Source organism: Streptomyces sp. NPDC093544, assembly GCF_040683495.1.
Classification (GTDB): Bacteria; Actinomycetota; Actinomycetes; order Streptomycetales; family Streptomycetaceae; genus Streptomyces.
The window spans coordinates 340,973-447,932 of sequence record NZ_JBFBEA010000002.1 but is presented as its reverse complement, the minus strand read 5'-3'; the positions used below and the strand labels follow the sequence as shown (position 1 = coordinate 447,932).

General features: G+C 70.2%; 98 protein-coding genes, 1 pseudogene and 1 riboswitch (1 of these 100 only partly in view). Of the genes and pseudogenes, 48 read left to right on the top strand and 51 right to left on the bottom strand.

Annotated features, from left to right (window positions below; genetic code table 11):
- A partial coding sequence (locus AB0N66_RS04350; protein ID WP_365428496.1) for a hypothetical protein occupies nt 1-206 on the bottom strand: 206 nt, incomplete at its 3' end.
- A gap of 108 nt (nt 207-314) precedes the next feature.
- On the opposite strand from AB0N66_RS04350, the gene AB0N66_RS04345 reads away from it, so the two are divergent.
- Nucleotides 315-1,181, top strand: coding sequence for an alpha/beta hydrolase (locus AB0N66_RS04345; RefSeq protein WP_365428429.1), 867 nt, complete (start codon nt 315-317; stop codon nt 1,179-1,181).
- Nucleotides 1,182-1,842: 661 nt separating this feature from the next.
- Here the strand turns inward: AB0N66_RS04345 and AB0N66_RS04340 are convergent.
- The 11 genes from AB0N66_RS04340 to AB0N66_RS04290 all read right to left on the bottom strand — a co-directional run bounded on the left by AB0N66_RS04340 (nt 1,843) and on the right by AB0N66_RS04290 (nt 14,766).
- The gene (locus AB0N66_RS04340; RefSeq protein WP_365428427.1) at nt 1,843-2,766 is read right to left on the bottom strand and encodes a hypothetical protein; all 924 of its coding nucleotides are present in this window, start codon (nt 2,764-2,766) and stop codon (nt 1,843-1,845) included.
- Between the two features lie 28 nt (nt 2,767-2,794).
- Complete coding sequence (locus AB0N66_RS04335; RefSeq protein WP_365428424.1) at nt 2,795-4,411, bottom strand: amino acid adenylation domain-containing protein; 1,617 nt, start codon at nt 4,409-4,411, stop codon at nt 2,795-2,797.
- A gap of 74 nt (nt 4,412-4,485) precedes the next feature.
- Nucleotides 4,486-5,643: an FAD-dependent oxidoreductase gene (locus tag AB0N66_RS04330; RefSeq protein ID WP_365428421.1), complete on the bottom strand. Its 1,158-nt coding sequence runs from the start codon at nt 5,641-5,643 to the stop codon at nt 4,486-4,488.
- Between the two features lie 94 nt (nt 5,644-5,737).
- The gene (locus AB0N66_RS04325; RefSeq protein WP_365428419.1) at nt 5,738-5,995 is read right to left on the bottom strand and encodes an acyl carrier protein; all 258 of its coding nucleotides are present in this window, start codon (nt 5,993-5,995) and stop codon (nt 5,738-5,740) included.
- Nucleotides 5,996-6,034: 39 nt separating this feature from the next.
- Complete coding sequence (locus AB0N66_RS04320) at nt 6,035-7,819, bottom strand: ABC transporter ATP-binding protein (protein WP_365428416.1); 1,785 nt, start codon at nt 7,817-7,819, stop codon at nt 6,035-6,037.
- The gene (locus AB0N66_RS04315; protein WP_365428413.1) at nt 7,816-9,705 is read right to left on the bottom strand and encodes an ABC transporter ATP-binding protein; all 1,890 of its coding nucleotides are present in this window, start codon (nt 9,703-9,705) and stop codon (nt 7,816-7,818) included. The genes AB0N66_RS04320 and AB0N66_RS04315 overlap by 4 nt, the downstream gene beginning before the upstream one ends.
- Before the next feature lie 104 nt (nt 9,706-9,809).
- Nucleotides 9,810-10,070 carry an acyl carrier protein gene (locus tag AB0N66_RS04310; RefSeq protein ID WP_365428410.1) on the bottom strand — a complete coding sequence of 87 codons (261 nt, stop codon included), beginning with the start codon at nt 10,068-10,070 and terminating at the stop codon, nt 9,810-9,812.
- Nucleotides 10,071-10,103: 33 nt separating this feature from the next.
- On the bottom strand, nt 10,104-11,144 hold the full coding sequence (locus AB0N66_RS04305; RefSeq protein WP_365428408.1) for a nitronate monooxygenase: 1,041 nt from the start codon (nt 11,142-11,144) through the stop codon (nt 10,104-10,106).
- Nucleotides 11,141-12,004: a hypothetical protein gene (locus AB0N66_RS04300; protein WP_365428405.1), complete on the bottom strand. Its 864-nt coding sequence runs from the start codon at nt 12,002-12,004 to the stop codon at nt 11,141-11,143. Before AB0N66_RS04300 ends, AB0N66_RS04305 begins: the two co-directional genes overlap by 4 nt.
- A 37-nt stretch (nt 12,005-12,041) precedes the next feature.
- A complete protein-coding gene (locus tag AB0N66_RS04295; RefSeq protein WP_365428402.1) occupies nt 12,042-12,914 on the bottom strand; it encodes a diiron oxygenase in 873 nt (290 codons plus the stop codon).
- A 73-nt stretch (nt 12,915-12,987) separates the two neighbouring features.
- The gene (locus AB0N66_RS04290) at nt 12,988-14,766 is read right to left on the bottom strand and encodes a condensation domain-containing protein (RefSeq protein ID WP_365428399.1); all 1,779 of its coding nucleotides are present in this window, start codon (nt 14,764-14,766) and stop codon (nt 12,988-12,990) included.
- Nucleotides 14,767-15,314: 548 nt separating this feature from the next.
- Between AB0N66_RS04290 and AB0N66_RS04285 the strand changes: the two genes are divergently transcribed.
- Entirely contained in the window at nt 15,315-15,923 is a 609-nt protein-coding gene (locus tag AB0N66_RS04285) for a pyridoxamine 5'-phosphate oxidase family protein (RefSeq protein WP_365428396.1), read from the top strand.
- 70 nt (nt 15,924-15,993) lie between these two features.
- On the opposite strand, the gene AB0N66_RS04280 is transcribed toward AB0N66_RS04285, so the two are convergent.
- Both AB0N66_RS04280 and AB0N66_RS04275 read right to left on the bottom strand, forming a co-directional pair.
- Entirely contained in the window at nt 15,994-17,265 is a 1,272-nt protein-coding gene (locus tag AB0N66_RS04280; protein ID WP_365428393.1) for a hypothetical protein, read from the bottom strand.
- 143 nt (nt 17,266-17,408) lie between these two features.
- Nucleotides 17,409-17,561, bottom strand: a complete 153-nt coding sequence (locus AB0N66_RS04275) for a hypothetical protein (RefSeq protein ID WP_365428390.1) — start codon at nt 17,559-17,561, stop codon at nt 17,409-17,411.
- A gap of 133 nt (nt 17,562-17,694) precedes the next feature.
- On the opposite strand from AB0N66_RS04275, the pseudogene AB0N66_RS04270 reads away from it, so the two are divergent.
- From AB0N66_RS04270 to AB0N66_RS04250, 5 genes and pseudogenes are all read left to right on the top strand, one after another.
- Nucleotides 17,695-17,823: pseudogene (locus AB0N66_RS04270) on the top strand (IS5/IS1182 family transposase); the annotation flags it as partial.
- A 341-nt stretch (nt 17,824-18,164) separates the two neighbouring features.
- Nucleotides 18,165-18,332, top strand: coding sequence for a hypothetical protein (locus AB0N66_RS04265; protein WP_365428388.1), 168 nt, complete (start codon nt 18,165-18,167; stop codon nt 18,330-18,332).
- Between the two features lie 84 nt (nt 18,333-18,416).
- Nucleotides 18,417-19,208, top strand: coding sequence for an SURF1 family protein (locus AB0N66_RS04260; RefSeq protein WP_365428385.1), 792 nt, complete (start codon nt 18,417-18,419; stop codon nt 19,206-19,208).
- A gap of 92 nt (nt 19,209-19,300) precedes the next feature.
- The gene (locus tag AB0N66_RS04255; protein WP_365428382.1) at nt 19,301-21,085 is read left to right on the top strand and encodes a glycoside hydrolase family 15 protein; all 1,785 of its coding nucleotides are present in this window, start codon (nt 19,301-19,303) and stop codon (nt 21,083-21,085) included.
- 4 nt (nt 21,086-21,089) lie between these two features.
- A complete protein-coding gene (locus AB0N66_RS04250) occupies nt 21,090-21,845 on the top strand; it encodes an SDR family oxidoreductase (protein WP_365428379.1) in 756 nt (251 codons plus the stop codon).
- Nucleotides 21,846-21,861: 16 nt separating this feature from the next.
- Here the strand turns inward: AB0N66_RS04250 and amaP are convergent, their stop codons facing one another.
- Genes amaP through AB0N66_RS04225 form a run of 5 tightly spaced genes read right to left on the bottom strand, consistent with a single transcriptional unit; the run spans nt 21,862 to nt 24,230 of the window.
- Complete coding sequence (gene amaP / locus AB0N66_RS04245; RefSeq protein WP_365428377.1) at nt 21,862-22,440, bottom strand: alkaline shock response membrane anchor protein AmaP; 579 nt, start codon at nt 22,438-22,440, stop codon at nt 21,862-21,864.
- Between the two features lie 5 nt (nt 22,441-22,445).
- On the bottom strand, nt 22,446-23,123 hold the full coding sequence (locus AB0N66_RS04240) for a DUF6286 domain-containing protein (RefSeq protein ID WP_365428375.1): 678 nt from the start codon (nt 23,121-23,123) through the stop codon (nt 22,446-22,448).
- On the bottom strand, nt 23,120-23,503 hold the full coding sequence (locus tag AB0N66_RS04235) for a hypothetical protein (protein WP_365428372.1): 384 nt from the start codon (nt 23,501-23,503) through the stop codon (nt 23,120-23,122). The genes AB0N66_RS04240 and AB0N66_RS04235 overlap by 4 nt, the downstream gene beginning before the upstream one ends.
- Before the next feature lie 3 nt (nt 23,504-23,506).
- Nucleotides 23,507-23,692, bottom strand: a complete 186-nt coding sequence (locus tag AB0N66_RS04230) for a hypothetical protein (RefSeq protein WP_365428369.1) — start codon at nt 23,690-23,692, stop codon at nt 23,507-23,509.
- Nucleotides 23,693-23,747: 55 nt separating this feature from the next.
- Entirely contained in the window at nt 23,748-24,230 is a 483-nt protein-coding gene (locus AB0N66_RS04225; protein ID WP_365428366.1) for an Asp23/Gls24 family envelope stress response protein, read from the bottom strand.
- An 87-nt stretch (nt 24,231-24,317) separates the two neighbouring features.
- Between AB0N66_RS04225 and AB0N66_RS04220 the strand changes: the two genes are divergently transcribed.
- Complete coding sequence (locus AB0N66_RS04220) at nt 24,318-25,052, top strand: nucleopolyhedrovirus P10 family protein (protein ID WP_365428363.1); 735 nt, start codon at nt 24,318-24,320, stop codon at nt 25,050-25,052.
- Nucleotides 25,053-25,109: 57 nt separating this feature from the next.
- On the opposite strand, the gene AB0N66_RS04215 is transcribed toward AB0N66_RS04220, so the two are convergent.
- From AB0N66_RS04215 to AB0N66_RS04200, 4 genes are all read right to left on the bottom strand, one after another.
- Entirely contained in the window at nt 25,110-25,901 is a 792-nt protein-coding gene (locus AB0N66_RS04215; RefSeq protein WP_365428361.1) for an enoyl-CoA hydratase/isomerase family protein, read from the bottom strand.
- A gap of 131 nt (nt 25,902-26,032) precedes the next feature.
- Nucleotides 26,033-26,254, bottom strand: a complete 222-nt coding sequence (locus AB0N66_RS04210; RefSeq protein ID WP_006123601.1) for a helix-turn-helix domain-containing protein — start codon at nt 26,252-26,254, stop codon at nt 26,033-26,035.
- 438 nt (nt 26,255-26,692) lie between these two features.
- Nucleotides 26,693-28,291 (bottom strand): ABC-F family ATP-binding cassette domain-containing protein, encoded by a 1,599-nt coding sequence (locus tag AB0N66_RS04205; protein WP_365428358.1) that lies wholly within the window; start codon nt 28,289-28,291, stop codon nt 26,693-26,695.
- A 91-nt stretch (nt 28,292-28,382) separates the two neighbouring features.
- Nucleotides 28,383-29,270 (bottom strand): hypothetical protein, encoded by an 888-nt coding sequence (locus tag AB0N66_RS04200; RefSeq protein WP_365428355.1) that lies wholly within the window; start codon nt 29,268-29,270, stop codon nt 28,383-28,385.
- 194 nt (nt 29,271-29,464) lie between these two features.
- On the opposite strand from AB0N66_RS04200, the gene AB0N66_RS04195 reads away from it, so the two are divergent.
- Together AB0N66_RS04195 and AB0N66_RS04190 are read left to right on the top strand one after the other, a co-directional pair.
- Nucleotides 29,465-30,355, top strand: coding sequence for a neutral zinc metallopeptidase (locus AB0N66_RS04195; RefSeq protein ID WP_365428353.1), 891 nt, complete (start codon nt 29,465-29,467; stop codon nt 30,353-30,355).
- A gap of 95 nt (nt 30,356-30,450) precedes the next feature.
- Complete coding sequence (locus AB0N66_RS04190) at nt 30,451-30,864, top strand: VOC family protein (RefSeq protein WP_365428350.1); 414 nt, start codon at nt 30,451-30,453, stop codon at nt 30,862-30,864.
- 48 nt (nt 30,865-30,912) lie between these two features.
- On the opposite strand, the gene AB0N66_RS04185 is transcribed toward AB0N66_RS04190, so the two are convergent.
- The 3 genes from AB0N66_RS04185 to AB0N66_RS04175 all read right to left on the bottom strand — a co-directional run bounded on the left by AB0N66_RS04185 (nt 30,913) and on the right by AB0N66_RS04175 (nt 34,977).
- Nucleotides 30,913-32,325, bottom strand: coding sequence for a hypothetical protein (locus AB0N66_RS04185; protein WP_365428347.1), 1,413 nt, complete (start codon nt 32,323-32,325; stop codon nt 30,913-30,915).
- Between the two features lie 145 nt (nt 32,326-32,470).
- Nucleotides 32,471-33,598 (bottom strand): alpha/beta fold hydrolase, encoded by a 1,128-nt coding sequence (locus AB0N66_RS04180; protein ID WP_365428344.1) that lies wholly within the window; start codon nt 33,596-33,598, stop codon nt 32,471-32,473.
- A gap of 647 nt (nt 33,599-34,245) precedes the next feature.
- Nucleotides 34,246-34,977, bottom strand: coding sequence for a class II aldolase/adducin family protein (locus AB0N66_RS04175; RefSeq protein ID WP_365428341.1), 732 nt, complete (start codon nt 34,975-34,977; stop codon nt 34,246-34,248).
- A 197-nt stretch (nt 34,978-35,174) separates the two neighbouring features.
- Here AB0N66_RS04175 and AB0N66_RS04170 point away from each other — a divergent pair, with 197 nt between their 5' ends.
- From AB0N66_RS04170 to cobI, 10 genes are all read left to right on the top strand, one after another.
- Nucleotides 35,175-35,918: a lysozyme gene (locus tag AB0N66_RS04170; protein WP_365428338.1), complete on the top strand. Its 744-nt coding sequence runs from the start codon at nt 35,175-35,177 to the stop codon at nt 35,916-35,918.
- 188 nt (nt 35,919-36,106) lie between these two features.
- Nucleotides 36,107-37,351, top strand: a complete 1,245-nt coding sequence (locus tag AB0N66_RS04165) for an inorganic phosphate transporter (protein WP_365428335.1) — start codon at nt 36,107-36,109, stop codon at nt 37,349-37,351.
- A gap of 12 nt (nt 37,352-37,363) precedes the next feature.
- Complete coding sequence (locus AB0N66_RS04160) at nt 37,364-37,585, top strand: hypothetical protein (RefSeq protein WP_365428332.1); 222 nt, start codon at nt 37,364-37,366, stop codon at nt 37,583-37,585.
- A gap of 139 nt (nt 37,586-37,724) precedes the next feature.
- Nucleotides 37,725-37,868: riboswitch (cobalamin riboswitch) on the top strand.
- A gap of 99 nt (nt 37,869-37,967) precedes the next feature.
- The gene (locus AB0N66_RS04155) at nt 37,968-38,912 is read left to right on the top strand and encodes a cobalamin biosynthesis protein (RefSeq protein WP_365428329.1); all 945 of its coding nucleotides are present in this window, start codon (nt 37,968-37,970) and stop codon (nt 38,910-38,912) included.
- Entirely contained in the window at nt 38,909-40,420 is a 1,512-nt protein-coding gene (locus tag AB0N66_RS04150; RefSeq protein WP_365428326.1) for a cobyric acid synthase, read from the top strand. The genes AB0N66_RS04155 and AB0N66_RS04150 overlap by 4 nt, the downstream gene beginning before the upstream one ends.
- Nucleotides 40,417-44,070, top strand: a complete 3,654-nt coding sequence (cobN, locus tag AB0N66_RS04145) for a cobaltochelatase subunit CobN (protein WP_365428323.1) — start codon at nt 40,417-40,419, stop codon at nt 44,068-44,070. The genes AB0N66_RS04150 and cobN overlap by 4 nt, the downstream gene beginning before the upstream one ends.
- Nucleotides 44,067-46,067 (top strand): putative cobaltochelatase, encoded by a 2,001-nt coding sequence (locus AB0N66_RS04140; protein ID WP_365428320.1) that lies wholly within the window; start codon nt 44,067-44,069, stop codon nt 46,065-46,067. Before cobN ends, AB0N66_RS04140 begins: the two co-directional genes overlap by 4 nt.
- Entirely contained in the window at nt 46,067-46,666 is a 600-nt protein-coding gene (gene cobO, locus AB0N66_RS04135) for a cob(I)yrinic acid a,c-diamide adenosyltransferase (protein WP_365428317.1), read from the top strand. Before AB0N66_RS04140 ends, cobO begins: the two co-directional genes overlap by 1 nt.
- Entirely contained in the window at nt 46,660-48,108 is a 1,449-nt protein-coding gene (locus tag AB0N66_RS04130) for a cobyrinate a,c-diamide synthase (protein WP_365428315.1), read from the top strand. The genes cobO and AB0N66_RS04130 overlap by 7 nt, the downstream gene beginning before the upstream one ends.
- Complete coding sequence (gene cobI, locus AB0N66_RS04125; protein WP_365428312.1) at nt 48,105-48,854, top strand: precorrin-2 C(20)-methyltransferase; 750 nt, start codon at nt 48,105-48,107, stop codon at nt 48,852-48,854. Before AB0N66_RS04130 ends, cobI begins: the two co-directional genes overlap by 4 nt.
- Nucleotides 48,855-48,865: 11 nt before the next feature.
- On the opposite strand, the gene AB0N66_RS04120 is transcribed toward cobI, so the two are convergent.
- Nucleotides 48,866-49,594, bottom strand: a complete 729-nt coding sequence (locus tag AB0N66_RS04120) for a ZIP family metal transporter (protein ID WP_365428310.1) — start codon at nt 49,592-49,594, stop codon at nt 48,866-48,868.
- 194 nt (nt 49,595-49,788) lie between these two features.
- Between AB0N66_RS04120 and cobM the strand changes: the two genes are divergently transcribed.
- From cobM to cobC, 6 genes are all read left to right on the top strand, one after another.
- On the top strand, nt 49,789-50,637 hold the full coding sequence (cobM, locus tag AB0N66_RS04115) for a precorrin-4 C(11)-methyltransferase (RefSeq protein ID WP_365428307.1): 849 nt from the start codon (nt 49,789-49,791) through the stop codon (nt 50,635-50,637).
- Nucleotides 50,638-50,726: 89 nt separating this feature from the next.
- Nucleotides 50,727-51,974, top strand: a complete 1,248-nt coding sequence (gene cbiE, locus AB0N66_RS04110) for a precorrin-6y C5,15-methyltransferase (decarboxylating) subunit CbiE (protein WP_365428493.1) — start codon at nt 50,727-50,729, stop codon at nt 51,972-51,974.
- The gene (gene cobJ / locus AB0N66_RS04105) at nt 51,971-53,662 is read left to right on the top strand and encodes a precorrin-3B C(17)-methyltransferase (protein WP_365428304.1); all 1,692 of its coding nucleotides are present in this window, start codon (nt 51,971-51,973) and stop codon (nt 53,660-53,662) included. Before cbiE ends, cobJ begins: the two co-directional genes overlap by 4 nt.
- Nucleotides 53,663-53,676: 14 nt before the next feature.
- Nucleotides 53,677-54,303, top strand: coding sequence for a precorrin-8X methylmutase (locus AB0N66_RS04100; protein WP_365428490.1), 627 nt, complete (start codon nt 53,677-53,679; stop codon nt 54,301-54,303).
- Entirely contained in the window at nt 54,300-55,238 is a 939-nt protein-coding gene (locus tag AB0N66_RS04095; RefSeq protein WP_365428301.1) for a sirohydrochlorin chelatase, read from the top strand. Before AB0N66_RS04100 ends, AB0N66_RS04095 begins: the two co-directional genes overlap by 4 nt.
- Complete coding sequence (cobC, locus tag AB0N66_RS04090) at nt 55,216-56,307, top strand: Rv2231c family pyridoxal phosphate-dependent protein CobC (RefSeq protein WP_365428299.1); 1,092 nt, start codon at nt 55,216-55,218, stop codon at nt 56,305-56,307. Before AB0N66_RS04095 ends, cobC begins: the two co-directional genes overlap by 23 nt.
- A 167-nt stretch (nt 56,308-56,474) precedes the next feature.
- On the opposite strand, the gene AB0N66_RS04085 is transcribed toward cobC, so the two are convergent.
- The gene (locus AB0N66_RS04085) at nt 56,475-57,380 is read right to left on the bottom strand and encodes an SCO1860 family LAETG-anchored protein (RefSeq protein WP_365428296.1); all 906 of its coding nucleotides are present in this window, start codon (nt 57,378-57,380) and stop codon (nt 56,475-56,477) included.
- A 352-nt stretch (nt 57,381-57,732) separates the two neighbouring features.
- Here AB0N66_RS04085 and AB0N66_RS04080 point away from each other — a divergent pair, with 352 nt between their 5' ends.
- Nucleotides 57,733-58,779: a hypothetical protein gene (locus AB0N66_RS04080; protein WP_365428293.1), complete on the top strand. Its 1,047-nt coding sequence runs from the start codon at nt 57,733-57,735 to the stop codon at nt 58,777-58,779.
- Nucleotides 58,780-59,018: 239 nt separating this feature from the next.
- Here the strand turns inward: AB0N66_RS04080 and AB0N66_RS04075 are convergent, their stop codons facing one another.
- From AB0N66_RS04075 to AB0N66_RS04060, 4 genes are read right to left on the bottom strand one after another with little or no spacing between them, the layout of a single operon-like run.
- Nucleotides 59,019-60,110, bottom strand: coding sequence for an amidohydrolase family protein (locus AB0N66_RS04075; RefSeq protein ID WP_365428290.1), 1,092 nt, complete (start codon nt 60,108-60,110; stop codon nt 59,019-59,021).
- 10 nt (nt 60,111-60,120) lie between these two features.
- A complete protein-coding gene (locus AB0N66_RS04070; RefSeq protein WP_365428287.1) occupies nt 60,121-60,951 on the bottom strand; it encodes an amino acid ABC transporter ATP-binding protein in 831 nt (276 codons plus the stop codon).
- Complete coding sequence (locus AB0N66_RS04065; RefSeq protein ID WP_365428284.1) at nt 60,948-61,781, bottom strand: amino acid ABC transporter permease; 834 nt, start codon at nt 61,779-61,781, stop codon at nt 60,948-60,950. The genes AB0N66_RS04070 and AB0N66_RS04065 overlap by 4 nt, the downstream gene beginning before the upstream one ends.
- On the bottom strand, nt 61,778-62,713 hold the full coding sequence (locus AB0N66_RS04060; RefSeq protein WP_365428281.1) for a basic amino acid ABC transporter substrate-binding protein: 936 nt from the start codon (nt 62,711-62,713) through the stop codon (nt 61,778-61,780). Before AB0N66_RS04060 ends, AB0N66_RS04065 begins: the two co-directional genes overlap by 4 nt.
- 202 nt (nt 62,714-62,915) lie before the next feature.
- On the opposite strand from AB0N66_RS04060, the gene AB0N66_RS04055 reads away from it, so the two are divergent.
- From AB0N66_RS04055 to thpD, 5 genes are all read left to right on the top strand, one after another.
- The gene (locus AB0N66_RS04055; protein WP_365428487.1) at nt 62,916-64,016 is read left to right on the top strand and encodes an aminotransferase class V-fold PLP-dependent enzyme; all 1,101 of its coding nucleotides are present in this window, start codon (nt 62,916-62,918) and stop codon (nt 64,014-64,016) included.
- Between the two features lie 422 nt (nt 64,017-64,438).
- A complete protein-coding gene (gene ectA, locus AB0N66_RS04050; protein ID WP_365428278.1) occupies nt 64,439-64,978 on the top strand; it encodes a diaminobutyrate acetyltransferase in 540 nt (179 codons plus the stop codon).
- A 73-nt stretch (nt 64,979-65,051) separates the two neighbouring features.
- Entirely contained in the window at nt 65,052-66,323 is a 1,272-nt protein-coding gene (gene ectB, locus AB0N66_RS04045; protein ID WP_365428275.1) for a diaminobutyrate--2-oxoglutarate transaminase, read from the top strand.
- Between the two features lie 58 nt (nt 66,324-66,381).
- The gene (locus AB0N66_RS04040) at nt 66,382-66,786 is read left to right on the top strand and encodes an ectoine synthase (RefSeq protein WP_365428272.1); all 405 of its coding nucleotides are present in this window, start codon (nt 66,382-66,384) and stop codon (nt 66,784-66,786) included.
- Between the two features lie 14 nt (nt 66,787-66,800).
- Complete coding sequence (thpD, locus tag AB0N66_RS04035) at nt 66,801-67,697, top strand: ectoine hydroxylase (RefSeq protein ID WP_365428484.1); 897 nt, start codon at nt 66,801-66,803, stop codon at nt 67,695-67,697.
- 317 nt (nt 67,698-68,014) lie between these two features.
- On the opposite strand, the gene AB0N66_RS04030 is transcribed toward thpD, so the two are convergent.
- From AB0N66_RS04030 to AB0N66_RS04015, 4 genes are all read right to left on the bottom strand, one after another.
- Nucleotides 68,015-69,064 carry an aminotransferase class V-fold PLP-dependent enzyme gene (locus AB0N66_RS04030; RefSeq protein ID WP_365428270.1) on the bottom strand — a complete coding sequence of 350 codons (1,050 nt, stop codon included), beginning with the start codon at nt 69,062-69,064 and terminating at the stop codon, nt 68,015-68,017.
- A 97-nt stretch (nt 69,065-69,161) separates the two neighbouring features.
- On the bottom strand, nt 69,162-69,881 hold the full coding sequence (locus tag AB0N66_RS04025; protein WP_365428267.1) for a DsbA family oxidoreductase: 720 nt from the start codon (nt 69,879-69,881) through the stop codon (nt 69,162-69,164).
- A gap of 75 nt (nt 69,882-69,956) precedes the next feature.
- Nucleotides 69,957-70,457 (bottom strand): GNAT family N-acetyltransferase, encoded by a 501-nt coding sequence (locus AB0N66_RS04020; RefSeq protein WP_365428264.1) that lies wholly within the window; start codon nt 70,455-70,457, stop codon nt 69,957-69,959.
- Nucleotides 70,454-71,458 carry a helix-turn-helix domain-containing protein gene (locus AB0N66_RS04015; protein WP_365428261.1) on the bottom strand — a complete coding sequence of 335 codons (1,005 nt, stop codon included), beginning with the start codon at nt 71,456-71,458 and terminating at the stop codon, nt 70,454-70,456. Before AB0N66_RS04015 ends, AB0N66_RS04020 begins: the two co-directional genes overlap by 4 nt.
- Nucleotides 71,459-71,528: 70 nt before the next feature.
- Between AB0N66_RS04015 and AB0N66_RS04010 the strand changes: the two genes are divergently transcribed.
- Entirely contained in the window at nt 71,529-72,923 is a 1,395-nt protein-coding gene (locus tag AB0N66_RS04010) for an MFS transporter (RefSeq protein WP_365428258.1), read from the top strand.
- Between the two features lie 161 nt (nt 72,924-73,084).
- Here the strand turns inward: AB0N66_RS04010 and AB0N66_RS04005 are convergent, their stop codons facing one another.
- Both AB0N66_RS04005 and AB0N66_RS04000 read right to left on the bottom strand, forming a co-directional pair.
- Complete coding sequence (locus tag AB0N66_RS04005; RefSeq protein ID WP_365428255.1) at nt 73,085-73,693, bottom strand: DUF1349 domain-containing protein; 609 nt, start codon at nt 73,691-73,693, stop codon at nt 73,085-73,087.
- 48 nt (nt 73,694-73,741) lie between these two features.
- Nucleotides 73,742-75,271: an aldehyde dehydrogenase (NADP(+)) gene (locus AB0N66_RS04000; RefSeq protein ID WP_365428252.1), complete on the bottom strand. Its 1,530-nt coding sequence runs from the start codon at nt 75,269-75,271 to the stop codon at nt 73,742-73,744.
- A gap of 132 nt (nt 75,272-75,403) precedes the next feature.
- Here AB0N66_RS04000 and AB0N66_RS03995 point away from each other — a divergent pair, with 132 nt between their 5' ends.
- Complete coding sequence (locus AB0N66_RS03995; protein WP_365428249.1) at nt 75,404-76,177, top strand: IclR family transcriptional regulator; 774 nt, start codon at nt 75,404-75,406, stop codon at nt 76,175-76,177.
- Between the two features lie 121 nt (nt 76,178-76,298).
- Nucleotides 76,299-77,750, top strand: coding sequence for a penicillin-binding transpeptidase domain-containing protein (locus tag AB0N66_RS03990; protein ID WP_365428246.1), 1,452 nt, complete (start codon nt 76,299-76,301; stop codon nt 77,748-77,750).
- Nucleotides 77,751-77,854: 104 nt separating this feature from the next.
- On the opposite strand, the gene AB0N66_RS03985 is transcribed toward AB0N66_RS03990, so the two are convergent.
- The 4 genes from AB0N66_RS03985 to AB0N66_RS03970 form a co-directional block, all read right to left on the bottom strand.
- On the bottom strand, nt 77,855-79,306 hold the full coding sequence (locus tag AB0N66_RS03985; protein WP_365428243.1) for an NCS2 family permease: 1,452 nt from the start codon (nt 79,304-79,306) through the stop codon (nt 77,855-77,857).
- Between the two features lie 397 nt (nt 79,307-79,703).
- Nucleotides 79,704-80,498: an HAD family acid phosphatase gene (locus AB0N66_RS03980; RefSeq protein WP_365428240.1), complete on the bottom strand. Its 795-nt coding sequence runs from the start codon at nt 80,496-80,498 to the stop codon at nt 79,704-79,706.
- A 103-nt stretch (nt 80,499-80,601) separates the two neighbouring features.
- Nucleotides 80,602-81,354 (bottom strand): MBL fold metallo-hydrolase, encoded by a 753-nt coding sequence (locus AB0N66_RS03975; protein ID WP_365428237.1) that lies wholly within the window; start codon nt 81,352-81,354, stop codon nt 80,602-80,604.
- A gap of 87 nt (nt 81,355-81,441) precedes the next feature.
- Nucleotides 81,442-82,026: a TIGR03086 family metal-binding protein gene (locus AB0N66_RS03970; protein ID WP_365428234.1), complete on the bottom strand. Its 585-nt coding sequence runs from the start codon at nt 82,024-82,026 to the stop codon at nt 81,442-81,444.
- A 162-nt stretch (nt 82,027-82,188) separates the two neighbouring features.
- Here AB0N66_RS03970 and AB0N66_RS03965 point away from each other — a divergent pair, with 162 nt between their 5' ends.
- Both AB0N66_RS03965 and AB0N66_RS03960 read left to right on the top strand, forming a co-directional pair.
- Nucleotides 82,189-83,157, top strand: a complete 969-nt coding sequence (locus tag AB0N66_RS03965) for an NAD(P)-dependent alcohol dehydrogenase (protein ID WP_365428231.1) — start codon at nt 82,189-82,191, stop codon at nt 83,155-83,157.
- A 63-nt stretch (nt 83,158-83,220) separates the two neighbouring features.
- A complete protein-coding gene (locus tag AB0N66_RS03960) occupies nt 83,221-84,459 on the top strand; it encodes an MFS transporter (protein WP_365428228.1) in 1,239 nt (412 codons plus the stop codon).
- Here the strand turns inward: AB0N66_RS03960 and AB0N66_RS03955 are convergent.
- The gene (locus tag AB0N66_RS03955; protein ID WP_365428225.1) at nt 84,393-85,559 is read right to left on the bottom strand and encodes a hypothetical protein; all 1,167 of its coding nucleotides are present in this window, start codon (nt 85,557-85,559) and stop codon (nt 84,393-84,395) included. The two genes, AB0N66_RS03960 and AB0N66_RS03955, sit on opposite strands and share 67 nt — an antisense overlap.
- 31 nt (nt 85,560-85,590) lie before the next feature.
- Entirely contained in the window at nt 85,591-86,535 is a 945-nt protein-coding gene (locus tag AB0N66_RS03950) for a 5-dehydro-4-deoxyglucarate dehydratase (protein WP_365428222.1), read from the bottom strand.
- Between the two features lie 261 nt (nt 86,536-86,796).
- Between AB0N66_RS03950 and AB0N66_RS03945 the strand changes: the two genes are divergently transcribed.
- The 7 genes from AB0N66_RS03945 to AB0N66_RS03915 all read left to right on the top strand — a co-directional run bounded on the left by AB0N66_RS03945 (nt 86,797) and on the right by AB0N66_RS03915 (nt 94,261).
- Nucleotides 86,797-87,606 (top strand): NAD(P)-dependent oxidoreductase, encoded by an 810-nt coding sequence (locus AB0N66_RS03945; protein WP_365428219.1) that lies wholly within the window; start codon nt 86,797-86,799, stop codon nt 87,604-87,606.
- Nucleotides 87,607-87,907: 301 nt separating this feature from the next.
- Entirely contained in the window at nt 87,908-88,678 is a 771-nt protein-coding gene (locus AB0N66_RS03940; RefSeq protein WP_365428216.1) for a DeoR/GlpR family DNA-binding transcription regulator, read from the top strand.
- Between the two features lie 128 nt (nt 88,679-88,806).
- Nucleotides 88,807-90,177: a sugar ABC transporter substrate-binding protein gene (locus AB0N66_RS03935; RefSeq protein ID WP_365428213.1), complete on the top strand. Its 1,371-nt coding sequence runs from the start codon at nt 88,807-88,809 to the stop codon at nt 90,175-90,177.
- Nucleotides 90,174-91,112, top strand: coding sequence for a sugar ABC transporter permease (locus AB0N66_RS03930; protein ID WP_365428210.1), 939 nt, complete (start codon nt 90,174-90,176; stop codon nt 91,110-91,112). Before AB0N66_RS03935 ends, AB0N66_RS03930 begins: the two co-directional genes overlap by 4 nt.
- Complete coding sequence (locus tag AB0N66_RS03925) at nt 91,112-91,981, top strand: carbohydrate ABC transporter permease (protein WP_365428207.1); 870 nt, start codon at nt 91,112-91,114, stop codon at nt 91,979-91,981. The genes AB0N66_RS03930 and AB0N66_RS03925 overlap by 1 nt, the downstream gene beginning before the upstream one ends.
- Nucleotides 91,978-92,967: a zinc-dependent alcohol dehydrogenase family protein gene (locus AB0N66_RS03920; protein WP_365428204.1), complete on the top strand. Its 990-nt coding sequence runs from the start codon at nt 91,978-91,980 to the stop codon at nt 92,965-92,967. Before AB0N66_RS03925 ends, AB0N66_RS03920 begins: the two co-directional genes overlap by 4 nt.
- Nucleotides 92,968-93,076: 109 nt before the next feature.
- Nucleotides 93,077-94,261 (top strand): TerD family protein, encoded by a 1,185-nt coding sequence (locus AB0N66_RS03915; protein WP_365428481.1) that lies wholly within the window; start codon nt 93,077-93,079, stop codon nt 94,259-94,261.
- Between the two features lie 243 nt (nt 94,262-94,504).
- Here AB0N66_RS03915 and AB0N66_RS03910 read toward each other — a convergent pair whose 3' ends face one another.
- On the bottom strand, nt 94,505-95,071 hold the full coding sequence (locus AB0N66_RS03910; RefSeq protein ID WP_365428201.1) for a TetR/AcrR family transcriptional regulator: 567 nt from the start codon (nt 95,069-95,071) through the stop codon (nt 94,505-94,507).
- Between the two features lie 90 nt (nt 95,072-95,161).
- Between AB0N66_RS03910 and AB0N66_RS03905 the strand changes: the two genes are divergently transcribed.
- Nucleotides 95,162-95,395 (top strand): hypothetical protein, encoded by a 234-nt coding sequence (locus AB0N66_RS03905; protein ID WP_365428198.1) that lies wholly within the window; start codon nt 95,162-95,164, stop codon nt 95,393-95,395.
- A 50-nt stretch (nt 95,396-95,445) separates the two neighbouring features.
- Here AB0N66_RS03905 and AB0N66_RS03900 read toward each other — a convergent pair whose 3' ends face one another.
- From AB0N66_RS03900 to AB0N66_RS03885, 4 genes are all read right to left on the bottom strand, one after another.
- Nucleotides 95,446-96,462, bottom strand: a complete 1,017-nt coding sequence (locus tag AB0N66_RS03900; protein ID WP_365428195.1) for a 1-aminocyclopropane-1-carboxylate deaminase — start codon at nt 96,460-96,462, stop codon at nt 95,446-95,448.
- A gap of 26 nt (nt 96,463-96,488) precedes the next feature.
- On the bottom strand, nt 96,489-97,184 hold the full coding sequence (locus AB0N66_RS03895) for a GntR family transcriptional regulator (RefSeq protein ID WP_365428192.1): 696 nt from the start codon (nt 97,182-97,184) through the stop codon (nt 96,489-96,491).
- Nucleotides 97,185-97,264: 80 nt separating this feature from the next.
- On the bottom strand, nt 97,265-98,848 hold the full coding sequence (locus AB0N66_RS03890) for a TROVE domain-containing protein (protein ID WP_365428190.1): 1,584 nt from the start codon (nt 98,846-98,848) through the stop codon (nt 97,265-97,267).
- A 480-nt stretch (nt 98,849-99,328) separates the two neighbouring features.
- Entirely contained in the window at nt 99,329-100,792 is a 1,464-nt protein-coding gene (locus tag AB0N66_RS03885; RefSeq protein WP_365428187.1) for an alkaline phosphatase PhoX, read from the bottom strand.
- Between the two features lie 616 nt (nt 100,793-101,408).
- Between AB0N66_RS03885 and AB0N66_RS03880 the strand changes: the two genes are divergently transcribed.
- Together AB0N66_RS03880 and AB0N66_RS03875 are read left to right on the top strand one after the other, a co-directional pair.
- Complete coding sequence (locus tag AB0N66_RS03880; protein ID WP_365428184.1) at nt 101,409-102,566, top strand: hypothetical protein; 1,158 nt, start codon at nt 101,409-101,411, stop codon at nt 102,564-102,566.
- Nucleotides 102,567-102,603: 37 nt separating this feature from the next.
- A complete protein-coding gene (locus AB0N66_RS03875; protein ID WP_365428181.1) occupies nt 102,604-103,050 on the top strand; it encodes a hypothetical protein in 447 nt (148 codons plus the stop codon).
- Nucleotides 103,051-103,276: 226 nt separating this feature from the next.
- On the opposite strand, the gene AB0N66_RS03870 is transcribed toward AB0N66_RS03875, so the two are convergent.
- The gene (locus AB0N66_RS03870; RefSeq protein ID WP_365428178.1) at nt 103,277-104,713 is read right to left on the bottom strand and encodes a hypothetical protein; all 1,437 of its coding nucleotides are present in this window, start codon (nt 104,711-104,713) and stop codon (nt 103,277-103,279) included.
- Between the two features lie 349 nt (nt 104,714-105,062).
- Between AB0N66_RS03870 and AB0N66_RS03865 the strand changes: the two genes are divergently transcribed.
- Complete coding sequence (locus AB0N66_RS03865) at nt 105,063-106,889, top strand: endonuclease/exonuclease/phosphatase family protein (protein WP_365428175.1); 1,827 nt, start codon at nt 105,063-105,065, stop codon at nt 106,887-106,889.
- Between the two features lie 69 nt (nt 106,890-106,958).
- On the opposite strand, the gene AB0N66_RS03860 is transcribed toward AB0N66_RS03865, so the two are convergent.
- Nucleotides 106,959-106,960, bottom strand: partial view of an SRPBCC domain-containing protein gene (locus AB0N66_RS03860; RefSeq protein ID WP_365428172.1) — a 2-nt sliver only. 736 nt of this gene lie beyond the right edge of the window; just 2 of its 738 coding nucleotides fall inside the window; its start codon lies off the right edge, out of view; only part of the stop codon is in view: it crosses the right edge, with 2 bases visible at nt 106,959-106,960.

Below are 106,960 nucleotides of genomic sequence, written 5' to 3'. Positions count from 1 at the left end.
GCGAGCGCTCGCGCGGTCCGCCCGCAGGGACCCGTACCGAAACAACGCCGCCAACCCGCACCCACAGCGAGGACGTCATCCGTGCCTCGACGGACCGGATCCAGGCCATCGGGCAGGGTGCTCGTGGCGCGATCGGCGAAGCCGCGGACGCCGCGCAGTGAGCCGTGGCAGTGGTCGAAGCCTCGATTCTCCTGCATCGCGATCACGACCCGCTTGGTGTCGCGGATACCGCCGTGCGGCTCCGCCTTGGGGCGACCGGAGTCAATGGACTGGACCACTGGTGACAGGCGCGCACGCTGTGTGAGAGTGTCGTCATGCCTGAGCTGATCTCTTATGACAACGGTGCGATCTGGTACGAACTCCGGGGCGATGGGGAACCGTTGGTGGTTCTTCCGGGCGGTCCCGGTATGGACGCACGTTATCTGGCGGATCTCGGCGGTTTGGTGAACCATCGGCGGCTGGTCCTGGTGGACCAGCGCGCGGCGGGACGGTCGGCAGTTCCCGAGGATCGGAACACGGTGTCGTTCACCGCGCAGGCGCGGGACGTCGAGGCGGTCCGCGAGCAGCTCGGGCTCGAACGGATCGATGTGCTCGCCCACTCGGCGGGTTGTCTGATCGCCCAGGAGTACGCGGCCGCTCATCCGGAGCGGGTACGGCGTTCAGTGCTGGTCGCGCCGGTCGGACGGGTCGGGCGTGAACCTGACGCCGTGGAACTCGCCTCACTGCGCTCCGGGCGGGCGGACCAAGAGTGGTACAGGGACGCTGCCGAGGCGGACCGGCTCATCGCCTCGGGCGGGTACACGGGAAACGAACTCAGAGCACTGCAACGGCGGATCACGCCGTTCTTCTGGCACCACTGGGACGAATCGCGGTGGGCTGAGCACCGCCCCGAGCACGCGACGCCGCACCCCTGGCTGCGTGACGCGTTCTACGCGAGTTCCGCCACCCCGGATACCCTGGCCGACCGCCTTGCGCGGCTCTCGGCGGTACGGAGCCCGGTCCTCGTGGTGGCCGGAGCCTCGGACGGCATGATCGGGACGGCGCCGGCCCATGCGGTGGCCGCCTGTTATGAGGGCGCCCGACTGCACGTGCTGGAACGGTCGGGGCACCGGCCATGGGTCGAAGAGCCCGCGCGGTTCGTCGAGGTGGTCGCCGGGTTCCTCGCGGCGGACACGGGCTGAGGCCCCGGCGCACTCCACTGGTCCGGCGGACGGAACCAGCCGACGTCGAGATCGAACGGACCGTCGCCGACCGCCGCCACGGCGGCGGCGTGCCCCGGCGGCCCCGGCGGCTGCCGCACGAACCACCGGACGCCGGCCAGAACGCCGTCGTTCGCACGCACCGGCCCGGGACCGGCCGACAGCAGTGACAGGCCGTCGGTCAGTCGTCCGCCGGACGCTTTGACGCACGCTTCCATACGGGTCCACGCAGCGAAGAAACCGCCCGGTCCGATCGTCAGGCACCGCGTCCCGAGCGGGAGCGGTGGCGGGCTCGGGCGAATCTCCTCCAGGTCCACACCCACCTCCCTGCCGCGGGTGATCGCGATGGCCGCGCGGTCCCCCGCGTGGCTCAGGCTGACCTGCACCGAAGGGTCCGGGGCCGTGAGCCGCAACTTGCCGTGGGAAGAGCGAGTCCAGCGCAGTTCACCCACGGGCACACCGCAGTATCGTGCGGTGGTCAGCCGCAGCGCCGCCTGCGCCGCAACGAACCGCGCCGCCGCACGCGGCACGGCGATACGGCCGTGCCGGTCCCGTTCCGCCGGGCCGAGCAGCGCCCTCTGGGCCGGGCCGTCCCCGCAGAGGTCGAGGTCGACGTAACGGAGCAGCACTGCCGTCGTACGGCTCACCCGTCGACGTACTCGACGGCGAGCATCGACCACGAGCGTGGGCTCGTCGCGAGCACGAGCACGCGGTCGCCCGGTTCGACGAGCTTCTGCTCCATGAGGTCGGCGAGGCCGCGCAGCAGGTCCGCCGAGAAGGAGTGGCCGACTTCCGCCACATCAGGGGTGTATGGGTCGGCCGGGGCCGTCCCGCACAACCGGGAGAGGAAGGTGCGTGTGGCGCGGCTGTAGTTACCGGTCACCAGGTGGCGGAACGGGCGCTCGGGGTCCGCGAGCCGCCGGTCGAGCTCCGCTCGGGCCCTGGTGACGCCGGACTTGACCAGGGCTGCCGCCTTGATCGAGTTGCTGACCTCAGCCGCGTCCGCTTCCACCACTGTCGCGGAGGCGAGGAGCCGGTAGCCCGGTCCGTGCGGGACGGAACCGATCAGGCACGCGGCCGCGCCGTCGCTGAGCACGGTGACGCCGACCGGCTGGTAACGGGTGCCGTCGGTGATCCGGTCGGCGGTGACCAGCAGGACGGTCTCCAGCCCTTCCGTGGCCAGCAGGCCATGGGCGGTGCGCAGAGCCGGTGCCAGGTTGGCGGAGGCGCTGCCGCCCACTACCGCGCCGGGAGTCCGCGGGAGTCCGGCGTCGGTGAGCAGGCGCCAGAGGTCCTTGGTCGCGGTCGTCTCGTAAAGGGAGTCGGTGGTGTAGACGACGGAGCCGACCGGGGGGTGGCCGCCGGAGGCGAGGGCGGCCCGTGCGGCCGCCGCGGCCAGTCCGGTGACGGAGCCGTCGGAGACGCGGGCGTATGCCATGCCGCCCTCGGTCAGGGCGTCGGCGTGGGCGACGAGTTCGGGGTCCGCGGTGAGCTCGGACAAGGGGACGGGTGCGCCGAGTTCCACAGCGATGGCGTAGAGATGGAGCTCAGTGGCCTGCAAAGTCATCGGTCTTTCCCTGAGATCTGTACGGGGGTCAGTCGGCCGTGGTCAGGGCCGCGGCCCGAGTCGCGGCCAGGTCGCACTTGCCGTTGGCGTTGAGGAGCAGTTCGGGCACCGCCTTGATCCGACGGGGCACCAGCGCGGCGGGGAGCGCCTTCGTCAGTGCGGCGCGGACGGCGCGGGCGGTGGAGGCCTCCCTGTCAGCCTCCCGGTCGGCGGAGGCGTCCGGTTCGGGTGTGAGGACGAGCAGCGCCTCCATGCTTTCGACCGCGCCAGGCAGGACACCGAACGCGACATCGAGGACGCCTGGAACGGAGAGGGTGTGGCGGCGCAGTTCGCCCAGTTCGATCCGGTAGCCGCTGATCTTGAACTGACTGTCGTCGCGGCCGAGGTAGAGGAGGGTGCCGTCGGGGAAGAGTTCGACGCGGTCGCCGGTGCGATAGGCGCGGCCGGCCGGTCCGCCCAGGTCGGCCTCGTCGACGAAGACACCCGCGGCCTCGGCTCGGCCGAGGTAGCCGGCGGCCACGCCGGCTCCGGCGATGACGAGTTCCGCGGCCTCTCCGGGGCGGGCCGGGCGCAGCTGGTCGTCGACCAGATAGGCCCGGGTGTTCCAGATGGGGCGGCCGATCGGCACGCTGGGCAGGCCCTGTACGGCGACGGGGTCGAACTCGTTGTAGCAGCAGCCGATGGTGGCTTCGGTCGGGCCGTAGTGGTTCATCAGCCGGACTCCGTCGAGGCGTTCACCCAAGCCGGCGATCAGCGCCGGGTCCAGGGCCTCGCCGCCGAACATCAGCAGCCGGGTGGTGCGGCGATAGTCGGGGCGGCTGGTGCGTTCGAAGAAGCGGAGGTGGGAGGGGGTGACCTTCAGCAGCTCGAACGGCGTGGGCCGGTCGTCGAACAACGCCTGCTGGTCCCAGACCCCGGCGAAGATGGTGACCGGACTGCCGTGCGCGAGCGCGGGCCAGAGCGAGGTGATGGCGTGGTCGAAACCCAGGCTGCCGAAGAGCGGGCTGCCGCCGCCCACCGCCAGGCCGGTGGTGTGGGCACACCATTGGACGTAGTTCGCCAGCGAGCCGTGCTCGATTACCACGCCCTTGGGCGCGCCGGTGGAGCCGGACGTGAAGATGACGTACGCGGGGTCGTCCGGGTGGGGCAGATCGCGGGCGTCGGGAGCGGTCCGCGCCCGGCTCGGCGCGACGGCGGGTTCGGAGAGTTCGGCGAGGTCGAGGACGGGGACGTCGACGGCGGGCGGTGCGATGGTGGCCGCCTCCGAGTCGTGCAGCAGCAGGACCGGGGCAGAGCCGTCGACCACCGCCTGCACGCGCTGGGCAGGGAAGGCGGGGTCGACCGGGACATAGGCGGCGCGGAGGGTCATCAACGCGAGCGCGGCGGCGACGGTGGCGGGGGTGCGGTCGGCCCAAAGCAGCACCCGGTCGCCAGGGCCGACCCCGGCGTCGGCGAGGGTGGCGGCGATGCCGGTGCTCCAGCGCCGGAGCTCGGCGAAGGTCCAGCGGCGAGCGCCGTGGAGCAGGGCCGGTGCGTCGGGGCGGAGGGTGGACTGGCGGTGGATCAGATCGACGATGCTGTGCGCGTCGAGCGGGCGTACCGCTCCTACGAGGACGCTTGCGGGCTGGCCGGTCGCGCCGGTCATCGGGCTCTCCTCTGGACGGTTCGGGTTGGGCGGGTGTGCCGTGGTGGCCGGTGAAACGGCCGGGCGGAAACGGGTCAGGCCGCTTCCAGCAACGGGCGGTAGAGGCGGCGGAACCAAGCGGTGGGGCTGGGGGCGGTGCGGGGCGCGTGCGCGGGGCCCGAGGCAGGGTCGGGACCGAGCGCAAGGCCGTGCTGGACGGTGGAGGACAGGACACCGTGCAGCCGGGCCAGGCGCGTGAAGTCGCGGATACGGGGTGTGCGGCGGGCCTCGTAGTCGGCGAGTGCTCGCGGGGCGACACCGGAGCGGGTTATCTCCTCGGCGAGGACGGCGCTGTCCTCGATCGCCATCGCGCCGCCTTGGGTGGTGGCCGGGGAGAAGGAGTGCGCGGCGTCGCCGAGCAGGGCGATCCGGCCGTTCACCCAGCGCCGGACGCCGAGGCCGAGAGCGGGGCGGACGGCGTAGCTGTCCGCCGGGTCCAGCTGTCCGGCCAGGGACGCGACCTGTGGGCCCATCTCGGCCGCCAGTGCCATGAGTCGGGGGTACGCGTCCTCGGGAGCGACCTTGACCGGGCGGTCCAGCGCGGCCTGCAGGAAGATGTGGTGCCGTGCGCCACCGATCGGCATACCGCCGAAAAAGTTGCCTCCCGCCCGCCAGATCCGCCAGTCGGTGAAGTCGAACGGGGCGGTGGACGGCACGGTGGTGCGCCAGTAGACGTGCCCGAGGTACGCGGGTTCGGCGTCCGGGTCGACGTACTGGCGACGCACCCAGGAGTTGACCCCGTCGGCGCCGATGACCAGTCCGTACCGGCCGCTGCGGCCGTCGGCGAAGTCGACCTCCACGTGGTCGCCGTGCTGATGCAGCGCGACCGGCTCGGTGGACCAGCGGACGGTTCCCTCGGGGAGGTGGTGGACCATCAGTTCGGCCAGCCTCAGCCGCTGGACGGCCAGCGGGAGCCGGCCCTCGCCCCAGACCGCCGCCCAGTCCAGGCTGGTGGCGGACCCGTCCGGGTCCGTGGTGACCTGACGGGCTATCTCGGTGCCGGTGGCGTGCAGCTCCGGACCGAGGTGGTCCAGGTGGGCCAGCGCGTTGGGGTGGAGCATGATGCCCGCCCCGGCCGCCTGGATCTCGGCGGCCCGCTCGATCACGGTCACGCGCACACCCAGGCGGAGCAGTCGGGCAGCGGTGGTCAGTCCGGCGATGCCGGCTCCGACCACCAGGACATCCGCGTCCATGAGTTTCTCCTCGCGTGGTATGTGCTCGTTCCGGGGACGGCCCGGGCGAGCGCGCGGGCGTCCCCGGAACGGGGCGACAGGGTGACGGGACCGGTCAGCCAACGGCCGGTTCGGTGAGCAAATAGCCGTCGTACATGGCCTTCATGGTGTAGAAGTTCGTGATCGCGTCGCCGGTCAGGTCGACTTCGCGCCCGACCAGGTCCTCCAGAAAGGTGACGATGTCAAGCAACGTCAGCGAGTCGACGTAGCCCTCTTCCCAGAGGCGGCTGGTGGGCTGCGGGTCGGGGCCCTCGAAGGGCTTGACCTCCTGGAGCAGGGCGATGAACTTCTCGTAGAACTGGTCACGGAGCACGGCGGGGGCCTCTCTGATCGGCAGGGAAGTAAGGGGAGATCAGCGATACGCGCGGGCCTGGAGCTCGAAGAGCTCGCAGTAGGTACGCCGGTTGGCCATGAGCTCGGTGTGGCTGCCCGTTTCCAGCACCCGCCCGTTCTCAAGCACGACGATCAGGTCGGCCATCCGGACAGTGGAGAAGCGGTGGGAGACGAACAGCGTGACCGCGCCTCGTTCACGGGCCGCCTGACCGGCGGAGTCGCCGAAGCGCTCGAAGAGAGCGGCCTCGGCGGCGGCGTCCAACGCCGCGGCCGGCTCGTCCAGCAGCATCAACAGCGGAGCCGGCCGGACCAGGCAGCGGGCCAGGCCCAGGGTCTGCCACTGGCCGCCGGAGAGTTCGGCCCCGTCGCCGTAACCACGGCCCAGGAGCCCGTCGAGGCCGTCGGGAACCCGCTGGACGACCCGCTCGGCGCGGGCCCGCTCCAGGGCGGCGCCGAGGACGTCGTCGTCATGGAGCGAATCCAGCGCCCCGACACCCACGTTCTCTCGCAGCAGCAGCTCCAGCCGAGCGAAGTCCTGGAACAGCGGGGCGACCCGGGCGGACCACTGCTCGGCGGAGAGCTCGCGCAGGTCGACTCCGTCGACCAGGATCCGGCCCTCGGTCGGCTGGTAGAGCCCGCAGAGCAGTTTGACCAGGGTGCTCTTGCCTGCGCCGTTCTCGCCGACCAGCGCGGCGGTGGTCCCGGCGGGGATCAACAGGTCGACGCCGTCCAGTATCTTGCGGCCACTTCCGGGGTAGCTGAAACCCACGCCCTCGAAACGGATTCCGCGCTCCAGCCGGTCCCCCACGGCGCGGGTTCCACCGGGCCGGACCATGGCGGCGGACCAGCTGCGCAGATCAGCCATACGCTCGGCCATCCTCCCTGCTCCCTGAAGCACGGTCAGCAGGCCCAGCGCGCTGGCCACCTGGACGCTCACCTGAACAGCGAGGGTGATCACGAGTACCACGTCGCCGACACCGGCACGGCCAGTCACGGCCTGGCGCAGCACCAGCAGGATCGCCCCGCCGTAGGCGAAGGCGAACACCAACTGCCCGGCAGCACGCAGCAGCGCACCCCGCAGGTGGCCGCGCTGGAGTTCCGCGGTGGTGGACCGCCAGCCGTCGCGGTGCCGGGCGAGCAGATCCTCCTCGGTGCCGCACAGCCGCAGTTCCTTGACCGCCGTGGCGGTGGTTCCGAGGGTGAGCAAGTGCCGGGTGAGCCGGATCCGGGGGGCGACATTCTCCTTGGCCCGCTCCACGCTGTCCTGCGCCCGGCGGCCCAGCAGTACGGGCACGACGGCGGCAAGGGGCAGCAGCACCACCCACGGGTCGAGGGTGGCCAGAATGACGGTGGTGACCAGGGTCTGCAGCGCGAGGCCGCCGAGCTGGAGGAGAGCCTCCAGGGCGGCCCTCGTGCGCGGCAGGTCTTCGCGGACAAGCACCAGGGTGTCGGCGAACTCGGGGCTGTCGAAGTTCTCCAGCCCCTGGGTGCCGTTGGAGAGCGTCAGCAGCTCCTCCTGGAGCGCGGACTCCTCCAGTTCGCCCAGTTCGAAGTAGAGCAGGTGGGCGAAGTGGCCGAGCATCAGCTCGACGAGCAGCAGGCCGATCGCGAGCAGGGCCAGCCGGGCGGCCGTGTCGGACCGGTGATCGAGTGCGGCGTCGGTGAAGCCGCGCAGAGCGAGTGCGATGGCGGGGGTGGCCAGGTAGCCGACCAGCAGCAGGGCCATCGCGCCGAAGAGCCGGCCCCGGCTGCCGCGCAGGGCCATGCCGAGGAGCAGGGCAGTGGTACGGCTGAGTGCTCTCATCGGGGCACCTCCACAAGGGTCTCGTCCTCGGAGCGCTCCTCGAACCTCCGGGCCTGAAGGCGGAACAGCTCGGCGTACCGTCCGTCCGCCGCTATCAGGTCGTCGTGACTGCCCTGTTCGGCCACCCGGCCGTCCTCCAGCACGACGATCCGGTCGGCCCGGCGGACGGTGGAGAAGCGGTGCGAGATGATCACACTGGTCAGCCCGGCGGTGGTGGTCAGGAACCGGTCGAAGAAATCGACCTCGGCCCTTACGTCCAACTGGGCGGTGGGCTCGTCGAGGATCAGCAGGCGTGCGCCCGCCTCGACCGCGTACAGGGCACGGGCCAGCGCGATCCGCTGCCACTGGCCGCCGGAGAGGTCCTGGCCTCCGTCGTACTGGGCACTGAGCACCGTGTCCAGTCCGTGCGGCAGCCCGTCGACCACATCGCGGGCGCCCGCTCGGTCGACGGCCAGCTCCACGGCGGCCCGGGCGTGCTCGTCGTCGAGCCGTCCGGGGGCGCCGAGCATGATGTTGTCGCGGGCTGTCAGCTCGTAACGGATGTAGTCCTGGAAGATCGCGGCCATCCGGCGCTGCCAGCCGCGGGGGTTGCCGTAGGCCAGATCGGTGCCGTCGACGGTGATACGGCCACCGACCGGGGCGTAAAGGCCGGTGAGTAGCTTGACCAGCGTGGTCTTGCCGGCACCGTTGAGGCCGATGATCGCGGTGGAGGTACCGGCCGGAAGCTCCAGGTCGAGGCCCCGCAGTACCGGCGGGCCGGACTCGCCGTAGTGGAACTCGACCCGCTCGAAGCGAACCGAGTCGCCCAGCGTAAGGTCCTGTAGCTCGCCGGAGGTGTGGGCGGGACCGGCGGTCGCCTCCTCGAATTCCAGCATCGAGTGGTACGCCTGGACGCCGAACTGGGTCTGGGTGTCGCTCTCCGGGAAGTAGACCCCGAAGCGCATCGGGACCAGGACCGCCTGGATCGCCACTGCGAGTTCGAGCAGGCTCAACCGCCCGTGCCCGGCGCTGTCGGCCAGCATCAGGAATACGACGGCGCCGCCGACCAGCCCGGCCAGGGTGAAGCCGACGAACGGCCAGAACAGGATCCGCCGGCGGCCCTCCCATAGGTGGGTCAGATAGGCCCGGCTCTCGGCGGCGTGCCGTCCGGTGAACCAGCCGATGAGGCCCAGGACGCGGATCTCCTTGGCCAGAGCCGCACCGGAGGCGGCACCGCGCAGATAGGCCAGCTCGCGCCGGGTGTCCGCGAGGCCCTTCCACAGTCCGGCGAACCGGCCGAGCGAGCCGCGCTGTCCGAACCGGATGACCAGTGCGGTGATCCCTGCTGCCAGGGCGGCCCACGGCCCCAGAACCACGGCCACCAGGGCTACGGCGCCCGCCAGTTGGGCGTAGCGGGCGATCAGCGAGACGGTGCCGGCCACCGCGTCGCCGGGGGTGGAGGTGACCCGGTCGAAGGCGGTACGGGTGTCGCTGAGCAGGTTGAGCACCTGTTGCTCCTCCAGCGCCGCCAACGGCGCCCGGGTCACCGCGCGCGACATGAGCCGGCGGACGCAGTAGCCGTCCACCCGGCGGGCGATCGCCTCACCGAGCACCTTCTGAAACGGCGCCAGTACCTGCTGGAGCACGAAAGCGCCGAGAGCCAGGCCGAAGGCAGCGGCTACGTGATTCCAGGCATCGCCGGAACCGCCGGCCCGCAGTGCCTCCGGCACTCGCTCCAGGGCCAGACTCATGCCGTAGATGAAGCCCAGTGGGAGCAGGCCGAGCGCGGCGTTGAAGAAAGAGGCGAGAAGCACGGTCGGCAGCCCGGCCCTGGGCAGCAGCCGGAGTACCGGCAGCCAGCGGTGGGCCCGACGGCCGAGAAAGCCGCTCGACGGGGGTGTGGTCAACTCGGGGTCTCTTCTCTGGGAGCCAGGTTCGGCCTGACGGGCGGTAGGCAATCGTGGTTCGGCGCGTCGTTTCCTGAAGGGCGCGGACCGCGGCGCGGCAGGCGTCAGCTCGCGGCCTCCGCTGGTCTCGGCTCTCCCGCGGGCACGGTCAGGAAGCCGCTGCGGATGCGGTCCAGGGTGCGGAAGTCGTCCGCGGTCACCTGGTCCAGGTCGACGGCACGGCCAGACACCTGCTCCAGCAGGTAGATGAACTCGAGGAAGTCGAGCGAGCTGATCAGACGAGCCTCGATGAGGTCCGTCTCAGGGCGGAGCTCCTGGTCCAGCTCGGGGTTCTTCTCGCGGATCCAGTCGATGATGCGCTGCACGGCGGTTCCTTCCGGTGACGGGATGAGGGGAGATCAGCAGGTGGCTGCCGCGGCCTCCGCCCGCAGGCGGTGGACCACGGCGGACGCGTCCCGCACGGTGCGGACCGCGCCGCAGCCGGTGCCCGCGTAGTGGGCGAGTTGGTTGATCGCGCCGGTGACCCTCACGCTCGGCACAGTGGCCGAGCCGCGGAACACCGGGTGGCGTACGCCGTCCTCGGTGAGCCAGCCGACCACCGCCCGGGGCGGGGCCTCTGGCCCGTCGGTGACGGGGCCCGCGAGCACCCGGTGCGGGCGGCCTGGCCAGCCGAGCGCGAACCGGTCGGTGACGACGGTGTCGGCGGCGGTGGCGGCGAGCAGGGCGCACCGGTAGTCGGGGTGTGCCTCGGACTCGTCGGTCGCCACGAACAGTGTTCCCGCCACGGCGCCGTGCGCCCCGGCGGACGCGGCGGCGTGCAGCCACCCGCCGTCCGTCAGTCCGCCGGCCACCAGCAGCGGTACGCCCGGACCGAGTATCCGGACCTCGGCGAGGAGCCGACGGGTGCTCAGCCGGCCGAGGTGGCGTCCGCCGGCGGCCGTGCCCTGGAGGGCGAGCACATCCGCGCCGAGCCCGATGGCCGTGGCCGCCTCGGCTGCCGAGCCGACCTGCACCAGCAGGAGGTGCCCCGCGGCCTTGAGGGCTGTGGCGGCCTCGGCCGGAAGCACACCGAAGCTGTTGACCACCAGCACTCGGTCGGCCACCGCGAGCGCGGCGGACAGCTGGTCCTTCAGCCCGGCCCCGGCCAGCTCGGGCACCACGCCGACCGCGAACCGGCGCCGGGTGAGCCGGCCCGTCTCACGGACGAGCCGGGCCACCCGCTCCGGCGTAGAGCGGTAGCAAGCGACCGTACCGAGCGCACCGGCCTCTCCGACGGCCGCGGCCAGCGCGGGCCCGGCCACCCCGCCCATACCGGCCTGTACGAGCGGGAAGTCCACGCCGAGGACGCGGGCGCCGATGGCCAGTCGGGCACCGGCCGAGTCGACGGCGGTGCCAGGCAGGCAGGTCGGCCGGTTGCCGGCCGGCGCGACGACGGTCATCGGCCGGCGCGGCCGGCCCGGACAGCCAGCACGCGATCCAGTGCACGGTCGGCGTCGCCGTGCGCGAGCAGCATCGCGTGCACCCAGCGCTCGACGCCGAAGGCGGCGCAGGCACTGTGCGCGGTGGCTCCGTCGGAGGTCAGGCCGAGCCGTTCGCCGAAGAAGTTGCGGTGCCGGTTGACCGACGCGATCGCCGTGCCGTCCGGCGCCGTGAACTCGTACTTCACCGGATCGAGCCGGGTCAGCTTGGCGCGCGAACCGTCCTTGTCGAAGAACGGGTCGTTGGCCGGCTCGAAGCCCAGCTCCATATCGAGTTCCCCTGCGAGTTCCAGAATGAGCGTTTTCGCCGTGTTCAGGTGGTCGCGGACGCCCTCCGGCGTGCCCACGTAAAGGACTTCGCGCATGTGGAAGCCCCACAGCCGGCGCAGTCCCTCGTAGTGGGTCTCGTTGCGGAAGCAGCGACCGACGGCAGTCAGCCGCAGGCCGGCGCCGACCTCGGCTCCCTCCAGGGAGAGCAGCAGGCCGTAGCAGGTGGCGGAGGGCAGCATGTAGCCGGAGGCGGGGGTGGAGCCTGCGGGCAGCTCCTCCACATCGGTGCCGGCGGCGAGTCGCTCGACCGCCTGCTCGTCGAACCGGGCGGTCGGAATGCCCAGGTGGGGGAAGTTGCGGAAGTAGTCCAGCCGGGCCAGCGCCTTGGCGGGCAACAGTGGCGGCCCGACGACCGGCAGGCCGGAGAGCTGGTCCGCGATGCCGGTGAACAGGGCGTCGAGTTCCAGGAAGAGCCGGGCCCTGGCCGGGTCGAGGACGACAAGTCCGGGACCCGGGTCGTGTAGAACAGGGGTGACTGCGGTGGCGGTCATCGCGCGGGATTCTCCTGAGAGTCGGGAAAGACGGAGCTCAAGCGAGCACGCCGATGCGGCGGTAGAAGGCGTACGTCCGGCCGGCGATCTGCTGGTGGACCTGGGCACGGTGCGGTTGGGCCATGACCCGGGCCCTGAAGCCGAGTGGATCGGGAATCCCGGCTGAGCGGTACGCCTCCACGCTGTACAGCTGCTGCAGCGTGAGGCTGATGTAGCCCTGGACGTACTCGGCGGCTGTCGCCAGTTCCTTCTCGTCACCGATCGCCGTGAGCCGATCGTAGAAGGCACGCACCAGTTGGCAGCCGAAAGCGATGTGCCGCGATTCGTCCTGATGGTGGATGCGGTTGATCGCCCGGATCGTCTCCGGGAGCGAGTCGTCGGCCGCCATCCTGCTGTTGAAGTGATCGACGATCTGCTCGAAGATCAGGATCCGGCTGAAGACGATGAAGTTCTCGAAGGCGGGCGACATCTTCGCCCCGCGCGGGAATGCCATGGTGAGGTCCGGGAAGATCCGTCCGCCGTAGCGCAGGCAGAACTCCGCGAAGAACCACATGTGTTCGTTCTCTTCGCCCACGAAGTGGTGGAAGAAACGGGTCGGCACCTCGTAGCCGGGCATGTGGATCCGGTTGACGACTTCCAGGATCAGCTCCCGGATGCCGTGCACGTTGAGGCTGTAGAAGTTGACGCTCTCCCACTTGCCGAGTTCGCGTGTCTGGTCCTCGGTCAGCTCTGCCGCCATGTCGGTGCCGTGGACGCTGAGCAGCTCGGTGCTGAGCCACTTGGCGTCCGGGGCGATGGACTCGGGCCAGTCGAAGGTCTTGTAGGGGTTGTAGTACTCGTTCTCGGCAGCCTGGGTGAGGCGCTCGACGGAGGCTTCCACCTCACGGTCCCAGAGGATGTTCGAGGGCATGGCGGGTTCCTCTCAGTAGTACGAGGTGCGGGGCCCGGAGTGCGGGGGCCGGGGCGATGGCCGGACGGTGCGGCTACGGACGTCCAGTGCCCTCGGCCAGCAACTCGCCGGAGAGGGAACGGATCCGGTAGCGGTGCGGCGCGACCACGTCGGTGCGGCCGGCCAACGCGGCCACGACCGCCTCGTGCAGAGCGGCGGGATCGACCGGGCCGGCCACGGCGGCGAGGGCTTGCTCGGTGCCTCGAGCCGCGTCCGTTCCGGAGGCTGCCTCGGTGCCGGGGGCGCCCTCGGCACCGTCCCGAACCACCACCTCGGCCACCAGACGGGTGCGCCCGTCCTCGTCCTCGACCGGTTCGACGGTGGCCGTGCCGCCGGCCGCCCCCGTGACGAGCGCCGCGACGGCGTCCCGGTCGAACCAGCAGGCGTCCAGGAAGGACCAGGTGGACGGCCGCTCGGCGCGGTCGGCGCCAGTGGCCTCCCGTACGTCGACGGTGCCGTGGACGCTGTTCACCAGGAGCGCCTCCATGGCGTGCAGCAGCCGTTCGATCAGAGGCCGCGGAAGGTACGCCGTGTCGGCCATCAGATAGAGATGGAGTGTGTCCGGGGCGTAGGTGGCGTGGACGAAGTACTTGGCGTCCTGCCGGGGCCAGGCGCCGATGAAGCTCACGGTGCTGCGCGCGGCGAGCTCCCGGAGCTGCTCGGCGGATCCGTCGGTTTCCGGGAGGTCCTCCCAACGGTCCTTCATTCGCACGTCGTTGAAGAACGAGGACAAATCGAGCGCTACTCCGCGCTCCCGCTGGACCTCGGCGTGCACGCGGTCCATCGACGGCGGGTGGTACTCGCCGTACCGGTATGACGACATGCTCGGCATGAAGCAGCGGCGGATCGCGTCCTCGAAGGTTCCGCTGGACAGACCGAGCACGAAGAGCGCGTTCTCGGTCTGCGCGCCCAGCATGTCGCGCAGCCGCGGTTCGTTGCGGTTGCCGGAGATCAACTGGAGGACGGCTGTGTCGTGTCCGGAGTACGCGGCGATCACCACGGCCGCGGCGGTGAGTAGCACGGTGCTGGTGCTTACCTCGCAGCGGGTGGCCAGTGCCTCGGCCGCCACCGCGCCGGCCGGGGAATCCAGTCTGAGCCGGACGAAGCGCTCGGGATCGTCCTGCGCTCCGTCAGCCCCCTGCGGGAAGTCGAAGTGGGAGCGCGGCACCCGGATCAGCTGCCGGCGCCAGTAGTCAAGGGAGGCCCGGCCGCGCGCGGCCCCGTCCCCTTCCTGCTGGAACCGGGCCTGGTCCAGCGGAAACCAGTCGACCGGGGGCAACCGGTCTCCGGCGAAGAGGTCGCCCAACTCCCTTTCCAGCACCCGGATACCGAAGAAGTCGGTGCTCTGATGAGAGACCACGAGCAGCAGCCAGGTGGGGATGCCGCCGTTCTCCACAACCACGTAGCGCATACCGAACTCGTCCGCGTGGGCGAACGACACGTCGGCGAGTTGCTGTGCCTGATCCAATGCCTGCTCATGGGACAGCAGCTGCGGTGTTTCCCGGATCTCCACCCGGACCTCGCCGTCGCTGTGCACGGTCTGGACGGGTCCCTGGGGGCCGTCGGCGAAGGTGGCGCGCAACGCCTCGTGCCTGCGGATCAGGTGGGCGACCACCTCCACCACCTGGTCGGAGGTGTGACCCGGGGGCACCGGCAAAGCGCGCGGGATATTGAAGTAGTGGTCCTCCTTTCCGAGCCACTGGATGGACTTCCAGATGGCGTGCTGTCCCCAGCTGAGCGGTGCGGAACCGGAACGGAGACCAGTGAAACGGACCGTCTCGGCACGCAGGAGGTGAAATGGTGGAATCGTCATCGGACACCTTTGACGGGCACGACGAAACGTCCTTCCGGCGGATCCGGCAGGAATTCGACGATGCGAAAGCAAGGTCTATCAATTACGCACGATCGATGCTGCTGATGACGCGGAGCTGAGCAGCACGTAACAGTTCCGGCGAGCTGGGCCCGACGACGCTGCTTCACGTCGGCCGGAGAGGCGATCGATGGAATTGACTGCACAACGGTGGGCAGCAGAAGGGCTGTTGATCAGCTCCACCTGCAAGCTAGCAACGGTCTCGACTATTTGTCTAGACCAGCCCTAAAGGCCCTCACGGCGTCCGCGCCACGGCGCTCGACCCGACTCCGGTGTCGTTCGGTGGCCCAGGCGTCGCTTTGGGGCGCACTCTTTGGACAGACCGTCCGGCCGGGCGATGTCTCGCCATGTGAACTCTCGGAAAAACCCCTTGCAGATGCGCCGGACCGACTGGCAAGCTGAATCTGCCGACGGGGGGCTTCGGAGGCATGCCTTGGCAATTCTGTTTCCATTCCCCGTCGATTCGCATTTCACCTACGGGGAATCTCGGTATGTCTGCCGAAGATACGGAGAACAGGCTCCATATGGGCAAGGTTTACGAACGACTGGACGGCCGCACCCGAGAGTTCATTGAAAAGCAGCCTGTGTTCTTCGTGGCGACCGCACCGGCGGACGGCGGACGGGTGAACGTGTCCCCCAAGGGGTACGCCGACACCTTCACCGTCCTCGACGACACCACGGTGGCCTACCTCGATCTGGACGGAAGCGGCATCGAGACGGTCGCCCACGTGCGGGAGAACGGCAGGATCACCCTGATGTTCTGCGGCTTCGAACGCCGGGCGGTCATTGTCCGGTTGTACGGCACCGGCCGGGTGGTCACCCCTCACGACGACCGCTTCCAGGAGTTGCTGGCCCGATTCGGCTCGCATCCCGGCGTTCGCTCCGTCATCGTCGTTGATGTCGACCGGATCGCCGACTCCTGCGGCTGGGGGGTACCGATGATGACCCACACCGAGGACCGCAGCACCCTCGACCGCTGGGCCGTCCGGCAGGATGTACAAGCGACGCGCGCCTACCGTGCCCGGCACAACCGCACCAGCATCGACGGCATCCCGGGGCTTTCCCCGGGAGAATCCGACCCGGTGACGGTCCGTTCCTGAACGGGCCGCCGAGACGCCATCGCTGGGCGGTCGAGAGTACCGTCCACTGGCCGGCCGGCCGCTGGCGTCTTCACCCACGGCCGGCCACTTCGTCGGCACAGTCACGACACTCATCTGCCACCGGCGTCTGGTCAGGGCGCAATGCAGACGACGCACCGTACCGAGTGGCTGCCACCCTTCGCCCGGCTTCCTGACAAACCACTCGCCCGCTCCCGCATCTCACCTGTGGGCCCATATACCGCCCGATTTGCGGGGTGTCGGAGCCACCCTGTGGCATGGCTCGCCATGCGAGCGTCAGGGCGACCCCGCCAAAGCCCACGCACAGCCAGAAGGCCGCCCCACTGTTCGTCCGGTCCGCCAGCCATCCACCGCTGAACGCTCCGATCGTCGTGCCCGCGCCCATGCCCGAAGAGGCCCAGCTCATCCCCTCCGCAGCACCACCTGTCCGACGGCCGAGGAGGGAAAAACGGGAGCTGAGCGAAGGAGCCGCACCAATGCCGGCCAGGAAGCAGGCGCCCACCAGGGGCAGTCCGGAACCCACCAGAGGGAGGAGCAGGCCGCTGCCGGTCATCCAGGCCATGGCAGGGACGAAGACCCGTTCGGGAGCAAGGCGGCCGAGGTACGGCCCGGCGAGCAGGGCGGCTGACGCACTACCGCAGGCCCAGGCTGCCAACGCGTATCCCGCCCAGCGTGGCTCGCCGTCGGCATCGGCGAGGGCGACCAGGAGAATCTCAATCGAGCCGAGGTACATACCGATGCCCACGAAGGCCGCGACGAGGGCACGCGAACCGGCGAGGGAGACAGCACGTGGCCTGGACGGTCCGGTGTCGCTCTTCACCAGGGACGGAGGTGCCGTGCTGGTCTGGCCGGCCAGCAGCAGCCAACCCACGGCCGGACCAAGCAGGACAACCGCAGGCGCGGCCCAGCTATGTGCGGTGGTAACCAAGGTGATGGCCATGGGCACGAGAATGAACATCAGCTCGTCGACCACGGATTCGAGCAGAAAGGCCGTCTGCTGTGAGACACGGTCCGGCGCGGCATACGCCCATCGGGCCCGTACTGCGGAACCGATGTCGACCTGTGCAGCACCGGCAACCGCGGCCGCCGCGAGGATTCCCGGAATCTGCCACCATCCGGACGTGCGGCAGAACAGGATAAGGCAGGCGAAAGCTGCCGCTTGAATGCTGCCGGCGAGAAGTAGCACCCGGCGCTGACCTATGTGGTCCATTCGGCGAGCGTGCAGGGGCGCCGCGACAGATCCAGCGATCACGTACAGCGCCGAAGCACTGCCGGCCATGCCGTAAGAATGTGTGGCGCCGCCCACCGCGAGGACAATCGCCACACCCGCCCCCGCGAGCGGCAGCCGGGAAACCGCGCCGGTGACTACCAGGCGGCGTCGGGCGCGGGGGATCAGGAGCGTGCGGTAACTGACGCGCCCGGGGGCGGGGAGTTGTGTGTCCATGCCTGTCTTGCCGTAACCCTTGCTCAGTACGCGACGGTCGGCTTGCGGACGCCGTCGAGGCGGTGGGACTGGGCCACGTAGTGGGCGGTCTCCTCGTGGTTGGTGGATGCCGCCAGCTCGGCGAAGCCCGCCTTCCAGCACAGTTCCACCGGGGCGAGGTTGCGCCAGGTGGCCATGGCCCGAGGCTCGGCACCCGTCCGCAACCGGGAGACATCCTCGGCCAGAGCGTGCCGCACACCGCAGGCCAAGACAGAGGGCGCCTGAGTGGGCGTCATATGAGTACATAGGACTTTTATCGTCACCTGAGCGATTGGAAGTGCGTTGGTCGAGCCGGTGATCATCGCGTGGAAGGGTGCGCACCCCTCGGTCAGCGGCCATCGGAGCCGATACGAGATGTGGGAGATCGTCAACGCACTGCTCTACCAGGGCCGGACCGGTGGCAAGGCCATGGGCAAGGGTGATTCACCGCCCCTGTAACGCTGAGCTGTACGCCCGGCCAGTGGAGGGAATGCCCTTGGCGGTGGGGTTGCCCAACATTCCATTTCAGCTCGCGCGACAGCGCCTCCAGCGGCTCTCCCTCGCCGTCCTCTGCCGGGACAGGCACCACGGCATGCAGGTCAGTCTTCGTCACCTCCCGCGGTCACAAGAATGTGATGGATGTCGTCAAGAGCGTCCTCCGACAGCATCGGCGCTTGCGACAACCAGTACCCGAGCCACTCGCTGCTCGTCATAGCCACAGGTCACCCCTCTTTGAGATATCAGTTTCACCAAAGAGGAGAGTGCACGTCTTCGACTGCTTCTCCTGCGCGATCCACCGGATGGCCCCCATCTGCGAGCACTGTCGCGTCCAGATCATCGGCCAGGGGGTCGAGGCCGAGGGCCAGTGGTTCTGCGGCGGGCACTGCGCCCGCGCGGAGGGGAAGGCGGGGATCATCGACAAGGTCTGAGCCCCTGCCAGGGGCCGAGCCCCGCGCCCGCTTCGACACGCACCCCCCTCAATGCGCCCCACGACCGAGTTGTACGGTCGTGGGGTGTACCGCTTCCTGTTGTCCCGGCAGTGGGTGATTCTCACCCTCGTGTCCCTCGCGCTCATCCCCACGATGATCAAGCTGGGCTACTGGCAGCTGCACCGGCATGAGCACAAGGTCGCGCTGAACACGGTGATCGCCGACTCGCTCGCCGCCACGCCGGTGCCCGCCGAGTCGCTCACCGCTCCGGGTCAGGGCGTCGAGCACGACGACCTCTTCCGACGGGTGACCGCGAAGGGCCACTTCGACACCGCGCACGAGGAAGTCGTACGCCGTCGTACCAACTCCGACGGTGCGGTCGGCTACCACGTCCTGACCCCGTTCGTCCTGGACGACGGCCGGGTCCTCGTGGTCAACCGGGGCTGGATCGCGGCGGACGCCTCACAGAGCGCGTTCCCGAAGATCCCGGCGCCCGCGAAGGGCGAGATCACCGTCACCGGCAGGCTGATGGCGAACGAGACGACCGCCGACAGCGGCATCAAGAACGTCCAGGGCCTGCCCGACCGGATGGTCATGCTGATCAACAGCGAGCAGGAGTCGAAGCGGCTCGGCGCGCAGGTCCTCGGCGGGTACATCGAGCAGACCGCCCCGGAGCCCAAGGGCGACTCTCCCGAGCTGATCCCCGACCCCGAACACAGCGACATCGGTCCACACATGGCGTACGCCGTCCAGTGGTGGCTCTTCTCCGCGGGCGTCCCCGTGGGCTGGGTGATCCTGGTCCGCCGCGAACGCCGCGAGCGGGCCGAGGCAGCGACGTCGCAGAACACGCCGGAGGCGGCTCCGGCACCCGTCTAGCGCCGGGTCCAGGACTCCGAAGCCCGGGGACCGGCGTTCACACCACTCTGGCGGCCCGATTGACCGGCGTCCCGCTCGGGAACCGGTCCACCGTGAACCGACGCATCGAGGACTACGCGCTCATCGGGGACGAACAGACCGCCGCCTTGGTGGGACGGGACGGTTCCATCGACTGGCTGTGTCTGCCGCGGTTCGATTCCGCGGCGTGCTTCGCCGCGCTTCTTGGCGACGACGAGCACGGCCACTGGCGGATCGCGCCCAAGGGGGCGGGCGACTGCACCCGGCGCGCCTACCGCCCCGACACACTCGTGCTCGACACCGAGTGGGACACGGACGAGGGCTCGGTCCGGGTGACCGACGTGATGCCGAAGCGCGACGGCGTCCCCGACGTCGTACGCATCATCGAAGGGCTGAGCGGCCGGGTGACGATGCGCGGCCTGCTCCGGCTGCGCTTCGACTACGGCCTGGTCGTCCCATGGATGCGGCGGGAGGACGGCCACCGTGTGGCGGTCGCGGGCCCGCACGCGATGTGGCTGCGCAGCGAGCCGCCCGTGCGCACCTGGGGCAAGGACTTCCGTACGCACTCGGAGTTCACGGTCGCCGAGGGCGAAAAGGTCGCCTTCGTCATGACTTGGCATCCCTCACACCTGTCGCGCCCGCCGCTCTGCGACCCGTACGAGGCGCTGCAGACCAGCGTCGAGGAGTGGCAGTCGTGGTCGCGGCGCTGCCATCACAACGGACCGCACCAGGACATCGTCATGCGCTCCCTGATCACCCTCAAAGCCCTCACCTACGCGCCGACCGGGGGCATCGTGGCCGCCCCCACCACCTCGCTGCCCGAAGAACTGGGCGGCGTCCGCAACTGGGACTACCGCTACTGCTGGCTGCGCGACTCCACACTCACCCTCGGCGCGCTCCTGACGGCCGGTTACCACGAGGAGGCCGAGGCCTGGCGCGACTGGCTGCTGCGCGCGGTCGCGGGCGACCCGGCGGACCTGCAGATCATGTACGGCCTCTCCGGCGAGCGCCGGCTGACCGAGTACGAGATCCCGTGGCTGCCCGGCTTCGCCCGCTCGCGCCCGGTCCGGGTCGGCAACGACGCCGTCAACCAGTTGCAGCTGGACGTGTACGGCGAGGTCATCGACTCGCTCTCGCTGGCCCGGAATTCGGGCATGCCCGTCAAGCCTCACATGTGGCGCGTTCAGGTCGCGCTGATGGAGTTCCTGCGGACGGCGTGGCGGCAGCCGGACGAGGGGATCTGGGAGGTGCGCGGGCCGCGCCGCCACTTCGTGTACTCGAAGGTGATGGCCTGGGTGGCCGCCGACCGCGCCGTACGCGCCCTGGAGGACGACCCGAAGCTCGGCGGCGACCTGGACGGCTGGCGTGCGATGCGGGACGAGGTGCACCGGGAGGTGTGCGAGCGCGGCTTCGACGCCGAGCGGAACACGTTCACACAGTCCTACGGTTCAAAGGAGCTGGATTCCTCAGCGCTGCTCATCCCCCGCGTCGGCTTCCTGCCGCACGACGATCCCCGGGTGGTCGGCACGATCGACGCGGTCCGTGACGAGCTCGGCCACAGCGGTTTCCTGCGCCGCTACAGCGTCGAGGCGGACGACGTCGACGGGCTGCCGGGTGACGAGGGTACGTTCCTGGCCTGCTCGTTCTGGCTCGCGGAGGCACTGCATCTGACGGGCCGTCCGCAGGAGGCGCGCGAGGTGTTCGAACGGCTGGTGTCGGTGGCCAACGACGTGGGCCTGCTCGCCGAGGAGTACGACCCGCTGGCCGGCCGCCAGCTCGGCAACTTCCCCCAGGCGTTCAGCCATATCGGCCTGGTGAGCGCCGCCTTCGTACTGTTCGGGGGCGAGGGAGCAGAATAGGACCATGGATCTTGGACTGAAGGACCGTGTGTACGTCGTCACGGGAGCCACCCGCGGCCTGGGCAACGCCACCGCGCGTGAGCTCGTCGCCGACGGCGCGAAGGTGATCATCACCGGGCGCGACGAGAAGACCGCCACCGAGGCGGCGAAGGCTCTCGGGCCTGGCGCGGTCGGGGTCGCCGCCGACAACGCCGACCCCGCGTCCGCCGAGCAGCTCGTCAAGGCCGCGCGGCTGCACTTCGGCCGCTTCGACGGCATCCTGATCAGCGTCGGCGGCCCGGCGCCCGGGTTCCTCGCGGACAACACGGACGAGCAGTGGACGGCCGCGTTCGAGTCCGTTTTCCTGGGTGCGGTGCGGCTGGCCCGCACGGCCGCGGCGGAGCTCGGCGAGGGTGGCGTCATCGGCTTCGTGCTCTCCACCTCCGTGCACGAGCCGATCCCGGGTCTGACCATCTCCAACGGGCTGCGTCCCGGCCTCGCGGGCTTCGCCAAGTCCCTCGCGAACGAGCTGGGACCGCGCGGTATCCGCGTCCTCGGACTGCTCCCGGCCCGCATCGACACGGACCGCGTCCGCGAGCTGGACGGCCTCTCGGCCGACCCGGACGCGACCCGCGCCGCCAACGAGTCCCGCATTCCGCTGCGCCGCTACGGCACCCCGGAGGAGTTCGGCCGCACGGCCGCGTTCCTGCTCTCTCCGGCGGCGTCTTACCTGACGGGCATCATGCTTCCGGTGGACGGCGGCGTGCGGAGCGGGTTCTAGGACCCTTGGCCGGGGTTCAACTCACGCGCTCGGCACGGTGCTTGACTCCGCGCAGACGTACCTCCGCGGGGAGCGCGGCAAGGCCCGCCGAGTCGCGCGCGTGCGCCAGCGCCTCCGCGGTCAGCGAGTGCAGCGCGTGCCCGGGGTCCACATGCGGCTCCAGCAGGAGCTGCACACGCGCCTCGGGGGCGCTGCGCCGTCCGGTCAGCAGGATCTGGGCCCGCTGGACGCCGTCCAACTGCCCTGCCTCGTCGGCGAGTACGCCCTCCAGCGCCCGCCCGCGCAGCAGCGCGCCCTCGCCGTCGCCGGTATCGACGAGCACTTCGGCGAGCCGGCGGCGCCGCAGCACGGCCGACAGCCACCACAGGGCGAGCAGCACGAGCACCGCGAGGACGGCGATGACGACCGGCCACCACCAGCCCTCGTCCCGCCACCGCGTGCGGTCCGCGTCGCTGAGCAGCACGTCGTGCCGCCCGTCGTAGATCCACCACGAAGGCGGACTCGCCCCAAGACCCACGGCGAGCACGGAGCCGCCGAGAACGACCAGCGCCAGGCCGATGACACCCAGCAGCACACGGTTGACGATCCGGAGCATCCGACTCATCCCTTCCGGCCCGGGCGTCCGACGTGCACCGAAAGGGCGGGCGGCCGGGAGAGCCCGAGCCCCCTGATGCCGTCGGCGAGCGTGGCGTCCAAGTCGGCTCGTACGTCGTCGAGTTCACGGAAGTGCGAGACCGCGCGGACATCGGCCTTCGTCCGTCGCATATGGACGCGGACCGACTGCACTCCGGCGACCTCCATGGCCCGGTCACGCAGCGCGGTCGCGGCGGCACTTCGGTGCAGCCCTGCCCGTACGTCGGCGTGGATGCGGCGCATCGGCAGTACGTCGCGCAGTCCCGGCGTCGCCGCGAGGACGATCAGCCAGAGCCCGACGGCCGCGGCCACTCCGGCGCCGACGAGCACCCAGGTGTCGTCGAGAGGGCGTTCGGCGAGCTGCCGGGCCAGCGACCTGCGCCAGTGCATGGCGGGCCGGTCGGCGCGCACGGCGGCGACGTCGTACAGAAGGGCGCCCGCGCCGACGAGGACCAGCACCGCGAGAATCCCCGCGGGGATGCGGCGAGCCGACCAGAAACGGCCCTCTCCGCCGCCCTCCTCGTCAAGAGTGGGCAGCGGTTCGTATGCCGCCGCGGAGGCGGACTGGCCGAGTTCGCTCTCGGCGGCCTTCTCCAGCACGGGCAGCCGTTGGGTGCTGCTCTCGGGTCCTTGGGACTCGCTCACTGCGTCCTCCCGTGTGCGCCGCCGGGTGACTGCGCCAGATGCAGCCGCTCCACCTGGACGGCCACCTCCGGTACTTCCATCCCCGCCAACGCACCTACCCGCTCAGCGACATGTCGACGCACCGCATTGCACTGCCCGCCGATGTCGGAGGGGTAGTCGAGTTCGAGGCTGACGCGGACGCGGGCGGTCTCGTGGTGCACGACGACCGTGGCGTGCGGGGGCATGGCGTCCGAGGGCAGCGCCTCCAGCACCTCGCGCGCCGCCTGCCCGGCGATCTTCGCCACCACCCGGTCGGCGATCCTGGTCGCGCCCCGCTCGGCCGGCGCGACGTCCGTCACGGGCCGCCGCGTCTCACCGAGCCGGCCGGGCTGTGCGGGCACGCGTCACCGCCGCCGGTCGTCGCGGGAACGGAAGAAGTCACTGACGTCCAGGTCCCCTTCGAGGAACCGCCCGACGACGAAGCCGATGGCACCGAGGGCGGCCACCAGGAGGAAGGCCCCGAAACCCCCGAAGTACCCGGCGAAGCCCAGCGCCATTCCGGCGATCATGCCGATCACGGCCAAGCTCATGATGCGCTCCTCAGCAGTTCAGTGGCCGGGTTGAGCGGTTATGGAGACCGGGGTGTCACTGGAGCCGCGACTCCGGCTCGTCGTCCTCTTCGTCCGGCAGCTTTACGTCACTGACGGCGATGTTGACCTCGACGACCTCGAGTCCGGTCATGCGCTCGACGGCCGCGATGACGTTCTCCCGCACCGCGCGCGCCACGTCCGCGATCGACACGCCGTAATCGACGACGATCTCCAGGTCGAGGGCGGTCTGCAGCTCCCCGACCTCGGCCTTGACACCCCGTGAGACGGACTTCGTACCGCCGGGCACCCGGTCCCGCACCGCCCCGAAGGTCCGGCTCAGCCCGCTGCCCATCGCGTGCACGCCGAGTACGTCGCGGGCGGCGAGCCCGGCGATCTTCTCCACGACTCCGTCCGCGATGGTCGTCCGTCCCCGGGTCGCGGGGTCACCACCGCCACGTTTGGTGGCCTTGCGCGTCCCCAGCGGCTCCTTCTCGCCCTCGGGGGTCTCCGGCCGCTTCCGCTCTGTCATGTCGGTCATCGCCGTACTTCCCTTTCGGTCGTCGTCCTTCGCCCACAGTAAGTGTGGTCGCGCGCTCGCGCGCCGGGGATGCGGCAGGCTGGAGCAATGACGGCGGACGGGTGGGCGCAGGTTGTACGACATCAGCTCGGGCTCGGCAGGCTGCTGCCCCTCGGCGGCCCGAGCGACGGCGCATGGATCACGGAGGATGCCGCCGACTCCCTGCTACGGCGCGCGGCGGCTCCCGTGCGCGGAGTCCGTCTCGGCACGCTCCGGATCGCACTCGCGGACCCCGACCAGTCGTACGGCCCCGCGGTGCCCCCGCCGCCCAGCGCACTGCCACCGGGCCCGCTCCGCGTCAGCGCCGAGTTCACCGCTTCGGCGGACCTCACGGCCCCCGGCGTCGAACCGCTCCCGGCAATGGGGGCTCGCCTGCGCCAGGCCCTGGCCACGGCGGCGACGGAACGGCTCGGCCTGACGGTCACGGAAGTGGACCTGCGGGTGACGGGGTTGCTGGAGGAGGGGGATCAGAAACCGGCCGCCGTACGCCCGGATGACGTACGGCCGGCCGCCGTGCCGACCGGCACCGACGAGGCGCCGGCGGCCATGGCCGCGCTGTCCGTACCGGGCGTGGTCCACCTGACGGACGCCTTGGGCCGCCCGGTGCGCATCGAGGAGGGCCGTGGCGGGAAGGGTGCCCTGCCACGCCGGCATGTCCGGGTTGAAGTGGCGGTGACGGCGGAGCAGCGGACCATCGACGTGGCACGCGCCGTCAGGTCGGCAGTCGCGGAGAAGCTGTCAGACGCCCCATCCGTAGCTGTGCTGGTAACGGCCGTCCACTAAGGGCACCCCAGGGGCGCGGAGAACTGCGCGCGACCGGCCCGCAGCCTGCGAGCGGCCTCAGTCCCCCACACCCGCAAGGTCCCGCAGCCGACGCCCCTGAGCGGCACGCTCGGCGACGCGCTGCTCCTCGTACGACCGCTCCTGCACCCCGCGCAACAACGCCTTCGTCTCGATGACGGCATCGCGCGGCGCGGCAATCAGCGCGCCAACGAGGTCACGTACGGCATCGTCGAGCTGGTCGGCGGACACCGCGAGGTTGGCGAGTCCGGTGCGCTCGGCCTCCTCGGCCAGGACAAAACGCCCCGTCGCGCAGATTTCCAGCGCACGGGCATACCCGACCAGGCTGACCAGCGGATGCGTACCGGTGAGGTCGGGAACCAGGCCCAGGCTCGTCTCGCGCATGGCAAATTGCACGTCGTCCGCGACGACGCGCAGGTCACAGGCGAGGGCGAGCTGGAACCCGGCGCCGATGGCGTGTCCCTGCACGGCGGCGATGGACACGATGTCGCTGCGCCGCCACCAGGTGAACGCCTCCTGGTACTCGGCGATGGTCGCGTCGAGGTCGGCTTCGGAACCGCGCGCGAGGTCGATGAACGACGGTTCGCCGTCGAAGCCCTCGGGCGTGAACGCCTGCCGGTCGAGCCCCGCGGAGAAGGACTTGCCCTCGGCGCGCAGCACGACGACCCGGACGGTGCCCGGCAGTGACCGACCGGCCTGCGTCAACGCCCGCCACAGCGCAGGACTTTGGGCGTTGCGCTTGGCCGCATTGGTCAACGTCACCGTGGCGACGGACTCGTCGACGGTGAGCCGTACGCCGTCCTTGTCGAGTACCGGGTCGAGCGAAGCCATGGACGCCTCCGATGCGTGCGGTCAGTAAGGATGCCGTACGACGGCATCCTTAAGTGACTGCACAGTAACCACCCGGCCGATCACAGGACCGACCGGGTGGTTACCGCCGAAGCCGATGGGGACGCCCGGCCTCAGGCCGAGGCGGCCTTCTTACCCCGCGTCGCTCCGCCACGCCCACGAAGCGTGACGCCCGATTCGCTGAGCATCCGGTGCACGAACCCATACGAACGGCCGGTTTCTTCGGCCAGCGCTCGAATGCTCGCACCGGAGTCGTACTTCTTCTTCAGGTCTGCCGCGAGCTTGTCGCGCGCGGCGCCGGTTACCCGGCTGCCCTTCTTCAGAGTCTCGGCCACCCGTGCCTCCTCAGCGGAAGTGCGCTCTGGACTCTCATGATCACCCCTCCCGGGCTTCATGGCCACCCATTCGGCAAGGTCCGTAAGACAAGGTTTTGACGACAGGAGCCCATCCCCACGAGTGGAACCTGTGATTCCGACCGGTGGCGTTCATACCTCCGAACGGGTTCATCCGTGAAGTGCCAGGTCAGGGACGCAAGACGGCCGAGCCCTTGGGATCAAAGGGCTCGGCCGGAAAATCGGTGTAGGACACACCTCGGTACGAGGAGATCTCACACCATTGATGGATCACGGATCGGCCGAATGATCCATACGCAGTGGATCAGTCATTCGATCAAGCGGTGCTGACGGCCGCCAGAGGCTCGGCCGATGGCGTCCCGGGGCGTCCCGGGGCGTCCCCGGGGCGTCCCCGGGGCGTCCCCGGGGCGTCCCCGGGGCTCAGGCGAGAGCCACCAGGTCCGCGTAGTCCGAGCCCCACAGGTCCTCGACGCCGTCGGGCAGCAGGATGATGCGCTCCGGCTCGAGCGCCTGGACCGCGCCCTCGTCGTGGGTGACGAGGACGACGGCGCCCTTGTAGGTGTGCAGCGCGCCGAGGATCTCCTCGCGGCTGGCGGGGTCGAGGTTGTTGGTCGGCTCATCGAGGAGGAGAACGTTCGCGGAGGAGACCACGAGGGTCGCGAGCGCGAGACGGGTCTTCTCGCCGCCGGAGAGGACGCTGGCCGGCTTGTCGACGTCGTCTCCGGAGAACAGGAACGAGCCGAGCGTCTTGCGGACCTCGACGAGGTCCAGATCGGGGGCCGCGGAGCGCATGTTCTCCAGGACCGAGCGCTCCGGGTCGAGGGTCTCGTGCTCCTGCGCGTAGTAGCCGAGCTTGAGGCCGTGGCCCTCGACGACCGAGCCGGTGTCGGGCGTCTCGACGCCGCCGAGCAGCCGGAGCAGGGTCGTCTTGCCCGCGCCGTTCAGGCCCAGGATGACGACGCGGGAGCCCTTGTCGATGGCCAGGTCGACGTCGGTGAAGATCTCCAGGGAGCCGTACGACTTCGACAGGCCCTCGGCCATGAGCGGGGTCTTGCCGCAGGGCGCCGGCTCCGGGAAGCGCAGCTTGGCGACCTTGTCGGAGACCCGCACCGCGTCGAGTCCGGCGAGCAGCCGGTCGGCCCGCTTGGCCATGTTCTGCGCGGCGACCGTCTTGGTGGCCTTGGCGCGCATCTTGTCGGCCTGCGAGTGCAGTACGGCGGCCTTCTTCTCGGCGTTCTGCCGCTCGCGCTTGCGGCGCTTCTCGTCGGCCTCGCGCTGCTGCTGGTAGAGCTTCCAGCCCATGTTGTAGACGTCGATCTGGGCGCGGTTGGCGTCCAGATAGAAGACCTTGTTGACGACCGTCTCCACGAGGTCGACGTCGTGGGAGATCACGATGAAGCCGCCGCGGTAGGTCTTCAGGTAGTCGCGCAGCCAGACGATCGAGTCGGCGTCGAGGTGGTTCGTCGGCTCGTCGAGGAGGAGCGTGTCGGCGTCCGAGAAGAGGATGCGGGCCAGCTCGATACGGCGGCGCTGACCGCCGGAGAGCGTGTGCAGGGGCTGCCCGAGCACACGGTCGGGCAGATTGAGCGCGGCGGCGATGGTGGCGGCCTCGGCCTCGGCGGAGTACCCGCCCTTGGTGAGGAACTCCGTCTCCTGGCGCTCGTACTGCCGCATGGCCTTCTCGCGGGTGGCGCCCGCTCCGTTGGCGATGCGCTGTTCGTTCTCGCGCATCTTGCGGATCAGGGTGTCCAGGCCGCGGGCGGAGAGGACACGGTCGCCGGCGAGCATGTCGAGGTCGCCGGTGCGCGGGTCCTGCGGGAGGTAGCCGACCTCGCCGGAGCGGGTGACATTGCCCGCGGCGGGGGTGCCCTCGCCTGCGAGGACCTTGGTGAGCGTCGTCTTGCCCGCGCCATTGCGGCCGACCAGACCGATGCGGTCGCCCTTGGCGATACGGAAGGTGGCGGACTCGATGAGAAGGCGGGCGCCGGCGCGCAGCTCGATACCGGAGGCGGAGATCACGGACAGACTCCAGGGCAGGGTGGTTGGCGGGGTGGACGGCTGAGGACGTTCCCGCCGTCTAATGCGCGAGGAGAATGGCCATGGGCCAAGTCTAACGGGGCCTTGCAACCACTTTTTCTGCGTTGGGGTGTTCGGCAGTGTGACGCTCATTGCCCAGCGGCGTGCGGTCCGGGGTGATCCGGCCGAGGTCGTCCACCGCGATGATCTCGGCGGTCCAGTTGTCGATGCCGTCGTCATCGGGGCAGGGCTGTGCGATCAGGAGCGCCGTGCCGTGGCGCACCGCACGCGTGGGCGCGAACTCACATCCCCGTCCGGCGGGCAGCACCCAGCGCAGATCGCCGTCCGCGATGCGGTAGGCGGCCATGCGCTGCGGGGTGACGACGGCGAGCATGCGGGAGCCGAGGGGCCGCAGCACGCCACTCCCCCCTTGGGCCGCGAGCCAGGGAACCGCTCCGGGAAGGGCCCGGTGCCAGCGCACCACGCCGCCGTCACGGAGCGCGGTGTCGGTGGCGGTGGCGGTGACCAGCCCGTCGTCCCAGAGCGCGATCGCGTCCCCGCGCGCGGGGACCACGGCCAGCGGACGATGCCCCTCCCGCGCGTAGCTCCAGCGCGGGCGCCCGGTCGCCTCGTCGTACGCCTCGACGGCGTCCTTCGTCGTACGTAGCGCAGGCCGCGCGTCACTGCTGTCCACGTCTACGCGCGCGTAGACAGTGATGTGGTCCCCGTAGGGGGTGGGGCGTGCTTGGTGGGCCGCGGCGAGGAGGGAGGCCGCGAGGAGGAGGGCGAGGGCTGGGGTGAGGAGGCGGCGGAGGGGGCCGCCCGGCGGCGTTGGCGGGTGCGGCGGTGTGGGGCTGGTGGTCGCCGGTCCTCGTGGTGCGGCGGCCGGCTCGGCCGTGGGGGCGAGCGGGGCCGGGGTGGTGTCTTGAGGGTGCTGGACGGGCGAGTGCGGGGCCGTCACCTCGACCGGTAGAACAACCACCTTTCCCCCTCTTCGCCCACTCGGTCCACGGATCAGGCGCAGAGCGTAGGCGCGGGTCGGCGGGTGGCCGCCGGGACACGGCGGAGGGTCGAGGGTGCGTCCCCCGTTCGGACCTCCGCTCGGGGCCGGGGTCCTGGGGGCGTATGAGGATGGCGCCACAGAGCGACGGACGTACGGCAGAGGGTGGTGTGCCCATGCAGTTCGACGACGACGCCGACCTGGACACCTCCGAGGTGCAGGATGTGCGCGGCAGTCGAATCCCCGGCGGCAGGGCGACCGTGGGCGGCGGCATCGCCGGGCTCATCGCCCTCCTCCTCAGCCTGTTCCTCGGGGTGGGACCCGACCAGCTGGGGCTCTCCTCCGGCAACGACGAGCCCGCGGCGACCGCCTCCTCCCTCGCGCAGGTCCAGCAGACCTGCAGGACCGGACAGGACGCGAACACCAAGGACGACTGCCGCATCGTGGCGGTCGTCAACAGCGTGCAGACGTACTGGACGCAGGAGTTCACGCGCCGCAGCGGCACCTACACGCGCTCGCCCACGGTCTTCTTCAGCAGCCGCGTCGGCACGGCGTGCGGCACCGCGACGTCCGCCGTGGGGCCCTTCTACTGCCCGGGCGACCGCAAGGTCTATCTGGACCTGGGCTTCTTCGACGAGCTGCGCACCAAGTTCGGCTCCAGCGGCGGCCCGTTCGCGCAGGCGTACGTGGTGGCGCACGAGTACGGGCACCATGTGCAGGACCTGATGGGGACGCTCGGCAGAGCGCAGGACGGTGTGACCGGCGCGAACAGCAACTCGGTGAAGGTCGAGCTGCAGGCCGACTGCTACGCCGGGGTGTGGGCGCACCATGCGACGACCACGAAGAACCCGTCGACGGGCAGACCGCTGCTGACCAGCCTCACGGACGCCGACATCCGCGACGGCATGGACGCGGCGGCGGCCGTCGGCGACGACCGGATCCAGGAGAGGTTCCAGGGCCAGGTGACCCCGGAGACCTGGACGCACGGCTCGGCCGGGCAACGACAGCAGTGGTTCCACCAGGGTTACAGCACCGGCGACATGGCCCGGTGCAACACCTTCCGCTGACCCCTCGCGGCCGCTCGGCGGGGCGTTGTCAGTGCCCGGTGCCAGACTGGGCAGCAGATCGGATTCCGGCGGTGGGACGAGAGGGAGTGACCGGCATGGCAGGCATCGACAGCGGGCGCCCGAGCATCTACCCGACTCTGTTGTACGCGGACGCGAAGGCGGCGATCAGGCAGCTCACGGAGGCCTTCGGCTTCACCGAGCTGTCGGTGTACGAGGGCGAGAACGGCATGGTGATGCACGCCGAGCTGACGCTGGGGAACGGCGCGGTGATGCTCGGCTCCAAGGGCCGCGGCGGCCTCTTCGACAGCGCGATGAAGGGCGCGGGCCCGGTGGGGGTGTACGTCGTCGTGGACGACGTCGACACACACCACCAGCAGGCCGTGGACCACGGCGCCGAGATCCTGATGCCCCCGACGGACCAGGACTACGGCTCGCGGGACTACATGGCCCGGGACATCGAGGGCAACATCTGGAGCTTCGGGACGTACGCCCCCGAGATAGCGGCGTAGGGCCCTGCCCCGGGCAGGGTCCCGTCCCCGCGGGCACCGAGCCTCCGGTCAGCTCCCTCCGGTGTGCACCTGGAAGGCGGCCCGGCGTACGGCCTTGGCCAACGCCGGGTCGGGGTGGGCGGCGGCGAGCGCGACCAGGACCTGCACGGTGCGCGGATGCCCGACGGCGCGGACCTCGTCGAGGAGCATCGGCACGGTGGGCTGCACGGCCGACTCCAGGTGGCGCACGAGGAGCGGCGCCTCGCCGTGGTCGGCGACGGCGGCTGCGGTGTCGACCCAGAGCCAGGTGGCCTCCGCGCGGGTGAGCACCTCGTGGGCGTCCTCGGGGTCGTGGCCGTCGTGCACGGCGAGCCACAGCAGGGCGTAGGGGCGCAGCGAGGTCTCCTCGGCGACGGCGCGTACGTCGGGTTCGGCGGGGGCGCCGACGACGCGCAGCGCCTCGAAGGCGAGGCCGCGGCTGAGGGCGTCCTCGCCACGGGCGGCGTCGAGGAGTTCGGTGATGGCGCTGCCGACGGGGCGGGCGGCGAGCCAGGCGCGGTACTCGGCGCGGGCCGCGTTCGGGCGCAGCTGGGCGCAGCCGCGGAGCATGTCCTCGGCGGAGGCCTCGATGTTCCCGGCGGGGCTCTGCGCGGCGACGCAGATCTGCTCCAGCTTGACCCAGACCGCCCAGCTGCCGAGCGGGGTGAGAGTGGCCTGTCCCTCGGCGCAGGTGAGCGCGCCCACGGAGGCCAGGGCGTGCAGGGCCCAGTCGAGGAGGGGGGCGAGGGGGGTGTCCTCTGCGGCGGCCTGGGTGGCGGCCTGGGTGGCCGGTTCGGGCTGGGGGCCGTAGGGGATTTCGCAGCGTTCGGTGCGCAGTTCCGTGACGCGCTGTTCGAGGAGGTCGAGGAGCTGCTCCACGGGGACGGGCCCGGCGGAGAGCTGGAGGAAGGAGAGCACCTGGGGCATCGCGGAGACGACCTCGGCGACGGCGGACGGTTCCCGGTCCGCGGGCTCCGGATACGCGAGCGACCAGGCGTCGAAGAGGGCGACCCAGCCGCGCAGTACGGCGCTGTCGTCGCGGTTCCAGGCGCGCAGTCGCCAGCCGGGGCGGGCGCTGCCGCCGTGCACCTCGATGAGGCCCGCCAGACGTGCGGTGTCCCAGTCCGCGCGGACCTGAGCCGGAGTCAGTCCCATTTCGGCGGCGGCCCGTTCGGCGGAGACGTCGGAGAGGCTGCCCTTGTCGTCGGGCGTCGCGCCGTCGCTGCCCGGGCCGAGTGCGGCGTCGGCCCAGCGGGCCACGCGGGCCGCGTCGGAGAGGCCGGTGCGTGCCATGCGGGCCAGTTCCGCGGGCGGCGGGGTGCCTTCGGGCGGGCGCGGTGCGGGGCGTTGCGAGCGGCGTTGGGTCACCGCTCGGGGGGCGGCGGCCAGGGGCCGCGGGCGGACGAGTCGGAGCCTGGAGTCGCGCGGGTTACGGGACGTCACGGGTGCAGTCTTCCGGTTGACAGTCCGAAAACCCAAACGGAATGAGCCTTGGCGCTTGTGCGGGCCCTGCACGCAGGTCCCCGCTCGCCCGGAACGGGCCCGTCCTCGCACGGCGGACAGGCTGAAAACAGCCCCTCCGCCGCTGCTACATCAGCGGTGTGAGGAAGCGGCGCAGGACTTCTTCGTAGCCTGCCGGGTCGGCGTTCCACATGGCGCCGTGCGGGGCGTCCGGAACCGTGTGCAGGGTGACCAGCTCGGGGCGGCGCTCGGCGAGGCGGCGGGAGGGGCCCCAGGGGGCGATGGTGTCGTCCGGGCCGTGCAGCAGCAGGGTCGGCACCTTGAGGTGGTCGGGGTGCGCGGCGTTCTCGATACGGTCGCCGCGCACGCCTGTACGGCCCTGGGCTGCGCGTACGGCGAGTGGCAGCAGGGCGCTGGGGGTGTGGCGGGCGGTGGCGAGGGCGCGCAGCGTGGTTTCCCAGCTGAGGACGGGCGAGTCCAGCACGAGGCCGGAGATCCGCTCGCGCAGCGCGGAGTGCGCGGCGGCGCGCAGGGCCATGGTGGCGCCGGTGGACCAGCCGAAGAGGACGACCTGGTCGGCGCCGTAGCGCACGGCGTAGCGGATCGCCGCGTCGACGTCGCGCCACTCGGTCTCGCCGAGGTGGTTCAGGCCGTCCGGGGAGCGGGGTGCGCCGAGGTCGCCGCGGTAGGCGAGGTCGAGTACGGGAAACTGGTGACGGTTCAGGAATTCCAGCACGTTCATGGGGTGTTCGCGGGTGGTGCCCAGGCCGTGCACGGTGATCACCCAGGTGTCACGGACACCGGGTACGAACCAGGCGGGCAGGGCGCCGAGTTCGCCGGGGACGTCGATGTCGGCGTGGTCGAGGCCGAGGGCGGCGCTCGGGTTGCCGATGTGCACGTTCGGGGTGAACCACACCTTGTCGCCGGGCTCCAGGGCGCCGTGGGTGACGCGTTCCAGGCGGCGTACGACGGTGTCGGCGGAGTGGGGCACGGCCTCCAGGACCGGGCCGACGACCGCGTGGGAGCCGTCGCCGGCAAGGCCGTACGTACCCGGGCGCAGCGAGGCCAGGTCACGGGTGAGCGTGATCCCGCCCGCCGCCGTGGCGTGCACGGTGAGCCGAGGCTCGGTGGGCAGCGGCCTGCCGGGCGGCGCCTTCAGCGCGGCGTCGCTGGCGAGTCGGCCCGCCGCGACGGAGGCTGCGCCCGCGGCGATGGCTACGGTGACGGCTGCGGCCGTCGCTTTGACAGTGCGCACGCGTCCAGTCTCCCGGGGGAGCCCGCTATCGGCCAGCGGGGGCGGGCCTTGGGATGACGTCTCCCCGACGGAGAGGGGCCGTTGCTTCCGGTGGCGTGTCTGTTTCCGCGCCGCAGATCTTCGGGGCGGTCGGGGTCTTCGGGGGTCGGTTGCGCGCCGCGGCGTGGGGCGCCTCATCCAGGCTGTCGCACTGGCAGGCCCGGGCCATCGGATGGCTCGGCACCGCAGAACCGGTGCGTCTGGGCGAGCAGCGCTGCCGCGGGAGGAACTGCCGCCCGGCGGAAGTGGGGACGTTGCTTCCGGTGGCGCACGTGATTTGCACGGCGCCGGGCGTGTGGGGGAACCCGCTGCGCGCCACGGCAAGCAGGGGCTCCCGGCGCACCACCGCGAGGAGAATCACCCGCGCTGTCGCGCGGACAGACCTCCGGGACTGCCGGATGGACCGCCGCCACCGAACCGGTGCATCCGGGACAAGCACCGCCGCGGCGGAAAGGACTGCCACCCCCAACCGGATCACAAGCCCCCCGCCCGCTCGGGCGAGCGGACCCGCGGCCCGGAGAAACGGAGCACCGCGCGGCCGGTGCCGGCCCAAACCCGGCCAGCCGGCCGGCGCACGAGCGCATCGCCGTCCCTACCCCCGTTTGCCGCTACCCCCGTTGCCCGTACCCCCTCAACCGCTCCCCCACCTCGTCCACCTGCTCCCGTGTCAGCAGTGTGGGTGACAGGCCGGGTACCGAGGACGCGGTCAGCCAGACGCGGCACATCCACTCCAGCTGGGCGGTGCGGTCGTAGGCCTGGGCGAGGGATGAGCCGTAGGCGATCGTGCCGTGGTTCTGGAGGAGGCAGGCGGTGCGGTGGGTGAGGGCCTGGCGCATGTTCTCGGCCAACTCCGGGGTGCCGTAGGTCGCATAGGGGGCAACACGGACCGGGCCGCCGAGGTCCGCCGCCATGTAGTGGATCAGGGGGAGCTCGGGGACGAGTGTCGAGACGGCCGTCGCGTGCGGGGCGTGGGTGTGGACAACGGCGCGTGCGTCGGTGGTGCGGTAGACGGCGAGGTGCATGGGCAGTTCGCTCGTCGGGAGGAGCGAACCGCACACCTGGCGGCCGTCGAGGTCGACGCCCACGGCGTCGCCGGGTGTCAGCCTGTCGTAGGGCACTCCCGTCGGTGTGACCAGGACGATGTCCCCGACGCGTACGGAGACGTTGCCCGACGTACCGACGACCAGCCCGTCGGCGACCGTGCGGCGGGCCGTCGCGACGAGCTCGTCCCACGCCCGCTCCTCCGCACCCCGCGCGTCCGGCGCGTGCCGATCACGGGCCACCTGCGCGCCCTCCCGTCCGCCCCGATCGCCCCGTGCGTCCCGCCGCTGCTCAGCCATGCCGCGATCCTGCCAGGCGCCGACCTCAACACGGCGTCGGCGAGGGCAGGGTAGGGCGGAATCCGCGCGTCCGTAAGACCACATATGGGCACACGTCGCCTATTCATGGGCGATTGGCTGGAGATCGACGAGCTTTCGACGTCCTTCCAGTACTCTCTGGGGGATTTGTCACGCACGTCGCCATTCCGGGGGGAAATATGGCCCGTGGTAACAGACCGTCCCGCCATCGCGCCCGCGTCATCGCGGCCACCGTCACAGCGCTCACCGTCGGGGGGACCGCTCTCGCCGAGGTTCCGGCCTCCGCGGCCGGCAACCCCAAGGGGCACGACGTCTCCTCGCACCAGAAGAACGTCAACTGGCAGAGCGCCAGGGCGAAGGGCGCACAGTTCGTCTACGTCAAGGCGACCGAGTCCCACACCTACCGCAATCCGTACTTCAGCCAGCAGTACAACGGGGCGCGCGACGCGGGCCTCATCCGCGGCGCCTACCACTTCGCCCTGCCGAACAAGTCGTCCGGCACCGCCCAGGCCGCGCACTTCGTGCGCAACGGCGGCGCCTGGCGCGCGGACGGCTGGACGCTGCCGCCCGCGCTCGACATCGAGTACAACCCGTACGGCAAGGACAAGTGCTACGGCCTGACCAAGGCCAAGATGGTGAGCTGGATCAAGGCCTTCAGCGACGAGGTCAAGCGGCAGACCGGTCGCCGTCCGGTGATCTACACGACCACACACTGGTGGAACACCTGCACCGGCAGCAGTCGCGCCTTCGGCGCGAACCACTCCCTGTGGCTCGCGCGCTACGACTCGACGACCGCGGGCGCCCTGCCCGCCGGCTGGTCCTTCTGGACCTTCTGGCAGTACGACAACAGCGGCAGCCTGCCGGGTGACCAGAATCTCTTCAACGGATCCACAACCCAGCTCAAGAAGCTCGCGAAGGGCTAGCGAAATCCGCGGAACCCGGCATTCCGCCTGTGTTCGAGACATCGGGCCGGACCCAGAGCCGCCCCTCCAGCACAATCGGAGGGGCAGCTCTGGATAGAGACACTCGAAAGCCCGCCCAAGTTCATCTTCCGTTCACCCAGGTTGCCTACGGTCCTCGTGCCACTGCCGCCAAATAGAAGCCTGGGTAAATGGAACACATCACGCTCCTCCTCGGAATCGTGATCGTCACCGCTCTCGTGTTCGATTTCACGAACGGTTTCCACGACACCGCCAATGCGATGGCTACGACCATTTCGACCGGTGCTCTCAGACCCAAGACGGCGGTGGCCATGTCCGCCGTGCTGAATCTCGTCGGTGCGTTCCTCTCCGTGGAGGTCGCCAAGACGATCTCCGGCGGCATCATCAACGAAGAGGGCATACGGACCGAAGTGATCTTCGCGGCGCTCGTCGGTGCCATCCTCTGGAATCTGCTGACCTGGCTTCTGGGTCTGCCCTCCAGCTCCTCCCACGCACTCTTCGGCGGCCTCATCGGCGCCGCGGTCATGTCAGCCGGCTGGTCGTCGGTGAACGGCTCGACCGTCGTCACCAAGGTGCTGCTCCCCGCGATCGCCGCGCCCATCGTGGCCGGACTCGCCGCGACGCTCGCCACCCGGCTGACGTACAAGATCGGCAGCCGCGCAGACGAGAAGGCGACCGCCAAGGGCTACCGCGCCGGCCAGATCGCCTCGGCGGGCCTCGTCTCGCTGGCCCACGGCACGAACGACGCGCAGAAGACGATGGGCATCATCACCCTCGCGCTGGTCACCGGCGGTGTGATCGCGCCGGACTCGAACCCTCCCACCTGGGTCATCGTCTCGGCCGGTATGGCCATCGCGCTCGGCACCTACCTGGGCGGCTGGCGCATCATCCGCACCATGGGCAAGGGCCTCACCGACCTCGCGCCGCCGCAGGGCTTCGCCGCCCAGACCAGCGCGGCAACGGTCATTCTGGCCTCCTCCCACCTGGGCTTCTCACTCTCCACCACGCAGTCCTGCTCCGGCGCCGTGATGGGCTCCGGTCTCGGCCGCAAGGGCGGCGTCGTCCGCTGGTCGACCGCGACCCGCATGTTCATCGCCTGGGGCCTCACGCTCCCGGCGGCGGGCCTGGTCGGCGCCGGCGCCGAGTTCCTCACCAAGCAGGGCACCTGGGGCATCGTCCTGACGGGCGCGCTCCTGGTGGCCGGCGCGGGCACCATCTGGAAGCTGTCGCGCCGCCAGCCGGTGACCATCGACAACGTCAACGAGGTCGCCGCCGAGCCTGCCGGCGTCGTCACCGCGGCGATCGCCGCGGTCACCCCACCGCCCGCGGGCCCGCTCACCGGCGACCTGACCAGCGAGCTGAAGGCCACCATCCCGTCCCCGGACGCGGAGCCCACCGCTCCGGCCACGGTGTAAGGAACGAACAGCATGCACATCGACTGGGCAGCCCTCGGCTCCGTCTTCGGAGTCAGCCTCGTGACCACCGTGGCCCTCGTGGGCCTCTTCACCCTCGGCATCGTCGGCCTCTCCAGGCGCGAGTCGGCCTCGGCGCAGGGCGGCTCCGCCGCTCTCGCGGTCACCGGCGCGTACGCCTGCTTCGCCGCCTGCGCAGCGGCGGTGGCGTACGGGATCTATCTGATCGTGGCCTGACAGCCGTCCCAAGGCCGCACAGATACCGCACGAACAAGGCAGCACCTCGGGTGGGGCGCGGGACGTGTCAACGTCCCGCGCCCCACCCTTGTGTGGGCCTTCGCACACTCTCTCCCCGCAGGTCAACAGCAAGTTGACGGGTCTTCCAACCCCGTGGTGGACTGCCAAAGCCAAGTACGGCGGCAAGAGAGGAAGCCGGTGCGAATCCGGCGCGGTCCCGCCACTGTCACCGGGGAAGGTAGTCCCCGTGAGCCAGGAACTCTCACCGTCGGTCTCTTCGAACCAGGGCGCGGACACCCTGAGTGAGGACATATCGCCATGCGCGGCTGCCCAAGTGCCTTGCGAACGACGGTTGTGCCTGACCTGACGGTCGGCTGAACCGGTGCGTGCCGATCGCGTCTTCGCGTACGGCGCCGCCGCCGGCCTCCTCGGCGACCTGCTGCTCGGCGATCCCCGCCGCGGACATCCGGTCGCCGCTTTCGGGCGGGCCGCGGGAGCCGTGGAGCGGGTGCTGTGGCGGGACCATCGCGGGTGGGGCGCACTGCACACGGTCGTGTGTGCGGGCGGTGCCACCGGCCTCGCGGCGCTCGCGAGTCATTCCGTACGTTCCTCTCGTACCGCCTCCGTCGCGCTGACCGCTGCCGCCACCTGGGCCGTCGTCGGGGGGACCTCGCTGGGCCGGGAGGCCCGGGCGATCGGCAGCGCGCTCGAAGCCGGCGATGTCGAGGTGGCCCGGGAGCGGCTGCCGCATCTGTGCGGGCGGGATCCGCAGGCGCTCGACGCGAACGGGATCGCGCGGGCCGTCGTCGAGTCCGTCGCCGAGAACACCTCCGACGCCGTGGTGGGGGCTCTCGTGTGGGGGGCTGTTGGCGGCGTGCCCGGTCTTGTCGGGTTCCGTGCCGTCAACACGCTCGACGCGATGGTCGGGCACAAGTCCCCCAAGTACCGGCGCTACGGCTGGACTTCCGCGCGGCTCGACGATGTCGCGGGCTGGCCGGGGGCGCGGCTGACCGCTGCCCTCGCCACCGCTGCCGGAGGCGATCCGCGGGGCGCCGTGCGCGCCTGGCGGGTGGACGCCTGCAAGCATCCGAGCCCGAACGCCGGGCCTGTGGAGGCCTCGTTCGCGGGGGCGCTCGGTGTGCGGCTGGGCGGGACCCTCGCGTACGGGGGACGGATCGAGCACCGGCCCGTACTGAACGGCGGGGGCCGCGCCGTCGCGGTCGGCGACATCGAGCGGGCCGTACGGCTGTCGCGGCGCGTGAGTTGGCTCGCGCTGGGTGTGTGTGCCGCCGGCCACGTGCTGAGGCGACAGGGACGGAACTCATGAGCGGCGGCGGGCTGCTGATCGCCGGGACCACCTCCGACGCGGGCAAGAGTGTCGTGACCGCCGGGATCTGCCGGTGGCTGGTGCGGCAGGGCGTCAAGGTGGCGCCCTTCAAGGCGCAGAACATGTCGCTGAACTCGTTCGTGACGCGGGAGGGCGCCGAGATCGGGCGGGCGCAGGCCATGCAGGCGCAGGCCGCCCGCGTGGAGCCGACCGCGCTGATGAATCCCGTGCTGCTCAAGCCGGGGAGTGACCGGAGCAGTCAGGTCGTACTCATGGGGAAGCCCGTGGGTGAGATGAGTGCGCGCGGCTACCACGGCGGGCGGCAGGAAGCGCTGCTCGGGACCGTGCTGGAGTGCCTCGCCGAGTTGCGGGGCACGTATGACGCGGTGATCTGCGAGGGGGCGGGGAGTCCTGCCGAGATCAATCTGCGGCGGACGGACATCGTGAACATGGGGATCGCGCGCAATGCGCGGCTCCCCGTGCTCGTCGTCGGCGACATCGACCGTGGGGGCGTCTTCGCGTCCTTCTTCGGGACGGTCGCGCTGCTGTCGCGCGAGGACCAGGAACTCGTCGCGGGGTTCCTCGTGAACAAGTTCCGCGGGGATGTCTCCCTGCTGGAGCCGGGACTCGACATGCTTCACGGGCTGACCGGACGCCCTTCGTACGGCGTGCTGCCCTTCCAGCACGGCCTGGGGATCGATGAGGAGGACGGGATGGCCGTCTCGCTCAGGGGCGCGGTCCGGGAGTCCGCGGCCACGGCGCCCGTCGGCGAGGACGTGCTGCGCGTCGCCGTCTGCGCCGTCCCCCTCATGTCCAACTTCACGGACGTGGACGCGCTGGCCGCCGAGCCGGGTGTCGTCGTGCGCTTCGTGGACCGGGCCGAGGAACTGGCCGACGCGGACCTCGTCGTCGTACCCGGGACCCGGGGGACGGTGAAGGCGCTGGAGTGGCTGCGGGAGCGCGGGCTCGCGGACGCGATCGCGCGACGGGCCGCCGAGGGGCGGCCCGTGCTCGGCATCTGCGGCGGCTTCCAGCTCCTCGGCGAGCACATCGAGGACGAGGTCGAGTCGCGGGCAGGTCATGTCGACGGGCTCGGACTGCTCCCCGTACGCGTGCGGTTCGCGCGGGAGAAGACGCTCACGCGGCCCGTGGGCGAGGCGCTGGGCGAGCCCGTCGAGGGGTACGAGATCCATCACGGCGTCGCCCAAGTCACCGGCGGGGAACCGTTTTTGGACGGTTGCCGGGTCGGTGAGATCTGGGGCACGCACTGGCACGGCTCGCTGGAGTCGGACGGGTTCCGGCGCGCCTTCCTGCGCGAGGTGGCGGCCGCCGCGGGCCGTCGCTTCGTACCGGCCGCCGACACGTCGTTCGCGGCGCTGCGCGAGGAGCAGTTGGACCGGCTCGGCGATCTGATCGAGGAACACGCGGATACGGACGCGCTGTGGCGGCTCATCGAGTCGGGCGCGCCGTCAGGACTGCCTTTCATTCCACCGGGAGCGCCCGCATGAGCACAGTGTTGTTGTTGTCGACCGCCGACACGGATCTGCTGGCGGCCCGGGCCTCCGGCGCCGCGTACCGGATCGGCAATCCGACCCGGGTGGACGTCGCCACCGAACTCCCCGAGCTGGTCAGGGGCGCGGACGTCGCCGTCGTACGGCTCCTTGGCGGGAAGCGAGCCTGGGAGGACGGGCTCGTCTTCCTCAAGGCGTCCGGCATTCCGACCGTACTGCTCGGCGGGGAGGCCGTCCCTGACGCGGAGTTGATGGCCGAGTCGTCCGTGCCCGCCGGTGTGGTGGCCGAGGCGCTGCGCTATCTCGTCGAGGGCGGCCCGGAGAACCTGACCGAACTGGCCCGCTTCCTCTCCGACACCGTGCTGCTCACCGGCGAGGGCTTCGAAGAGCCGCGCAAGATGGCCGAGTTCGGCGTGAGCGGCGAGCGGGCGTTCATCGAGGGCCGGCCGACGATCGGCGTGCTCTTCTACCGGGCGCACGAGCTGTCCGGCAACACCGGCTTCGTCGACACGCTGTGCGACGCGATCGAGGCGCGGGGGGCCAACGCCCTTGCCGTGTACTGCGGTTCGCTGCGCGACGCCGACGCGGGACTGTACGAGATCCTCGCCAAGGCCGACACGCTGGTCGCCACCGTGCTCGCGGCCGGCGGCACCCACGCCTCGCAGGCTTCCGCCGGCGGTGACGAGGAGGCTTGGGACATCGGGGCGCTCGCCGACCTCAACATCCCTGTGCTGCAAGGGCTCTGCCTCACCTCCTCGTACTCCGCGTGGGAGGCGTCGGACGCCGCTCTCTCCCCCATGGACGCGGCGATGCAGGTCGCGATCCCGGAGTTCGACGGGCGGCTCATCACCGTGCCGTTCTCCTTCAAGGAGCAGGGTCCCGACGACGTCCCGGTCTACGTCGCCAACCCCGAGCGGGCCGCGCGCGTCGCCGGAATCGCCGTGCGCCACGCCCGGTTGAAGCACAAGCCGAACAAGGACAAGAAGCTCGCGCTCGTTTTCACCGCGTACCCGACCAAGCATTCCCGGGTCGGGAACGCGGTCGGTCTGGACACGCCCGCCTCTGCGGTGCGGGTGCTCGACGCGCTGAAGGGCGCCGGGTACGCGCTGACGGAATACCCGGACAACGGCGACGAGTTGATCCACCGCCTCATCGCGGCCGGCGGCCACGACGTCGAGTGGCTGACCGAGGAACAGCTCGCCTCGGCCCCCGCACGCGTGCCGCTCGCCGACTACCAGGCATGGTTCGACAAGCTCGACCCCGAGCTGCGGAGCGGCATGCTTGAGGCGTGGGGCGAGCCGCCGGGCAACCTGTACATCGACGGCGACGACATCGTCCTTGCCTCCCTCCAGTTCGGGAACGTCGTCGTGATGATCCAGCCGCCGCGCGGCTTCGGCGAGAACCCGATCGCGATCTACCACGACCCCGACATGCCGCCGTCGCACCACTACATGGCGGCGTACCGCTGGCTGGAGAACTCCTTCGGCGCGGACGCGGTCGTCCACATGGGCAAGCACGGCACGATGGAATGGCTGCCCGGCAAGGGACTCGGCCTCAGCAGCGGCTGCGCGCCCGACGCCGTGCTCGGTGAACTCCCCCTCATCTACCCCTTCATCGTCAACGACCCCGGCGAGGGCACCCAGGCCAAGCGGCGCGGGCACGCCACGGTCGTCGACCACCTCGTACCGCCGATGGCGCGCGCCGACACGTACGGCGATCTGGCGAAGCTGGAGCAGCTCCTCGACGAGTACGCGCTCGTGTCCGACCTGGACCCGACGAAGGCCCCGGCCGTGCGCGCGCAGATCTGGACGCTGGTCAAGGCGGCCGAGCTGCACCACGACCTGCACGTCGACGACCAGCCGGACGACGGCGACTTCGACTCGTTCGTCATGCACATCGACGGCTATCTGTGCGAGATCAAGGACGTACAGATCAGGGACGGGCTGCACATTCTCGGCGGCGGGCCGGAGGCCGAACCGCGGGTGAATCTCGTGCTGGCCGTGCTACGGGCCTCACAGGTGTGGGGCGGCACCGCGAACGCGCTGCCCGGTCTTCGCGCCTGCCTCGCCGAGCATTTCGGTCTGGTCGAGAAGGAGTTGCTCGGCGAGCCCGGTGCGCCGGTGAAGGTGCCGGTGGAGCTGACGGAGCTCGTCGCAGGGCCCGCGCGGACCGGCGCCGACGCCATCGACCTGCTTGAGCAACTGTGCCGCCGGATCGCGGAGGGCATGGAAGAGCGCGGCTGGGTGACAGCCGAGAGCACCGCTCTCGTGCGTGAGGTCCTCCGCGTCGAACTCCCGGACGCCATCGCGGTGGTGGAGTTCGCGTGCGACGAGGTCGTCCCCCGGCTCGCGAAAACGACCGACGAGATCAGCCACATCCTGAAGGCACTTGACGGCGGTTACGTGCCGGCGGGCCCCTCCGGCTCCCCGACACGCGGACTCGTCAACGTCCTGCCGACCGGCCGCAACTTCTACTCCGTCGACCCCAAGGCAATCCCGTCCAGGCTGAGTTGGGAGGTCGGACAGGCCCTCGCGGACTCCCTGATCCAGCGGTACCTGAGCGACACCGGCGCATACCCGACGTCCGTCGGACTGACCGTCTGGGGCACCTCCGCCATGCGCACCCAGGGCGACGACATCGCGGAGATCCTCGCGCTGCTCGGCTGCCGCCCGGTGTGGGACGACGCCTCGCGGCGCGTGACGGGCTTCGAGATCGTGGGCCTGGAGGAGTTGGGCCGGCCGCGTATCGACGTCACGGTCCGTATCTCCGGGTTCTTCCGGGACGCGTTCCCGCACGTCGTCGGCCTCATCGACGACGCGGTACGCGCGGTGGCCGAACTGGACGAGCCCGCCGAGGGCAACTACGTACGCAAGCACGCCGACGAGGACACCGCCGAGCACGGCGACCGGCGGCGCGCGACGGCTCGTATCTTCGGCTCGAAGCCGGGCGCGTACGGGGCCGGACTGCTGCCGCTCATCGACGCAAGGAACTGGCGCTCGGACGCCGACCTCGCCGAGGTGTACGCGGTGTGGGGCGGCTACGCCTACGGGCGCGGGCTCGACGGGCGGGCCGCGCGCGGCGACATGGAGACCGCGTTCAAGCGCATCGCCGTCGCCGCCAAGAACGTCGACACCCGCGAGCACGACCTCGTCGACGCGGACGACTACTTCCAGTACCACGGCGGCATGGTCGCCATGGTGCGCCATCTGACGGGCACCAGCCCCGAGGCGTACGTAGGCGACTCCGCCACGCCCGACCAGGTGAAGACCCGGACGCTGGGCGAGGAGACGCACCGCGTGTTCCGCGCCCGCGTGGTCAACCCCCGCTGGATGGCGGCGATGCGGCGGCACGGATACAAGGGCGCCTTCGAGATGGCGGCGACCGTCGACTACCTCTTCGGGTACGACGCGACGGCCGGGGTCGTGGACGACTGGATGTACGAGAAGCTCAGCGCGGAGTACGTCTTCGACCCCGAGAACCGGGACTTCATGAAGAAGTCCAACCCGTGGGCGCTGCGCGGGATCACCGAGCGGTTGCTGGAGGCGGCGGACCGCGGGCTGTGGGCCGAACCCGACGCGGAGACGCTGGAGCGGCTGCGCGCCACCTATCTGGAGCTCGAAGGCGACTTGGAGGGCGACGACAAGTGAGTACTCCCTTTCCGTTCACGGCCGTTGTCGGCCAGGACGACCTGCGGCTCGCGCTGCTGCTGAACGCCGTGTCGCCCGCGGTGGGCGGTGTGCTGGTGCGCGGCGAGAAGGGCACCGCCAAGTCCACTGCGGTACGCGCCCTTTCGGTGCTCATCCCTGAGGTGGACGTCGTCGCCGGGTGCCGGTTCTCGTGTGCGCCGGCCTCCCCCGATCCCGCCTGCCCGGACGGGCCGCACGAGGTCGGTCCGGGTACGAAGCGTCCCGCCCGGATGGTCGAACTGCCCGTCGGCGCCTCCGAGGACCGGCTGGTGGGCGCGCTCGACATCGAGCGGGCGCTCGCGGAGGGCGTGAAGGCCTTCGAGCCCGGATTGTTGGCCGACGCCCACCGCGGGATCCTGTACGTCGACGAGGTCAACCTGCTCCACGACCACCTGGTCGACCTGCTGCTTGACGCGGCCGCTATGGGTGCCTCCTACGTCGAGCGCGAAGGTGTCTCCGTACGGCATGCCGCCCGTTTTCTGCTCGTCGGGACCATGAACCCCGAAGAGGGCGAACTGCGGCCGCAGTTGCTCGACCGGTTCGGGCTGACCGTCGAGGTCGCCGCCTCGCGGGAACCCGATCAGCGGGTCGAGGTGGTCCGCAGGAGGCTCGCGTACGACGACGATCCGGACGGCTTCGCGGCGCGGTGGGCGGATGAGGAGTCCGCCGTACGGGCGCGGATCGTGGCGGCGCGTGCGCTGCTGCCGTCCGTGCATCTCGGGGACGGGGCGCTGCGGCAGATCGCGGCCACCTGTGCGGCCTTCGAGGTGGACGGTATGCGCGCCGACATCGTGATGGCGCGGACGGCGACCGCGCTGGCCGCGTGGGCCGGACGCACCGAGGTGCTCCCGGAGGACGTCCGGCAGGCGGCGCTGCTCGCGCTTCCGCACCGGCGTCGACGGAATCCCTTTGACGCGCCGGGACTTGACGAGGACAAGCTCGACGAGACGCTGGAGGAGTTCGGGGGATCCGACGAAGATCCGGATCCGGACGGGCCCGGTGGCGGCGGGCAGCCTCCGCAGGACGGGCCCGACGAAGGACCCGACGACGGTTCCGCACCGGGCGAAGCCCCCGCCGAGGCCGAGCCCGGTGAGGGCGGGCAGCCTCAGGGCGGCGGCGAGCAGTCCCCCGTACGGGCCGCCGAGCCCTTTCGTACGAAGGTGCTGAGTGTGCCGGGGCTCGGGGAAGGTGCCGCCGGGCGGCGTTCGCGGGCGCGGACCGAACACGGCCGGACGACCGGGTCGCGGCGGCCCCAGGGGGCGCTCACCAAGCTGCACCTGGCGGCGACCGTGCAGGCGGCGGCGCCGCATCAGCTGGCGCGCGGCCGGTCGGGACGCGGTCTTGTCGTACGGCGGGACGATCTGCGGCAGGCCACCCGGGAGGGGCGTGAGGGGAACCTCGTGCTCTTCGTGGTGGACGCCTCCGGGTCGATGGCGGCGCGGCAGCGGATGAGCGCCGTGAAGGGTGCGGTGCTTTCGCTGCTGCTCGACGCGTATCAGCGGCGGGACAAGGTGGGGCTCGTGACCTTCCGCGGGTCCACGGCCGAGGTCGCCCTGCCGCCCACCTCCTCGGTGGACGCGGCGGCGGCACGGCTGGAGTCGCTCCCCACGGGTGGACGGACACCGCTCGCGGCGGGTTTGCTCAAGGCTCATGACGTGCTGCGCGTCGAGCGGCTGCGGGATGCCGCGCGGCGGCCGTTGGTCGTCCTGGTGACGGACGGACGGGCCACCGGAGGTCCGGAGCCGGTGGCGCTCGCCGGGCGGGCGGCGCGGCTGTTCGCGGCCGACTCGGTCGCGTCCGTGGTCGTGGACTGCGAGGCCGGGGCCGTGCGGCTGGGTCTTGCCGGGCAGCTCGCCGTGGAGCTGGCGGGTACCGCGGTGACCCTGGAGGAGTTGCGGGCCGACTCCATCGCCGGGCTCGTCAGGGACGTGCAGGGCAACAACAGGAGGGCCGCGTAGTGCCGCAGGGGCAGCCGAGTGTCGTACCGGAGGACGGGCTGACGACACGTCAGCGGCGGAACCGGCCGCTTGTCGTGGTGCACACGGGCGTGGGGAAGGGTAAGTCGACGGCCGCGTTCGGGCTTGCCCTGCGCGCCTGGAATCAGGGCTGGCCCATCGGCGTGTTCCAGTTCGTCAAGTCGGCGAAGTGGAAGGTCGGCGAGGAGAACGCGCTGCGGGTGCTCGGCGCCAGCGGTGAGGGCGGGACCGTCGACTGGCACAAGATGGGCGAGGGCTGGTCGTGGGTGCAGCGCGACTCCCAGATGGACAACGAGGAGAAGGCCCGCGAGGGGTGGGAGCAGGTCAAGAGGGACCTGGCCGCCGAGACGTACCAGCTGTACGTCCTCGACGAGTTCGCCTATCCCATGCACTGGGGGTGGATCGATGTCGACGAAGTGGTGGGTGTGCTGCGGGACCGGCCCGGGACCCAGCATGTGGTGATCACCGGCCGTAACGCTCCCGAGAAGCTGGTGGAGTTCGCCGATCTGGTGACCGACATGTCCAAGGTCAAGCATCCGATGGACGCCGGTCAGAAGGGCCAGAGGGGCATCGAGTGGTGATTTCCGTTCCTCGGCTGGTCATTGCCGCGCCTTCCTCGGGCAGCGGCAAGACCACCGTTGCCACGGGGTTGATGGCCGCGTTCGCCTCGCGGGGGCTTGCCGTGTCTCCGCACAAGGTGGGGCCCGACTACATCGATCCCGGGTATCACGCGCTCGCCACCGGGCGTGTGGGGCGGAATCTCGACGCGTATCTGTGTGGGGCGGAGTTGGTCGCGCCGTTGTTCGGGCATGGCGCCCGGGGGTGCGATCTCGCTGTTGTCGAGGGTGTGATGGGGCTGTACGACGGGGCCGCGGGGGAAGGGGAGTTGGCCTCCACCGCTCATGTCGCGAAGTTGCTTCGGGCGCCTGTGGTGCTGGTCGTCGACGCTTCGTCCCAGTCCCGGTCCGTGGCGGCGCTGGTGCATGGGTTCGCCTCCTGGGATCCCGAGGTGCGGGTGGCCGGGGTGATTCTCAACAAGGTGGGGTCCGTTCGGCACGAGGGCATGCTGCGGGAGGCTCTCGACGAGTCCGGGGTTCCCGTGCTCGGGGTTCTGCGGCGGGCTCCTCAGGTGGACACGCCTTCTCGGCATCTGGGGCTGGTGCCTGTTGCCGAGCGGCGGGTGGAAGCGGTTGAGGCTGTCGCCGCCATGGCCTCGCAGGTGCGCGAGGGGTGCGATCTCGATGCTCTGCTTGCGCTGGCGCGTAGTGCGCCTGCGCTGTCGGGTGCGGCTTGGGATGCGGCTGAGGTTGTGGGTGTTTCGCCCCCTTCGCCCCTGCCCGTTCCCGTCTCTGGGGGCTCCGCCCCCAGACCCCCGTATCGCGCTGAAGGCGTTCGTCCTCAAACGCCGGACGGGCTGAAACCACGGATTGTTGCCGTCGCGGGCGGAGCCGCCTTCACCTTCTCCTACGCCGAGCATGCCGAACTGCTTGCCGCCGCCGGAGCCGAAGTCGTCACCTTTGATCCTCTTCGCGATGAGCGACTGCCGGAAGGTGTCGGCGGGCTGGTCATCGGGGGTGGGTTTCCCGAAGTGTTCGCGCCCGAGTTGTCTGCCAATGAGCCCTTGCGGAAGGCTGTTGCAGCGCTCGCCGAAAGTGGTGCGCCTGTCGCCGCCGAGTGCGCCGGGCTGCTGTATCTGTCGCGCGAGCTCGACGGGCAGCCCATGTGCGGGGTGATCGACGCCAAGGCCCGTATGGACGAACGGCTGACCCTGGGCTACCGGGACGCCGTCGCCCTGTCGGACAGTGTGCTCGCCGTGGCCGGGACGCGGATGCGCGGGCACGAGTTCCACCGGACCGTCGTCGAACCCGGTGCCGGGACGGCTCCCGCCTGGGGTGTGCGGGCTCCTCGGAAGATGGTCGAAGGTTTCGTACAACACGGTGTGCACGCGAGTTATCTGCACACGCACTGGGCGTCCGAGCCCGGTGTCGCCCGTCGGTTCGTGGAGAGGTGCCTGACGTCATGAGCAGCAAGCTGATCGGAGTCGGGGTCGGGCCCGGTGACCCGGAGCTGGTGACCGTCAAGGGCGTCAACGCCCTGCGGGCCGCCGAGGTCGTCGTCGTACCCGTGATGGCTGCGTCTGATGGAAAAGATGGGGGCGAGCGGGGGCGGGCCGAGGCGACCGTCCTGCACTACGTGCCCGAGGAGAAGGTCGTACGGGTCGTGTTCGCGCTGAACGAGCGGACGGACCGTGGCCGGCGGGAGGCGGCCTGGGACGCGGCCGGGGAGCGGGTGGCCGGGCTGCTGGGCGCGCACTCCGTCGTCGCCTTCGCCACCATCGGCGATCCCAACGTGTACTCCACCTTCACCTATCTCGCGCAGACCATCGTGGGGCTCGTGCCGGGGACCGTCGTCGAGACCGTGCCCGGTATCACCGCCATGCAGGATCTCGCCGCGCGGTCCGGAGCCGTACTCACCGAGGGGACCGAGCCGCTCACCCTCGTGCCGGTGACGGCCGGGTCCGCTGTCCTCAAGGACGCCCTGAACGGGCCGGGCACCGTCGTCGCGTACAAGTTCGGGCGGCAGGCCGCGGAGGTGGCCGAGGCGCTGCGCGAGACCGGGCGGCTCGACGACGCCGTGTGGGGGTCCGCGCTCGGCCTGGAGAGCGAGTCGATCAGGCCCGCGGCCGAACTCGACGGCGGACCGCTGCCGTATCTCTCGACGCTCATCGCGCCCGCGCGGCGCGAGGGCGGGCGCGGCGGGAAACTATGACAAGCGGTTCGTCAGCCCGCGAGGCCCACCACCAGCCAGATGAAGGCCGCGCCCGCGACCGTGCACAGCAGGGTCGAGCGGGCGGGGTGTTCGTGGTGTGCCTCGGGGAGGATCTCGGCGGCCGCGAGATAGAGGAGTACGCCGCCGAAGAGGCCGAGATAGCAGCCGAGCAGTTGCTCCGGGATGGTGACGAAGAGCGTCGAGGCGGCGCCGACCACGGGAGCCGCCGCGTCGGCGACGAGCATCATGATCGCCTTGCGGCGGTCGTTCCCGTACAGGCTCGTGATCGTGTACGTGTTGAAGCCGTCCGCGAAGTCATGGGCGATCACGGCCAGGGCCACGGCCAGGCCCATTCCGCCGCCGACCTGGAAGGCCGCGCCGATCGCCACACCGTCCATCACGCTGTGGCCGACCATCGCTGCGGCCGCCGTCAGACCCACCTCGGGCGCCCGGGCGTCCTTCTCCTCGCCGCCGTGCGCCGCCTGTCGTGCCGCCAGCAGGCGTTCCACCAAGTGGGCGAGGAGGAAGCCGGCCACGAACAGCAGCAGTGCGGCCGGTACGCCGAAGACCTCCTCGCCCGCCGCGTGCAGCGCCTCCGGCAGCAGATCCAGGCCGACCACGCCGAGCATCAGGCCGCCGGCCAGGCCCAGGACCAGATGACGTCGATCGGTCACCCGCTGTGCCGTCCAGCCGCCGGCCAGCGTCATCAGGAACGCGCCGAGCGCGACGAGGACCGCCATAAGCCCTTGCTATCCGATCAACCGCCGTTCACGCACCTCCGCGGGCCCGTGTCCGCGGGTACGCCCTGAAGTTTCGCAACGCACACACCGTACGAGCGCACTGATGTTCCGCATGATCCACGTGATTCGCATGATCCACGTGTTCCGCAATGTTCCACCCGTTCCACATGCTCTGTAGGAGAGGACCCCATCCCATGGCCGACGCCCCCACCGGCAAGGTGACCATCGTCGGGGCAGGGCCCGGCGCCGCCGACCTGCTGACGTTCCGCGCCGCGCGCGCCATCGCCGAGGCCGACGTCGTGATCTGGGCGGCCAGCCTGGTGCAGGCGGAGGTCCTCGACCACGCGCGGGCGGGCGCGGAGATCCTGGACTCGGCGACGATGTCGCTGGAGGACGTGGTGGCCGTGTACGAGCGGGCCGCTGAGCAAGGGCTGAAGGTGGCCCGCATCCACTCCGGGGACCCGGCGCTGTGGGGCGGCACTCAGGAGCAGCTCGACCGGTGTGCGGACATCGGGGTCGAGACCGAGATCATCCCGGGCGTCTCGTCCTTCTCCGCGGTGGCCGCGCTCGCGCAGCGCGAGCTGACGATTCCCGAGGTCGCGCAGTCCGTGATCCTGACCCGGCTCGGCGGCGGCAAGACGCCGATGCCGCCGGGGGAGGAAGTACGGGAGTTCGCCCGGCATGGGACGACCATGGCGCTGTTCCTGTCGGCGGCGCGCAGCGGTCAGCTGGTGCGCGAGCTGCTGGAGGGCGGCTATCCGACGTCCACGCCAGTCGTGGTGGCGTACCAGGTGACCTGGCCGGAGGAGCTGCTCGTGAGGTGCACGATCGAGACGCTGGAGGTGACCGTCAAGGAGCACAAGCTCTGGAAGCACACCCTCTTCCTGGTCGGCCCGGCGCTGGACGCGAGCGGCACGCGCTCGCACCTCTACCACCCCGGTCACTTCCACGAGTTCCGCAAGGCCGACCCGCGGGCGCGGGCGGAGCTGCGCGCGGAGCGGAGTGCGGCGCGGAGTGCTGCACGGAAGGGCAGTCCGTCGTGACGACCGTCGCAGGAGCAGGAGCAGGAGCAGACCCAGGCGCAGACGCTGACGCTGACGCTGACGCGAACACCGTCGCCGGTGCGGGTGTCATCACCGTCGTCGGTACGGGTACGGGGGCGCCGTTGCCTCCCGACGCCGTTTCCGCCGTTGCCGAGGCCGGGCTCGTCGTCGGGGCCCGGCGGCATCTGGCGGCGGCACAGCTGCCGGAGGGGGCGGAGCGCGTCGTGCTCGGTCCGCTCGCGCCCGCGCTCGACGTGATCGAACGGTATGTGGACAAGCAGCGCCGGGTCGTCGTGCTCGCCTCCGGTGATCCCGGGTTCTTCGGGATCGTGCGGGCGCTCGCCGCGCGCTTCGGCGCGGAGCGGCTGGATGTCCGGCCCGGTGTCTCGTCCGTCGCCACCGCCTTCGCACGGATCGGGCTGCCCTGGGACGACGCCGTGGTGGTCAGCGCGCACGGTCGCGATCTGCGTACGGCCGTCAACGTCTGCCGGTCTCAGCCGAAGGTGGCCGTGCTGACCGGTCCCGGCTCCGGACCCGCCGAGCTGGGCGCCGCTCTCGCCTACCACTCCCGGGAACGCGTCCTCGTCGTCGCGAGCGCCCTGGGCGACCCGGAACACGAGCGCGTGGAGCGGGTCACACCCGCGGAGGCCGCCTCCCGTGACTGGGGTACGGCGGTGAGCGTCGTCCTGTGCCTGGACGAGCCGCGCGCCCTGGCTCCCGTGCGGACCGTCGCCGGACCGTCCGCCGGACCCGCCCAATGGGCCTTGGACGAGCGGGAGTTCACCCACCGCGACTCGATGATCAGCAAGTTCGAGGTACGGGCGCTCGCGCTGGCCCGGATCGGTCCGCGGCTCGGCGAGCTGATCTGGGACGTGGGCGCGGGCTCCGGTTCTGTCGCCGTCGAGTGCGCGCGGTTCGGCGCCGCCGTCACCGCCGTCGAGAAGACGCTGGACGGCTGCGAGCGCGTCCGCGCCAACGCCGAGGCGCACGGCGTGGACGTACGCGTCGTGCACGGGGCCGCGCCGACGGTGCTGTCCGATCTGGACGATCCGGACGCGGTCTTCATCGGCGGCGGGGGGCGCGAACTGCCCGCCATCGTCACGGCCTGCGCGCGGCGGGCCCGGCGCGCCGTCGTGGTCGCCATGGCCTCGATCGACCGGGTGCCCGCGGCGCGGGACGCGCTCACCGGTGCCGGGTTCGACTGCGAGGGCGTGCTGTTGCAGTCGTCCCGGCTCGCGCCGCTGCCGGGTGGCGTCGACCGGCTCTCGGCCACCAATCCCGTGTTTCTGCTGTGGGGCGTCCGGCCTCCGGCGCGTACCGAAGGAGTCCCCCAGTGATCGGCCTGATTTCCGCCACGGCGGCGGGCGCGGCTGCCCGTGACCGGCTGGCCGCGGCGTGGCCTACACGTGCGCGGGTGTACGACGGGTCCGTCGGCGACGCCGTGCGGCGCGCGTTCGCCGAGTGCGACCAGGTGGTCTGTTTCCTTGCCACCGGGGCGGTGGTGCGGCTGGTCGCGCCGCTGTTGGGCGACAAGGCGTCCGACCCGGGGGTCGTGTGCGTCGACGAGGCGGGGCGGTTCGCCGTGTCGCTGGTCGGAGGGCATGCCGGGGGCGCCAATGAACTCGCCCGCGAGGTGGGTGAGTTGCTCGGGGCGGAGCCGGTGGTGACTACGGCGACGGACGCGGTGGGGGTGCCGGGGCTCGACACGCTCGGGTTTCCTGTGGAGGGGGATGTCGCCGGGGTCACCCGCGCCCTGCTCGACGGTGAACCCGTCGCTCTGCACGCCGAGTTGGCGTGGCCTCTCCCGCCGCTGCCGGTCGCGTCGGGCGGTGTGCACGCGATCCGGGTCACCGACCGTCTGGTTCCGCCCGCCGACCGAAACGTGGTCCTGCGTCCGCCCTCCCTCGTCGTCGGTGTCGGCGCCTCCAGAGGTGCACCCGTCGACGAGGTCCTCGACCTCGTCCAAGACACCCTGCTCGACGCCGGGTTGTCGGTGAAGTCCGTTGCCGGGTTCGCCACCGTCGACGCCAAGGCGCAGGAGCCCGGCATCGTCGGGGCCGCCGAGCGGCTCGGGGTGCCCGTGGTGACGTACAGCGCCGAGGAGTTGGCGAAGGTCGACGTGCCGAACCCCTCCGACGCGCCGCTCGCCGCGGTCGGCACCCCCTCCGTCGCGGAGGCCGCGGCGCTCGCGGGCGGCGGTGAACTCCTCGTCCCCAAGCGGAAGTCGTCGCGCGCGGACGGACGTCCGGCGATGGCGACCTGTGCGGTCGTACGCCGGGCCACACGCGGCCGCCTCGCGGTGGTCGGGCTCGGCCCGGGCGCTCGCGATCTGCTGACGCCGCGTGCGAAGGCGGAGCTGCGGCGGTCGTCCGTGCTCGTCGGGCTCGATCAGTACGTCGACCAGATCCGCGATCTGCTGCGGCCCGGTACCCGCGTCCTGGAGTCGGGGCTCGGCGCCGAGGAGGAGCGGGCGCGTACGGCGGTCGAGGAGGCCCGGCGCGGGCAGGCCGTCGCACTGATCGGCAGCGGGGACGCGGGCGTGTACGCGATGGCGTCGCCCGCGCTGGCCGAGGCGTCCGACGACATCGACGTGGTCGGGGTGCCCGGGGTGACCGCCGCGCTCGCGGCGGGGGCGATCCTGGGCGCGCCGCTCGGACACGACCATGTGTCGATCAGCCTCTCCGATCTGCACACGCCGTGGGAGATCATCGAACGGCGGGTACGGGCGGCGGCCGAGGCCGACATCGTCGTGACCTTCTACAACCCGCGCAGCCGGGGCCGTGACTGGCAGCTTCCGAAGGCGCTGGCGGTCCTCGCCGAGCACCGGGAGCCGACCACGCCGGTGGGTGTCGTACGGAACGCTTCCCGCCCCGACGAGTCCAGCCGGCTCACCACCCTCTCGGGACTCGACCCGGCGACGGTGGACATGATGACCGTGGTGACCGTGGGCAACACGGCGACCCGTGAGATCGCCGGCCGTATGGTGACGCCGCGCGGCTACCGCTGGCAGGAGGAGGCCAAGTGAGCGCTACGACCGGGGTGACACGTGTGGTGCACCCCATCGAGCAGGAGTCCTTCCGGCGGCTGCGCGCGCGCCTGGACACCTCGCACTTCCCGCCGCTGACGCGGGCGGTCGTGGAGCGGGTCATCCACTCCGCGGCCGACCTGGAGTACGCGGAGGATCTCGTCACCGACGAACGTGCCCTGGAGCGCGCGCATACCGGGCTGCACGCCGGAGCGCCCGTCGTAGTCGACGTCCAGATGGTCGCGGCGGGCATCACCGGCCGCGACACGGTCTGTCGCCTCAAGGACGCCAAGTCCGGTCCTGGGCTGACCCGTTCGGCGCACGCCATCCGGCTCGCGTACGAGGAGGTCGGGCCCGGCGCGATCTGGGTGATCGGCTGTGCGCCGACCGCTCTGGAGGAACTGCTGACGCTGGACGCCGATCCGGCGCTCGTCATCGGTCTGCCCGTCGGCTTCGTCGGCGCCGCCGAGTCCAAGGCCGCGTTGCGCGCGAGCGGGCTGCCCGCGGTCAGCAACGTGTCCGAGAAGGGCGGCTCCGCGGTCGCCGCGGCGGCGTTCAACGCCCTGCTGTACCAACCTGTTTCCGGCTCTGAGCCTGTTTCCGGCTCTGAGCCTGTTTCTGTTTCTGAGGAGAAATCGTGACCACCCCGCCCCCCGCCCTGCTCATCGCCGGACACGGCACTCGGGACGAGGCCGGTGCCGAGGCCTTCCGCGCCTTCGTACGGGAGTTGGGACGCCGGAACCCCGAACTGCCCGTCGCGGGCGGCTTCATCGAACTGTCCCCGCCGCCGCTGGGTGACGCCGTGACCGAGCTGGTCGAGCAGGGGGTACGACGTTTCGCCGCCGTACCGCTGATGCTGGTCTCCGCCGGGCACGCCAAGGGAGACATCCCGGCGGCGCTGGCCCGTGAGAAGGAGCGGCACCCCGGGATCTCGTACACCTACGGGCGTCCGCTCGGCCCGCACCCGGCGCTCCTCGCCGTCCTTGAGCGGCGGCTCGACGAGGCCCTCGGCTCCGCCTCCCGCAGTCCCCAGGACCGGGCCGATGTGACCGTGCTGCTGGTGGGCCGCGGCTCCACCGACCCGGACGCCAACGCCGAGGTGCTCAAGGCGGCGCGGCTGCTGTGGGAGGGCCGGGGGTACGCGGGCGTCGAGACGGCGTTCGTGTCGCTGGCCGCGCCCGACGTGCCGTCCGGCCTCGACCGCTGCGTGAAGTTGGGCGCGCGCCGGATCGTCGTCCTCCCCTACTTCCTCTTCACCGGCATCCTGCCGAACCGGGTGCGCCAGCAGACCGAGGGCTGGGCGGCCGCGCACCCGGACGTCGAGGTGCGCTCCGCCGATGTCATCGGCCCCGAGCCGGAGTTGCTCGACCTCGTCATGGAGCGCTACCGCGAGGCCGTCCAGGGAGACCTGCGGATGAACTGCGACTCCTGTGTCTACCGCATCGCCCTGCCGGGCTTCGAGGACAAGGTCGGTCTGCCCCAGCAGCCGCACTTCCACCCGAACGACGACGGTGACCACCACAACGGCCACCACGGACACCACCATGACGGCCATGCCCACTCCCACGCACACTGAGGACGCGCCCGAGGGCGACGGACACGATCTGCGCCATCACGGGGACGCCGAGGTGCGTGACGACGGTTCGGCGCTCACCGATCTCGCCGTGAACGTCCGCGCGGACACGCCTCCGGAGTGGTTGCGCGAGCGGATCGCCGCGTCGCTGACCGGGCTTGCCGCCTACCCCGACGGGCGGGAGGCGCGGGCCGCGGTGGCGGCACGGCACGGGCTGCCCGTCGAACGGGTGCTGCTCACGGCGGGTGCCGCCGAGGCGTTCGTGCTGCTCGCGCGTGCCCTGAAGGTGCGCCGGCCCGTGGTCGTGCACCCGCAGTTCACCGAACCGGAGGCGGCGCTGCGGGACGCCGGGCACTCCGTCGACCGCGTCCTGCTCCGCGAGGAGGACGGCTTCCGGCTCGACCCGGCGGCCGTTCCCGAGGACGCGGATCTCGTCGTGATCGGGAACCCGACCAATCCGACGTCCGTGCTCCATCCGGCCGCCCTGCTCGCCGAACTTGCCCGGCCCTGGCGGACGTTGGTCATCGACGAGGCGTTCATGGACGCCGTGCCGGACGAGCGGGAGGCGCTCGCCGGGCGCACGGACGTGCCCGGACTCGTGGTCCTGCGCAGCCTCACGAAGACGTGGGGGCTGGCCGGGCTTCGGATCGGCTACGTCCTCGCCTCCCCCCAGACGATCGTGGAGCTGGAGCGGGCCCAGCCGCTGTGGCCGGTGTCCACGCCCGCGCTTGCCGCGGCGTCGGCGTGCGTGTCCTCCCAGGCGCTCGCGGAGGCTGCCCACGCGGCGCACCGGGGCGCGGCGGATCGGGCCCATCTGGTGGCTGGGCTGAAGGAGTTCGAGTCGGACGGGGTGCGGGTGGTCGAGCCTGCGGAGGGGCCGTTCGTGCTGGTGCGGTTGCCGCGGGCTGCGCTTGTACGGCGTCAGCTGCGCGGGCTGGGCTTCGCCGTGCGGCGGGGGGACACCTTTCCCGGGCTCGGCGAGGAGTGGATACGGGTGGCGGTTCGGGACCGGGTGACTGTCAACCGGTTCTTGCAGGCGCTTGATCGGGCGGTGACGGTGGTTGGGGGTTGAGGTGGGGGGTTTTCGCCCCCTCCGCCCCTTCCCATTCCCGTCACTTGGGGGCTGCGCCCCCAAACCCCCGCTCCTCAAACGCCGGAGGGGCTGACCCCAGCGGGGGTCTGGAGGCGCAGCCTCCATAGACGGGACGGGACGGGGCGGAGGGGGCGAAGAAACTCCCCTCACCCCCGACTACGCCGCCCCATCACCACCGCTCCCCCACCCACCGCAAGCAGCACAACCGCCCCACCCACCACGTACGGCGTCATCGACCCACCCCCGGTCTCGGCAAGCCCCGCCTCCGCAGGCGCCCCCTGCGGCTTCACGTCGGCCACCGGCGCCTCGGGGGACGCAGGCGCCGGCGGCGCCTCACACGTCACTCCCGCCAAGGTCAACGTCCCTTCCACCTCAGCCACGTTCAGCTTCAGCGGGTTGATGGACACCTTGAGTTCGAGCGCGGACGCGGCCGCCGTACGGGACGTGGTCTGTGTCTTGGAGAGGTCGAGCCGGACCTCGCCGACGCCGGGCACGTTCACCACGGTCGGCCCGCCGGCGGACAGCGTCACCTTCTTGCCGAGAACGGTGACCGCGCCCAGCAGATTCGAGGTGGCCACGGGCTTCTTGCCCGCCTCGCAGGTCGCCTTCGACGTGACCGACTCGACCTCGATGAGGGAGAGCAGCGGAAGCCCGGGGACATGGACCTTCGCATGCGCGAGGTTGGTGTATCCCTCGGCCTTCGCCGAGGACACCGTCGCCCTCGCCGTGGCGACCTCCGCACCCAGCACGGTGAACGGCTGTCCGCCGTCGACACCGTCCAAGCGGGCGGTGAGCGCGGTCTTTTCGGCGCTCTGCGGCGCCTGAACCTCGTTGAGGGAGACGGCGAGCGGGACGTTCACAGTCTTGTTGAGCAGGGACACGTCGAGCCCGGTGCGCAGCACGACGGCGCTCGCGCGACCCTGCTGAGCCGTGTCGTCGGTCGCGTGCGCGGACCCCGCGCCGGCCAGCGCCGTGGGACCGGCAACGAGGACGACGGTCGCGGCGGTGACGGCGCAACGGCGTGCGGACATGGGCAAGTTGTTGGCGTTCAAGGGTGGGACCCCCATAAGAGAAAGCTCGGGACCCGGCAAGAATTACGCACTGAGAGTGAACAGTCAGTAATCCGAGGTGACTTCACTCGAACGTGGAGATTCCGCGCATTCCTTCGAATCACACGACACGGCTGTTCGCCACCGTCACCCGTTCACCCAGCCTGCGCGAACGCGCCGGTTGACGCCGGGCGCGCAGGACGGAGTGCGTAACGAGGCAGCACACCAACCCGTCACGCTCTGTCAATCACAGCGCCGGACGGGGGTGGCCTGAAGTGCGTGCCGCACGATGACCTACGGTGAGCCGACCGGCTCTCCCCCTCGACGATCATCACGACACCAGGAGTGTTCCCAGGTGGCTTCGACCAACCGCCGTCGTCTGCACTTCGTCGGCAGCCTGCCGCAGTTCGACGACGCCAAGTCCGCGTTCCGCTGGCAGCAGGATGAGTTCGCGGGACGCATACGGCGCCTGTCCGGCGGGGAGACCGGACCGCGACTGCAGTGGTTCGTGCCGCTGGTCAAGGCGCTCAAGGGGCTGCCGCACGTCCGTACCGTGCAGGACGGTGAGTGGACCGGCTACGACGACACGGACCGGCTGAAGGTCGTACGCGGCAGCCGCCTCACGCCCGGCGACATCCCGATGCGGCTGGGCGAGTACGCGCGGGAGGAGCTGGCCGTGCTGGACACCCTCGGCGCGCCGGCATCCGCCGACCTGCCCCTACAGGTCGGCATACCGGGCTACCTCGACATGGCCCTGTTCGTCTTCGGACCGATCGGCGTCTTCCGGCACGCCCGCGCGTTCCGCGACGCGACGGCCGGGCAGATCGCTGAGGTCCACCGCGCGGCCGGCGACGCCGTGGTCTTCCAGCTGGAAGTGCCCGCCGCCCTCATCGCCGTGGTGTCGGCACCCCGCCCCCTGCGGCCACTGCTGGCCCGCCTGATGGCGCGCCTGGTGACCAGCCAGGTCGCGAAGGCACCGCACGGCAGCCGCTTCGGCGTCCACCTGTGCCTCGGAGATCTCGGTCACCGGGCCTTGAAAATACCGTCGTCGGCAGCCCCCCAGGTGCTCCTGACCAATGCTCTGGTACGCCGCTGGCCCAGGGGCCGGCAGCTGGAGTTCGTCCACCTCCCGCTGTCCGGCGGGGATCAACCCCCCGTCACCTCCGCCGCCTACTACGACCCGCTCCGCCGACTCCGGGTTCCGGCAGACGTATCGGTGGTGGCCGGAATCGCACACGAGGAGCAGTCGCCCGGCGACCAGGTGGCGATACGGGCCCTCGTAGAGGGAGCACTCGGCCGCTGCGTGGACATAGCCACCGCCTGCGGCCTCGGCCGCCGTACATCGGAACAGGCGGTACGAGCCGTCGACAGCATGCGAGTCCTGCTCGACGACCAGAACTGAGAAAGAGCCCCAGGGTCTGTCCGGCGGATCATGCCGGAGACGCGGGGCTCGGCACGCCGATGTGCGGCGTTGTCGTCGGTTGCCGACTCCCCCACTCTCGGCTTCGCTCGGTCGGGGGGACCCCCATCGCGTCGACGCCCTCCTCCGCCTTGCAGCTCGACGCACCAAGCCGCGCTCACCTGTGTCAATGAGGCACCGCAACCGTCCTCCGACCTGATCCGCCGGACAGATCCCGGCGCCTACCCCACGACCCACCCGTTCAGCACGATCCGCCGAGGGGCGGCCAGCACGCGTACGTCCGCCCGCGGATCCTCCTCGTACACCACGAGGTCCGCCGGTGCCCCCTCGTCGAGCCCCGGGCGTCCAAGCCACTGCCTTGCGCCCCACGCCGTGGCCGACAGTGCCTCGACCGGCGGGATTCCGGCCTTCGTCAGTTCGGCGACCTCGTCCGCCACCAGCCCGTGCGCCAGCGACCCGCCCGCGTCGGTGCCGACGTACACGGGGATCCCGGCGTCGTACGCGGCGCGCACGGTGTCGTAGCGCCGTTCGTACAACTGGCGCATGTGGGCGGACCATTGGGGGAACTTCGCCTCGCCGCCGTCGGCGAGCTGCGGGAAGATCGCGATGTTGACGAGGGTCGGGACGATCGCCACTCCGTGCTCGGCGAAGAGCGGGATGGTGTCCTCGGTCAGGCCCGTCGCGTGCTCGATGCAGTCGATGCCGGCCTCGACCAGGTCCCGCAGCGAGTCCTCGGCGAAGCAGTGCGCGGTGACACGGGCGCCGAGGCGGTGGGCCTCGGCGATCGCGGCCTCGACGGCGTCCCGGGGCCAGCAGGCGCTCAGGTCGCCGGTGCCGCGGTCGATCCAGTCGCCCACCAGCTTGACCCAGCCGTCACCGCGCCGGGCCTCCTGGGCGACGTACGCGACGAGGTCCTCCGGCTCGATCTCGTGGGCGAAGTTCCGGATGTAGCGGCGGGTGCGCGCGATGTGGCGGCCCGCGCGGATGATCTTAGGGAGGTCTTCGCGGTCGTCGGTCCAGCGGGTGTCCGAGGGCGAACCCGCGTCCCGGAGCAGCAGGGTGCCGGCCTCGCGGTCGGTCAGCGCCTGCTTCTCGGCGACGTCGGCGGGGACGGGCCCGTGCAGGCCGAGCCCGACGTGGCAGTGCGCGTCGACGAGGCCGGGCAGGGCCCAGCCGTCGACGGTACGGATGTCACGGGCGCCGGCGGGGCGCTCGTACGCGATCCGGCCGCCGACGACCCACAGCTCGTCGCGGACGTCGTCGGGGCCGACGAGGACCCGTCCCCTCACGTGCAGCACAGTGCGATCGCTCATGCACTGCACCCTAATTGGGGCCCTGCTCCCCCTTGCCCACCTGGTCCGAGACCTCTTCCTCCACGTCCGCCATCGCGGGGTCGAGGAGACGGGACAGGAAATGGCGCGTCCGCTCATGGCTCGGGTTGCCGATGACCTGGGCGGGGGCGCCCTCCTCGACGATCACGCCGCCGTCCATGAAGACGACGCGGTCGGCGACCTCGCGCGCGAAGGTCATCTCGTGGGTGACGACCATCATCGTCATGCCCTCGTTGGCGAGCATCCGCATGACCGCGAGTACGTCGCCGACGAGTTCGGGATCGAGGGCCGAGGTCGGCTCGTCGAAGAGCATCACCTCGGGGCCCATGGCCAGCGCACGGGCGATCGCGACACGCTGCTGCTGACCGCCGGAGAGGGAGGCCGGGTAGGCGTCGGCCTTCTCGGACAGGCCCACGCGCCGCAGGTTCTCCGCGGCGATCCGGCCGGCCTCGGCCTTGTCCCGCTTCAGGACTCTGCGCTGCGGCAGCGTGAGGTTGTCGGTCACCGACAGGTGCGGGAAGAGGTTGAACTGCTGGAAGACCATGCCGATACGGCGGCGTACGGCATCGATGTCGACATCGGGGTGCGTGATCTCCGTACCGCCGACGAAGACCTCACCCTTGGTGGGCTCCTCAAGGAGGTTCACACAGCGCAGCAGCGTGGACTTGCCGGAGCCGGACGGGCCGATGACGCAGACGACTTCGCCGGAGCCGATCTCCAGGTCGATGCCGCGCAGCACCTCGTTGTCGCCGAAGGACTTGTGCAGGCCCTTGACCTGGATCTCTGGTGTCTGACGGATCTCTGGTGTCGTGGACGTGCTCACTTGGTGGCCTCCCCGGCCTTCGTCTCGAGGCGGCGCACGACGAAGCCGAGCGGGATCGTGACCAGCAGATAGCACAGGCCCGCGACCAGGATCGGCGTGGAGTTGGCGGTCTGGCTCGCCAGGTCGCGCCCGAACTTGGTGAGTTCGCGTTCCTCCAGCGTGACACCGAGGAACAGCACCAGCGAGGAGTCCTTGAAGAGGAGGACGAGTTCGTTGGTGAGCGGCGGGATCACGATGCGGAACGCCTGCGGGATGATGATCGAGACCATGGCCCGGATGTGCGAGAAGCCCAGCGAACGGGCCGCCTCCATCTGCCCCTTGGGCACAGCCTGGATGCCCGCGCGGATCGTCTCGGCCATGTACGCGGCCGAGACCAGGCCGAGGGCCAGCGCCACCTTGCCGTACGTGCCGCCGGGGATCTCCGTGCCCGGGAACGCGAGCGGCACGGCGACGCCCACGAACACGAAGATCAGCAGGGCGGGCAGGCCGCGGAAGATCTCGATGTAGATGCCGGCGACCCAGCGGTAGGGGCCCACCGGGGACAGCCGCATCAGGGCGACGATCATGCCGAGCACGAGCCCGAAGACGAAGCCGGACATCGTGTAGAGCACGGTGTTCTTGAGCGCCATCGTGATGACGTCCGGGAACATCTGCGTGACCAGGTCCCACTGCGCGAACTGGTTCTTCAGCTGCCCCCAGTCGGCCGTGAGCGCGAAGGCGATCACGGCCGCGACGAACACGACGTACTGGGCACCGCGTGACAGCGCGCGCTTCTGACGCCGGGTCAGGCCGCTTTTGCGGGGCTGGAGTCGGGTGTCGGTACCACTCATGAGGCGGACGCGGAGACGGAGGCCGAGGCGGCGTCTGTCGGGGTGGCGGAGTCGGACGGGGTGGAGGCGGCCGAGTCGGACGGCGAGGGGGACACCGAGGCGGACGGGGACGCGGAGGACGCGGACTCGTCGTACGGGCCGATCCACTTCTCGTACAGCGTCTTGTACGTGCCGTCGGCCTTCGCGTCCGTGAGCGCCTTGTTGATGGCGTCGACGAGCGCGGTGTTGCCCTTCTTCACCGAGAAGCCGTACTGCTCACCGGTGTTGATGTTGTCGGCGACCTCGAAGGCGTCCGCGTTGGCCTTGTCCTTCAGCCAGCCCTGGACGACCGGGTAGTCGATGATGACGGCCTGGACCTGCCCGGTGCGCAGGCCGTTGAGGACGGCGTCGGAGGACTCGAAGGAGACGGGGTCGAGGCCGTGACTCGTGGCGTAGTCCTCGCCGGTCGTCTGCGCCTGGGTGCCGACCTTCTTGCCCTTGAGGTCGGCGAAGGAGGTGATGCCGCTCTTCTTGTCGACCAGGACGGCCTGCGTCGCGTCGAAGTACGGGTCCGAGAAGTCGACGTTCTTCTTGCGCTCGTCGGTGATCGTCATGCCGGCCGCGGCGAGGTCGCACTCGCCGGAGTTGAGGAACGCGCCGGTCTTGAAGTTCTCGAAGGGCGTGTCGATGAACTCCTGCTTCACGCCCAGGTCCTTGGCGACCAGGTCGATCAGCGAGACGTCGAAGCCCTGCACCTTGCCGTCGATCTCCGACTGGAAGGGCGGGTACGGGAGGTGGGTGCAGGTGGTGAGCTGTCCCGCCTTGACGAGCTTGACGCCCTTGACGGTGGTCGAGCCGCCGTCGTCCGAGGAGCAGCCGGCCACGAGCAGCAGCCCGGCCGTCGCGGTGGTGGCGGCCAGAAAGCGGGATCGGCGTCCGAGGACCGAGTTCACGGGGGACCTCCTGTGGGGGACAGTGGGTTCTGATTATAAGGAAAGGTTTGAGGCACTCAAACCAATCCGATGGTCACTGAGCCGTCCGGCCTCAGAAGTCGCCGGTCCGAGGCTGAGTAGTGGCGCCGGTTACGCTCTGACCCATCCGATTCATTGCCCCTCGTGGGCCTCGTTAGACCCTGTGAGCGAAGAGAGCACCGTCGTGACCCACCCCTTCCTGGACCTGGCCCCGCTCGGCGCGGCGCACTTCGCGGCGATCGAGGACCGTGTGGCGCGACTGCTCTCCACCGAGCAGGACGTCGTGATCATGCAGGGCGAGGCGCTGCTTCCCCTGGAGGGGGCCATCCGCGGGACGGCTGGACCCGGCACGACCGCGCTCAATGTGATCACCGGTCCGTACGGGCAGACCTTCGGGGACTGGCTGCGGGACTGCGGGGCGACGGTGATCGACCTGGCGGTGCCGTTCCATACGGCGGTCACCGCCGCGCAGGTGCGGGAGGCGTTCGCCGAGCATCCGTCGATCGACTTCGTGTCGCTGGTGCACGCCGAGGCGGCGACGGGCAACACGAACCCCGTCGCGGAGATCGGCGAGGTCGTACGGGAACACGGCGCCCTCTTCTACCTCGACGCCGTCGCCTCGATCGGCGCCGAGCCGGTGCTGCCGGACGCGTGGGGTGTCGACCTGTGCGTGATCGGGGCGCAGAAGGCGATGGGCGGGCCCGCCGGGGTGTCGGCCGTGTCGGTGAGCGACCGGGCGTGGGCGCGGATGGCCGCGAACCCGCTGGCGCCGCGCCGGTCGTATCTCTCGCTCCTCGACTGGAAGGAGCGGTGGATCGACGGGGGCCGTAAGGCGCTGCTGCACGCGCCCGCGCAGCTGGAGATGCTGGCACTTGAGGCGTGTGTCGAGCGGATCGAGGGTGAGGGGCTCGACGCAGTGATGGCACGGCACGCGTCGGCCGCGGCGGCGACCCGGGCGGGGGCCCTTGCCCTGGGCGGGGGGCTTGAGCCGTATGTGTGCGAGGCTGCCGACGCGGCGCCCGTCGCCACGACGCTGCGGACGCCGTCGGGGGTCGACGCGTCCGGGGTTGTCGCCAGGGCGCTGGCCGCGGATCCGGTGCTGCCGTTGGTCGCGGGCGGGGGTGCGCTCGCGAAGGCGATGATCCGGGTGAACCACTACGGGCCCGACGCGACCCGGGGGGTCGTGCACTCCAGCCTTGCGGCGCTTGGTGCTGCGCTGGGCGAGGTGGGGGCGGTCGTTGACCTTGAGGCGGCGCGGCGGGTTGTGGCGGATGCGTGGGGGTGAGGGATGGGGGGTTGTTTCGCCCCCTCCGCCCCTACCCATTCCCGTCCCCTGGGGGCTTCGCCCCCAGACCCCCCTTATCGGCCTGAACGGCCTCGTCCTCAAACGCCGGACGGGCTGAATACACTTGCTTATTCAGTTATTAATTCAGTGCAGCTTCCCACTTTCTCCTGCCCGCTTTTCTGGTGCCTAAACGCTAAGATTCCGCGAACGCCAACCTCGTAATTCGGGCGCATCTCGTGGTGATTTCGTGGCTGTGACACACTCCACAGGGCGTCCGCTTACTGCCTATTTTTACCGTTAAAAACGGACCAAAACGAGCCGAAGTGCGAGCCGTCCGCGCCCGCGTGATAACACGTGGGCGCTTCGTACGTAACCCCGCACGACGATGCGATTTCGAATTTCCCTGGGTAAATTCACTCCGCATGACCGCCGCACACGCACACCCGCAAGCGGAATTCGTGGAAATGCCGGAGAGCCTTCGGATCGACCGTCCGGAGGTGGCCGACGGGGCCGCGCTCTGGCGTATCGCCAAGGACTCCCGAACCCTCGACCTGAACTCCTCGTACAGCTATCTGCTGTGGTGCCGTGACTTCGCCGGTACGTCGGCGGTGGCTCGGGACACACAGGGCGTGCCCGTCGGTTTCGTCACCGGGTACGTCCGGCCCGACCGTCCGGGCACGCTGCTCGTGTGGCAGGTGGCCGTCGACGGCGCGTACCGCGGGCGGGGTCTCGCCGCGGCGCTGCTCGACGGGCTGACCGCGCGGGTCGCCCAGGAGCAGCGGATGACCGCCGTCGAGACCACCATCACGCCGGGCAACACCGCTTCCGAGCGGCTGTTCAACTCGTACGCGCGCCGCCACGGCGCGGACGTCGAGCGTGAAGTGCTGTTCCAGGCAGGGCAGTTCCCGGACGGTTCGCACGACCCCGAGGTGCTGTACCGCATCGGGCCACTGTCGTTGTGAACCCCACGACTTCTGAACCCCCGCAACTTCCGTTGAACCCCCACGACTTCCGTCTCCCAGGAGGAGATTCACTGTGACCATCACCCAGCCCGACCTGAGCGTTTTCGAGACCCTGGAGTCGGAGGTGCGGAGCTACTGCCGCAGCTGGCCCACCGTCTTCGACCGTGCGCAGGGCAGCCGTATGTACGACGAGGACGGTCATGAGTACCTGGACTTCTTCGCGGGCGCCGGGTCACTCAACTACGGGCACAACAACCCCGTACTCAAACGGGCGTTGATCGACTATCTGGAGCGGGACGGTGTCACCCACGGTCTCGATATGTCGACGACCGCCAAGCGCGCGTTCCTGGAATCCTTCCAGAAGGTGGTGCTGCGGCCGCGCGACCTGCCGTACAAGGTCATGTTCCCTGGTCCGACGGGCACCAACGCCGTCGAGTCCGCGCTGAAGCTGGCCCGGAAGGTGAAGGGGCGCGAGGCCATCGTGTCCTTCACCAACGCCTTCCACGGGATGTCCCTTGGCTCGCTCGCCGTGACCGGCAACGCGTTCAAGCGGGCCGGCGCCGGCATCCCGCTGGTGCACGGCACCCCGATGCCCTTCGACAACTACTTCGAGGGCCAGATCCCTGACTTCCTGTGGTTCGAGCGGCTCCTGGAGGACCAGGGCTCCGGGCTCAACAAGCCCGCCGCCGTGATCGTCGAGACCGTGCAGGGCGAGGGCGGCATCAACGCCGCGCGCCCGGAGTGGCTGCGGGCGCTGGCCGAGCTGTGCGAGCGGCAGGACATGCTGCTGATCGTCGACGACATCCAGATGGGCTGCGGCCGTACGGGGGCGTTCTTCTCCTTCGAGGAGGCGGGGATCGTGCCCGACATCGTCACCGTCTCCAAGTCCATCTCCGGCTACGGACTGCCCATGTCGCTCTGCCTGTTCAAGCCCGAGCTGGACATCTGGGAGCCGGGCGAGCACAACGGCACCTTCCGCGGCAACAACCCCGCGTTCGTCACGGCCACCGCCGCCCTGGAGACGTACTGGACCGACGGCTCCGCAATGGAGAAGCAGACCCGCGCCCGCGGCGAGCAGGTCGAGCAGGCGCTGATCTCCATCACCGAGGAGAACCTCGCCGACATCAAGGAGTACCGGGGGCGTGGCCTCGTCTGGGGCCTGGAGTTCAAGGACAAGAAGCGCGCCGGACGCATCGCGCAGCGCGCCTTCGAACTCGGGCTGCTGATCGAGACCTCGGGCCCCGAGAGCGAGGTCGTCAAGCTGCTTCCGGCGCTGACGATCACGCCGGAGGAGCTGGACGAGGGGCTCCGCACCCTTGCCCGCGCCGTACGAGAAACCGTCTGAGAAGCACGACAGAACCCCGAGAGCACGAGAGAACACGCGAGAGAGGGAGCGCACCACCGTGATAGTCCGTTCGTTCAAGGACGTCGAAGGCACCGACCGGCATGTGAAGGCGGCATCCGGTACCTGGGAGAGCAAACGCATCGTGCTCGCCAAGGAGAAGGTCGGCTTCTCCCTCCACGAGACGACGCTGTACGCGGGTACCGAGACGTCGATGTGGTACGCGAACCACATCGAGGCCGTGCTCTGCGTCGAGGGCGAGGCCGAACTGACCAACGACGAGACCGGCGAGACGCACTGGATCGAGCCCGGGACGATGTATCTGCTGAACGGCCACGAGCGCCACACCATGCGTCCCAAGACCGACTTCCGGTGCGTCTGCGTCTTCAACCCGCCCGTCACAGGACGGGAGGACCACGACGAGAACGGCGTCTACCCGCTGCTGACCGAACCCGAGGAGGTCTGAGCCCGATGAGCACCATGAGCACGACGAACACGATCACCGACCTGTACCCCAGCCGCGGCGCCACCGAGGTGTCCGCGCCCCGCCAGGACCCGGTCGTCTGGGGCGCCCCCGGCACACCGGGACCGATCGCGGTGTCCGAGCTCCAGGCGTACGAGCGTGACGGCTTCCTTCCTGTCGAGGAGCTCATCGGCGATGACGAAGTCGCCGTCTACCGGCAGGAGTTGGAGCGGATCATCACCGATCCCGCGATCCGCGCCGACGAGCGGTCCATCGTCGAGCCGACGTCGCAGGAGATCCGGTCCGTCTTCGAGGTGCACCGGATCAGCGAGGTCTTCGCCCGTCTCGTGCGCGACGAGCGGGTCGTCGGCCGGGCCCGGCAGATCCTCGGCTCCGACGTGTACGTCCATCAGTCGCGGATCAACGTCAAGCCCGGCTTCGGCGCGAGCGGCTTCTACTGGCACTCGGACTTCGAGACCTGGCACGCCGAGGACGGTCTGCCGAACATGCGGACCGTGTCCGTGTCGATCGCGCTGACCGAGAACTTCGACACCAACGGCGGCCTCATGATCATGCCGGGGTCGCACAAGACGTTCCTCGGGTGCGCGGGGGCCACGCCGTCCGACAACTACAAGAAGTCCCTCCAGATGCAGGACGCCGGCACTCCCTCCGACGAGGCACTCACCCGCTTCGCCACCCGGCACGGCATCAAGCTCTTCACGGGCAAGGCCGGTTCGGCGACCTGGTTCGACTGCAACTGCATGCACGGCTCGGGCGACAACATCACCCCGTTCCCGCGCAGCAACGTCTTCATCGTCTTCAACAGCGTGGAGAACGCGGCGGTCGAGCCGTTCGCGGCGCCGGTGCGACGGCCGGAGTTCATCGGGGCGCGGGACTTCACGCCGGTGGGGTGAGCTAGGTCCTGTCGTCAGATTCCCGTCGTCGCCCGGAGGGCGGCCTCGCGCCCGCTGCGGTAGCAGCTTGTGTCGCAGTAGGTGCGTGCTCTCGGCGTGCCGGGCGTGGACCCTCGTACTGGACCGTACTTGGGTCTGCGCCCGGTGCGGCGAGAGGGCGTGCATGGCGTCGCGGGGCTGGGGGCACCTCCCACGCCCTTAAGGCAGTGGGGGAGGGAATTTGACGACGGGGCCCAGGACCATCCCGCGGGCGCCCTTGCGGTGACGGGCCTCGCTGCGCACCCGGTCCACGACCCGCCGGTGCGCGAGCGAGGGACTCAGCCGGACAGGACGTCAAGGAGCCGGTCGACGTCGGCGGAGGTGTTGTACAGGTGGAAGGCGGCCCTCAAGTTTCCGGCTCGGTCGGAGACTTCGACTCCTGCGCGGCTCAACTCGGTCTGCCGGTGGCCGAGTCCGGGCACGGAGACGATGGCCGATCCGGGGGCGGGGACGGGTTCATGACCCAGTCGGTGCAGACCTGCACGGAAACGGTCCGCGAGTGCCAGGTCATGGGCGCGTACGGTGTCGACGCCCAGCTCCTCGATCAGCTCCAGTGAGTGCCGGGCGCCCGCGTACGAGAAGAGGCTGGGGCTCTCGTCGAACCGCCTTGCAGAGTGGGCGAGTTCCTGGACGGGGCCGTAGCAGCTGTCCCAGGGGTGTTCGCCCGCGACCCAGCCCGCGAAGACCGGAACGAGCCCGCCGAAGTCCTCCGGAACGACCAGGAAGGCCACGCCGCGCGGGCACACCAGCCACTTGAAGGCGACGGAGGAGACGAAGTCGTACGCGTCCGCCTCGATCGGCAGCCAGCCCACGGCCTGGGACGCGTCCACGTACGTACGGGCGCCGTGCTCGCGCGCGGCCGCGCGGATCGCCGGCAGGTCGGCGATCCGGCCGTCGGCGGACTGCGCGGCGCTGACCGCGACGAGCGCGGTGTCCGGGCGTACCGACTCGGCGATCCGCTCCAGCGGCACCGTGCGTACCTTGAGGCCGCGGCGCATGTGGAACGGATTCACGACGGAGGCGAAGTCGGCCTCGGCGGTGAGGACTTCGGCGCCTTCGGGGAGCGAGGCGGCGATCAGGCCGGTGTAGACGGCTACCGAGGCCCCGGCCGCGACCCGGCGGTCCGGGACGCCGACCAGGCGGGCGAAGGCGGCCCTGGCCGCCTCCACGTCCGCGAACATGTCCTGCGGCTGCCCTGCCGCCACGGACTCGACGCCGGCCCGCATGGCGTCCACCGCGCGGACCGGGAGCAGCCCGGTGCTCGCGGTGTTCAGGTAGGTGTTCTTCGGGGCGAACTCGGCGCGTACGAGAGTCTCGAAGGTCTCCATGGGAACCACTCTGCGGCCCCGCGAACTCCCCGTCCATCGCCGATTTCTACTCGGATCCGCCAAGGAGCGCTTATACAAGCCCTCCGACCTGGGCTTTTCAGCTCTGCGGTACGGCGCACCCGTCCGGTCCGCAGACCTCGGAGTCGGGGGTCGCCTGCTGGATCAGCTTCAGCGGCGGGCGCTCGCCCCACGCCTGGGTCAGCGCCTGAGCGAAGACCTCGGCCGGCTGCGCGCCGGAGACGCCGTACTTGCGGTCGAGGACGAAGAACGGGACACCGTTCGCGCCCAGCTCGGCGGCCTCGCGCTCGTCGGCGCGGACGTCGTCGGCGTACGCGGCCGGGTCGGCGAGCACCTCACGGGCCGCGTCCGCTTCGAGCCCGGCGGCGACGGCCAGTTCCACGAGCCGCTCGTCGTCTCCGAAGACGGACCGCTCCTCGGCGAAGTTCGCCCGGTAGAGGGCGCCGATCAGCTCGTCCTGCCTGCCCTGCGCCTTGGCGAAGTGGAGCAGGCGGTGCATGTCGAAGGTGTTGCCGTGGTCGCGGTCCCGGGTGCGGTACTCAAGGCCCTCGGCGGCGGCCTGCGTGCCGAGGTTCTCCTCACCGGCCCGCGCCTGCGCCTCGCTCATGCCGTACTTCTTGGTCAGCATCTTCAGGACGGGCTGGATGTCGCCCTTGGCACGGTTCGGGTCGAGCTCGAAGGAACGGTGCACCACCTCGACCTCGTCGCGGTGCGGGAAGGCATCGAGCGCCTTCTCGAAGCGGGCCTTGCCCACGTAGCACCAGGGGCAGGCGATGTCGCTCCAGATCTCGACGCGCATGTCTTCGGCTCTTTCCAGGTCGTACGGCTACGGAGGCGCCCTCCGCTCCGTACGTGAACGTTCAAGCGGCCCGGCTCATTCCCCGGTCACCGCGAGATGGAGGGTCACATGGTGCTCGTCCGCCTCAGGCTCCCGTTCTCGGGTCCAGCCCTGGCGGGCGTAGAAGGCCTGCGCCCGCTCGTTGTCGACGTGCACATGGAGGGTGGCGGTCCGCTTCCCGTCGGTCCGCCACTGTTCCAGGCAGGCCGCGTGCAGGTCCGCGCCGATGCCCATCCGCCAGTTACCGGGGTCGACGTGGAACTGGAAGAGGGTCACGGAGTCGGTGGGGGCGGCCTCGGCCGTACGGAAGGAGGCGATGCCCACGAGGCGCCCGTCGCGGACCGCGCACAGGACGTGCGCGTCCGGGCGCTCGATGGCGCTCCGCCAGCCCGCGGGCCAGTCGAACCCGTCCTCCGGCAGGCCGTCGGGATAGTAGGTGGCGCGTGCCCGCGCATGCAGCTCTGCGATGTCGGCGGCCTCGCTGGGCAGGGCGGTCCTGATCAGCAGGGAGCCGACGGTGCGGTGGGTTCTGATCATGCAGGGGAGGACGGGGCAGGCGTCGGTGCGGTTCCGAGGCGGGTGAACTGGGTGCGGTACGCGCTCGGGGTCAGACCGGTGCGGCGGACCAGGTGGGCACGGAGCGAGTCGGCGGTGCCGAGGCCGCTGGCGTGGGCCACGTGGTCCATGGGCAGGGTGGTCGTCTCCAGGAGTTCCCTGGCGCGTTCGATGCGCTGGTGGAGGAGCCACTGGAGCGGGCTGACCCCGCTCTCGGCGTGGAAGCGGCGGGTGAGGGTGCGCACGCTGACGCCCGCGTGGCGGGCCAGGTCGGTGAGGGTGAGCGGCTTGTCGAGGTTGCGCATCGCCCAGCCCCGGGTGTCGGCGCACGCGGTGCCGCGCTCGGGCGGCAGCGGGGTCTGGGCGAACTGGGTCTGGCCACCGGGCCGTACGGGGGCGACCAGCGCGGTGCGGGCCACCTCGTTGGCGACGGCGGCGCCGTAGTCGGTGCGGACGATGTGGAGGCAGAGGTCGATTCCGGCGGCGTACCCGGACGACGTCATGATCTGGCCGTCCTGCACATAGAGGACGTCGTCCGTGAGGTCGATCCGCGGGTACCGCCTGCGGAGTTCCTCGGCCTGGTTCCAGTAGGTCGTGGCCCGGCGGCCGTCCAGCAGGCCCGCCTCGGCCAGGGCGAAGGCGCCGCTGCAGATGGAAGCGATCCGCTTGCCCGCGGCGGCGGCCTCCCGGAGGGCCCCGACCGTGCGCGGGTCGGGCGTGTACCGCTGCCCGGTGCCCGCGACGACGACCATGTCCGCGTCCCGCACGACGTCGAGACCGTGCCGGACATACAGGTCGAGACCGCCGGTGGTCGGGACCGGGCCTGGATCCGGAGCACAGATGACCACTTCGTAGCCCGGCCCGCCGTCGACCTCGACCTTCTCCAGCAGGAGCTCCGGAATGGCGAGGTTGAACATCGAGACGGGGGTCGCCGCGATGACGGCGACGTGGCGGGGACCGCTCGACCGGGGCGATCGGGGCATGGCCAGAACCTCCGGAGGTATGGCATTCGGGCCACTACTGTACGCCGACGCGGATCCGCAGCATGGAGGCATGGCAACCGACTCGACCGCCGAAACCCTGTCCGCCGCTCATCAAGCCCCTGCGGGGACCGAGGAGTTGGTGCATCCCCCTGCTCCCTCCTCCCCCGCCCTCACGCTCACCGCAGCTCTCCTCGGCTTCGCGTTGATCACGCTCGACGCGTCCGTCGTGAACGTGGCGCTCCCGTCGATCGGGGCGGCGCTCGGGGCCGGGATGTCGGGACTGCAGTGGGTCGTGGACGCGTACACGCTGTCGTTCGCGGCGCTGATGCTGTCCACCGGGGCGTTCTCGGACCGGGCCGGGGCGAGCCGGGCGTACGGCATCGGGATCACGGTGTTCACGCTCGCTTCGGTGGCGTGCGGTCTCGCGCCGACTCTGCCGGTGCTGGTCGGCGCGCGCGTCGTCCAGGGGGCCGCGGCGGCCGTGGTGCTGCCGGCCTCGCTCGCGCTGGTGCGGCAGGCGTACCCGGATGCCGCGAAGCGGGCGCGGGCCGTTGCCCTGTGGGCGGCGGGCGGGTCGGTCGCGGTGGCGCTCGGGCCGGTTGCAGGTGGTGCGCTGACCACGGTGTGGGACTGGCGGGGGATCTTCTTCATCAACGTGCCGTTGGGGGCGGTGGCGCTCACGCTGCTGGTCCGCGCACCACGTTCGCAGGGGCGGCCCGCGCCGCTGGATCTGCCCGGTCAGCTGGCGGCGGTCGTGGCGCTCACAGCGGTGACGTTCGCGGTCATCGAGGGCGGTACGGCGGGGGTGGTCTCGCTGGTGGTGGCCGGGGTCGCGGGTCTGGCCTTCGTCCGGGTCGAGGCGCGGCAGGCGCACCCGGTCGTGCCGCTGGAGCTGTTCCGCAGCCGGAACGTGACCGTGGCCGTCGCGGCGGGGGCGGCGTGCAGCGTGGCCTTCTACGGGCTGGTGTTCCTCTTCTCCCTGTTCTTCCAGCAGGTCCAGGGGCATTCGGCGCTGTACGCGGGGCTGATGTTCCTCCCGATGACCGGTCTCATCGCCGTCACGAACATCGCCGCGGGCAAACTGTCGGGGCGGTTCGGGCCTCGCCTGCCGATGCTGCTTGGACAGTCACTGGCTGCGGTGGGGGCGCTGGTCCTGCTGTACGTCGACGCCTCGACGCCCGCCGGGCTGGTCGCCGCGCTGCTCGTCCCCATGGCTCTTGGCTGCGCTCTGACGATTCCGCCGCTGACGGCCGTGATGATGGATGCGGTGCCCTCCGACCGGGCGGGGCTGGCGGCGGGGGTCCTCAACTCGGCGCGGCAGGTGGCCGGAGGGCTGGCCATCGCTGCGTTCGGGTCGCTTGTGGCCGGTGGGTTCGAGACGGGGCTGCGGGTGAGCCTTGCGTTGAGTGCGGGGGCGCTGGCTGTGACGGCGGTGGCTTCGGTGGGTTTGCGGGTGGCGCGCTAGAGAGTCTTCCGCCCCCTCCGCCCCTGCCCGTCCCGTACTTCCGGGGCTACGCCCCGTTTCAGCCCGTCCGGCGTTTGAGGACGAGCGCGTTCAGCGCGATACGGGGGTCTGGGCGCGGAGCCCCCAGGAACAAGGGACGGGAAGGGGCGGAGGGGGCGAAATCAACTGCCGTCCCTCAGGTCCCGCGGCCAGTTCTCCCGGAACTCGATCCCGTCGTACGTCACCACGCACCCCTCCCCCAACGGGGATTGCGTCATGAAGCCGACCAGAGCCGCCGAGGTCTCCTTCTCGTCGCCCAGAGTGAAGAGCCGGACGAAAGTCCACCGCACACCGTCACGCGAAGCATGGAAGGCGAAGGCCCGGCCGGTACGGCTGACCCGGAGCCAGACCGAACTGCCGTCGACGGTGAAGGAGTTGGCATCGTCGGAGTGGCCCCGGGTGACCACCGTGCAGACGGTGGCGACATCCGGGGAGTACTCCAGGCAGAGCTTCGCCCAGGCCCGCTCCCCCACGTGGACGTAGAGGACGCCCGCGTCGAAGGAGCCCGCGAACCCGACGGTGACCCTGGCGATCAACTGGAAGTCGCCCTCCGGCTCACCGAGCAGCCGGGGCGCGTCGGAGGCCGCGTCCAGGCCCTCACCGGTGGGCGGCACGAAGCGGTCCTGCCGGGCGCCCGCCCAGCCGGCGAGCACCCCGTCCTCGTACGACCAGTGACCGTCAGGCCCGTACGTGCGAAGCCGGAACGGGAGTTCGGGGAGATCGACATCCATCCGCCGAGTCTTCCAGGTCACGCCCGGCATGTCCCGGGCGGCTCCCACTCAGCGTTCCAGCCGGCCGTCGTAACGGCGCGGCAGCCCCAGCGGGTTGTCGTCCCGGAGCTCGGGCGGCAGCAGCGCCTCAGGCGTGTTCTGGTACGCCACCGGACGCAGCCACCGCTCAATGGCCGTACCGCCGACGGAGGTTGAGGTGGATGTCGTAGCGGGGTAGGGGCCTCCGTGGTGCTGGGCGGGGGCGACCGCGACGCCGGTCGGCCAGCCGTTGACCAGGACGCGGCCCGCGAGCGGGGTCAGCTCGGCGAGGATCTCGGCGCCGCGCCCCTCGCCCGCCGCCTCCTCGGTGGAGAGCTGCACGGTCGCGGTGAGGTTGCCGGGGAGCCGGGAGAGCACCGCGCTGGCCTCGGCGTCGTCCTCGTAGCGGGCGATCACGGTGAGCGGGCCGAAGCACTCCTCAAGGAGCAGGTCGTGCTCGCCCTCGGAGGTGAGCTTGCTCGCGGGCACGGTCAGGAAGCCGGGGCTCACCGTGTGCTCGCTGCCCGCGCCCGGGGTCACCGGGGCCTCCACGTCGGGGAGTTCGGCGCGCTCGGCGACCCCGGCGATGAAGTTGTCGCGCATGCGGTGGTCGAGAAGGACGCCCGCGTCGGTGTCGCTGACGGCGTCCGTGAGCGACTTGACGAAGCGGTCGCCGGCCGCGCTCGCCGGGGCGAGGACCAGGCCCGGCTTCACACAGAACTGGCCGACGCCCAGCGTCATCGAGCCCGCGAGCCCGGCGCCGATCGCCTCGGCGCGCTCGGCCGCCGCGGCCTCGGTGACGACGACGGGGTTCAGGGAACCCAGCTCGCCGTGGAAGGGGATCGGCACGGGGCGGGCGGCCGCCGCGTCGAAGAGGGCACGGCCGCCGCGTACCGAACCGGTGAAGCCGGCCGCCGAGATCAGCGGGTGCCTGACCAGCTCGACGCCCGCCTCGAAGCCGTGGACCAGGCCCACCACTCCCGCGGGGATGTCGTGCTGGGCGGCGGCCCGGCGCAGGTTGGCCGCGACCAGCTCGGAGAGCCCCGGGTGGTCCGGGTGGGCCTTGACGACGACCGGGCAGCCCGCCGCCAGCGCGCTCGCGGTGTCGCCGCCGGCGACCGAGAAGGCGAAGGGGAAGTTCGAGGCGGAGTAGACGGCGACGACGCCCAGCGGCACCTTGTAGCGGCGCAGGTCCGGGATCGGCGGGGTCGCGGTGTCGTCGGGGTGGTTGATCACGACGTCGAGGAAGGCGCCCTCGTCGACGATTGTTGCGAAGGCCCGCAACTGGTAGCAGGTGCGGGCGAGTTCGCCGGTGAGCCGGACGGGGCCGAGCGCGCTCTCCGCGTCCGCGGCCTCGACGAGGTGTTCCTTGGAGCCTTCGAGCAGGTCGGCGGCGGTGCGCAGGAAGGCCGCGCGTACCGTCCGGTCGGCGAGGGCCGGGCGCGCTGCGTGCGCGGCGCGGACGGCTTCGTCCACCTCCTGGGCTGTGGCCTCCACCGCAACCTGTTCCCGCTGCTTCCCGGTTCGGGGGTCGACACTCCAGACTGGTGCTGCTGCCACCGCGGGTCCCTCCAAGATGTGATGCCGCAGTTCTGTGTCACTCACCAGGGGCGTTCGATATGCTGAACGCTGTCTCTGATGGTGAATATGCTGTTGGAGACTATTTCCCGTCGAACGAAGGGGTCAAGGGCGATGTCGGCAGTCGAGACAGGCGGCGGGGCGCAGGTGAAGTCCGCGGTGCGGACCGTGGAATTGCTCGAGTACTTCGCCGGCCGGCCAGGTATGCACTCGCTCGCCTCCGTGCAGGAAGCCGTCGGCTATCCGAAGTCCAGCCTGTACATGCTGCTGCGCACGCTCGTCGAGCTCGGCTGGGTCGAGACGGACGCGACGGGCACGCGGTACGGCATCGGCGTACGGGCCCTGCTCGTCGGCACCTCGTACATCGACGGCGACGAGGTGGTCGCCGCGGCCCGCCCGACCCTGGACCGCCTCTCCGACGACACGACGGAGACCATCCACCTGGCCCGCCTGGACGGTACGAACGTCGTCTATCTGGCCACCCGCCAGTCGCAGCACTACCTCCGCCCCTTCACCCGGGTCGGCCGCCGCCTCCCCGCCCACTCGACCTCGCTCGGCAAGGCGCTGCTCGCCACCCACACCGACGAGCAGGTCCGCAAGCTGCTCCCCGAGACGCTCCCGGCGCTCACCGAGCACACGATCACCGACCGGGAGAAGCTCATCGAGGAGCTGCACCAGGTCCGTGAGCAGGGCTTCGCCGTGGACCGCGAGGAGAACACGCTGGGCCTGCGCTGCTTCGGCGTCGCCATCCCGTACCGGACCCCCGCCCGCGACGCGATCAGCTGCTCGGTACCCGTGGCGCGCCTGACCCCGGCGCACGAGCAGCTGGTCAAGGACGCGCTGTTCGACGCCCGCGACCGCCTCACGCTGGCGACGCGCAGGCTGTGAACCGGTGAACCCGCTGCCGGGCGGCGGGCTTCATCAAGAGCCTGTGACTTCATGAACGACGTATGAGAAATGCGGGCGGAAGGGAACGATTCCCTCTCGCCCGCTCGTCTTTCCGAGCGGAATGAACAAGACGATCAGGCGTTCCGCCGTCTTCACGCTGCTGCTCGTGCTCGCTCTACTGGTGAGGGCGACGTGGGTGCAGTTCTATGAAGGCCAGGCGCTCGCGGACGACAAGGACAACCGGCGGAACGCGATAGAGCAGTACGCGAACCCGCTCGGGAACATCATCGTGGCCGGAGACGCGATCACCGGTTCCGCGCAGACGAAGGGCAGCGACCTCAAGTACAAGCGCACGTACACGGACGGCAGTCTGTACGCGGCGGTCACCGGCTACAGCTCGCAGGTGTACGGGGCGACCCAGCTGGAGGGCATCTACCAGGATCTGCTCGACGGCACGGACAGCCAGCTGAAGACCCCGCTGGACACGATCACCGACAAGCGGGCCGACCCGGGTGACGTGGTCACGACGATCGACCCGGATGTGCAGAAGGCGGCGTACGAGGCCCTCGGCGACAAGAAGGGCGCGGCCGTCGCGATCGATCCGGCGACCGGCAGGATCCTCGCGGTGGTTTCCACCCCCTCGTACGACCCCTCGCAGCTCAGCGCGGGCGACTCGGACGCGTGGACGACCCTGACCAAGGACGCCGACAAGCCGATGACGAACCGGGCGCTGCGCCAGCCGCTGCCGCCGGGCTCGACGTTCAAGCTGGTCGTCGCGGCGGCGGCGCTGGAGGACGGGCTGTACTCGGACGTCGACGCGAAGACGGACAGCCCGAACCCGTACAGGCTGCCGAACACGAACACCGACCTGGAGAACGAGAGCGCGTCCGCGCCCTGCGAGAACGCCTCGATCCGGGTGGCGCTGCAGTACTCCTGCAACAACGTCTTCGCGAAGATGGCCGTCGACCTGGGCCAGGACAAGCTCAAGGCGCAGGCCGAGAAATTCGGCTTCAACGACAAGTCGCAGGATGTGCCGGTGCGGGCGTACACCAGCGTCTATCCCTCCGACATGGACGAGTCGTCCACCGCGCTCACGGGCATCGGCCAGTTCGATGTGACCGCGACGCCGCTCCAGATGGCCATGGTGTCGGCCGCCATAGCCAATGACGGAAAGCTGGTCTCGCCGCACATGGTGTCGCAGACCAGTGACTCCGACGGCAATGTGCTGAAGGACTACGACGACAGCACGGAGACCAAGGAGGTCGTCAGCTCCTCCACGGCCCAGCAGCTCCAGTCCGCGATGCAGACGGTCGTCGAGGACGGCACGGGCACGAACGCGCAGATCTCCGGCGCGACGGTGGGCGGCAAGACCGGTACGGCCCAGCACGGCGAGAACAACAGCCAGACGCCGTACGCCTGGTTCACCTCGTACGCGAAGTCCGACTCCAGCGACAAGGAGGTCGCCGTCGCGGTCCTGGTCGAGCAGTCGGACGCGGCTCGCTCGGAGGTCAGCGGCAACGGCTTGGCGGCGCCGGTGGCGAAGGCGATGATGCAGGCGGCGCTGAAGGACTGAGCGCCGCCGATGCGACACGAAGGGCCGCCCTCGCACCCCTGGAGGACGGCCCTTCGTGTTGCTCCACGCCGAACATGGCCGTCACTTCACGCCGAACATGTGCGTCACTTCACGCCGAACAACTGCTCAAGCGGGTCGATCGCGAAGTACACCAGGAACAGCGCCGAGGCCCCCCACAGCAGCCAGTGCACCTCCTTCGCCTTGCCGAGGACCGTCTTGATCAGCACGTAGGCGAGGAACCCCGCGCCGATACCGTTGGTGATCGAGTACGTGAACGGCATCACGGCGATGGTCAGGAACGCGGGGATCGCGATCTCGTACTTGTCCCAGTCGATGTGCTTGACCTGGGTCATCATCAGGAAGCCGACCGCGACGAGCGCGGGCGCCGCGGCCTGCAGCGGCACGATCGTGAGCAGCGGGGTAAGGAAGAGCGCGAACGCGAAGAGCCCACCCGTGATCAGGTTCGAGAAGCCCGTACGGGACCCCTCGCCGACCCCCGCCGCCGACTCGATGTACGAGGTGGCGGAGGACGCCGAGGCCGCGCCGCCGGCGACCGCGGCCGCGCCGTCGATAAGCAGCACGCGGCCGAGGTTCGGCACCTTGCCCTCCTCGTCGAGCAGTCCCGCCTCGGCGCTGATGCCGACGACCGTGCCCATGGTGTCGAAGAAGTCGGAAAGGATCAGGGTGAAGACCAGCAGGACGACGGTGATCGCGCTGGTCTCACCGAAGGCGCCGAACAGGCTGAAGTGACCGAGCAGTCCGAAGTCCGGTGAGGCCACGATGTCGTCGGGGACCTTCGGTGTGGTCAGGCCCCAACTCTTGATGTCCGCGACGGAGTTGATGATGATCGCCACGATCGTCATGGTCACGATGCTGATCAGGATCGCGCCCTTGGCCTTGCGCGCGAGCAGCCCGATGGTCAGCAGCACGCCGAGACAGAAGACGAGAACGGGCCAGCCGGAGAGCGCGCCCGTGGCACCGAGCTGCACCGGCACGGTGGTCTGGGCGATGTCCGGGATGCGGGTGGCGAACCCGGCGTCGATGAAGCCGATGAAGGCGATGAAGAGGCCGATGCCGACGCTGATCGCCTGCTTCAGCGGCTGCGGAATCGCCTGCATGACGGCTTCCCTCAGCCCCGTCACCACCAACACGCAGATCAGCAGGCCTTCGAGGACGATCAGGCCCATCGCGTCGTCCCAGCTCATCAGCGGGGCGATCTGGAAGGCGACGACCGCGTTGAGGCCGAGACCCGCGGCGAGTGCGAGCGGCAGGTTGCCGCCGATGCCCATGATGATCGTCATGACCGCGGCCACCAGGGCGGTGGCGGTGGTCAGTTGGACGGCGTCGAGCTGGTGGCCGAACTTGTCCTTGGCGCTGCCCAGGATGATGGGGTTCAGGACAAGGATGTAGGCCATCGTGAAGAACGTGGCGAAGCCGCCGCGTATCTCACGGCCGAAGGTGGAGCCCCTGACGGAGATCTTGAAGAACTGGTCGACTCTGTTCGCCGGGGGCGGCGAGGCACTTGGCCGGTCGGCCACCTTCTGCTGATCGGACATGGCGAGACTCCTCGTTGCCTGCGTGCTGGGGTGTGCGGATGATGGCTGGATTGTTCCCGTGTTGAACCGCTTTCAGGTTTTCCCCGTGTTACGGAATCGAGTTCGGCCTGCCATACGCTGTTCGAGACCCTGTACGAATGACTGATACGCTCACGCGTCTCGCCCCACGGGCACACCACTTCTGCGCGGGCGACTCAAGTGGCCGTATACGCAGGCGAATTCGGGAGCCGGAACACCCACGAAGGCGCCTCGCAGGACACAACCAGATGTTCGGTTCGGACGTCTCTACCAGTGACCACATTGATCTGCTGGCCTGAGCCCCCCTCGGCCAGTCAGAAGAGCCCCCGCCGATGACGATCGGCGGGGGCTCACCCTTTGAACAGGCCTGTGCGAGGGACTAGCTCACGAAGTACGTCGGGTTCGGAAGCTTGTACGTCTTGTCGGCGTACCCCCCATCGAGGTCGGAGTACTGGTCGCCGAAGTTGGCGACGACGTCGTACCCGAGGGACTCGATGTGCTTGCGCGTGCCGGACTTGTACTGCACGGTCGTGCAGGTCCAGGCGGCGGCGGTGGCGCAGGCGCTCAGGTACGACGGCGGGTTGGCCGCGTCCTTGAGGAACATGTGGCCGGCGTCGAGGTTGATGTCGACGCCGACCTTCTTCAGGTTCGCGACCGCGGCGGCGCGCTGCGACTCCTTCAGGCCCGAGTTGTAGAAGACCTCGACACCCTTGGACTCGGCGTACGCGACGAGTTCGGGGGTGCCGAAGACGGCCGGACGGTCGGCCTTGGCCACGTAGTCGGCCCAAGTGGCCGAGTTATATGTGTAGTTGGTCTTCTTCTCGTAGTCGAGGGAGAGCAGCAGCGTGTCGTCGATGTCGAAGACGACCGCGGGCTTCTCGCCCTTGTGCCTGCCCTGGTCGGCGACCTTCTTGATGTACTTCTTCGCGTCGGACTCGATGTGCGCCAGGTCCTTGGCGTACGGGCTGCTCTTGGACGCCTGGTACACACCGTTACTGTCGAGGGTGGTCCCGTAGTAGGTGTCGATCTCCCCCACCAACAGCCCGATGTTATGGGGCTCTTTGGTGCTGTTCGCCGTCGACTGATCGGCGGTGGCGACACCCGTGCCGTACAGGGCGGCACCGGTGACGGCACAGGCGGCGGCGATGGCCGCTATACGCAGTGGCTTATGCATGACAGGTTTCTACGCGCGTAACCCGCCCGAACGCGAGGCTCGTTGCCTGATGGTTACCGAGTCCATAGGCAATCTTTAAGCCAAAAGGTGCCGGCGCGGATGCTCAAACGATCTTCACTTCGCCCTTGCGGGCCTGGACGGTACGGCCACCGAAGGCACTGGCCGCACGGGCCGTCGCGTCCTCCGGCGTGAGCGTGGGCCCGACGTGGGTGACGAGCAGTTCCCGCACTCCCGCCGCTCGCGCGACCCCGCCCGCGTCCTCCGGAGTCAGATGGACGCGTGCACCTTCGTGATGCCGGTCGATGTCGGCCTCGCAGAGGAACAGGTCGGCTCCCTGGGCGAGTTCGGCGAGCCGAGCACAGGGCCCGCTGTCCCCGGAGTACGCCAGGACACTCCCCTCGTACTCGGCCCGCAGCCCGTACGCCTCGGTGTCGTGCTCGACGGCACGGCTGAGGAGCCGCAGCTCTCCCACTCGCGCCTCATGACCGTCGTACAGGGTCCGAAAGTCGAAGATCCCGCTCAGGAACCCGGAATCGCCCTGCCCGAAGAACCCGGCGAGCCGCTGCCCGAGGTCACGCGGCGCGTACACAGGAAGGGGCGCGGCGGGGGTCAGCCCGCCGTACGCAAGCCCGTAGAAGGCGGAGAGTAGATCGGCGCAGTGGTCCGCGTGCAGATGCGAGATCCAGATCGCGGCCAGCCGCGCGGGGTCGGTGTGCCTCTGCAACTCGGCGAAGGTTCCGGGCCCGGCGTCGACCCACACCTCGGCGTCCCCGCCGCGCAGCAGATAGCCGGAACAGGGGCGGCCGGGGCCCGGGTGCGGGGAGGCCGTGCCGAGGACTGTGAGGGTGAGGGACATGCGTGGAGCGTACGAAACCGCCGTTCCGCGGGCGTCTCTTTGTTGGGCGCTACGGCTTCATTGCAGCGCTATGGGTTCATCGGATCGCTACGGCTTCCAGCCCGGATCCCGCCCGCTCAGCCCGATCGCCCGGTCGAGCAGCGGAGCGTTGTCGGGCACCGGCACCACGGGGCCAAAGATTGCGCCTCGGGTCGGGTCCTCGGCCGAGGCGAGGAGGAATTCGTACGACACCTGCAAGGCTGCGGGATCGGGCTCGTACGCCTGGCCGGTGGCCCGCGCGAGATCCCAGCCGTGCACGACCAGCTCGTTGGTGGCGACCATGCCGCCGACCGCGCCCGGCAGGGACACGCCACCCGCCCGGGTCTCCCCGGTCCAGGCGGCCGGATCGCGCCAGGCCTCGGCGAGTTCGTCCATCACCTTGGGCAGCCCCTCGCGCCAGCCGGGCTCGATGTCCGGCACGGCCGCGTTCGGGTTGGTGTCCGTGGTGGCCCCCAGATCCTTGCGCCCGGCGTCCCGGAAGGCCGCGGCGAGCCCGGCCAGGTGCCCCAGCATGTTGTGCACCGCATGTTCCGGACATGGGGTCACGCCCGCCAGCTGCTCGTCTGGCACACCCGCCGCGAGGTGCGCGACGATCCGGGCCTGCGGCCCGAGGTCAAGAATCCCGCCAGTCATCCGCTTCTCCTCAGAGCTCGTACGCGTCTCCACTCCTGGGGTAGACCGACGAACGTACGAAAACTCATCGGTCTCGCCTCCATGACCGTCCTCCGGAGGCTGGGCACACGTTCGAGCCGCCGGGATGCTCGATGCCAGAGGTACGCGAGAAGGAGAGCCACCGTGAGAGCGATCGTCCAGGATGCCTACGGAACCGCAGACCTGCTGGAGGCGCGCGACATCGACCGGCCCGTCCCCCGTGACGACGAGGTGCTTGTCGAGGTGCGTGCCGCCGGGGTCGACCCGAGCGTGTGGCACCTCATGACGGGCAGGCCGCTGGTGGCCCGCGTCGCCCTTGGACTCCGCAAGCCCAAGAACCCCGTCCGGGGCTGGGACGGCGCCGGGCGGGTCGAGGCGGTCGGCGCGAAGGTGACCGAGTTCAAGCCCGGCGACGAGGTCTTCGGCAACTGCGAGGGCTCGTTCGCCGAGTTCGCGCGCGCCAAGGCCCGCAGGCTCGTCCTCAAGCCTCGCCACCTCACCTTCGAACAGGCCGCCGCCCTCCCTGTCTCCGGCATGACCGCCCTGCAGGCCCTGAAGGGGACGGCACGCCCACAGCCGGGCGACCAGGTCCTCGTCATCGGCGCCTCGGGCGGCGTCGGCTCCTTCGCCGTCCAACTGGCCACGATGTACGGCGCCGTGGTGACCGGCGTCTGCGGCCCCACCAACACGGATTTCGTACGATCCCTGGGCGCCACCCACGTCCTCGACCACACCCAGGAGGACGTCACCGCCGGACCCCACCGCTACGACGTCATCGTCGACTGCGCGGGCCTGCGCCCCGTGCCCCTGCTGCGCCGCGTCCTCGCCCCACGCGGCACCCTCGTCATGGTCGGAGGCGAGGGCGGGAGCGCCTTCTTCGGCGGGATGGGCCGCGAGATACGGGCCTCCCTGCTCTCCCCCTTCATCGGCCAGAACCTCCGCAACCTCATCTCCCTCCCCCGCCACGAGGACCTCCTGACCCTCAAGGACCTCGCCGAGCAGGGAAAGATCACTCCGGCCATCGACCGCACCTACCCGCTAGCCGAGGCCGCGGACGCGGTCCGGCACCTGGAGAAGGGCCACCCGCGAGGCAAGCTCGTCGTCATCATCTGACGGCGCCTTATAAGGCATCTGCCTGATCCCTGAGGCAGGTCCTTAGGGCCACGCTGACGAGCCATGGCGACATGGACAGTCAAGCGCGTCCTGCGGGACCGCAACGCGGGTCTGTATCTCAGCGCGGTCGTGGTCTCCGGCTTCGGCTCATCGGCGCTGTGGCTGGTGTCCGGCATCTGGGTCAAGGATCTGACCGGCTCGGACGGCCTGGCCGCGCTCTGCGTCTTCGCGCTCTGGGCCCCCACGCTCATCGGGCCCGCCCTGGGCACACTCGCGGACCGCACCCGTCGCCGGCCGCTGCTCATCGCCGCGAACCTGACCCTGGCCGCCCTCCTGCCGGCCCTCTTCGCCGTGGACGGACCGGACCGGCTGTGGATCCTGTTCACGGTGCTCCTGATCTATGGCGCCACGGGCGTCGTACAGGACGCCGCGGAGTCGGCGCTGATCGCCTCGGCCGTCGACAAGTCCCTCCTCGGCGACTTCAACGGCCTGCGGATGACGGCCAACGAAGGCATGAAGCTGGTCGCCCCACTCGCCGGAGCGGGCCTGTACGCGGCGTACGGCGGGGCGCGCGTCGCGCTCCTGGACGCGCTCACGTTCGTACTGGCCGCAGGCCTCTGCACACTCCTGCGGGTAAGCGAGACGAAGCCGCTCCCGGCCCCGACCGGCTGGCGCACGCAGACGGCCGAAGGCGCCCGCTTCCTGTGGACCCACGCCCGGCTGCGCCCGCTCGTCCTGGCCGGCGGCACGACCATGCTCTTCGCGGGCCTCAACGGCGCGACGGTCTACGCGGTCGCCGAGGGACTCGGCCGCTCACCCACGTACGTGGGTCTCCTGTACGCCGTCCAGGGCACCGGCTCGGTGGCGATCGGCCTGGCCGCGGGCCCCCTCCTGCGCCGCCTGGGCGAGCGCCGGTTCGCGGGGTACGGCATTGCGCTCAGCGCCCTGGCCGTGACGGCTCAGGCCCTCCCGTACGACGCGGTTGCCCTCGCGTCGGCAGCGGCTGTCGGCATCGGCCTGCCCTGCGTGCTGATCGCGGCGCTCACCGCGGTGCAGCGCGAGACCCCGGCCGCTCTCCTGGGCCGTACGACAGCGACCGCCAACACCTTGGTATTCGCCCCTACCGCGATAGGGCTCTCGGCAGGAGCGGGCCTGGTCGAACTCGTCGACTACCAGGTGCTGCTGGTAGCACTCGGGACGGCGCGACTGGCGGCGCTCACGCCCCTGCTACGGCCTCAGCCGAGCCCCGCGAGCGCCCCCGTAACGAGCGACAGGTCCTCGTCGGACGCCAACCCCGCGTGATACAGCCGCACTTCGGTGGCCCCCAGCTCGACCGCCCGCGCCACGTCCGCACCGAGCTCCGCCGGACGGCCACCCATACCGCTCACCACGGTGAAGTTCGCCGCCAGCACGCTCCCCTCAACACCCCGGTCGGCAAAGGGAGTCAGCAGCCCGGGCCCTGCGGCGCACGGTACGACCACGCCGTCGGCGACGGACAGGATGTGCCCGGGATCCACTCCGGCGTTCGCGCCGCAGTGGTACGAGACCGGGTCCGCGTGCAGCAGGATCCGGAACCCCTCGGGGGCGGCCGAGCGCACCGCGGTGACAGTCTCCGTCTGGAGGGAGCGGGCGACGGAGTCACGCCACGCGCGTGTGGCGGCCGCGAGCTCGCTGCCGAGCAGCTTCTCCACGGCCTCCCAGCCCCCGGCAGGAGCCTCGCCCCGCCACACGGGCTCCAGAGCCCGCCGTACCGCGACCGCCAACTCCTCGGGATCCAGACCCTGTTGCGCAAAGCCGTCGCGACACGCGGGGCAGAAGCACAACGACATCAGGTACTGCCCGGCGTCCCCGAGTGCCACCCCCGCCGTCTTGTCGTGGGCGTGCAGATGCGCGAGCCCGTACCAGCCGAGGGATTCCAGCTCCGTACCGCCGGCCCCGGGCCGCACCGCCGCCTCGACGGCGAGATCGACCAGGTACGTACGTGTGTCGGGCTGCGCGATGCACGGAGCCCACGGATAGCGGTCCCCGTAGGCGTTGACCACAGAGGTCTCCGGAAACTCCTCACCCATACGGGAGTTGTGCGCGAGCACCACCCAGGTGTGTACGTCGAGTCCGGCCCCGGCGAGCGCGTCGGCGGCCTCCCCGTAGGCGTCACCCGGCGCCCACTCCCCTGCCGTGTACGGCCAGAGCCTGCGCCCCTCCCACCGCTCGTCGACGGGGTAGAGCACGGCGGCGTGCGAGGCGGTGACGATCCGGTGCCGGGGGTGGCGTGGGGTCAGCGCGCGTGTGGAGTGGTAGGCGGAGGCGAGCGTCACCTGCCGTACGCCGAGCCCGGCGATCCGGCCGGCGGCCTCCGGGTCTCCGTTGACATCCCAGGGATAGACGAACGCGGACGACTTCACTTGCTCTCCCCAGGAATCCGTACCGGCACGGTCACACACCCTCCTCGATCAGCCCGTACCCGCGCTCGATCAGCTGCGCGAGTTGCTTCAGATGATCCTCGCTCGGCTCGTGCAACGGCGGCCGGACCTCACCCACGTCCAACCCCCGCAGCCGTACGCCCGCCTTGACGAGCGAGACGGCGTATCCGCGCCCGAGTGCCCGCAGGTCGACGAACGGCCGGTAGAAGCCGTCGATCAGCCGGTTCACGACCTCGTCGTCACCGGTGTTGAGCGCCTTGTGGAAGGCCAGGGCGACCTCGGGTGCGAAGCAGAACACGGCGGACGAGTACAGCGTGATGCCCACCCCCCGGTACGCGAGCCCGGTCAGCTCGGCCGTGGGCAGCCCGTTGAAGTAGAGGAACTCCTCGCCCGGGACCTCGCTGCGCACGGCGCTGACGATCCGCTGGATCAGGTCCAGGTCCCCGAGCCCGTCCTTGAACCCGATGATCCCCTCCGTGCGGGCCAGCTCCACCACGGTCTCCGGCGTGAACACGGCGTTGTCGCGCTGGTAGACGATCACCGGCAGCGAGGTCGCCGCCGTGAGCTCCTGGTAGTGCCGCAGCAGTCCCTCCTGCCCGGCCACCACGAGATACGGCGGCATGGCGAGCAGCCCGTCGGCTCCGGCCGACTCCGCGAGCCGCGCGAACCGCACGGCGAGCGCGGGGCCGTACCCGGCGCCCGCGACGACTGGCACGCGCCCGTCCGCCGCTTCGACAGCCGCCGCGACGCACGCCTCGAACTCCTCGGGCGAGAGCGCGTGGAACTCCCCGGTGCCGCAGCAGGCGAAAACGGCGGCGGCACCGGCCTCGACTCCGCGCCGCACATGCTCCCGGTAGACGTCGAGGTCGACGCCGCCGTCAGCGCCGTACGGGGTGACAGGGAAGAACAGCGGCCCGCTGGGGATGCTGAGCCGAGCGGCAAGGGGGGCTGACGTCACGGACTCTCCCTAAGCGGTGCACGTTGACAGTGCCCGTCTCTCGGTGCACGTTTCTGATCCACGTCCATATTTCTGAACGCGTCCACGCTAAGCCGCGACCTTGGGGCCGGTCAAGCGCGCAAACCCGCAACACAGAGGCGGATTTCCCGCCTCCGCGCGAGACTTGACGTGAGCCGTCGACAATCCTTAGCGTGTCCACGGATGTGAATGCCGTACACACATGCGCATGACCTACGGCTGCCGATTCAAGGAGACCCGAGGATGCCCGCTCCCCGCACCGTTCTGCTCACCGGCGCCGCCGGCGGCCTCGGCACCCTGATGCGAGGGCTGCTCCCGAAGTACGGCTACGAGCTGCGCCTCTTCGACCTGCTCCCCGTCGAGGGCGAGCCGGACGCGATCACCGCGGACCTCTCCGACAAGGCTGCGCTGCGCGAGGCGGTACGGGGCGTCGACGCGATCATCCACCTCGCGGGCATCTCCCTGGAAGCCTCGTTCGACAAGATCCTCAAGGCCAACATCGAGGGAACGTACAACCTGTACGAGGCGGCCCGCGAGGAAGGCGTACCCCGCATCGTCTTCGCCTCCTCCAACCACGCGGTGGGCTTCACCCCGCGCCCGCAGGGCGACGACCCCCTCATCCCCATCGACACCCCGCGCCGCCCGGACACCTTCTACGGCCTGTCGAAGTCCTTCGGCGAGGACCTGGCCCAGTTCTACTGGGACAAGTACGGCCAGGAGACGGTCTCGGTCCGCATCGGCTCCTGCTTCGCGGAGCCCGCGAGCGTGCGCATGCTCTCCGTCTGGATGAGCCCCGAGGACGGCGCCCGCCTCTTCCACGCGGCCCTGACCGCAGAGGACGTACGGCACACGGTCGTCTACGGCTCCTCCGCCAACACCCGCCTGTGGTGGGACCTCTCGACCGCCCGAGCCCTGGGTTACGAGCCGCAGGACGACTCCGAGCCGTACGCCGCGAAGCTCATCGCCAAGCAGGGCGAACTCGACCCGGACAACCCGGACCACGCCCACCTGGGTGGCCACTTCACCACGCACCCGCCGATCTGGCCGTACTGAGGCCGCAGGCCGAAGCAGCTGAAGGCGGGCGGGCACCGAACGGGCCCGCCCGCCCCCGCATTCGGGCACGGACCCTGCCCGTTCCCACCTCCCCATTCGCTCCGCCCCAGGTCCGCCGCGGGCAGCCGTGGCGTGAAACGGGCCCAGCCGGGCACCATCGGGCATGCAACAAGCCTGGTCAGTGGCCGATACCCGCTGTAGAACTTCCCTACAAGGATCCACCGGGCCCGAACGGGCAGTGCGCGGTGTCGTGCACACCGGGAGCGGTCGCGTACACCGGGCAAGGGAGCGGGTGACGGCCATGACAGCCATGACGGCGGAGGAGCGTCAGCGCGAGATCGTCCGGGCCGCCCGGCGAGCGGGCTCGGTCGACGTCACCGCACTCGCCACCGAGCTGGGCGTCGCGAAGGAGACCGTACGGCGCGATCTGCGCACCCTGGAGGACCACGGCCTGGTACGCCGCACCCACGGCGGCGCCTATCCCGTGGAGAGCGCCGGGTTCGAGACGACGCTGGCCTTCCGCACCACGAGCCAGGTGCCCGAGAAGCGCCGGATCGCGGCCGCCGCGGCCGAGCTGCTCGGGGACGCCGAGACGGTCTTCGTCGACGAGGGGTTCACTCCGCAGCTCATCGCGGAGGCGCTGCCCAGGGACCGGCAGCTGACGGTGGTCACCGCCTCCCTGGCCACCGCGGGCGCGCTCGCCGAGGCCGACAACACGAGCGTTCTGCTGCTCGGCGGCCGGGTCCGCCCCGGCACGCTCGCGACCGTGGACCACTGGACGACGAAGATGCTCGCCGGCTTCGTCATCGACCTGGCGTTCATCGGCGCCAACGGCATCTCCCGCGAACACGGCCTCACCACCCCCGACCCGGCGGTCAGCGAGGTCAAGGCCCAGGCGATCCGGGCCTCCCGGCGCACGGTCTTCGCGGGCGTGCACACCAAGTTCGGCGCGGTCAGCTTCTGCCGGTTCGCCGACGTCAGCTCTCTGGAGGCGATCGTCACAAGCACGCTGCTTCCGGCGTCCGAGGCACACCGGTACTCACTGCAGGGCCCGCAGGTCATCCGAGTCTGAGAAACAAACCAACCCCCCCTTCGCCGAGTCCGAAAACCCAACTCACCCACCCCAGGCACAACCACACCCACCGCGCCCCATATCTCCCCATACGTCATCTTCCTCACGTCTACGTCCAGGAGTGATCCATGCGAACCCCGAGCCGACGGAGGCCGCGCGCACTGCTCGCCGCGGCCGCCGCAGGGACGCTGCTCACCCCGCTGCTCTCCGGGTGCTGGACCGGAGCGGGCGGGGCGGGCTCCGGCGGGAACTCCATCAACGTACTGATGGTCAACAACCCGCAGATGGTCGAGTTGCAGAAGCTCACCGCCGCCCACTTCACCAAGGAGACCGGCATCAAGGTGAACTTCACCGTGCTGCCGGAGAACGACGTCCGCGACAAGATCAGCCAGGACTTCGCCAACCAGGCGGGCCAGTACGACGTCGCCACGCTCAGCAACTACGAGATCCCGATCTACGCCAAGAACGGCTGGCTGCACGAGATGGACTCGTACGTGCAGAAGGACAGCGCCTTCGACGAGCAGGACATCCTCGCGCCGATGCGGGAGTCCCTCACGGCCGAGGACGGCAAGCTCTACGGGCAGCCGTTCTACGGCGAGTCGTCCTTCCTGATGTACCGCAAGGACGTGTTCGCCGAGAAGGGCCTCACGATGCCGGCGCATCCCACCTGGGAGCAGGTCGCGGACCTCGCCGCGCAGGCCGACGGCGCCGAGTCGGGCATGAAGGGCATCTGTCTGCGCGGCCTGCCCGGCTGGGGCGAGGTCATGGCCCCGCTCACCACCGTCGTGAACACCTTCGGCGGCACCTGGTTCGACAAGGACTGGAACGCCCAGCTCGACTCCCCCGAGTGGGAGGCGGCCACGAAGTTCTACGTGGACCTCGTCCGCGAACACGGCGAGTCGGGCGCTCCCCAGTCCGGCTTCGCCGAGTGCCTCAACAACATGACCCAGAGCAAGACGGCCATGTGGTACGACGCCACTTCTGCCGCGGGTTCACTGGAGGCGGCCGACTCCCCGGTCAAGGGCAAGATCGGCTACGTACCCGCGCCGGTGGAGAAGACCGACTCCTCCGGCTGGCTCTACACCTGGGCCTGGGGCATCCAGGACGCGTCCAGGAACCCGGACAAGGCCTGGAAGTTCGTCTCCTGGGCGTCAAGCAAGGAGTACGAGCAGCTGGTCGGCGACGAGATCGGCTGGTCCAACGTCCCGGCAGGCAAGCGCGCCTCGACCTACACGAACGCCGACTACCTCAAGGAGGCCGGCGCCTTCCAGGAGATGACGAAGGAAGCCATCGAGGGCGCCAAGCCCACCGACCCCGGAGTGCAGCCGCGCCCCGCGCCGGGCATCCAGTTCGTCGGCATCCCCGAGTTCACCGATCTCGGCACCAAGGTCTCCCAGGAGATCAGCGCGGCCATCGCCGGACGCCAGTCCGTCGAGTCGGCCCTGAAGAAGTCCCAGAGTCTCGCCGAAGAGGTCTCGAAGGAGTACGAGGGACGATGACCGCCACGACAACAGCCCCCCTGACCGCCGCTTCGGCACCCGCCACCCGAAAGCCGCCGTCCGACCGGATGCGCGCCTGGGCCACCCGCGCCCCTCTCCTGCCTGCCCTGATCTTCATGGTCGTCGTGACCCAGCTCCCGTTCGTGGCCACGCTGGTGATCTCCTTCTTCGACTGGAACGCCCTCTACCCGGACGCCCGCCGCTTCACGGGCTTCGGCAACTACACGGACGTACTGTCCGACGCCGACCTGCGCCACTCGGTCTGGACGACGATCCTGCTGACCGTGACCGTGGTCCTGGTCAGCCTGGTCCTCGGCCTGGTCCTGGCCCTGCTCCTGGACCGCAAGTTCCGCGGCCGGGGCCTGGTCCGCACCCTCCTGATCGCACCGTTCCTGGTCGTCCCGGTGGCCGCGGCCCTGCTCTGGAAGCATGTGCTCTACAACCCGGAGTACGGCCTTCTCAATGGCTTGCTGCACTATGTGGGCGGCCCGGAACCGGACTGGATCTCCAACACACCACTCCTGGCCGTCGAGGCATCCCTGGTCTGGCAGTGGACCCCGTTCATGATGCTGATCCTGCTCGCGGGCCTACAGAGCCGCGACCACCAGCAGATCGAGGCCGCGAAGGTGGACGGCGCCAACGGCTGGCAGGTCTTCCGCTACCTCACGCTCCCCCACCTGCGCCGCTATCTCGAACTCGGCGCCCTGCTCGGCTCGATCTACATCGTCCAGAACTTCGACGCGGTCTTCACGATCACCTCAGGCGGCCTGGGCACCGCGAACCTCCCGTACACCGTCTACCAGAGCTTCTACCAGGCCCACGAGAACGGACTCGCCTCCGCCGCCGGCGTCCTGGTCGTCATCGGCTCGATCATCATCGCGACCTTCGCACTGCGCGTGGTCTCGTCCCTGTTCCGCGAGGAGGGATCCCGCTGATGGCCGCGACAGCAACACCCGCGCGTACGGTCCCCACCCGCCCCACCCACCGCAAGCGGGGAGCGGGCCTGGGCCTGGTCGCCTGGCTGCTGGGAATCGTCTTCTTCCTCCCCATCGCCTGGATGGCCCTGACGTCCTTCCACTCCGAGACGGACGCGGCGACAAACCCCCCGTCCTTCGGGGCGGCCCTCACCCTCGACGGCTACCGCGAGTTCTTCGGCACCGGCGGCGGCGCAAGCCCCTGGCCGGCGCTCATCAACTCAGCCACGGCGTCGCTGGTCTCCACCCTCCTCGTCCTGCTCCTCGCCTTCCCGGCGGCGTACGCGCTCTCCATCCGCCCGGTGAAGAAGTGGACGGACGTCCTGTTCTTCTTCCTGTCGACGAAGATGCTCCCGGTCGTGGCGGGTCTCCTCCCGATCTACCTCTTCGCCAAGAACACCGGAATGCTGGACAACATCTGGCTCCTGGTCATCCTCTACACCTCCATGAACCTGCCGATCGCGGTGTGGATGATGCAGTCCTTCCTCGCCGAGGTCCCGGTGGAGGTGATCGAGGCGGCCCAGATCGACGGCGCGAGGCTACCGACGATCCTCGCCCGGGTAGTGGCCCCCATCGCACTGCCCGGCATCGCCGCCACGGCCCTGATCTGCTTCATCTTCAGCTGGAACGAACTCCTCTTCGCAAGGGTCCTCACCGGCGTGGTGGCCGAGACCGCCCCCGTCTTCCTGACCGGCTTCATCACCAGCCAGGGCCTGTTCCTGGCGAAGGTGTGCGCCGCGTCGCTCGTCATCTCCCTGCCGGTGCTCGCCGCAGGATTCGCCGCCCAGGACAAGCTGGTCCAGGGCCTGTCGTTGGGAGCCGTGAAATGAAGGCCGCAGTCATCGAGTCCATCGGCCGCGCCGTGGTGGCGGAGGTCCCGGACCCGACGCCGGGCCCCCGAGAGGTCGTCGTCGAGGTCGCCGCCTGCGGCCTCTGCGGCACCGATCTGCACATCCTCCAGGGCGAGTTCGCGCCCAAGCTGCCGATCGTGCCGGGTCACGAGTTCGCGGGCGAGGTGGTCGGCGTCGGCACCCAGGTCACGGAGCTCTCGGTCGGCGACCAGGTGGCCGTGGACCCCTCCCTCTACTGCTACGAGTGCCGGTACTGCCGTACGGGCCACAACAACCTCTGCGAACGCTGGGCCGCGATCGGCGTCACGACGGCCGGCGGCGCCGCCCAGTTCGCCGTAGCCCCCGTAGCCAACTGCGTGAAGCTCCCGGAGCACGTCCGCACCCAGGACGCGGCCCTCGTCGAACCCCTGTCCTGCGCGGTACGCGGCTACGACGTCCTGAACTCCCGCCTGGGCGCCCACGTCCTCATCTACGGGTCCGGAACCATGGGCCTGATGATGCTGGAACTGGCGAAGCGCACGGGCGCGGCAAGCGTGGACGTCGTCGACCTCAACCAGCAGCGCCTGGCGACGGCCCAGCAACTGGGCGTCTCCTCCTCAGCCACGAACGCCGACGAGCTGGACCGCCCCCAGGGCTGGGACCTGGTCATCGACGCGACAGGCAACGCGGCGGCGATCCAGGACGGCCTGGACCGCGTCGCGAAGGCCGGCACCTTCCTCCAGTTCGGAGTGGCCGACTACGCGACCCGGGTCACCATCGACCCGTACCGCATCTACAACCAAGAGATCACGATCACCGGCTCCATGGCAGTCCTGCACAGCTTCGAACGCGCGGCGGAACTGTTCGCGACCGGTGTCCTGAACCCCGACGTCTTCATCAGCGACCGCCTGCCTCTGGACCAGTACCCCCAGGCGCTGGAGCAGTTCGCGTCGGGGGTGGGAAGGAAGATCGTGGTGGTGCCGTAAGACAGGCCGGCGTCGGTCCGGGCAGGGTCCCATCCCCCACCCGGACCAACTCCTCGTTTGGTAAGGGAACGGTAAAGCGCCCTCGCTCGTTACCTCAGTCATGACAGCTATGACGCCAGGCTCGAACATCCCTCTCCCCGTCGCTCGCGTGACGGTGGACGTCGCCGCCCCGGTGCGGCTCGACGTATCGAGCCTGCTGCTCACCGCCGACGGCAAGGTGCGCTCCGACGACGACTTCATCTTCTTCAACCAGCCCACGGGCCCGGGAGTGACGTACCGCTCGGGCGGCGGCACGGCCCCCGACACGATCACGGTCGACACGGCCGCGGTCCCCCCGGGCATCGAGAAGATCGTCGTCACGGCAAGCCCGGATGCGGCAGGCCAGACCTTCCAGGGCATCGAGCCCACGGCCACGATCCGCAACGCGGACGACAACTCCGTACTGGCGTCGTTCACCCCGCCCCAACTGGGCACGGAGACGGCCCTGGTGATCGTGGAGGTCTACCTCCGCAACGGCGCGTGGAAGGCCCGAGCGGTAGGCCAGGGCTATGCCAACGGCCTGGCAGGCATCGCCACGGACTTCGGCGTCTCGGTGGAAGAACCGGCCCCGGCCCAGCCGGCAGCCCCCACGCCCACCCCGGCCGCACAACCCCAGGTGACGCCCCCGCCGCCCCCGTCCGCTCCCCCCGCCACCGCCGCGGCCCCTCCCACCTCCGGCAAGATCAACCTGGACAAGGGCCGGGTAAGCCTCCAGAAGAACCAGACCGTCTCCCTGGTCAAGGGCGGCCGCCCGCTCCTCTCCCAGGTCAAGATGGGCCTCGGCTGGGAGCCCGCGTTCCGCGGCAAGGACATCGACCTGGACGCCTCGGTCATCGCCTACGGCCCGCAGCGCAACCACATCGACAGCTGCTACTTCGGCAAGCTCTCCATCGTGAACGGCGCGATCAAGCACTCCGGCGACAACCTCACGGGCGAGGGCGGCGGCGACGACGAGGTGATCGTCGTAGACCTGGGCCGTCTCCCGCAGGAGGTCACGGGCCTGGTCTTCACGGTCAACTCCTTCTCCGGCCAGAAGTTCACCGAGGTGGCCAAGGCCTACTGCCGCCTCATCGACGCCGCCTCAGGCGAAGAACTCGTCCGCTTCGACCTCACCAGCGCCGAAGCCCAGACCGGCGTCATCATGGCCAAGCTGATCAAGCAGTTCTCCGGCGAATGGGAAATGACAGCCCTGGGCGAGTTCGTCAAGTCCCGCACGGTCCGAGGCATGGTCAAACCAGCAGCCAAGTCCCTCTGACCAACCGAACACCGAAACCACACACCACTGCCCCCTCCGCACCCGCAGCCGAATGACGGCGGAAGGGGGCGTGCCGGTACGTCCAGATGCCCGTCGCGTACGTTCGCGTCACCGGACCCCCGCATCCTGCCCGACGTCTGATCCGGCGGCGACGGGCGGGACGTACCGGCACGCCCCCGACCCACCCACCGGACGCACCCGGCACGCACACCGGACAGCAGGCACGCAGGACGCACCCGGCACCTAACCCCGAAGCCCCTCCATAAGCAGCGTCAGATACCGCCGGATGTGCTTCCCCTCGCCATCGGCCAACTCCGACGCACTGGCGACTCCATGGGCCAGCCGCAGCACCTCAACCGGCAGCACATCCCCCCGCAGCGTCCCCTCCCGCTGAGCCGCCTCGACCAGCCGAGTGGACGCCCCCCTCATCGAGATCCCGCACGAGGTCAGCACAGCGGAACTCCCGTCCGCGACGGCCGAGCCGAGCAACGCCTTCAGCCCACGGACCTGGATCATGGCCACGCTCAGTTCGTTCAGCCACTCCAACAGCGCCTCGCCGGGCGGCAACACCGCCGCGATCTCGTCCGCGCGAGCGGCGATCGCCTCGATGGTGTCGACGTAGACGGCCTCCAGCAGCGTCTGCCGACTCGGAAAGTGCCGGTACAGCGTCCCGGACCCGACCCCGGCCTTCTTGGCGATGTCGTCGAGCGACGCACCCTCCCCGTGCTCGGCGAAGGCGACCGCCGCCTCTTTGACCAGCCGCTCATAGTTCCGCCGCGCATCCGCCCGCATCGGCTTGACCTGCGTCATTCAGATACTCCTTGCCAACCGGGGGCTCTCTCCGTATCTTACCCGCGACCGCTCCAGCGCTACGGCTCCAAGCCGCTGCTGATCACCGGCATGACGCTGCTCGTGGCCTCGGCCGGCTGGCTCAGGCGGCTCGACCCCGGCGACGGCTATGTCAGCGTCTACGGCACGGCGACCCGGCACGCGACCGGCTTCCCGTCCGCGATCCTCACAGAGGGCGCGGCCCGGGCGTTCGGGGTCGGCTCACTGATCGCGTTGACGGCGCTACTGGTCACGGTGCTGGTCATCACGGGGCGCAAGCAGCCGGCTCAGAACGGCACGCGGTAGGCGTACTCAAAAGAACCCACCACAGGCCTCAGAGCCCACCACACGCATCCTCAGAACAACGCGCTGTAAGCGTTCAAGGCAGGCTGACCGCCGAGATGGGCGTACAGCACAGTCGAGTCCCGTCCGATCTCGCCGCGCGCCACGAGATCCACCATCCCGGCCATCGACTTCCCCTCGTACACGGGATCGGTGACCATCCCCTCCGTCCGTGCCGCAAGCCGCATCGCGTCCAGCGTGGCCTCGTCCGGGATCCCGTACGTGCCCGCGTGATACCGCTCGTCCAGCTCGACGTCCGCCTCGGTCAACTCCTTCTCCACACCGATGAGTTGCCCCGTCCCGTGGGCGATCCGGGCGATCTGCTCACGGGTACGGGCGGGCGCCGCCGACGCGTCGATCCCGATGACGCGCCGCGGCCGCCCGCCCGCCTCCTCCAGAGCGGCGAACCCGGCGACCATGCCCGCCTGGGTCGACCCGGTCACCGAACACACCACGACGGTGTCGAAGAAAACCCCCAACTCCTTTTCCTGCTGGGCGACTTCGTATGCCCACCCGGCGAATCCCAGCCCGCCCAGCGGATGATCGGAGGCCCCGGCGGGAATGGCGTACGGCTTGCCGCCCGCCTCCACCACCTCCCGCAGCGCCTGCTCCCAGCTCTCCTTGAACCCGATCCCGAACCCGGCCCGCACGAGCCGCACATCGGCGCCGACGAGCCGGCTGATGAGGATGTTCCCGACCTTGTCGTACACGGAGTCGGGCCACTCGACCCAACTTTCCTGCACCAGAACGCACTTGAGCCCGGCCCGCGCGGCACAGGCCGCGACCTGCCGGGTGTGGTTGGACTGCACGCCGCCGATCGAGACGAGCGTGTCGCAGCCCTGGGCAAGCGCGTCGGCGACGAGGTACTCCAGCTTGCGGGTCTTGTTCCCGCCGTACGCGACACCGGAGTTGCAGTCCTCGCGCTTGGCCCAGAGCGCGGCGCCGCCGAGGTGCTTGGTGAGCCGCTCCAGCGGGTGCACGGGCGAGGCACCGAAAAGCAGCGGGTAACGGGCGTACGAAGCAAGGGACATGAGTCCTCCCCGGATCAGAGGTCAGATCAGGTATCCAGATCGGCCAGGTCGGCCGGGACCTCCAGGTCCGCCGGGACCACCAGGTCCGCCAGACCTTCGAGGCCGCGCCAGATCTCCGCCGTGACGCGGACGGCCTTGTCCACATCGCCGTGGGCACAGGCGTCGATCAACTCGTCATGCAGCCCGGCCGAACGGCAGTTGCCGCCCTCGCCGAAGCGGCGCCGCTCCAGACGCCGGATCAGCGGGCTGTACCGGGCGATGGTGGCGGCGGCGGCACGGTTGCCGCTCACTCGGACCAGTACGTCGTGCAGCGCGTCGTCGGCACGCAGGGCGCCGTCCACGTCACCGCCCCGTACGGCGTCCGCGAACCGCACGTTGGAGTCCCGCATGGCGCCGATGTGCTCCGCGAGAAGCCGGGGCACGGCCGCCCGCGTGACCAGCTCGTGCATGGCACCGACGACGGCCGCGGCGTCCCGCACCTCGGCGGCAACCACCGGGGTAACCCGCGTGTAGCTCTGCGGCTTGGACTCCAGCAGGCCCTCGTCGACCAGCCGGGAGAAGGCGTCGCGCACCGGCGCCCGCGAGAGGCCGAGCAGTTCGGCCAGTTCGGCGTCCCGCACCACCGCGCCCGGTGCGATCTCACCGGACACGATGGCGTCCCGTATCGCCTCGTACGCGCGGTCCCTGAGCAGGGTCCGGCGCACGGGCCGTATTGCCTCCATGAACTGAAATGTTAGATGTCAGATCCCGCCCCGCACAAGAGTGCGACCCGTACCGAAGTACGGGCCGCACCCCACCTCACTCAGACTCCCCAGGGCCAGTCGGCATCGCGCGCCGACTCCAGCAGCGGCACCATCCGGAAAGCCGCGTCCGAGAGCCCCCCGAACGTGTGCCGGTTCCCCTTCCCGGACGGACCGTGCCCGGCCCGGTACCCGGCAAGGTTCCACGTATAGACCGGCACCTGCGCCGGGACCTGCTCGGTCGCGTCACCGTAGTAGCTGGCCGCGGCCTGCTCGTCGGTGACGATCAGCACCCGGTCGTGCTTCTTGTAGTGCTGGCGGACCGCCTCGGTCGTGTTGGTACCGCCAAGGTCACCGAACCGCTCCAGCACCTTGAGTACCGACTCACCCCGGCGGAACTTCACACGCTTGCTGCTCGTACCGAACTCGACGAGATCCGCGTCCGCCGCCCGCATCGCGAGCGCCGTACCGAAGATCGCCGCCGCGTCGGCCCGGTTGAGCTCCGAGCGGTCCGACAGCCGCGAGAAGAACATCGAGCCGGACCGGTCGACAAGGACGAGCGTCCGCCCGGGCAGCGCGGGCACATTGGCCAGCGAGTGACCGAGCGCCTGCTCCAGCGGGTACGACCAGCGCAGCGAAGGCGCGTGCTGGTACGCGGCGAGATACCGGAACGGGAACTGCCGCGAGCGCGCCACCTCCGCCGGATCACTGATCTTGGCGGCGACCTGAGCCGCCACTTCGTCACTGACACCCGCCTCGTCGAAGTTCCGGAGGTTCCGGACCAACGCCATCGCGCCCATGGACGGAACGACGGCCTCCCAGGCCGCCTTGTCCATCGGCCCCTGCAACCAGCCGGCCAGCGCCTCCCAGGTGATGCCGGCAGCCGCGAGCCGCTCGGCACCGTCGGACGCGGTCACGACCGCGCGCCGCTCGGCGACCGGCAGCGCCATCAACTCGCGGTGCGCGACGAGCACACGGTTCGACGCGGGCGGCACCGCCGTGTCCGGGTTGTGGCGCCGGTCCAGGGCGTACTGGAACAGCTCGCCCTGCCACGCCTTGTCGGGGTCCGGCGCCGCGTGCACGAGGTTGAGGATGTCGCCGAAGCGGTAACCCTTGGACGCGGTGTCGTACTTCAGCAGCGACTTGCCGCTGTAGAGACGTCGTACGGCATCCGCGATACCCCGCTTGACGGGCTTGGGCACGTTGCGGCCGTACTGGGAGGTCCAGTACGCGAGCAGCTCGCCGGGCTCGTCGGGACGCCGCAGCACGGAGGCGATGACCTGGCGGTTCGCCGGGCCGTCGGTGGCGCCCGCGTCGAGGCGTGCCTTCACGTACTCGGCGGCGCCCACGATGGAGGCCGTACGGAGGTTGCCCTCGCCGCGCAGCCAGCCGAGCAGGGCGGCCGTCCACGACGGGTCCGCGACGGCAAGCTCACGCACCAGCGCGGCGAACCGGTCGTCGCGGTCCGCGCCGGTCTCGTAAAAGGTCTGCTGCGAGACGAAGTTGGCCACGGCGAGCAGAAAGAGCTCGGAGCGCTGGTCACGCTCGTGACCTCGGCCGCCCTCGTAGGTACGGAGCACACGCCCCGTCGACGTCACACGCGAAGTGGGCTGTGCCTTCGCGGACTTGGTGTTGAATCGCGCCATGGTGAATTCCCCCCGAATTCATTGGTGTACCGGAGGGAGGCGCAGCAAATGGAGCGTGCCCGAGTTCAGAGGTCGGCGACGGACTTATTCAGACGCTCTACCAAATTGAGCTACACCGACCCGAGGTCGATGACGGGATTTGAACCCGCAACCTTCCGATCCCAGAAGTAACCGTTGCCTGCGCACCGGGCACACACCATTGGCTGCGCCTCCCGAGATCAAGTCGGCGGCGGCCTGGATTCTTTGGAAGAGAAGTAGCCGCAGCCTGCGCACCGGGAGGTGCATGAAGTTGTGGTGTCCAGAGTTCAAGGCCGGCGGAACCGACGTAGGTGCTCTAACCCCTGAGCTACACCGGCGAGTTGTACCGGTGGCGGGACTCGAACCCGCGGCCGCCCCATTATGAGTGGAAGTAGGTCCTGCCTTCGCACCTGGACATGCATCACTCTAAGAGGCGTACCGCGGGGCGAGCGAGCGAATTAACTATCCGCGCTTCTGGCGCTTCCAGGGGCCCTTGATGGCCAGCATGATTCCCGGCACCTGGATGTTGGCGAACAGCGTCTTGCCGTCGGGCGAGAACGTGACGCCGGTGAACTCGCTGTACTCCGGGGCCGCTTCGGTGCCGACGTTCAGTTCGTTGCGCGCGATCGGGTACGTACGACCGCTGTCGGTGGCGCCGAACAGGTGCTGGATGCCCGAGCCGTCCTCGGCGATGACGAGGCCGCCGTACGGGGAGACGGTGATGTTGTCGGGGCCGTCCAGGGCGCCGTCGACGGACGGGTCGGGGTTCACGCCGATCAGGACCTTCAGCGTCAGGGTGCGGCGCTTGGGGTCGTAGAACCAGACGGCGCCGTCGTGTGCCTGACCGGGGCTCTCGGTGCGGGCGTAGGAGGAGACGATGTACACGCCGCCGTCGCCCCACCACATGCCTTCGAGCTTGCGGGCACGGGTGACCTGGCTGTCGGTGAACTGCTTGCGGACGGAGACGGTCCTGGCGTCACGGTCGGGGACGTCGACCCAGTCGACGCCGTACACCGTGCCGATCTTCGTGGCGCGGGAGAGGTCGTCGACGAACTTGCCGCCGGAGTCGAAGCACTTGAAGGCCTGGTACGCGCCGGCGTCGGCGGCGAGGGTGGCCAGTTGGCCGTGTCCGTGCTCGAAGCCCTGCGGCGGGGTCCAGCGGTACAGGAGCCCGTTGGGGCCCGAGGCGTCCTCAGTGAGGTAGAGGCGGCCGCGCTTGGGGTCGACGACGACGGCCTCGTGGGCGTAGCGGCCGAGTGCCTTGATGGGCTTGGGGTTCTTGTTGCGGCGGCGGTCCTTGGGGTCGACCTCGAAGACGTAGCCGTGGTCCTTGGTGAAGCCGTTGGTGCCGGCCTTATCCTCGGTCTCCTCGCAGGTCAGCCAGGTGTCCCAAGGGGTGTTGCCGCCGGCGCAGTTGGTGGCGGTGCCCGCGATGCCGACCCATTCGGCGACATGGCCGCCGGGGCGGATCTCGACGACCGTGCAGCCGCCGGCCGCGGCCGGGTCGTAGACCAGGCCCTCGGTGAGCGGCACCGGGTGGGGCCACTGGGCGCGGGGGCCGGCCAGCTCGTGGTTGTTGACCAGCAGGGTGGTGCCGCGCGACCCGTCGAAGGTGGACGTGCCGTCGTGGTTGGACGGCGTGAACTCGCCCGACTCCAGCTTGGTCCTACCGCTGTAGGTGATGACGCGGTACGAGAACCCGGCGGGCAGCGCGAGCAGCCCCTTCGGATCGGGGATCAACGGGCCGTAGCCGACGCCGGAATGGTGGCCCGCCACCTCCGCGCCCTCATCGTCACCCTCGGTCTCGGTTTCCGTGGACGCGAGGGCGTTCGGCGCGGTGGCGAGGGCGCCGACACTGCCGGCCAGCGCGACACCGGCACCGGTGACAGCGGATTGCCTGGCGAAGTCCCTACGGGTGAGCGACATGGTGTCTCCTGTGACGGTCGAATGGGGACTGTCGTGGGGGCGGGGTGGCGGACCTCCGTATCGGCCACACGGTCCCGCCCGCGCCTGAACGGGAGTTGAACAGAGGCAGACATCAGAGGTCCCGCTTCTGTGAACCCATCCGACCCCACCTATGCAAACCGTGAGGCGGAATAATCTTCGTAAACAAGGTCAACACAGGTGGATCGTGCTGAAACTCGTGATTCATTCCAGAATGCCTTGACTCGGGATACAACGGGCCATAGACAGGAAGAGCACACCACCCGAAGGGGAGGCGAGCCCCGAAGAACGCGAAGCGGGTATGACGCCTCCACGAGGACCGGCTCATGAAGCCGGCCAACGTGAGTGGAGTCGGCACCGGGAGGGACGAGCACTCGGGACAGGACGTGATCATCGTCCTTCGTCATCCGGAAAGTGCCCCGTGACCGGCTCCTTCAACAAGACGTGGTTCCGGACGAGTTCGACGGCGTACCGGTGCGCGTGCTCGCGATCGGTGAACCGAGCGCTCAGGAAGAGAACTTGTGACTCCCTGAGCGCTGAGTTGCCGCGCCGCGGCCCGTAAGGAACCCAGAGCCGAAAACTGAAGAGGTGGTCTGGCGTGAGCCAGCCCGAAATGATGCGAGGACCGACTGGCGGTCAACTGAGCGACAACTCCCGCCAGCAAGCCATGTCAGACTTCCTGCGGCCGCAGTCGCCGCTGGCCAACGTCGTCGGCTTCGGCCACGGCGTGAAGTGGATCGACGGACAGCCCACAGGCGAAGCGGCCGTGCTGGTGTTCGTGACCCAGAAGGTTCCTGAGTCCCAGCTTCCGGAGCGAGACGTCATCCCCGCCCGGATGGACGACGGCACCCCCACCGACGTCGTCGCGGTCGGCCATGTCGCCGCGCAGCGTCAGCAGCGCAGGGCCTCGGGCCGCGCCGAGGAGCGCGGCGGCGCCTACCAGCCCGACGGGAACATGGCCGAGCAACTGGCAGGCCTCTCCACGCCGTTGCTGGAAGAGCTCAGCGGACTCGGCGCGTTCGAGCCGCAGCTGCTCAAGCGCCGTATGCGCCCGGCCCCTTCCGGAATCTCGGTCGGGAACGTAGGAGTGACGGCGGGCACGCTGGGCAGCGTGGTGTACGACTTCCTGCCGGGCGCCTCCGTGGACCCCCCGGGTCCCGGGCTCGGCACACCGGTGAGGTTCTACATCCTCTCCAACAACCACGTGCTGGCCGACTCCAACCGTGCACAGCTGGGCAGCGCGATCCTGCAGCCCGGAGTGTTCGACGGCGGCACGGACCCGGCGGACCGCATCGGGACGCTCGACAGGCTCATCCCGATCCAGTTCGCACCGCAGATCCCGCTGGAGCGTCACAGCAACGTGGTGGACTGCGCGCTCGCTTCGGTGGAGTTCCAGGACGCCACGCGTGAGCAGTACTTCAGCGGTGCGCCGCGCGCCTGGCGCCGCAAGTCCAATGTGGCGGTCGGCGACCTGGTGAAGAAGACCGGCCGTACGACGAACATCAGCTTCGGCCGGATCATGGCGGTCGACGCGACGATCGACGTCAACTACGGCACGGCGGGGACGGCCCGGTTCAGGGACCAGATCCTCACGACGAACATCTCGGCGGGCGGCGACTCGGGTTCGCTGGTCACGTCCACCGACAACGTCGCGCTGGGGCTGCTCTTCGCAGGGTCCTCCGTGGTGACCATCTCCAACCACATCGAGAACGTCCGCGCGCTGCTGAGGGTCGAGATCGCCGAGCAGCTGGCCTGACGGTCACTCAACACCCGCCCGGGAAGAGGGAATTCACATGACCACGCAGGCAAAGCGGCAGAAGAGCCAGGCCGGCTCCGATCGCCGCTTCCACAACGCGCAGGGCGCGGAGGTCAAGACGCGTGACGAGGCGTTCGCCGCGCAGCGTGACCTGACCTCCGAGTCGGTCTCCACCGACGCCAAGCTGGAGCTGCACAACGGGGCGGTGACCTTCGCCATCGAGGTGAGGTACAACCCCAACACGTACCCGCACGTAGTGACCGGTGGCAAGATCACCTCCGGCATCAGCGACGCCCCCTGGGACCTGACCGGCGGCTTCATCGGCGAAACGATTCGCCTCGACGCGAAGCGTTCGGGCCAAGGCTCCTCGGCGACGACGATCACCATCGTCGGCGAGTTCCAGAACCCGTCGGCATATCGCGGCACGTACGGCTTCGACGGCGCGTCATCGTCGTTCAAGCACACGACGCGCTACCAGTGCTGACAGCTGACAGCTGACGCATCACGTACGAAGCACAGACCCACGACGCACAGCCACACAGCCGCACGAACGCACCACGCACCACGCACCACGCACCACGCACCACGCACCACGCACCAACCGGACGCATTAAGCGGCGGGGGCAAACCTTGCCCCCGCCGCTGTTCCGCGCTCTCGGTCCGCCTCTGCGCCGCGCCGTGCCTCCGCCCCGTGCCGCCGCGCCGCCGCCTCAACCCCCTTGCTGCGACCGCGCCTTGAACGCCGCCTTACGAGCCTCCTTGGCCACCTTCTTGTCCGGGTGCAGCCTCCCCATCGCCTCCAGCACGTCCGGCGTGGCCGGGTGTTCGACCCTCCAGGCCGCGGCGAAGAAGCTGCTGTACTGCTGGGCGAGGCCCTCCACAAGGGCCTGCAGTTCGGCCGAGTTGCCTTCGGCCGCGAGCTGCGCGGCCAGTGTGTCGATGGTGAGCCAGAAGACCATGGCCTCGGACGGAACGGGTACGTCGGCCGCCCCGTGCTCGCTCAGCCAGACCCGTGCGAGCCCGCCCAACTCGGCGTCGTCGAGGACTTCACGGAGGGCGGGTTCCGCGTCGACGCCGACGAGGGAGAGCGCCTGCTGACAACGGAGGCGGCGCAGCGGCGCTCCGCTGTCGGCTCCACGGGCCGCGGCAAGCAACTCGCGTGCGGCCGGCAGGGGTTCGCGCCGGGCGAGCCACTGTTCGGTCTCGGCCTGCGCCGCGGCCGGCGGAAAGGCGGACGTGCCGTCGAGGAGCACGTCGGCCCCCTTGTCGGCCAGGTCCCCGACCGCGGGAGCGGTGAGCCCGGCTTCGAGGAGCCGCGCCCGGATCCCGTACAGCCCGAGCGGCGTCAGCCGCACCATCCCGTACCGCGTGACATCCGTGTCGTCGAAGGCCGCCGCGGGCTCCGCCGACTCTTCGTCGGGCTCCGCCATCAACGCCTCGTCGACCGGCTGGAAGTCGACGATCCCGATGGGTTCGAGGAGCCGGAACTGGTCGTCGAGCCGCATCATCGCGTCCGACACCTGTTCCAGGACGTCGTTGGTCGGCTCCCCCATGTCATCGGGAACGATCATCGACGCGGCGAGGGCGGGCAGCGGCACCGGACCGTCGCCGGGCCCCTCCTCGCCCACGGTGAGCAGGTACAGGTTGCCGAGCACCCCGTCGAGGAACTCGGCCTCCGCCTCCGGATCCCAGTCCAGGGACGAGAGGTCGATCTCGCCGCCTTCGTCGATGGCGCCGACGAGATCGTCGAGGTCGGGCACGCTCGCGTCGGCGAGCACCGTGTCCAGCGCGCCCAGCCACACCGCGAGGACGTCCTGCGGTGCCCCGGAGGTGAGCAGCGCGAGGTCCTCGCCCGCGGTGACCGTCCCCTCCTCCTCGTCCACGATCTCAATGAGCCCGGTGTCCACGGCGACCCGCCAGGCCTCGCTTGCGAACGCGGCCGCCTCGTCACCGGCGAGGCCGAGTTCGGCGGCGGCCTCCGGGAGCTGTTCCTCGGCGAGTTCGCCGCCCGCGCCGACCCGGGTCTTTGGACCGGCCCAGCGGGCGAGCCGGGCCGCGCGGGAGAGCAGCGGCGCGGCGAGTGCGTCCCGCGCCAGCTCGGCTTCGGAGTGCAGCCGCGCCGGCGGCAAGGGGGAGCTGTCTGACATCGGCTGGATTCTCCTCCGGACAAGCAGGACATACGGTGCGGGCAGGCAAGGCGGGTCGGCAACGCGGACAGCGCTTGCGATACGAGCAACACCGACATTACAAGCGCCGCACCGACCGCTCAGCCTAGACGGATTTAGACCCAAGCCGCCCGGTTCATGTCCCTGACGGGCGCCGTACACCACGGAAACCTTGACAACTCCCCCGCTCACGCACGAGATTGACGCGCGTAGAAGTATCAGGGTTGCCGACCCACCAGTTTCTACGCGCGTCACCGACCCCACGCAGGCCGCGCTTTCCCACCGCTCCACCCTCGTCCCGGCGCTCACGTACGTCCCCGGAGGGATTCCCTTGCCGAGCAGGAGAACCGCGCGCATAGGCGCGCTGACCGTCGCCGCGGTCTGTTCCACCGTTTCCGCCGTGGTGCTCACGACACCCGCCCACGCGGACACGATTCACATTCGCGATGTCCAGGGCGCCACTCGGATCTCCCCGTACGCGGGCCAGGCGGTCACGGACGTGGCGGGCATCGTCACGGGCGTGCGCACCTACGGTTCGTCGCGGGGTTTCTGGATCCAGGACCCGAACGCGGACGACAACCCGGCCACCAGTGAGGGCGTCTTCGTCTTCACCAGCTCCGTCCCCAAGGTCGCCGTCGGCGACTCGGTCACGGTGTCGGGCACGGTCTCGGAGTACGTCCCGGGCGGCGCCGCGTCCGGCAACCAGTCGATCACGGAGATCACCAAGCCGGTGGTGACCGTGCTCTCCAGCGGGAACGCCGTCCCGGCCGCCACCGTCGTGAACGCGAAGTCGGTCCCGAGCGTCTACTCCGCCGACGGCGACACGGCCGCGAGCGGCTCGGTCAACGGTCTGACCCTGAAGCCGAAGAAGTACGCCCTGGACTACTACGAGTCCCTCGAGGGCATGAACATCCGGGTCTCCGACGCCCGCGTGGTCACCGCGACCGACCCGTACGCCGAGCTGTGGGTCACGGTGAAGCCGCACGAGAACGACAACCGCCGCGGCGGCACGGTGTACGGCTCGTACACCTCGCAGAACACCGGACGCCTGCAGATCCAGTCGCTCGGCGCGACCGCCGACTTCCCGACCGCGAACGTGGGCGACGAGCTCACGGGCACCACCGCGGGCCCGCTCGACTACAACTCCTTCGGCGGTTACACCCTCGTCGCCAACCAGATCGGGACCCTGGAAGCGGGCGGCCTGGAGCGCGAGACGACGCAGAAGCAGTCCAAGAGCGAGCTGGCCGTGGCGACGTACAACGTCGAGAACCTGGACCCGGGCGACGCCTCGTTCGCCGCCCACGCGTCCGCGATCGTGAACAATCTGCGGTCGCCCGACATCCTGTCCCTGGAGGAGATCCAGGACAACAACGGCGCGACGAACGACGGCACGGTCGCAGCCGACCAGACCGTACAGAAGCTGCTCGACGCGATCGTCGCGGCGGGCGGCCCGGCGTACGAGTGGCGCTCCATCGACCCGGAGAACAACACGGACGGTGGCGAGCCCGGCGGCAACATCCGCCAGGTCTTCCTCTTCAACCCCGAGCGCGTCTCCTTCACGGACCGCGCGGGCGGCGACGCGACGACCGCCGTCGGGGTCACCAAGGTGCACGGCAAGGCGGCCCTCACGGCCTCCCCCGGCCGTGTCGACCCGGCCAACACGGCCTGGACGACCAGCCGCAAGCCGCTCGCGGGCGAGTTCGTGTTCCGCGGCAAGACGGTCTTCGTGATCGCCAACCACTTCGCGTCGAAGGGCGGCGACCAGGGTCTGACCTCGCAGTACCAGCCGCCGGCGCGCAGCTCGGAGACTCAGCGTCACCTCCAGGCAACCGCGGTGAACACCTTCGTCAAGGAGATCCTCGCGGCCCAGAAGAACGCGGACGTCATCACCCTCGGTGACATCAACGACTTCGAGTTCTCCGACACGGCGAAGCTCCTGGAGGACGACGGCGCGCTCTGGTCGGCGATCAAGTCGCTGCCGAAGAGCGAGCGTTACACATACGACTACCAGGGCAACAGCCAGGTCCTGGACCAGATCCTGATCAGCCCGTCGATCCGCAAGGACGACGACTTCGAGTACGACAGCGTGCACATCAACTCGGAGTTCAACGACCAGATCAGCGACCACGACCCGCAGGTGCTGCGGTTCAAGCCGTAACCCTGTGTGCGGATGAGCCCGGCCCCGTCGTCCGGAGGGCCGGGCTCATCCCATGCGTGCAGCACCACGTC

Bases quoted from the DNA above. Each gene is read 5' to 3' on its own strand.
- AB0N66_RS04345 (WP_365428429.1), top strand. From the start codon at position 315: ATGCCTGAGCTGATCTCTTATGACAACGGTGCGATCTGGTACGAACTC.
- AB0N66_RS04340 (WP_365428427.1), bottom strand. From the start codon at position 2,766: ATGACTTTGCAGGCCACTGAGCTCCATCTCTACGCCATCGCTGTGGAA.
- AB0N66_RS04335 (WP_365428424.1), bottom strand. From the start codon at position 4,411: ATGACCGGCGCGACCGGCCAGCCCGCAAGCGTCCTCGTAGGAGCGGTA.
- AB0N66_RS04330 (WP_365428421.1), bottom strand. From the start codon at position 5,643: ATGGACGCGGATGTCCTGGTGGTCGGAGCCGGCATCGCCGGACTGACC.
- AB0N66_RS04320 (WP_365428416.1), bottom strand. From the start codon at position 7,819: ATGAGAGCACTCAGCCGTACCACTGCCCTGCTCCTCGGCATGGCCCTG.
- AB0N66_RS04305 (WP_365428408.1), bottom strand. From the start codon at position 11,144: ATGACCGTCGTCGCGCCGGCCGGCAACCGGCCGACCTGCCTGCCTGGC.
- AB0N66_RS04300 (WP_365428405.1), bottom strand. From the start codon at position 12,004: ATGACCGCCACCGCAGTCACCCCTGTTCTACACGACCCGGGTCCCGGA.
- AB0N66_RS04295 (WP_365428402.1), bottom strand. From the start codon at position 12,914: ATGCCCTCGAACATCCTCTGGGACCGTGAGGTGGAAGCCTCCGTCGAG.
- AB0N66_RS04290 (WP_365428399.1), bottom strand. From the start codon at position 14,766: ATGACGATTCCACCATTTCACCTCCTGCGTGCCGAGACGGTCCGTTTC.
- AB0N66_RS04285 (WP_365428396.1), top strand. From the start codon at position 15,315: ATGTCTGCCGAAGATACGGAGAACAGGCTCCATATGGGCAAGGTTTAC.
- AB0N66_RS04275 (WP_365428390.1), bottom strand. From the start codon at position 17,561: ATGGCCACCTGGCGCAACCTCGCCCCGGTGGAACTGTGCTGGAAGGCG.
- AB0N66_RS04250 (WP_365428379.1), top strand. From the start codon at position 21,090: ATGGATCTTGGACTGAAGGACCGTGTGTACGTCGTCACGGGAGCCACC.
- amaP (WP_365428377.1), bottom strand. From the start codon at position 22,440: ATGCTCCGGATCGTCAACCGTGTGCTGCTGGGTGTCATCGGCCTGGCG.
- AB0N66_RS04230 (WP_365428369.1), bottom strand. From the start codon at position 23,692: ATGAGCTTGGCCGTGATCGGCATGATCGCCGGAATGGCGCTGGGCTTC.
- AB0N66_RS04225 (WP_365428366.1), bottom strand. From the start codon at position 24,230: ATGACCGACATGACAGAGCGGAAGCGGCCGGAGACCCCCGAGGGCGAG.
- AB0N66_RS04220 (WP_365428363.1), top strand. From the start codon at position 24,318: ATGACGGCGGACGGGTGGGCGCAGGTTGTACGACATCAGCTCGGGCTC.
- AB0N66_RS04215 (WP_365428361.1), bottom strand. From the start codon at position 25,901: ATGGCTTCGCTCGACCCGGTACTCGACAAGGACGGCGTACGGCTCACC.
- AB0N66_RS04195 (WP_365428353.1), top strand. From the start codon at position 29,465: ATGCAGTTCGACGACGACGCCGACCTGGACACCTCCGAGGTGCAGGAT.
- AB0N66_RS04190 (WP_365428350.1), top strand. From the start codon at position 30,451: ATGGCAGGCATCGACAGCGGGCGCCCGAGCATCTACCCGACTCTGTTG.
- AB0N66_RS04175 (WP_365428341.1), bottom strand. From the start codon at position 34,977: ATGGCTGAGCAGCGGCGGGACGCACGGGGCGATCGGGGCGGACGGGAG.
- AB0N66_RS04170 (WP_365428338.1), top strand. From the start codon at position 35,175: ATGGCCCGTGGTAACAGACCGTCCCGCCATCGCGCCCGCGTCATCGCG.
- AB0N66_RS04165 (WP_365428335.1), top strand. From the start codon at position 36,107: ATGGAACACATCACGCTCCTCCTCGGAATCGTGATCGTCACCGCTCTC.
- AB0N66_RS04160 (WP_365428332.1), top strand. From the start codon at position 37,364: ATGCACATCGACTGGGCAGCCCTCGGCTCCGTCTTCGGAGTCAGCCTC.
- AB0N66_RS04150 (WP_365428326.1), top strand. From the start codon at position 38,909: ATGAGCGGCGGCGGGCTGCTGATCGCCGGGACCACCTCCGACGCGGGC.
- cobN (WP_365428323.1), top strand. From the start codon at position 40,417: ATGAGCACAGTGTTGTTGTTGTCGACCGCCGACACGGATCTGCTGGCG.
- cobI (WP_365428312.1), top strand. From the start codon at position 48,105: ATGAGCAGCAAGCTGATCGGAGTCGGGGTCGGGCCCGGTGACCCGGAG.
- AB0N66_RS04120 (WP_365428310.1), bottom strand. From the start codon at position 49,594: ATGGCGGTCCTCGTCGCGCTCGGCGCGTTCCTGATGACGCTGGCCGGC.
- cobM (WP_365428307.1), top strand. From the start codon at position 49,789: ATGGCCGACGCCCCCACCGGCAAGGTGACCATCGTCGGGGCAGGGCCC.
- cobC (WP_365428299.1), top strand. From the start codon at position 55,216: ATGCCCACTCCCACGCACACTGAGGACGCGCCCGAGGGCGACGGACAC.
- AB0N66_RS04075 (WP_365428290.1), bottom strand. From the start codon at position 60,110: ATGAGCGATCGCACTGTGCTGCACGTGAGGGGACGGGTCCTCGTCGGC.
- AB0N66_RS04065 (WP_365428284.1), bottom strand. From the start codon at position 61,781: ATGAGTGGTACCGACACCCGACTCCAGCCCCGCAAAAGCGGCCTGACC.
- ectA (WP_365428278.1), top strand. From the start codon at position 64,439: ATGACCGCCGCACACGCACACCCGCAAGCGGAATTCGTGGAAATGCCG.
- thpD (WP_365428484.1), top strand. From the start codon at position 66,801: ATGAGCACGACGAACACGATCACCGACCTGTACCCCAGCCGCGGCGCC.
- AB0N66_RS04030 (WP_365428270.1), bottom strand. From the start codon at position 69,064: ATGGAGACCTTCGAGACTCTCGTACGCGCCGAGTTCGCCCCGAAGAAC.
- AB0N66_RS04025 (WP_365428267.1), bottom strand. From the start codon at position 69,881: ATGCGCGTCGAGATCTGGAGCGACATCGCCTGCCCCTGGTGCTACGTG.
- AB0N66_RS04020 (WP_365428264.1), bottom strand. From the start codon at position 70,457: ATGATCAGAACCCACCGCACCGTCGGCTCCCTGCTGATCAGGACCGCC.
- AB0N66_RS04015 (WP_365428261.1), bottom strand. From the start codon at position 71,458: ATGCCCCGATCGCCCCGGTCGAGCGGTCCCCGCCACGTCGCCGTCATC.
- AB0N66_RS04010 (WP_365428258.1), top strand. From the start codon at position 71,529: ATGGCAACCGACTCGACCGCCGAAACCCTGTCCGCCGCTCATCAAGCC.
- AB0N66_RS04005 (WP_365428255.1), bottom strand. From the start codon at position 73,693: ATGGATGTCGATCTCCCCGAACTCCCGTTCCGGCTTCGCACGTACGGG.
- AB0N66_RS03995 (WP_365428249.1), top strand. From the start codon at position 75,404: ATGTCGGCAGTCGAGACAGGCGGCGGGGCGCAGGTGAAGTCCGCGGTG.
- AB0N66_RS03990 (WP_365428246.1), top strand. From the start codon at position 76,299: ATGAACAAGACGATCAGGCGTTCCGCCGTCTTCACGCTGCTGCTCGTG.
- AB0N66_RS03985 (WP_365428243.1), bottom strand. From the start codon at position 79,306: ATGTCCGATCAGCAGAAGGTGGCCGACCGGCCAAGTGCCTCGCCGCCC.
- AB0N66_RS03980 (WP_365428240.1), bottom strand. From the start codon at position 80,498: ATGCATAAGCCACTGCGTATAGCGGCCATCGCCGCCGCCTGTGCCGTC.
- AB0N66_RS03975 (WP_365428237.1), bottom strand. From the start codon at position 81,354: ATGTCCCTCACCCTCACAGTCCTCGGCACGGCCTCCCCGCACCCGGGC.
- AB0N66_RS03970 (WP_365428234.1), bottom strand. From the start codon at position 82,026: ATGACTGGCGGGATTCTTGACCTCGGGCCGCAGGCCCGGATCGTCGCG.
- AB0N66_RS03960 (WP_365428228.1), top strand. From the start codon at position 83,221: ATGGCGACATGGACAGTCAAGCGCGTCCTGCGGGACCGCAACGCGGGT.
- AB0N66_RS03945 (WP_365428219.1), top strand. From the start codon at position 86,797: ATGCCCGCTCCCCGCACCGTTCTGCTCACCGGCGCCGCCGGCGGCCTC.
- AB0N66_RS03940 (WP_365428216.1), top strand. From the start codon at position 87,908: ATGACAGCCATGACGGCGGAGGAGCGTCAGCGCGAGATCGTCCGGGCC.
- AB0N66_RS03935 (WP_365428213.1), top strand. From the start codon at position 88,807: ATGCGAACCCCGAGCCGACGGAGGCCGCGCGCACTGCTCGCCGCGGCC.
- AB0N66_RS03930 (WP_365428210.1), top strand. From the start codon at position 90,174: ATGACCGCCACGACAACAGCCCCCCTGACCGCCGCTTCGGCACCCGCC.
- AB0N66_RS03925 (WP_365428207.1), top strand. From the start codon at position 91,112: ATGGCCGCGACAGCAACACCCGCGCGTACGGTCCCCACCCGCCCCACC.
- AB0N66_RS03920 (WP_365428204.1), top strand. From the start codon at position 91,978: ATGAAGGCCGCAGTCATCGAGTCCATCGGCCGCGCCGTGGTGGCGGAG.
- AB0N66_RS03915 (WP_365428481.1), top strand. From the start codon at position 93,077: ATGACGCCAGGCTCGAACATCCCTCTCCCCGTCGCTCGCGTGACGGTG.
- AB0N66_RS03910 (WP_365428201.1), bottom strand. From the start codon at position 95,071: ATGACGCAGGTCAAGCCGATGCGGGCGGATGCGCGGCGGAACTATGAG.
- AB0N66_RS03905 (WP_365428198.1), top strand. From the start codon at position 95,162: ATGACGCTGCTCGTGGCCTCGGCCGGCTGGCTCAGGCGGCTCGACCCC.
- AB0N66_RS03900 (WP_365428195.1), bottom strand. From the start codon at position 96,462: ATGTCCCTTGCTTCGTACGCCCGTTACCCGCTGCTTTTCGGTGCCTCG.
- AB0N66_RS03895 (WP_365428192.1), bottom strand. From the start codon at position 97,184: ATGGAGGCAATACGGCCCGTGCGCCGGACCCTGCTCAGGGACCGCGCG.
- AB0N66_RS03890 (WP_365428190.1), bottom strand. From the start codon at position 98,848: ATGGCGCGATTCAACACCAAGTCCGCGAAGGCACAGCCCACTTCGCGT.
- AB0N66_RS03885 (WP_365428187.1), bottom strand. From the start codon at position 100,792: ATGTCGCTCACCCGTAGGGACTTCGCCAGGCAATCCGCTGTCACCGGT.
- AB0N66_RS03875 (WP_365428181.1), top strand. From the start codon at position 102,604: ATGACCACGCAGGCAAAGCGGCAGAAGAGCCAGGCCGGCTCCGATCGC.
- AB0N66_RS03870 (WP_365428178.1), bottom strand. From the start codon at position 104,713: ATGTCAGACAGCTCCCCCTTGCCGCCGGCGCGGCTGCACTCCGAAGCC.